Origin of the sequence: Marivirga aurantiaca, assembly GCF_016679925.1 — a bacterium.
In the GTDB taxonomy this organism is placed as follows: Bacteria; Bacteroidota; Bacteroidia; order Cytophagales; family Cyclobacteriaceae; genus Marivirga; species Marivirga aurantiaca.
Map to the genome: position 1 here is coordinate 1 of NZ_JAEQBW010000008.1, position 115,343 is coordinate 115,343.

Sequence of the window (115,343 nt, forward strand, 5' to 3'; positions counted from 1 at the left end):
CAGGACCCCGGAGTTTAAACTGCTAAAGGAGAAACTGAGCCATCCATTAATATTGGATGGAAGGAACTTGTACGAGCCTGAGCAAATGAAACAGGAAGGATTTACTTATTTTAGTATTGGTAGATAATTGAATATGGGCAAGGAAAAAGTTTTAATAACAGGGGCAGCAGGTTTTTTAGGCTCCCATTTATGTGATAGGTTTTTGAAAGAAGGCTATGAGGTAATAGGTATGGACAACCTGATCACGGGCTCTATGGATAATATTGCCCATTTGATGAACCGTGAAGATTTTGAGTTTTATCACCATGATGTTACCAAATATGTTCATATACCTGGAGAACTAAAATATATCCTACATTTCGCCTCTCCTGCCAGCCCTATTGATTATTTGAAAATTCCTATCCAAACATTAAAGGTAGGGGCACATGGTACACACAATTTATTGGGCTTGGCCAAAGATAAAAAAGCACGGATCCTGGTGGCTTCTACTTCGGAAGTTTATGGCGATCCTTTGGTACACCCGCAAACAGAAGAATATTATGGGAACGTAAATCCCATTGGTCCGAGAGGTGTTTATGATGAAGCGAAAAGGTTTATGGAATCTATTACCATGGCCTATCATACCTATCATGATCTTGAGACTCGTATCATTAGAATTTTCAATACCTATGGGCCGCGGATGCGTTTAAATGATGGTCGTGTTTTGCCCGCATTTATTGGTCAGGCATTAAGGGGGGAAGATTTGACTGTTTTTGGGGATGGCTCTCAAACAAGGTCTTTTTGTTATGTAGATGATTTGGTGGAAGGTATTTACAGGTTGTTGTTAAGCGATTATGCCAAACCTGTGAATATAGGGAACCCGGATGAGATCACTATTAGTGAATTTGCTGAAGAAATTATTAAATTGACAGGTACTTCCCAGAAAGTAATTTATAAAGATCTTCCTCAGGATGATCCCAAGCAAAGAAAACCGGATATTACCAAAGCAAAAGAGTTACTGGGATGGACTCCCAAAGTTGACAGAGTAGACGGTTTAAAAATTACTTATGAATATTTTAAATCATTAGATAGGGAGAAACTGTTTCAAACAGAACATAAAGATTTCGAAAAGTACAGCAAGAAATAATGGGTAAAAAGATATTAGTAACAGGTGGCCTGGGGTATATTGGTTCTCACACGGTGGTGGAATTAATAAAACAAGGCTATGAGCCTTTAATAATTGATAACCTTTCAAATTCTGATCCGAAAGTACTGGATAGGCTGGAGAAGATATGTGGTAAACGACCATTATTTCAACAAGTTGAAATGCGTGATAAAGAGCAGCTCCAGGAGGTTTTCTGGAACAACAATAATGAAATAGCAGGTGTCATTCATTTTGCTGCGGCATTATTGGTGGGAGAATCCGTGGAACAGCCTTTGCACTATTATTATAACAACCTTACTTCCACAATCAATTTGCTGGAATGCATGAAGGAATTTGAGGTAAGGCCACTTGTTTTTTCATCTTCTTGTACGGTTTATGGTAATCCTGATGAGTTGCCTGTTACAGAAAATGCTACTATTAAACCTGCTGTATCACCTTATGGCAATACAAAGAAAATCTGTGAGGATATACTTTCGGATGCTTCGAAAGCACATGATTTAAGTATAATTTCTCTCCGTTATTTTAACCCGATAGGTGCCCATGAATCTGCTTTGATTGGTGAGTTTCAGAAGGGAGCTCCTCATCACCTGGTACCATTTATTACAGAAACTGCTTCCGGCAAACGAGATAAGCTCATGATTTTTGGTAATGACTGGAATACCAAAGACGGTACCTGTATTCGGGATTATATTCATGTAAGCGATGTAGCCACCGCTCATATATACGCAATGGAAAGAGCTATGGATAAAAACCAGCCAAAAGAAGCTTTTGAGGTTTTTAATATTGGTTCAGGAAATGGGTATACTGTCTTGGAAATGGTGGAAAGTTTTGTGAAAGTAACAGGAATGAAGGTTCCCTATGAATTTGCCAAACGAAGGGCAGGGGATGTTGAAGCTGTTTTTGCAGATACCACTAAAGCTAATAAAACACTTGGGTGGAAAACGAGAAAATCGTTGGATGATATGTTGAAATCCGCCTGGGACTGGGAGCAAGCATTGGCTAAAGAGGGGCAAGGGTAAACAGAAACGTGCTGTTAAATAATTTTTATCTTTATGGGTAAATCTACCAGATAGCCGATTAGCACATCAACACTTAAACACATAGGTACATCAACGCTTATTTAAGAGTTACTTCAATAAATTTGGCTATTGTGCTATAAACCTCTTCTTCTTTTTCAAACATTCCCATATGGCCTGTTTCAGGAAGGCTTTTTAAATAAGGATGTTGCATGTATTTTATTTGTTCTTTACTCTTGGCTAATGGGATACTGGAATCCTCTTCTCCGAATATAAATAATAAAGGTTTCTCAAATTCCTTTAATAAATCAATATTGTCACTTCTATCACGCATGGCCAGCATATAATCGGTCATGGTTTTTTCCGGTATTTTTTTACCTTCCTCAATAAGCATTTGAATAGTTTTCTGATGCTGGTCTCTCGTGTTCTCATTAAATAACATGGGTACAAAGCTCTCTATAAATTTTTCCACGCCATGTTTCTGAATGAATTCAATGCTTTTCTCCCTGCCAATCTTTTTTTCGTCTGAATCGGAGAAGGCAGATGAATGGAGCAGGCCTATTCCTGAGATAATATTTGGGAATTTTTTAGCTATTTCCAGTGTAACATAACCACCCAATGAGTGGCCAATAATGATGCATTCGGATATGTTTTTTTTCTTGAGCCAATCATAAATAGAATTCGCCACCATGTCCAGGGAAAGGTCATAGGGAAGCGGATCACTTTGCCCAAATCCTGGCAAGTCGGGTGTTAAAACCCTATATTTTGTTGATAGTCTCTCTTGATAGGTAGCCCAAATATGGTGTGTTTCTCCATATCCATGAATTAAAATGACAGGGTATCCTTTTCCGGATTCTTCATAATGAATGGTCATAATTTAGTAGATAATGATGTTTCTATCATTTGCAATGCATTCTGAAAAATACCATCAGCATCAAACTGGCATTCAGCATGTAGTTCGTACTGTTCGCCATGTTCCACAATTCTATCAGGTATTCCTAAGCGTTTTACTTTTGCAGAATAATCATTTTCTGCCATAAATTCAAGTATGGCACTACCAAATCCTCCCATCAGACAGCCGTCCTCAACAGTGATTACTTTTTTATGGTTTTTGAAAATATGATGCAGTAGCTTTTCATCCAAAGGTTTAACAAAGCGCATGTCGTAAACGGCTGTGCTCACCCCTTCTTTGTCAAGTTTTCCAGCAGCTTCCAAAGCAAAATTGCCAATATGGCCAATTGTTAATATAGCCAAATCTTCTCCCTCTTTTACTTGCCTTCCGGTACCTATTTCAATGGCTTCCATTGGAGTTCTCCATTCAGGCATTACGCCTTTTCCTCTTGGGTAACGGATAGTAAAAGCCTTGCCTTCTCTCGGTAATTGAGAAGTGAATAATAAATTTCTTAATTCAGATTCATTCATAGGAGCTGCTACAATCATGTTAGGTATGCACCTCATAAAAGCAATGTCATAATTGCCATGGTGGGTAGGCCCGTCAGCTCCTGCAAAGCCAGCCCTGTCCAGACAGAAATTAACAGCTAAATCCTGGATACAAACATCATGAATAACCTGATCATAACCTCTTTGCATGAAAGTACTGTATATGTTACAGAACGGTATCATGCCCTGGGTGGCTAATCCGGCAGAGAAAGTAACAGCATGTTGCTCTGCTATTCCCACGTCAAAAGCTCTGTCAGGCATTTCTTTCATCATAATATTTAATGAAGAACCTGATGGCATGGCAGGAGTTACTCCTACAATTTTATCATTTTTCTCAGCTAATTCTACCAAGGTATGTCCAAACACATCCTGATACTTTGGAGCCTGAGGCGTTAAGTCCGGTTTCTTCTGAATTTCTCCCGTAATCTTATCAAACTTGCCGGGTGCATGCCATTTGGTTTGGTCTTTTTCTGCAGGGGCAAATCCTTTTCCTTTGGTAGTGACACAATGCAATACTTTAGGGCCGGGGATATCTTTTAGATCATTTAATACATGAACAAGATGGTTTACATCGTGGCCATCCACAGGGCCAAAATATCTTAGGTTTAATGATTCAAAAAGATTACTTTGTTTTAGTAGAAAAGATTTAATGGAATTCTCCAGTTTACCTACTACTTCCTGGGCACTTTTGCCAAACCCACTAACTTTTCCTAACAATTTCCATACATCATCCCTCATTTTATTATAAGTGTGGGAGGTAGTGATATCGGTTAAATACTCTTTCAATGCCCCAACATTGGGATCAATTGACATACAATTATCATTGAGGATAATAATCATATTGGCATCAGAAGCGCCTGCGTGGTTCATTCCTTCAAATGCAATTCCCCCAGTCATGGCACCATCTCCAATTATGGCAATATGTTGTCTATGCTTTTCTCCTTTAATATTGGACGCCATGGCCATTCCCAAAGCAGCAGAAATAGAGGTAGATGAGTGACCTACGCCAAAAGCATCATATTCGCTTTCTTTTCTTTTGGGAAACCCGGATAAACCATTGTAAACACGGTTAGTATGAAAAATGTCTTTTCTGCCTGTAATGATTTTATGGCCGTAAGCCTGATGTCCAACATCCCAAACAAGTTGGTCTTCAGGTGTATTGAAAACATAATGAAGTGCCGTGGTTAATTCCACCACTCCAAGATTGGCGCCAAAATGCCCCCCGTAAATCGAAACATTATCAATAATAAATTGCCGTAATTCTTGGCTAAACTGCACCAATTGAGATTGATCTAATTTCTTTAAATCTGCCGGACTATCTATTTTAGCTAAAAGTTCTCCTGGTTGAATAAGCATAATATTTACTAACGTCTAATTTAATTCGAAAAACATCCAAATCACTATAAATGTTTTCAACCTACAAATTACTGAATTTTTTACCGTAAAAATGTAATTTATTAATAAAATCAACTTCCTTGCCTACAATCTTTTAGAAATAATTTATCTTTGAGTCAGTATGCGCATCTAACTAAGTTATTTTGAGTTTCGAAATAAAATTACCTCTTTTTGAAGGCCCTTTTGATTTGCTTCTCTTCTTTATTGAAAGAGATGAATTGGATATTTATGATATTCCGATATCCAAAATTACTCATGATTTCCTTGACTACCTGAAACATTTGGAAAAGCTGAACATAGAAGTAGCAAGTGAATTTATTTTAGTGGCAGCTACCCTTATGCGCATAAAAGCTAAAATCCTTTTACCGAGACCACAAATAGATGAAGAGGGCAATGAAATTGATCCGCGAGAAGAGTTGGTAAGGCACCTTTTAGAATATAAAAAATATAAATCTGTTTTATCCGATTTCTCCACAATGGAATCGGGCATGCTTGAAAAGGAAAAAAGAGGCAATGTAAAAAGAGAAGTGAAAATGCTTTCCGAAACAATTAATGTGGAAGCAGAGTTGCAAAACGTTGATTTGTACAAATTACTAAAGGTCTATCGGGAGGTAATGGCCAAGTATGAGTTGGAAAAAAACAAACCCACTCATAGGGTAGTTCAATACCCTTATACAATTACCGGTCAAAAGGACTACATTGTTGAAAAACTGGATTTTTCGAGCAGACTTTCATTTTCTGAACTAATAGAGTTCGATCCTAATAAAATTGCAGTTATATTTAATTTCCTGGCTATTTTGGAGCTACTGCAGAATGCTGTAATCACCATTACTATAGGAGAGGGGTTTAACAATTTTTGGTTGGAAAGACTTGAAAAGGTTGCTGAATGAAGATAGATAAGGATAAAGTTTTTAAAACATTAAACCCTAATAAGGTTTGGATACCTATCCTTTTTGGAGTAGGAATAGTGGGTTACCTTTTCTACCAGGATGATACTGTTACAGTAGAAAACCTGTCTCTAATTTTTACTGCTGAAATTGTACCAGTGATGCTGGCATTTTTGGTGCTTTTTGCACGGGATGTCGGTTATGTGTACAGAATCCGTACCATTACCGGGGAAAAGCTCACCTGGAAAAGCAGTATCTATGTGATTATTCTGTGGGAATTTGCCTCTGCGGTGACACCCTCTGTAGTAGGGGGCACTGCGGTGGCAGTATTTATACTCATGAAAGAGGGTATAAAACTGGGTAAAGCCTTAGCTTATACCATGATCACTGCCATATTTGACAATTTGTACTTTGTAGTGATGGCCCCCATTATTTTTTTTATTGCCAATGGAAGCATTTTTCCGCAAAACGCTATGATTGAAACACAGTTGGGAAGAAGCTTACCCACCTTGTTTTTTGTCAGCTACGGGCTTATTGCTATTTATACTTTGGTGATGGCATTTGCCGTGTTGGTAAACCCACGTTGGTTCAAATGGATTTTGTTAAGGCTGACCTCCATCAAATGGCTAAGAAAATGGAGACCTTATGCTTATGAGCAAGGGAACGAAATTATGATAGCCTCCAGGGAATTAAGAGGAAGGGATTATAGCTACTGGTTTAAAATCACCTTCTCTACTATGTTTATTTGGACAGCCAGGTATGCCATGTTGAATTGCGTGATAGAGGCTTTTACCAATCAGGATTTTGCCCAGCATCTTACCATTTTTGCCCGACAAGTAATTATCTGGATTACCATGTTGATTTCACCTACACCGGGAAGTAGTGGCACAGCAGAATTTATATTTAACCAGTTTTTCCGTGAAGATTTAGGCTCAGTCACTTTTGTAAGTAATATTTTCTGGAGGTTGATGACTTATTACCCCTATTTGTTTTTAGGAGCACTTATTTTACCACGGTGGATTGCCAGAGTGTTTAAGAAGAAAAAGTGATTTTATGTATGGTCGATAATTTGTAAATTAGCTTTATGTATTTCACCCAAATCAAAGAAACCTGCCTTTATATAAAAGATCTGGAACGGGCCAAATCTTTCTACCATGGAAAACTGGAACTGCCTATTATTGCCTATGTGCCGGATAAATTGATTTTCTTTAGAAGTGGTACTTCGGTATTGCTTTGTTTTAATCCGGAATATAGCAAGGAGCAGGAAGTGCCACCACCTCATTTTGCTTTAGGAAAACAGCACATTGCTTTCGAGGTAAAAGCTGAAGAATACGAATCAGCTAAAAAGGAACTGTATGAAAAAGGTATTATGATTACCTATGAACATCAATGGCCAACAGGCAAACGTTCTGCTTATTTTGAAGATCCGGAAGGTCATGTGCTGGAAATTGTGCCTTCAGGTTTATGGGATGAATAAATTATAGGGATTCTAAAAATTAATTACACAAACGTTCGTCATTTCCTCGATAGCTATCGGGGGGCTTATTTTCAAGTAGTTACAAATGATTCTCATGTAATTGCCTAATAGGCTCTATTTAATTTTCAAGCTCCTCTATCATAGACTTTAGAATCTTCATTTTTCTGCCATATAATAGGTGAATAATCATTAACATTGATCCTATAGAAAATGCCAGGCCTATAGCTATTGAAAGAAGGTAAGAAATATTTATTTCCCCTTCGCTATTTAATATTTTATGGTCTATGGACTCACTCCAGGTGGCTCTTGTAGTGACAAAAAAAGCAATAGCAACCAAAAAAACAGAGGCTATTTTGTAATGAGCAACAAAAACCTGCAAATTCTCATAACATGCCAATAAGTAATCGTGTACGCTTAACTGGATCTTAGCTTTGTTTAATTTATTAAGAAGCGTCTGGTAGTACCATAAGAAGGGAACAAATACCACAACCGTAAGTATTGCTTCCACGAGCATACTGAAGTATATTAATGAAATAAAAAAGATAGGAAAAGCTATGATATTCATGTAATGCTCCACCTTCATAGTTTTTATAATCCTTGAAATGATATTGGTACTTTTATAAGAGATTATTTCATCAATTTTTTTATCAGAAACCTCAACCTCACTCGTATTCAGCCGCCATAAATCTTTTAGTTCATTTTCCATTGAGCTTCAATTTTAGTTCTTGTTTGATCCGATTCACCTTCACCCCAATGTTTGATATGTTAATACCCAGTATTTCAGCCATTTCTTTATATTTTTTATCTTCCAGATACAGCAAAATAATGGCCCTGTCAACTTTTTTTAATGCTTTAATAGCTATATAAAGCCTTTCAATTTTTTCCTGATTATGGTCAGTATAACTCTCTGCCACATCAAAATCGGGCTTAAAAGAGGAGGTATTAATTCTTCTGCTGTTTTTCCTGATTTCTGACAGACAAACATTCAGCGTAATTCTATAAATCCAGGTAGAGATTTTCGATTCCCCTTTAAATGAATCGTATGCTCTCCAAATTTGTAAGGATACCTCCTGAAAATAATCTTTAAATTCATTTTCATCATTGGAATATGCCTTGCATATCTTTGTAATGATATTCTTGTTTTCCTCTAAAAGACTTTTAAAATCTACTTTTTTCATTGGAATTAACCGGATACCCGGTTAGTTGTTTACTTGCGTTCTTTTATTACAAAAAGCTTGAAAAAACTGTAATAAAATTGAAATCTGTGCTACTTACCTAGTAAACTTAAATAAAAATATCATGAAATCGACATTAAAAATTCAGGTTCGAATTTACACCAACCGAAGATGAATTTTTAATCAAAGATTCCATAGCCTGCCCCGACTAATCGGGGTGACCATTAAAAAACAAAACGTATACACATGAAAACTCGAATCTCAAGAATTTTAGCCCTGGCATTTATATGCTTGTTTATTTATCAGCCTGCTTTTTCTCAAGCCCCGGAAGAAAAAGCTTTATTGTGGAAGATTAGTGGCAATGGCCTGGAAAAGCCTTCCTATCTTTTTGGTACCATTCATATCATTTGTGCCGATAGATATGAGATGTCCGATGCAGTGTTGAAAGCAGTTGAATCAGTTGATAAAATAGCCCTGGAAGTAGATATGGATGACCCTGCATTGGCTGGAAAGATGCAACAAATTTCAGTGAATCCTGGCATGAAAAATATTCAGGAGGAAATTCCCAGCGATAAAATGGAACTGGTGGATAGTTATTTGAAGGCTAAATTTGGTCAGGGAATAGCTCAGCTTGGTATACTGAAACCTTTTGTACTAAGTTCAATGATTATGGTAAGTAGCATGGATTGTGAAACAAAACAATATGAAGCTGAATTTGTGAAGTTAGCTCAGGAGAATGGAAAAGAAATCATTGGACTAGAATCAATAGAATTTCAAGTAAGTTTGTTCGACAGCCTGGACTTGCAAGAACAAATTAAAGCTCTGGTTGAAAGCATAGAAAATCCAAGCGAGAATAATGAGGTTTTGGAAGAAATGATGCAAGCTTATCTGGCAAAAGACCTGAAAGCAATTCAAATGAATTTCGAAAAAAATGAAGAGTTCGAAGGGTTTCAAGAGAAAATTTTATTTGAAAGAAATAGAAATTGGATACCGATCATTAAAGAGACTTCAAAAAGTGGGTCAATATTTTACGCAGTTGGGGCTGGTCATTTAGCTTCTGACCAAGGTGTAATTGCCTTATTAAGAACTGAAGGATTTAAAGTAGAGGCTGTTGAGTGATTTTCCAGCACTGCCAGCTGAGTTGCTGGCAGTGTACTTTTGATCCATAGCATGAGTCCAATTTCGCAATCCACTGGATAGAACTTTTTCAATATTTATTTTAATAGGTGGCTTAAGAATATTTAGTCAAGTAAATTTCGATGTTCATCGAGAATCAAACGAAATTAATAGGGGTCATTCATTTCATTTGCTTAAAAGCTTGTAGTTTAATGGTTTGAAAGTAAAGAAATTTGGAATAGTGGCTTTTAGAGAGCTGCATTCATTCATTTTAATATCAGATCATTAAATAGATAGTAATGAAACCTTGCCTGTTTTGCTCATTCTTAATGTTTATTTCCCTCAATCTAAGTGCGCAAAGTTGGGATCCACCCTATCAGAGGGCGGTAGCTTCATATCAAAAAGGTGATGTGCAAAGTGCATTTGCATTTGCTCAGGAAGCTGTTGAATTGTTAGAGCAGGATGTGGCACCAGAAACCGGATTTTATATATACCAAATATTGACTACTTCCGCATTGGAGTTAGGAGAATATCAATCAGTTCTTGATTTCATTGAAAAAGAAAAAAATGCTTCCAAAGCAGCTTTTGGCGAAACAGAAAAGTATTTACAGGCACTTAAAAAAGAAGCGCAGGCACTTCTATATTCCAATCAACTTGATCAAGCCGGCCAGGTCTATGTAAATGCTTTGGAAGTATCTGTGAAACTCTCAGGAGAAAAATCTACAGAAACCTTATTGTTAAAGGTTGCCCACGCTCAATTACTGAGCTTTCAAAGAAAATGGTCACAAGCCAAAGATAATTATCAGGTAATCCTTGAAGACCTGAAAACCAATCCGGAAACCTCAGAAGATTATTTATTTAGCTTATTTGCTGCAGGGCAAGCAGATTTCAGACTTGAAAGTTATGAAAGTGCTATACAGCACCTTTCTGATTTCATTCAAATGGTAGAGGCCAATAATTTACAGCAAATTGAGGAATATCCACAGGCTAAGGATTTACTGGAACTGTGCAGGCTTGAAACAGGAAAGCTCACTGAAGAATCAGAATTAAGCACAACAAATTTATCTTCTTTGTTAAAGAATGCCCTCCTGGCACAAGAAGAGGGAAGGGTAAACGATGCTTCTCTTCTTTTTGATAAAGCTGATTTGGCAATTGCGAACGAGGGGATAGTTTCAAAGTCTGCATTCAGTATCTACTTCAATTATGTAGAACTGCTTTTAATGCAAGGGGAATTGGCCCGGGCTGAAAATATGCTGGATAAAGCATTTAGTATGGCGGAGGAATTATTTGCCCGGTATTCCTACGAAAAATTAAGATTACATCAGTTGAGTGCCAGGCTTACCTATTTGCAAAAGAATATCAGTTTACTAAAACCCGCCCTTGATTCCATTTTTTCAATTGCCATTCATACAGAAGCTTCAGAATCTTTCAACACTTTAAAATATGCTTTTAAGATGTATGAAGAGCTGGGAATGCTGCCTACTGCATGGGGAAAAGTCGAGATGCTTTTTACAAATGCAAACTATTCTCAAGGTCTGAATGAAGCACAGCAATCCGAATTTTTGCAATTATTTGTGGGAGTAGCTACTCTTAACAATAAATCAAGTCATGCGCTTCAAATACTTGAAGATGGAGAGTTTAGCTTTTTGAAATCCAATAACCAATGGGATATAAGCATTGCCAGGCTATTATTTAATAATGGAAAGTATGACGTCACAGAACAGGTTTTACTTGAAGGGCTTCCCAAGGTAAAAGGAAATCCAGGAATTGAACCTTTGTATTATGAACTATTGGCTATCAATTACCAGAAGAAAGCAGCTTACGCCAAGGCAGAAGAGTATTTTAAAATTTCAATTGAAGCTTATGATAAGTTGACAGGAAATAGTAGGGACAAGCAAATGGCTAGAAATTCCCTGGCCATGTTTTTTATGGATTTGGGAAACTATGAGAAAGCAGAAGGAATATTCAATGAACTTATCAAAGAATCCACAGAGGCAACCATATTGCAGAACTTAGCTGCCTTATATCAAATAACAGGAAGAACTGAGGGATCTATTTCTTTACTTGAAAAAGCACTTTATGCTGATTCTGTTCAATATGGTATTGATCATCCCAATTTCGCACTCACCTTACAGAATTTGGCCTCTGCCTATAAAACTGTTGATCAAATTGACAAGGCAAAGCATCTGTTCGAACGCTCGTTATCTATTGATGCCTTTAACAATGATAACACCTCGGTCAGCCATGCCAACAAACTAACTAACTATGCAATGGCTCTGCAGGAACTGGGGCAGTTAGTCAGGGCCGAAGAACATTTGTTACAGGCATTAAAAATAAGGAAAGAAAAACTAGGGAACACTCATCCGGATTATGCTTTCAATTTATATGGATTGGCTGTATTATATCAAAGGCAAGAAAAAATGGCCAGAGCAAATGACTTTTTTAGCGAAGCCATTCCTATTTATTTAAAACAGATAAATGATGTTTTCCCAATATTAAGCGAAAGGGAAAAAGCGGCATTTTACAATAAGATCACAGAAGTAGTTAATTCTTATCAGGATTTCGCCATCAATTATTACAAATATGATCCTCAAATTGCGGTTGATTTATTTGAGTTCCGAATAGCTACCAAGGCCATTTTGTTAAATGCATCTACTGCAGTGCGTCAAAGGATTCTGAATAGTGGTGATCAACACCTGATGGGACAGTTTACAGAATGGCTGAACTTAAAAGAAGATCTGGCGCAGTTGTACAGTGCAAGCAAAAATGTTCAGGAAGATAATGCAGGAGAATTGGCAAGGATGGAGCACCGGGCGAATGAAATCGAAAAATCCCTGTCAAAGAACTCCCTGGGATTTGCGAATAGTTTTAGTAGTAATGAAATAAGTTTAGCAACTATTTCCAGTCAGCTATTGCCATCGGAAGCTTTGCTGGAAATGATTAGAATCAAGTTGAATATTAAAAATGATTCCGTTGTTTATGCGGCTTTGCTTCTTAAAGGGGGAAGTGAAAAACCTCAGATGGTCATACTGGCAAACGGAAAGGAATTAGAGAGCAAAGGCTTCAAGAGGTATATCAACTCAATTAAATACAAATTTAAAGATGACGAAAGCTATGAACAGTACTGGCAGACAATTAATGAAAACTTAGCAGGAATCAATACTATTTATTTGTCTCCCGATGGGGTTTATAACAAAATAAGTGTAGCTACACTTTTCAATAACTCTACCAACCAGTATCTGTTGGAGCAATACGATATACGACTTTTAACCAATCCTAAATCCCTGCTGAAGCCCAAAAGGCCGGCTAATCAAATAAATTTAACAGCAGCATTGTTGGGGAATCCTGACTTTAAAGTAGGTGACGAAGAAAAATTAGACTTAAAACAGATGTCGCAAAAAGTGGCCAATCAACGATCAGTTGAACTATTAAGAAATGGGATTGATGAATTGCCCGGGACAAAAGTTGAAATCGCCCAAATAAATGATTTACTGCTTGCTAAAAGTTGGAAAAATAATTTGTTAATGGATGCCTCAGCTACTGAGGGAGCCATAAAAGCACTTCAATCTCCCAACTTATTGCATTTTGCAACCCATGGGTATTTTATTGAAAATGATGGAAGCACAGATGAAGGGGATGTAAATCAAAATCCCTTGCTACGATCCGGATTGCTTTTAAGCGGAGCCGAAAAATATTTAAAAGATAAAATCAGAAACCAACCCATTACCGCGGAAGACGGAATGCTTACTGCCTATGAGGCAATGAACCTCAATTTAAGCAATACTAATTTAGTTGTGCTTTCAGCTTGTGAAACAGGGGTAGGGGAACTTAAAAATGGTGAAGGTGTATATGGTTTGCAAAGGTCTTTTTTAGTGGCAGGGGCGGATAACCTTGTAATGAGTCTTTGGAAAGTGGATGATCAGGCTACTCAGCAACTAATGGTGAATTTTTACAGCCATTGGTTAAATGGAGAAGACTACTCCAAAGCCTTACGTGCTTCACAACTGAAAATGCAAAAAGAGTACCCTGAACCCTATTATTGGGGGGCTTTTGTCTTGACAAAATAATATACAAATGGAACTGAGTATAACGTAATCGACACGCAGGAGATGGTAATAAATACTGGGTTCTATCAACCAATAAAAAACAAATTAAACAGATGAAATCAATCTATCTATTATTGAGTTTTTGCTTCATTTATTCAGCCTATGGACAGGAAAATAGCCAAAGAAAAGTAGTTGAAGGGATAAGCTCCAACAAATACACTGAATTTGCACCTAGCCTTTCTGCTGAGGGAAAAACAATTATTTACCAATCCGACATTGGGACAGGTTGGGAGTTATATGAATCAAAACTTCTTAGCGATGGTAGTTGGTCTGAACCTATTCCTTTAAAGGAAATAAATGAGAAGTGTAATTTTTTGGCAGGCCCTTCTTTAAGTTATGATGGAAACACCTTGTACTACACTGCTTTTATAGAAGGAGTATCGGAAACTGAAGATATATATTATTCAACAAGAGTTGGAGAATCTCAGTGGAGCGAACCCATTAACATTGGTGAGCCTATTAATACGGCAGAAGATTATGAAGGCTTTCCATCAGTTTCTTCAGATGGGAACTCTCTATATTTTATCAAAGTAAATTACGATAATGCGTACAATAAAAAGAGTAAAGAAAATTGTTTTAAAATATATGTTTCGCACAAAGCTGCTGATGGCACATGGGGCGAGCCGGAAGCTTTGCCTGAAACTATAAATTCAGGATGTGAGCGGGATCCCCGGATAATGGCCGATAACCATACCCTGATTTTCTCATCAATTAAGCCCGGAGGCAAGGGGAAATATGATATGTACCAGAGTCGGTTGCAGAATGATGGAAGCTGGAGTGAGCCTATTGCTTTAGATTATGTGAATTCAGAAGAAAGTGATCAGAGTCCTGGTATATCAGCTTCTGGTGACCTAATTTATTTTTATAGCAATGATGATATTTATGTTACTGAAATTCCTGCCGATTTCAGACAAATGATCAACATTACAGTTCAGGGGAAAGTATTGGTTACGGAGGATGGTAAACCTTTAAGAGCAGATGTTAAAGTATTCAATTTGGAGAGCGGAGAGTTGCTTGCCACTCAAAAAAGTAGCGAGGCTGATGGAAGATACAGTCTGGTTTTACAAGGCGGGATGAACTATGAAGTGGAATTTTCTCATCCTCAATATTTTCCCACCAAGGTAGTGCATGAATTAAAAAACGTTGAATCTTATAATGAGATTAAATCAGATATAAACCTGGCCTCTTCCTACAATATGAAATTTGTAGTGAAGGACAAGGACCTGGACAAGGTACTACCTTCTTTTTTTACATTATCAAATGGAAAGAGCAAGCTGTTATTTCAGGATTCTCTTCTAGCTTATAATCAACCTTTGAATTTAGACTTGTTTTCTGATGTAACTTATAAGTTGGTTGTGAAAGTACCGGAATACCCGGAATGGGAGGGGAGCATCCTTTTCGATCCCGAAACCTTTAATAAAGAGAATGATTTTGTGGTGGAAGTACCATTTGAGAAAGTGAAGGTAAAAGCAAATGTTACTGACATAGTAAGTAATCAAAAGATGCGGCTAAAAGTTTATTTCAAGAATCAGGATGAAGATGAAGTGGTCATTTCAGAAGATGATGAAGAAGTTTATTTAAGAAAAGGGAATCGTTATGAGGTGCTTACAAGTAGTGATAAAGGATATGTATTTTCTTCCTCAAGCATGGTAGCCGGAGAGGGGGAAATGGATGCTATGGGTAACTATGTAATCAATATGGAAGTAATGCGCATTGAAAAAGGTATGAATTTAAGCCTGAACAATATCGTTTTCGATTTGAATTCTGCTGAACTGGATTCAGTATCTTACTTTGGATTAGACGGGGTGATTGAATTGCTTAATAAAAATGGAAAGATTAAGATAGAAATTTCAGCCCATACGGATGATATAGGAGATGAAGATTATAACCTAAAGCTATCAGAGGAAAGGGCAGAATCAGTTGTAAAATATTTAATTGATAAGGGAATTAGTGTGAATAGAATAACCCCTAAAGGATATGGGGAGTCAGTGCCTAAAGTTCCAAATGATTCAGATATCAACAGAGCTATTAATAGAAGAGTAGAATTGATAGTAACCGGAACCGGGGAATAATTTTGAAGATAATAAAGTACTTCTAATATTAAGATGTTACCAAAAAAGTCAAACAAATTAAGTTTGACGAAATAAATAAAGGGCTTGTATTTCCTTCAGATGGGGACTGATGCCGGATTAATCAGGATCGTTAAAAAATAAAGAGAATTCATTACCCTCACAAGCAGTTCAGTTATAACCTGAACTACTTGTGAGGGTCATAAGCTATTAACCATTATGAATCAGATTAAAGCTCCTTTTTTAGTCAATGCTTCTTCTACATAATCAAAGGTGGAAAGGATATCAGGCTTTCCATCTACAATGGCTACATCGTGTTCAAAATGAGCTGAATATCTTCCGTCAGAGGTGACAATTGACCATCCATCAGCCAGTTGACGTATATTTCTACTGCCCAGGTTAATCATTGGCTCAATGGCCAGTACCATTCCCTCTTTAAGCTTCACTCCCCGACCTCTCTTTCCATAGTTAGGTACTTCCGGAGACTCATGCATTTCTCTTCCTAATCCATGGCCTACAAGTTCTCTTACTACTCCATAACCGTTTTTTTCTGCATGTTGCTGTATAGCGAATCCTATATCGCCAGTTCTGTTACCTGCTTTACATTCTTCTATCCCCAAATAAAGGGATTCTTTGGTTATTTTTAAGAGTTTTTCTATTTCCGGGCTCACTTCTCCAACAGCAAAAGTATAGGCGTGGTCTCCATAAAATCCGTTCATTATTACTCCACAATCAATAGAGATAATGTCTCCTTCCTTTAAAGGAACTTTGGAAGGGAATCCATGTACAACTTGCTCATTAGGGCTCATACACAAAGTGTTGGGGAAATCATATAATCCAAGAAATCCGGGCACACCACCATGGTCACGGATAAATTCCTCTGCTTTTTTGTCCAGTTCTAAAGAAGAAATGCCAGGTTCCAAAAGTTCAGCCATAAGGCCAAGGGTTTTTGAAACTAAAAGGGCACTTTTCCTCATTAACTCTATTTCTTCTTTCGTCTTTAAATGGATCATCTGAATAAATCTTTAATTTTCTCCCAAAAACTCCTTTTGGGGAGCTTATATTCAACTGGATTATTACCTAAAAGTTCCCATACTTTGCTCCATCCTACAAAACCACCAATGTTTCTGTCGTCTATAAAAATGTCAACATTTAACTTCCTGCTTTGCTCAGGTTCAAGTACTTCTTCAGGGAAATTTTTATTGACAGCATAAAATTCTATGCCATAGCTTTCACAAAAATCAATTGCTTTTTTTAAGGATTCCCCTTCTCGTACGGTCCAAAGAATTAACTGGTGCCTCTCTTTTTGTAATTGTAAAAGTGTTTCTATAGCAAAAAGATTAGGTTTGCCAATGCCCGGATACTTATCTTCTACTATAGTACCATCAAAATCAACTGCAATTTTTAGCATTTTTAATTCCCCTTATATTTTGCCCTGTACTTCGCTTTGATCAGCAAACGATCGTAAATTAATTCTGCCAATGATTCTGAAATATTTCCACTGCTTTCAGGACTCAAAGTTAAGGCAAATTCTTTTTCTGACACATCAATTCTGTACATAATCCGCACAAGCTTTTGAAAATCCGCATCCAATAAGTGGGAAATATAGGGAGATATTTTTTGAATGAATAGTGTTTTATTATTACATGCTTCAGAAATATTGACTTCCGGCAATAATCTTTCTGATAATAACTGAAGTTCATTGGAATAGCTCATGACAGCTGATTTTGTCACAAAGCTATAAATTTACTCCACCTTATTAAAGGCTAACGTCTAGTAATGTATTGTTTTGTTCAAACTGAAAATCGAACCAATAGGTGTAATCCTGGTAATCTACACAGCCTTCCAATGTAATATTGTTGATCTGCAATTGCATCAAACAATTATCAGGTATCCAGGTTTGGAAATCCAATTGTTGCTCAAAAGGCAGGGAGGAAATTTGAATGAAATTAATTCCCTTGTGGAAGTTAGGGCTAGCTTTTAACATATTTAAGTAATTTACGAAACAAAAGTACAGTCTTTAAACGTCAAACATGTTAATTCTGTGTTAATCAATTATAAAATTTAAATATCCCCACTAAATAACAGGATATTTATGGCTATTTTTCGATTAAAATGGGAGTTTTTAGCTTAAAAATGCCTTATTTCGTATTTATATTTTTTAAAAACTATGGATTATTCAGAAGCATTTGAAACAATCAGACCCTATCATGATACGGAAGTACAGGCAGCAATCAAAAGATTTATTAGCCATCCTTTCTTTGATCAGATAGCAGAAAAGTTGTTTCCTGACAAATCCATCGTGGACCTAAAACAACAGCTTTCTCAAATTCAATCTGTCAAAGAGTTTCAAGCAGTAATGATGTATCCATCTGCAAGAAGAGTACTGGATAGGAGCTCCGAAGGGATCAGCTATGAAGGCTTTGAAAAGTTAGAAAAACATAAATCTTACCTCTTCATTTCAAACCATAGAGATATAGTATTGGATTCAGCCATTCTGAATGTTTTGCTTTTTGAACACCAGTTGGGTACTACAGAGGTAGCAATAGGTGATAACCTTTTGGTAAATGATTGGATAACAGATTTTGCAAAGTTGAATAAGAATTTCATTGTGAACAGAAATGTGGCTCCAAGAGAAATGTACTCCTATTCCCTCATACTTTCAGCTTACATCAGGTATACCCTTCTTGAGAAAAAAACTTCCATTTGGATTGCCCAAAGGGAAGGAAGAACCAAGGACGGAGATGATCAAACACAACAAGGCTTATTGAAAATGATTGGCCTGGACGGAGGGGATGATTTCTATGAAAATTATGCGCCCTTGAGAATTGCACCTATGGCTATTTCCTATGAATATGATCCATGTGATGTGTTAAAGGCAAGGGAAATACAATATAAAATGGCAGGAAAACCATTACAGAAAACCCCTGGAGATGATTTGAAAAGTATGATTACCGGTATCACAGGCATTAAAGGGCGTGTACATTTATCTATTGGAAAGATAGTGGATGAGAAGCTGAGAGAAATCAAGGAAATTAAAAACAAAAATGATCAGATGCAGGCATTGGCCGATTTAATAGATGAACGCATCCATCAAAATTATAAGCTGTGGCCTACTAACTTCATTGCCTATGATTGGCTGGTGGAAGAAAGATTTTCTGATCATTACACTAAAGAGGAGGCTGAAAAGTTTGAAGATTATTTAAGAAAACAAGTTCAAACCTTTTCAGGTGATTTCAAGTCGTTGCGAGATCCGCTATTGGCTATGTACGCAAACCCCGTGAAAAACAAGCTAAAGCTTGATGGAGTGTTCGAAAGTAACTTATAAAATTTTCGCTCTTACCTCAAACACCATTTTGGCATTTATCTCAGTCGTGGAATTAACACTTTCACGAATGACCACATCATACCTCAAATCATAAGTACTTTCTTTAATATACTCATCCAGGTTTGCACCTGTGGTTTCCAATTCCAGTATACTTCCAATATCAGTGGGAATTTCATTTTTCTCAGCCAATAAGGTTTCGCCTTTTGTATCATTGCTGATGTAGATTTTAACGCTTCTCAAAAACTTGAAAGTCCTGGCTTCCGGGCTTGTGATGGTCAATGTAAGCTCTTTTAAATTAGCATTCTCCACCAAATCTGCCCTGGTGTTGTTGTTTTCAAATGATTGTTGAGAAGAAGAACTTACATCCGGGGTGTTTAAATCAACAGGTAAATCTACTACCGCTGATGATGGAATAGAGAAGTTAACATTATTGGTAATATTAAAGGTGGTAACGTCCTTTATCTTTTCATCAAGATTACAGGCTGTCAACATAAAAAGTAGGATGAAATAAAGAAAAAATCTAATTGGCATCTTATTATTGGTTTTGTTTTAATTATTTCAAGCTACAAAAACTTGATCAGAAATCTAATTAAACTGGATATAGCTTTCCCATTTCTCTAATAATTGAATGAAATCGGCCGGTAACTCGGAATCGAATTGCACATGTTTATTAGTGGCAGGATGAATAAAACCCAATGATTTTGCATGAAGAGCTTGCCTGGGTAAAATTTTGAAACAATTGTCCACAAATGATTTGTACTTGGAAAACTTGGTTCCTTTTAAAATTCTATCACCACCATAGGTTGCATCATTGAAAAGGGGATGACCTAAATACTTCATATGCGCTCTGATTTGATGTGTCCTCCCGGTTTCCAGGTTGCACTGTACAAGTGTAACATAACGAAGTGTGTTCAGCACCTTGTAATGAGTTACTGCATGTCTGCCGAAATCACCTTCAGGAAAAGCATCTGTTATGCGCCTGTCTTTTAGACTCCTGCCCAAATGTACATCAATAGTTCCCTCAGCTTCTTTCGGCTCTCCCCAGATCAATGCATAATAGGTTCTTTCTATACTATGGTCAAAAAACTGTTTAGCCAAATGTGTCATTGCTTTTTCTGTTTTAGCAATTACCAGCAAGCCCGAAGTGTCTTTATCTATTCTGTGCACCAGGCCGGGACGGCCTTCATTCCCTTCCATTTGAGGAAGTTGCTGAAAATGATAGGCAAGAGCATTTACTAAAGTGCCGCTCCAGTTCTGATGGGCCGGATGTACCACCATTCCAGCTTCTTTGTTAACTATTAGTAATTCTTTGTCTTCGTAAACTATATTAAGAGGAATGTCCTCAGGTTTTACATCTGTATCACGAGGAGGTTCCGGCAATGCAATTCTTATGTCATCTTCAGGGTGTACTCTGTAGTTGGGTTTAATGCTAGCCTGGTTCACCTTTACAAAACCATCTTTAATGGCCTGTTGCACTTTGTTCCTGGTTACATTCGGTAATCTGTCCATTAAAAATTTATCGATCCTCATCAACTCTTGTTTAGGATCTACTTTGATATGATAATGCTCAAATAAAGCTTCTTCTTCCTGCTCTGTATATTCTTCTTTTTCTTGCATGTTGTAATATTCCTTACAAAGATACTAAAAAGAACTATCCATAACAGTTGTCATATCACATCAGATATTTTGAAAGGTAATTTTTTTATGGGATATTTATCCCTTTGTATGAATTATTGTGATGTTTAGACTGCTATATTGCCTATTTTTCCTATTTCCTGTATTTAATATACAGGCACAGTCCACATATGACAGACTGAATAAAAATCCATTCAAGCAAACCCAATGGTACATTGGAGTGAGGGGAGGGGCTAATTATAATTTGGTTAACCCGATTAATCGGCATAGTGTCATTAAACCCACCAATGATTTGGATGAAGCTCTTTACGAAAAGAGTTATCAATCAGTGGAGAATATAGGGGTTATTTATGGCTTAACTGCCATGTTTCAATTTGATCAAAAATTTGTAGTGGGCACCAACCTTTCAATTAACCAGGTCAGGTTTAACTATCTGCAGGATTTACCCGCAGATGTTAATAGTATCAGCTTCGATCATCAGCATGACTTTCAATATTTTGATGTGCCCGTTTTCTTTCGGGTGATGTTCAGGCCAGCTACCAACCGTTTTTGGAACAACTCATCAAGAAAGCCAAAAGTGCCTGCCATCATACCATTTCTTCAGGTGGGACTAAACTTTAGCATTCTAATGGACGCTGAAAAATCAGTGGAAAGGAGTATAAGCCAGGATGGGTTGAAAATACAGGATCTTTCATTTTCTGAAAATGTGGACGAGCTTCTGAATCCTTTTACTGCAGGAATATTTGCAGGAGGTGGGTTCCGATTTAGGTTGGGCAATATATACCTGACAACAGAAGTTAATTTCAGACAAGGGTTTTCCAATGTTACAGATACTGAAAGGCGGTTTGCAAACCAAAACCTTATAGATAATGCCTATGATGTATTTGATGATAAAAATTTTCAGTCTTTTGAGGTACTGGTAGGGATTTTGGTTCCATTGAAATACCTAAGTACGAAAGAGTTTATCCCAATTGAAATATGAGATTGTTTTTAGTTTGTGTAATTGCTTTTATGATGGTTTCTTGTCAAAAGGATACTGAAGCGTTTCTACCAACAGAAAAATTCAACAGTATTTTTGATAACCCTACTGAAGGCCAGAACTATGAACCAATAGATGTTGCTCAAACAGAGGATGGCGGTTATTTGATCCTTGCTTCTACAAATAGTAATCAGGTATTTGTAATGAAAGTAAGCCCAAGAGGTGAATTTATTTGGAGCAAAACCATGTCTTCAGCCTACATTAGTCCTGTTGGCAACATCGTTAAAAATCAAGGAAACTATTATTTCATTGTTTCTACACTTACTGACCGCACTGCAGTTTTGGTAGAAGTAAAAGATTTTGATCAAATTGTAGAACCATTAAGGAATTATACCGGATACCGGAGGCCGTTGGCGTTCGGGTATTTGAATCCGGATAATTATTTGTTGCTCACCCATAATGATACAATTGGGGCAGTCTTAAGCAAAATTCAAGAAGGCTTTGCAATGGAATGGGCCAGAGGTTACGATGAGTTTGAAGAGGCTAATTCCACGCTTGATGACTACCTTGACTCCAACACTCCGGAGTTTTTTGTGGGGGCATATAACAATGGAAGTAATATTTATTTTAATACACTACGACCAGATGGTATGACTATGACCTACGCAAATGATCAAGGTATAGAAACCGGAAGAATTAGTGCTACTGATGGGGATGGTATCAATTCTATTATTACTTCGAATGATGGTAAAGGTAGTTTTAATTACACTTTGGGAAACCAATCTTTTTTTGCGAATGGGACTAATTTGGCTAATAATGATTCTACTTATATTAGCCAGCTTGATGGAGAACTTCAGCCAGATCGATTAAGTAATAAAAAAGCACTTTCTTTGTCTATTGAGTTATCTGCTACACCCTATATAGTCAATGCTTTCACTACAGTGGATGGCAGAATCAAACTTGCTTTTTATTCGGACAATTCCCGTGAATTGTCGGCCATTGAATATGTCGGAGGAAATGATCCAATGGAAGTAGTGAAAATTATGGCAACAGAGGATCAAGGCCTTGTAGTACTTGCTAAAATCATAATGGGGGGAGTAAAACAGAGAATAAGCCTTTTTAAAATTCCAAAAGAAGAAATAGTCGATCTGTTTTAATAGGGACTATTATTATATGGACGGAAAAACTAGTGAAAAGAATATACGTTTATTGGTTATGATAAAGAAAATAACACTCATAGTACTCTTTTTTGCTTTCGTTCAGCAGCCGGATGGGCTTGCTCAAAGGAATGCTATCAGGATTATTGAGGTTCCTGAGCTGGAGGAACTAATTCAGGCGGAACAGGGCAAGTTGAAAGTGATCAACTTTTGGGCGACATGGTGCAAACCATGTATAAAAGAATTACCTTATTTTGTTGAGGCTCAAAAGAAATTTCCTGATGTTGAGTTTATATTTGTCAGCCTTGATTTTGCTGAAAATGAAAGCAAGGTTCAAGCATTTTCTAAAAAGAAAGGTTTGGATAAAAGCAAAATGTATCTGATAGACGACCTGGATTACAATTCCTGGATAGATAAGGTTTCTCCTGACTGGTCAGGCGCCATACCCGGCACTTTAATTGTCAGCATGAATGGAAAGGATTTTTATGAAAAGGAGTTTCATTCAGGAGAATTGGAAGAGCTTATTAGAAAGAAAAACAAAAAATAACTATTATGAAAAATTATCTGATTTTAGGATTGGTTTTACTGTTTTCAGTAGCCTTTACAGCCAACAAGAATGGCTATGCTGTTGGTGATATCGCTACGGATTTCTCGTTAAAAAATGTAAATGGGGAAATGGTTTCCCTCAAGGATTATGAGGATGCAAAAGGATATATTGTGATCTTTACATGCAATACTTGCCCTTATTCTATAGCTTATGAGGATAGAATCATCGCATTGCAAAGTAAGTATGCAGAGCAAGGATTTCCTGTAATTGCCATTAACCCTAATGATGACAAGAAATCTCCTAAGGATTCATTTGAAAAAATGAAAGTAAGGGCAAAAGAAAAGATGTTTAATTTTCCTTATGTTTATGATGAAACCCAGGAAGTAACCAAGGCCTATGGTGCTACCAATACACCCCATGTCTACGTGCTTGATGCCAAAAGAACAGTAAAGTATATTGGTGCCATTGATAATAATACCAAAAGTGCAGCTGATGCAGATAAAAAATATGTGGAAGATGCAGTAAATGCTTTATTAGCTGGAAAAGAAGTTCCTGTTGAAAAAACCAAAGCTATTGGCTGTACTATTAAGTGGGCGCTATAAAGTAGTTAGAAATAAGATTGAAATTTATGCCCGTACATTATTGTATGGGCTTTTTTATGATATGAAAAGACATCCTGCCTTAATTCCTTTTAGCAAACAGCACCATCAAATGTTAGTGGTATCCCAGGTACTCAAATCAGATGTTCCTGATTACAAAGGAATGCCATCCGGCTTGAAAGAAAAGAATATTTTTCTAAAGGAGAAATTTAAAGAGGTTATCGTGCCCAATATTAATATGCATCGAAAGCAGCTTTATCCAGCTTTGCTGAAAGGAAACTTTTCTAATGTTGAATTAATAGAAAAAATAAAGGAACAAGAAGATCTTATTCTGTTGGTTTATAAGGAATTAATAATAGGGAATGTGCTTCAGGAAAGTCAATTGAATGATTTAGGCTATGCCATTGACAGCATGATAAGAGTAAAGGAAAGAAAGCTTTATGAATTGATACAATCGGAGAGTGAAATCAATCTGGATGATTTGGAAATCAAAAGCTAAAAGGGCTCCTTATTTGATCATTTCCAATAAATCTTCAAGATACTCCCTGCTGTTGGAAAGTCGTGGCACTTTATTTTGACCACCTAATTTTCCTCTTTTGCGCATCCAGTTATAGAATGTGCCTTTGGAAACAGGATGGATAATCAATCGCTGAAGAGCTATATCTTTTTGTCTTTTAGCATCATAGTCGGAATTAATTTTCCTGATCTCATCATCCAGTTGGTTGGCAAAATCCTCTATGTCAGTTGGTGCTTTACCAAACTCTATAATCCATTCATGCGCACCGCTTTTTCTATGTTCAAGGTGTTTGGGGGCAGCCGTAAAATTATCCACTGTCACTCCCATTCTCTTACAAACCTCTGCAACCGCTTTTTCTGCATTTTCAATCATTAATTCTTCGCCAAATGCATTGATAAAGTGCTTGGTTCTGCCACTTATTTTGATTCTGTAAGGGCTTAATGAGGTAAACCTGATAGTGTCTCCAATACGATATCTCCATAGTCCTGCATTGGTGGTTATCACTAATTCATACACCTCATGCAATTGCACCTCATGGAGACGAAGTGTTTCCGGTTGTTCCTTATCAGCATCCTCCAATCGGATAAATTCATAGAAAATACCATAATCAAGCATTAAGAGCATTTCATTGGAGTCTAACTGGTCTTGTATCCCAAAGAATCCTTCAGAGGCATTGTAAGTCTCCACATAATTCATCTTCGGGGATTTGATTAAATCTTCGAAAAGTGGACGATAAGGCACAAATGATACGGCTCCATGCATAAATAATTCCAAATTGGGCCAAACTTCAGAAATATCGCTTTTCCCGGTGATATCTAATATCCTTTGGAGTAATACGACTGTCCATGTAGGCACCCCGGAAAGACTGGTTACATCTTCTTTGAGGGTGGCCTGTGCCATTGCTTCAATTTTATTCTCCCATTCATCCATGAGAGCAATCTCAAGGCTTGGTGTACGGATGATTTGTACCCAGAAAGGCAGGTTTTTCATAATCACAGCTGAAACATCTCCATAGAAAGAGTTAGAGTTATTGTCGAACTGATTAACCTGTTGGCTGCCACCTACACTCAAATTTTTGCCGGTAAATAATCTTGATTCAGGATTGTTGTTCAAATAAATAGACAACAAATCCTTGCCACCTTTAAAATGACAATCTTCAAGGGCTTCATCCGAAACGGGGATAAATTTACTTCTGTCGTTAGTGGTGCCCGATGATTTGGCAAACCAACGTATTTCTGTTGGCCAGAGGATATTTTGATCCCCTTTTAATAGCTCATCTATATAAGGGAATATTTGTTCATAGGAGAATAATGGAACACGGTTTTTATATGCTTCGTAAGTTTTTAGCTCCTCGAACTGGTATTTTTTTCCGAATTTGGTGTTTCTGGCCCTGTAAACCAATCGGTGCAATAATTCACTCTGAACTTCATGTGGATATTTCATGAAAAGCTCCACTTCGTGAATCCGCTTTTTCATTACCCAGGTCATGATAGAATTCAGAAATTCCATACTATTTCAGTTTACGCTTTAATTCGAAGTGTTTACCCAAATAAACCCTTCTTACCTGCTCATCATTGGCTAAATCTTCGGCAGATCCTGCTTTTAATAATTTGCCTTCAAACATCAGATAGGCCCTGTCTGTAATGGAAAGGGTTTCGTTTACATTGTGATCGGTAATAAGGATTCCAATGTTTTTTTCCTTGAGTTTGCCTACTATGGTTTGGATTTCTTCCACGGCAATAGGATCCACACCAGCAAATGGCTCATCCAATAACACGAAATTAGGATCCATGGCAAGTGCCCTTGCAATTTCAGTTCGCCTTCTTTCTCCACCGGAAAGTACCATTCCTTTATTCTTCCGCACATGGGTCAGACTAAATTCCTCCATTAAAGACTCCATTTTCTCCACGCGCGCTTTCTTGCTGATCTTGCGCATCTCTAAAACAGCCATTAGGTTTTCTTCCACTGTCAGGGAGCGGAATACTGAAGCTTCCTGTGCTAAGTAACCCACGCCCTTTTTTGCTCTTTGGTACATGGGTAATTTGGTGATATTAATGTCATCCAGGAAAATTTCTCCGGAATTGGGCTTTACCAACCCTACAATCATGTAAAAAGATGTAGTTTTTCCTGCACCATTAGGGCCTAATAAACCCACAATTTCACCTTGTTCCACACTTACAGAAATGTGATCTACAACAGTCCTGTTTTTATATTTTTTTACAAGGTTTTCAGCTCTTAAAATCATGTGACTTTTTAAATGTTTTACCGGATACTAAGCAACAAGCGTACCTTAAACAGCAAAGTAACAAAAATAATTATTCAAAGCGGATATCTTTCAGATAAAGCTGTAAAGATTTATAACCGTTGTATTCATTCTCTTGTATGGTAAATGCCAATTCAAAACTTTCAGCTGTTTCCAATTGGTCTTTAAAATGTGCCAATCCAAAGCCTATGGCATGTAAATTTTGCTTCCCGTTTTTATCTTTCACTATTATTTTCAGGTGTTGGTCTTTTAATATACGGGGTGTTTCAAAGAGCTCCAGATTTCTGGCAGCAAATACCGGTTGCATATTTCCCGGGCCAAAGGGATCCATTTGAGATAGAATGTGGTAAAACCTTTCAGTAATTTGATCCAGGCAAACATAAGCATCAATATGAACCTTCGCCTGAAGTTGTTCTTCGGTAATGGTTGAATTTACAATAGTGTTGAACTTTTCGGTAAAAGCAGTAATGTTTTCAATGGGTAAGGTTAAGCCTGCTGCGTGTGTATGGCCTCCAAACTGGCTTAGTAGCTCAGCACAAGATTCTATGGCGGCATGGATATCAAAACCTTTAACAGATCTGGCCGATCCTGTGGCCAAACCATTGGACTCCGTTAAAATGATGGTTGGCCTGTGGTAATGCTCAATACATCTGGAGGCTACAATTCCTATCACGCCTTTATGCCAGTCTTCCTGAAATAAAACAGTAGCTTTAGCTAATTTCAATGTTTCATCAGAGGCTATTTTGTTTAAAGCCTGAAGGGTAATGTTCTGATCAAAATCTTTTCTGCGATTGTTCTTGTCACTAATCTGGCTGGCAATGATAGTGGCTTCATCCTCATTAATGGCAGCTAAAAGTTTCACTGCTAAATGGGCATGGTCAATCCTTCCCGCAGCATTTATTTTGGGACCTAACTGAAAAACCAGGTGAGAGATAGTGATTTTTCCTTTCAAACCCGAGACCTCCAGCAATGCTTTGATGCCAGGCCTTGGATTGAAATTAATTTTTTCAAGTCCGTAAAAAGCCAAAATTCTATTCTCTCCGGTTACAGGAACAATATCAGCAGCTATACTTACAGAAACCAGATCCAGGAATTCAAAAGCCCGATGTTCTGCTATGTCATTTTGGATACAATAAGCCTGAATCAATTTAAAACCTACACCACAACCGGAAAGTTCTTTAAAAGGATATTGGCAATCTTTCCTTTTCGGATCCAAAACAGCTATTGCTTCCGGTAAATGCTCACCTGGTAAATGGTGGTCGCAAATGATAAAGTCAATTTTTTTCTGATTGGCATATGCGATTTTATCAACTGCTTTTATGCCACAATCCAAACTTATTATCAGGCTGCAATTTTGCTCGACTGCATAATCAATGCCTTGAGTGGAAATACCATAACCTTCTGCATATCTGTCGGGAATATAATAGCTTACTTTAGGATGAATGGAGGTAAGGAAACTGTGCATCATGGCAACAGAAGTGGTGCCATCTACATCATAATCGCCATAAACCAAAATATGTTCCTTGTTTTTGATGGCGGTCTGAATGCGCTTTACTGCCACATCCATATCCTTCATTGAAAATGGATCGTTCAGTTGATCTAGTTCAGGCCGAAAAAAATCTTTAGCCTGATCAAAATGAGTGATACCACGTTGAATGAGAATTTGACATAATACAGCATTCACATTGATGGCACTTGATAATTCATCAATTACATCAGCATTGGGAATAGCTTCAAAAATCCATTTTTTGATTTCCATGGCTACAAAATTAAAAGGCTTCGCTGGAAATCGAAGCCTTTAATGGTTTTATAAATCTATTTTTAAAATTATTCTCCCACCATTACAAATGCTCCCCAATAATAGGGTGATTTATATTTTTGCTTAATGCTTAACTGGGCATCTATAAAGGCTTCTTGTTTTGTTTTTCCTCCTAACCACTGTCCGTAAAAAGCTGTCATCAATTCCTGGGTGGCAATGTCATCCACCGACCAAAGGCTCATAATAATAGCCTCTGCCCCGGCAACCTGGAAAGCTCTGCGAAGACCGTAAACTCCCTCTCCATTTTTCAAATCACCCAAACCTGTTTCGCAAGCGGAGAGTACTATGAGCTCCGTGTTGCTTAAGTTAAGGTTCATGGCTTCGTAAGCTGTTAAAATACCATCCTGCCCTTCATTTTCATCCATTCCTGAGGAAATAAAAGAATTGGCTCCAGCCATAATTAAACCTGATTTTAATAAGGGGTTTTGAGCATATTTGTCCTCAGGGTTATCTGAATTACTTTCATTGTTTTCCATAAAAAAACCATGAGTAGCTATGTGGAGTACTCTTGGGCTACTTACACTTTTTAGAGTAGCTTCGTCAGCCTCATTGGAAAGGTGTATTTGAGGAGATTCTGTTTTGTTGACCTGGTAGATTTTTTCTATCTGCTCTACTTCTTCTTTGGTACCTGGTAAGGAAGTTACCAGAGAATTGCCTCTGATGTATCTTTGCAGGCTTCCCCGCAACCCTCTGTCCAGGCTCACATTGCTGGCCACATTTTTAGCAAGCTCCCCATCGGTGGATGTGTTTACTTCCAGTCCTTTGTTGTAATTAGGGAACCCAAACAGTTGGGAAGGAGTTTGATTAGACGTTAATTGGCTCGATTTTTCAGGATTTCGATAAGCGATTAAATCCCTTGTATTGGTAAGCATTTGTATGTTTTGCTCTTCCAACACATATTTTTTAGTGTCATTATTATATAGGGAGTTAATACTTATTTGATTGTAAATGCCGTCAGGTGAAAAATAAAGTTTGTTATACTTCCGGGTTTTATCAGCTATGGATTTCCAGTAATTTTGATAGCTATAGGTGTCAATTACTTTGTATTTGATAGCGTTTTTATAGTTTTTGATGAATTTATTTTCCAGTTCCTCACCATTGTTGAACAAGATGAGCTGAGGGTGTTTGGAGTTTTTGTCAATTAGCAAGGCAGCGTAATAAATTTCGTCCAGAAATTGCCCGCTACTATCGGGACTGAACTTTTTGAACCTGATCATTTCAATTGCAGCTTCATCAGGTTTCAGTTGCGCCTGAATTTCCTTCCAATCCCCTCTTTTGATCTGATATGCCTCTGCAAATTCAGCTGAGGCTCTGCTCAAATCTTTCTCTAATGCATCGGAAGCAAGAAGTAAGGAATCGAGATTTAAAGATTGCTCCTGGATTTCTTCTTCCTTTAAGGAATACATTTTAGCTATTAGTTCTTTTGTGTCTATCCATGACTTGTATTGATCAATTAATTCCTGATTACCACTTTGCAGGATGTTTTTTCTGGCTTTTGCTGTGGCATACATGATCAGGCCCTTGGTAGACAGTTGGTAATTGTACATGTCCTCTAACAATTGAGGATTTTTATCGTGGTAAGCTATTACGTAGCTATTGTACTCCTCAAATGTTGGACGCAGAATGTTGGAATAGAAATTTGCCTTTTCCTGTTCGCTTAAAGCAGGAAAATAGGCATCAATTTGAGCAAAATAATTATCAATGGTTTCTTTAAAGTAGCTGCCAGAAGCTTTGAATTCATTTTTAAACCAATTGAGCTCCGCCAACTCTTTAGTAGCTTCTGCATACAAGGGATGTCTATCGTTTAAGTATTTCTTTCTGAGTTTAAAGGCTTCATTAATATGTTTTTCCGCTTGCGCTATTTCGTTTTTCCTGTAGTAAGCACGACCTAATTGGAATTCATATTTTGAAAATTCCGGATTTGACTTTTCAATGACATCTTTTGCTATTTGGTAACTTTCCTCCATAGTGGTGAAGTAGTTTTCAATATCATTATTGGCCAAATAAGCGATTGCTTTTTCTTTATTGAATTTTGCATATAACTCGGAATTTCTTCCCAGAATTGCAGAAACCATATTGAGAGAGCTATCAGCATACATTAATGATTCCCTTGCATTACCTGAACTGGAGAGGGTGGTAGCGTAATTCTTAATGGTAATGGCATTGTCCAAAGTGTTTTCCTGTGTAATTATTTCCTTGTTAAGAGCCAGAGAGTTCTCATAGAGACCTATTCTCCAATACAGACTTGCCAGATTATTTTTGGTGGCACTTAATAAATATTCATTTCCGTCCAATTTATTAATTATTTCCAATGCGTCTTTATACAGTTTCTCTGCTTCTGCATAATTGGATTTGTAGAATTTTGGAGTGGCTAAGGCTACCAGGCCCTCAGCATATTGGATGCTCTCTTTTCCGAAAAGATCAAGAAGAAGCTTTAAATTCTGTGTTAAAATCTCCTCTGATCTATAATAATTGCCCCTATCCAAATAAACCATCCCAATTTCTTTCCTGATTACATGGAGATAGTTTTCCCGGGCAAAATCATTTTTCCTTAATTCGTTTAACGTCTTTAAGGCAGGGGCCGATTTCCCTGAAATACTGAGCACTTTTGCCAGCTCTATATTCCCTTCAACATAGGCTGCACTAGCAGTTCCCTCAATAGAGCGGAAACTTTCAATAGCATTTTCATAGTAAAGAATTGATTTGGGAAATCGGTTAAGTACTGAATAATAATAACCTAAGTTGAATTGTAAATTGGCAATTAGGGAAGGGTCATTATTGGATAATTTTTTTCTTAGTTTAAGTTCCTCTTCCATTATTAGCAAGCCATCCTCTGTTCTGTCTAATGCCAGATAGGCATCTCCCAAAAAGTAGAGCATTTCTGCACTAAGTGAATCCTGTCCTTTTTGGACATAGTTTAATATTTCTGCTCTATTGGCAATCACTTTTTCAAATTGACCATTGTTAAAATGCTGATCAATTGTAGAAAAATTAAAATTGTCTTGCGCAAAACCTGTGTGGGAATGGAGTGTGAACAAAGCAGTAAAGTGAAGGAGTATGAATCGGAAAGTTTTCATAGGTTTTGTATTTTAATCTAAAATAAAAATCATTAAATATGAAAATATGGATAAAAATTTATATTTAAATTATGTATTTAGCAAATTTACATTTAAATTTCGATGAAGTCACAGATAGATAGCATCAATTTCAAGTAATCGATAATAAGGTTCCGTATTTTTGTACCATAATAAGTAAAATTATGAAAAAATTATTGTTTCTCACATTGTGCGGTATTTGCCTTCTTACAGTTGAATTAAAAGCTCAATGCATAGAGGGGGAGGTAGAAATCGGAATAGAGGTAGATGCAAGTTCTGAATCCTATGCAGAAGAAATTTACTGGAGATTAGTTAATAATTCTACTAATGCAACAGTAGAGGAGACTCAACCTGCCTATTTAACCAATGGCCAGGTTGACACAGTTAAAGTATGTTTGGTGGAGAATGAAAGCTATAGGTTAGAACTTTACGATTCGTTTGGAGATGGATGGAACGGAGCGGTTTATAGATTGCTTTACAGTGACGGATTTGTACTTCATCAGGGAACACCCACTAATGGATTAGAGGGAGAAAATGATTTAGAGGAATCTGTTGTGTTTTCTGCCGGGGAAAGGCTTGGGGATGATTGTGCATCACCGAGAAAGTTGGAAACGGGAATTATTTATAATGTTAATACACAGCAATATACTAACAATTATACCACCAATACTTTATTTGATTCAGGGAAGGAAGTAATTTATGAATTTGTAGCACCACTTTCAGATGTTTATCGCTTTTTGTTTACAAATATTGGAGACAGTGTACGTACTTCAATGCAGTTGTTTGATGGATGTTTGGACGCATCCCCTACCCGGATTGATTATGATACAACAGGCTTAACAATGGACACATTGTCAATTGAAAAAGATTTGGCAGGAGGGAATACTTATTTTATAGTAATCTCGAACAATCCCGAATTTACAGGTGTAGATTTTACAAGTGGGAGCCTTTCAGTGAATTTCAATAGTGATCCTCTCAATATGAATTGCGCCAATTCTGTTCCTTTGGCCTTGAATGGAACATCCGTGACTGGAAGATTACCGGAGAATAATTTTTCAGGTTTTACGGGATTATCATTAGTTGACCCTTATGGTGATGGATATTCCTCTGGAGAGGATAGTGTTTTTTATAGCTTTTCGTTGGCAGCGGCTGAGAGTATTGTCGTTCAATTGGAAGGTTTTAGAAAGGAAGAAAAAATTTTTCTGGAATTGGAAAAAAGGAATAGTTGTGGAGAAGGTAGCTTGCTTTCCTACAAGCGGGTTGTTACTATGGGGGAATTTGGCAGGTTTGTATTTGATGATTTAACAGCAGGTAATTATTTTGTTAAGTTATTTCCTGAAGATTACTCGGAAACAAAACTTTTCGAAATTTCTTTAAGAAGTGTATCAGATATTACGACTCCTGTTTATCAAAATTGCAATAATGCACTTTTGGTGGAATCAGAATTTGTTTGTGTTGAATGTCAACCTGAAATACCAATTACCTGGCTTTCCTATTTTAATGGAACAGATTCCGGTTTGGGTACTCCTTGTACTCAAGATTCAATTTTTGCAGCAAATACCGCTGATGTATGGGTGAAGGCAAAAGTTCCTTCGGGTAGGAACCTGATCGTTGAAACTTTTGGCCCACATTCCGATGCTTTTTCTTCACCTGATAAAGTGATGGAAACCAGATGGGCTGCTTATATTGGCCAATGTGGTGATCTCACCGAAATTTTCTGCAGCGATAGCTTTGAGGCACACCAATATGACACTTTGGTGAATTTACCTGCGGATGAGAATGTATACATAAGATTATTTGATAGAAATGGCGATAATTCAGGAGAAATAGGAGTTCGCTTATTTGAACCTGAGGCTTTGCCTTATCCGAATTATAACATTGAACAGAACCCAACATCGCTTAACCTGACTCTTTCCAGCTTCTATAGTCCATTTGAATATGGGCTAATTGTTTCAGAGGACTCTTTTGATACTTTTTTACCTACTTATCCTCAATTCATAAATGGGAATGCCACTTCATACTCGATTACTGATTTACAGCCTGCAACTCAGTATTTCCTGAAAATTTGGACTCAAAACGGGATTTTATCCAATTCTGATACAGCCATAGTTCAAGTCAAAACAGCTCCTTACTTAATTAGTACCGTCCAATCAGGTGATTGGAATGACTCAGCTGTTTGGGAGGGAGGAAATATTCCTGTTGCTGATTCGGCTGTTAGTATACAGCATAAGGTGACCGTTTCTCCAGGTTCGAATATTACAGTGGAAGGGTTAAATATTGAAAATACAGGGGATTCTGTCAGTGCAATAGGATTGTTTTTAAATGATGCTGATTTTACTGTAAATGGAGACGTATTGATAATGGATCAGGAGTTTTCAACTTTAGCCGATTCGATGGGTATTTTTATTGAAAACCAGGAAGTGGGAGTGGAGAAAAACTTTCTTGTGAATGGGAATTTTAGCATGAATAAAAATGCAGTCAATAATTATACCCAGATGTTATGTTATGTGAAAAATACAGGTGGAGGAATAAATTTTTCTGTTGGTAATAATTTTTATGTAACCTATCAATATTCCGAAAGTATTCACCAATTTCCTGATGATGTTTATTTTGAAGGGGCTACCCTTAACGTTGGCAATGAAATTTCTTTCAGTAATGATACTACCCAAAATTATCAACCTCTGAACATTCGTTTTCAAAATTCTGAAGTTAATGTGCATCGTTTTAATGTTTTGGATTCCGCTTTAAATACTTCTCAAAAATTCAACATTATCTTTTCTGGCAATAGCCAAATGAATTTGACAGGTGATTTTTCCAAACAGAAGGGAGGGTTGGTTAAATTTCTGGATAACACTTCTTTGAATTTAGTGGGAACAAACTACCAATCCATTTCCGGCTTTGATCCATCAATTGGTCAGGATTCTACTATTATTAATAATCTGGTGTTAGATAATGTGCTACAGGACACTGAAGCAAACCCTACCTCTCTAAGAAGAAAAGGAGCTTTCAGTTTGGATAATACTCAAAACAGTAACACTGTGCAATTATTTATTAATGGCGAGATCAGCTTTGTAAATGGTGTTTTTGTAGCCATGTCATTTTATGAAGGCTCTCAGGCAAAGTTGTTAATGAGTTCCCAATCAAGCGTTAATAATATTAACGGGCCTAATCAGGATTCTTTTGTTCGAGGAAGAGTGGATAAAATAGGTGTGACTGATTTTACTTTTCCGATAGGCAATGAATATGGGCCAAGATTAATCGGATTAAAAAATATTTCTGCACTTGATAATTCGTCTGTTTTTTCAATGAATGCTGTTGGCAATCATTGTCTGGACTCAACTTTTACGGTTTCCGGTGTTTCCAATATAAGGGAAGAAGATTTTTGGTTAATGGAAGCTGAGTTATCTGAAAATAACATCACAGCAGATATTGAGCTTTTGTTCAATGACTTCTCAGCCGAGAATATTACTGATCTTGCATCATTGCAACTTCTTACGTTTGACAATGGTGGTAATCTTGGTAATGGTTCGCTCACGGCTAATTCTTTTGTTGTCAATTACAATTTTGAAAATGGGACTCAAAAAACCCTTGGACTAGGAAGTTTATCAGCTATTGAAAATAATTTTTATCAACCTTTGGCAATAGAAAGTATTTCTGCCAATGTAGCTAAACCAGGTGATGCACTTACAATTTTCTATTCCAGCGATGATGCTAATAATGGTGATAAGGTATATTTAGGAGATGTACAAGCCACAACTCTCTCCAGTACGGCCAATTCACTGACTTTTGAAGTGCCTGTCGGTGCAAGATCAGGTGAAGTATTAGTTTACAGAGCCAATGGAAAAGCTATATACAGCCTTGTCAACCTATCAATATCAGATGTAACAAGCAAAACAATTGTACCACAGAATTATGATTCACTTACTATTATTGACAATTTAAATATTGCAACTTTTGGCAAATCTCAATTTGAGATTAGTCAAATAGACAATAATATTTATTCTGATATTGTAGCTAGCACCGGTACTGATAGTCTTAAGATAGTAAAAAATATTGGAGGTAGTATGGAGTCGGATTTTGTGTACCTTGAAAATACTCCCACAGGTTTAATGTATAAGATTTTTTCAGTTGCTAAAAGCAATTTGACCAACTCCCTTACTTCTGATTTGTTTGCGTTTTATAACCTGGACAACAGAGAGGGGTTCCTTTATTTAAAGAATGATGGTAATGGGAATTTTACCTTATTTAATAATCCTGAGGAAAAAGGAGAAGGGTCAAGGTTTAATTCCCCCACCTTTTGGGATAGTAACAGTGATGGATACACGGATGTTTCTTACTCGTTTTTAGATCCGACTGATAATTTTAATGCCATCAACACGTCCAATAGTGAAAGTGATTGTTCTGTTTATGGCGCTGGCGCATTGGTTAGCAGGGCCGATCAAAAGCAAATCTCCTCTCTACTTTATGGGGCTTTCCTGGAGTTTCCTTATAATATGACGATCTATTACGTGCAAGAAGCCGGTGTCATTTATATCTATGACCCTTACAACAATCCGGCAGTAACCCCAGGCACTTTTCTGGCATCCACTTCCCTGTCTGAATTTGAGAAAATATCTGTCAATAATGATGATAAGTCCCAAATCGCAGCAATTGATTCAGTGAACAACACATTGGAGGTCTTTGATTTTTACTCAAATGGCACGATTAACCGATTAGATGTGTCACTAGGCTTTAAACCCGGAAAGATGGCTATAGAAGATGTAAATGGAGATGGATTTCCGGATGTTATTATTTCGGACAGAAACACGGCAGATGTTTATTTTTACCTTAATAGCCAATCGGGCAGCTTTGAACAATCTATTGTCATCAATTATGGAATAAGTAATATTTCTGATTTGGACATTGCTGATTTGAATGGAGATGGGGAAAAGGATATTGTTTTATTGCAGGAGAATGGCAATTTGAGCATTGCTTATTATAAGCCGGTCAATCCTGCCGGAGCACCAGTTATCAGTTCAGCCAATATTACTACTACTGGTTTTGATTTGAGTTGGCCGACAGTTCCTGAAGCCAGTTCTTATGAAATCCTGATTTCCCTGAATAATGACAGTACAGCTTCCTTAGCTACTGATTCTATTTTTGCACTCACTGATAGTACTTTAACTTTTAACGCACCTGTTCCATTTCAAACCTACTATGTATTTGGCAGAAGTATAAATGCGGCCGGAGACAGTTCTTCTTACAGTTCTCCCCTTACTGTGGATTTGATTCCGTTAAATCCACCGGTTATCAATATTTCCGATATTAATTCCAATGGGTTCAATCTTAACTTCGACCCTGTTGAAGGCGCTAGTTCCTTTGAAGTTTTCATTGGTTTATCGCCAGATAGTTTGGATTCCGGCAACTCGTTCATAATAGTTAACGATACCATCTTCAATTTCTCAGCACCTGAATATTCGGAAAAATATTACTTCTACGGGAGATCAATTGCCAACGCCATTGATACCTCAGGTTTTACAGCCATTGATTCGGTTAAATTACCCGTTTCTAATTACCTGGAACAAGATTCCCTGGCCCTGGTGAGTCTTTATAACAGTACAAATGGCGTAAACTGGAACAATAATGAGAATTGGTTGCTGGGGAAAGTCAATACATGGAATGGAATAACAATGGCAGGTGATACGGTTAGGTCACTGGCACTTTCCAACAATCAACTGGAAGGAGAATTACCTGATTCAATTGCGTTATTGAATTTTGTTACACAGATGGATTTTTCTTTGAATACCCTTACAAGTCTTGGTGGTTTAGATAGCTTAACTGCTCAATTAGAGGAACTAAATGTTTCAGGGAATAACATTAATTTTGAGAACCTGGATAATTATATTTCTATTCCCAATTTTATATATGCTGATCAGAACTACCAATACGCATTAATTTCAGATACTTTGGTAAACCTCCATTCGAACAGTAGTTTTGAAATAGGAGCCACGGCCACTTCCAATCAGTATCAATGGTATAAGAATGGAGATCTAATAGCGGGAGCAGATAATATTACTTTTGCTATTGATTCAGCTCAAAAGTCAGATGAAGGCTTATATTATTTGGAGATTACCAACACTGATTTACCTGGTTTGACATTATTTTCTGATACACTCAATTTTAAAGTTTCCACCCTGGAAAGGGATATGGCAGCATTGAGGGTTTTGTATCAGACTGCCAATGGAGATTCATGGTCTTCCATTCAATGGGATACCACTGCTGTTGATCCCGCAAGTTGGAATAGTAGTCCTACAGACATAGTGGTCGAAAATAATCGTGTGGTAGAAGTAAATTTGCCCAATAATAATCTTTCAGGAGAGGTGCCTCAGCTTATTACAGAGATATTAGGGCTTAGAACGTTGGATTTGGCTAATAATGCAATTGTTGATATGGCTGACTTAAGTGGAATGCCCTCTTTAACAGAGCTGGATATTAGTGGAAATGCACTGGGATATGAGGATCTTGAACCGAATATGAGTATAGCAGGATTATTATTCTCACCTCAAGCTAAACTTGGTGATCCACTAAGGGAAGAACTACCTGTTGGTTCTTCCTATGAAATGATCTATAGCATTGGAGGTACTGCTAATTCCTATCAGTGGCTTAGAAACGGACAGGCCGTTTCGGGTGCTGTTTCAGATAGTTTATTGATAGATTCGCTTTCATACCAGAATATGGGTTCTTACGAATTGATTATTAAGAACGAAATTGTGAATTCAGTTAATCCTGACTTTGAACTGAGCACACATGTCATTGATCTTTTGGCAACTGCCAATGTGAATGGTCATGTGGCTGATCTTAATAATATCCCCACTGAATCGGGTAATATGTTGATTTTTGGTATTACAACTGAGGGGGCTTTTGATACGGTTGCTTTTGCAAATAATCAGGTACTATTGCCATTGGATGTAGGAGGTAATTATGAACTGAGCAATTTAGTGCTTGGTGATTATTTGATTTTTGTGAAACCAAACAAAGCAGAATATCCGGATTTACTCAATACCTACTGGACTAATACGATTGATTGGGATGATGCTGATACCCTCTTTTTGAGAAATAATATGGAAGATGTTGATGTAACCATCCAGGGAACTCCTCAACCCCTTTCTGGCACATCGGTTTTTTCAGGTTATTTAGAAGAAGAATTGGGCAATGAAACAGGAAGGGTATTACCAAGAGAAAGGGTGAGTGGGGCAGGGGTAAGCGTGAGAAGGATATCAACTTCAACCAAGGACATAACTGGATTTTCCAATAATGGGGAATTAATTGCCTATTTAGAAACAGATGAAAATGGAGAATTCTCCTTTGAGGGTCTGGCAGCCGGGGAATACACAGTGAAAATTGACTATCCGGGAGTTCCAATGGATCAATCATCAGATTTGTCATTCACTCTTACGGGCGAAAATTCAGAAGCACTTGAAGTGGCGGCAGTGGTGGAAAATGGGGTTTGTAGTATTGAAACCATTAGATATACGGCAAATAAGCTTAAGAACCAAAAATATATCCAGGTGCATCCTAATCCTGTGGATGATCTGCTGACTATAATGATAAATGATGAACACTTTAATTCAATTACAATTCTGGATATAAATGGCCGGGTGATAGAGAGGGTTAATGAAGGTTTCCGCAAAAAAATGGTTGAAGTAATTGATATGTCTGCTTATGAGTCAGGTGTTTATGTATTGCAAGTGCTTTGGAAGAACGGAACAAGTAGTTCATCGAAAATAATTAAAAAGTAACAGTATTTCTTGACAAATTATTGGAGAAAACACTCTGATATTCTTTAATTCTCTATATTTATTTTGGGGATTACTAAATTTTGCAAATAATGAAAAATCTCAATTACTTATCCATGAGGACTACTTTTTTCTTGCTGCTGTTTTTTTCTTTTCATTGGGATTCAAATGCACAATCATTAATCAAGTATGAAGCCAGTCAGGCTGGGCAATCCACTGTTTCCGATCAGCCTGTCAGAACAATCACTTCACATCAATATAATTCGAATAGAATAGACAATGAAGTGTCAAGGGAAAAGGCAGGAGTTTTATCTCATAGCTCTAAGAGTAATTTAGTAGATTCTTTGGCACTGGTAGATTTATATCTTGCCACTAATCCGGGAGATTCGACATGGTTTAATCAAAGTGGGTGGCTAACGGCTCCTCTTAATGAATGGTATGGAATTGGTTTTGATGCAGCTGGAAGGGTGAATTACCTGGACTTAAATAATAATAACTTAACGGGCACTTTACCGACTAGCTTGGCCGATCTTTCAGCTATTGAACAATTGTACTTTTATGTGAACCCTAATTTGAGTGGTGATCTGTTTGCTATTCTAACCAACTACCCGAACTTACAGCGAGTTTCAGCACACGATTGCGCTTTCACCGGTACAATTCTTCCGGAAATTTTTCAGGATTCTTTAAGGGAACTAAGGTTGTTTAATAATCAGTTTAGTGGTTCAATACCTGCTGAAGTAGCCAATGCTCCTTTGATGGATCAATTTAATTTTAGCAATAATAATTTAGACGGAAATATTCCTAACGAAATCACAGGTTTATCCAGGCTTTTTGATTTATCCCTTGATCAAAACAATCTCAATGGAGAAATTCCTTCGGAAATAGGAAATCTGGATAGTTTATTATTTCTCAACCTGTCTGGCAATTCACTCATAGGTTCAATACCTAATTCTATTGGCTCTTTGGAGAAACTCACCAGATTAGGACTGGGAGAGAATCAGCTTTCAGGCACCATTCCTACTGAAATAGGCCAGCTATCAAATCTGAGAGAGTTGTTTCTTAACCAAAATCAATTGACCGGGGAGGTACCCGCTTCACTGGAAAACCTGAATGCATTGGAAATTTTTATCCTCTACCAGAACAAATTGGAAGGTTCATTGCCCGATATTCTACATTTGCCAGCCTTAAGAGAGTTTGATGTGTATGGGAATGGTAAACTTTTTGTGGAAATACCTGATGATTTAGCTTCACTTACCAACCTAAGAACTTTTGCTATTGGTGCTACTGTAGCGAACAAGGGAGATTTTCCTGAAGGATTTTATCAACTGGTTAACCTTACCAGACTTGATCTTGGAGGTCAAAGATTTACAGGTTCCCTGTCAGACAATGTGGCCAATTGGACTAGTTTGGACAATATTTTTTTATGGCAAAATGAATTAACTGGTGATTTGCCTGAAGCATTTCTCAACATTGATGCACTTAGAGTGGTTGATATTTCCCAAAACAAAATTGTCAATATCCCTGATTTCTCGGCAACTTCCTTGCAGCAACTTTTCGTGGTAGGTAATAATTTGAGTTTTAACAGCCTTGTTCCTAATTTAAATTTACCTGAATTTATTTTTAAAAATCAAAATAGAATTGGGGAAGATCAGGATATACAATTAACACTTGGTGAATCTATTGACCTGACAAGTGAAGTGCAAACAGAAGGAGAAGGAAGCTACTTTTGGGTTTTTAATAATGATACAATAGTGGTCAACCAGGCAACTTTAACTGTTAGTAATTTTAATTTATCCAAAGCAGGAAGCTACAGTTATGTAGGGATGCATCCTTTAATTCCGGATTTTTTTATTAGGTCAGGATTTATCAACTTAAAACCCGAAATAGAAGCAAGGAGTTGGTATGTTGATAATAGGCCCGGAAAAACAAGAGATTTCAATTCCTTATATCAGGCAATTTATGCCTCTAATGCCAATGATACTATTTATGTTTCAGGTTCTCCACAAGCCTATGATACTCCCGGGGGCTTATTGCTCAACTCCCCCAGGGTAATTTTAGGGCCGGGATACTTTTTGGAAGATAATCCGGGTAATCAATTTAATACAAAACCTGCAGTTGTTGCCGATCCACTGACCATAAATGAAGGAGCAAGTGGCTCTCAAGTGTATGGACTAAGTTTTGAGGCACCCATACGTTTGAACAATACTTTCTTTACTGAGGGGGACACCCTCAGAGATGTAAGCTTTATTGGTAACAGATTTTTGCCAGGTAGTAATTTTGGTTTTGTAAGCCATATTGATGGTTTGGTATTTAAAGGGAATTACAATTCTATATTTGCTTTCTACAGTACCGATGAGCCCGGAGCGCAAAGTGGGCTTTATGCCCATTATAAGAATTTCGATGTTTCAAATAACATTAACATCAGAATTAGACCATTTAATTTTCAATTTTCCGCAAGCCAAGCTAATAATGCCATGGAAAATATACTTTTCTCCAATAATATTATTGATACTATAGCCAATATCAATGATGCTGTTTTTGAAGATAATATTATCAAAGCACATTCTTCAGATGGAAACACATTTATTGGTAATGTGGATTATGATGAAAGTTTATTTGTAAATGCTTCAGGTAGCCTTGCCATTGATAACGATTACAAACTCATTGATGAAAGCCTCAGTAAGGGCCCTTTTTCAGGAGACCAGCCTTATGTATTAAGTGGCTTACCTCCTGTTCCTTCTATTTATGATATAATTATTGGGCCAAGATTGTCGGCCAGAGTTTTTGCAAAAACACAGGATGGTAACAATATAAATAGACTACGATATCTTTACCTACGAAATAATTCAGGATCTAATGCTTTTAATGTTTTTGGATTTACACCAACTGATAATCTTGATGTTGAGTTTCTTCCGAACCGAAGTAGCTTAACTCCCAATGAGAGTTATGAGATAGTGATGGTGGCTATTGATGCCAGCGGTAAAAGAAGTCATCGAACTTACGTACCTTATACTGCAATAGCAGCTAGTTTATCGGGTAAGGTTGTGGATATAAATGCCTCGGATGTGACCAGTGGTAATGTCAAATTATTTGCAGTTAATCCATTTGCCAATAAGTATGACACTGCGGCAGTACAGTCATTGAATGGTAGCAATAGCTTTAATTTTGAAAACATGATATTAGGGGATTACATTATCCTTGCCGACCCTTCAAAAAGCGCATATCCTGATTTGATACCGACTTATCTGGGCAATACGATTGATTGGAAGGTAGCTGATACATTGTTTTTGCAATCTGATATTGAGAACATTACAATTGAGGTTGAAAAAATTCCAACCCCTTCTTCTGAACCACAACCGGGGAGTGTAAGTGGTTTCTTTGAGGAGGAGTTTGAAGAAGCAGATTCTTCTTTAAGGGTTTTGCCGAGGGAAAGAGTGAGTGGTGCAGGAGTGAGTGTAAGGCGTATATCTACTTCTACCCGCTTGGGCAGTCAATCGCTGAGGCTAATGGAAGACGATTATGAACTAGTGGCATTTGCGACCACAGATGAAAATGGAACCTATCAATTGCCCAACTTACCACAGGGTGATTATACCATCCATTTTGAATATCCTGGCGTGGAAATCAGTGAAACAGCAGATATAGCCTTTAGTATTAGCCAAGGTCAATCAGAACAGATTGAAATTACCGCGGAAGTGGTTGATGGTCTTATTTCTGTTACCCAGGTGGTGATAACAAGTATTGCTGAGCAGAAACCTACTACTATTAAAGTTTTTCCTAATCCGGCTCGTACATATATCAATTTCTTAATTGAAAGCCCGGCAAAGGATTATAAGCTAAGCATTCTTGATGTTAATGGAAGAACGGTAAAAGAAATTCCGAAGACCAATATTAGTAAGTCAGTGAATATTCAGGATTTGCCCGGGGGAATTTATCTGCTGAAGTTACAGGACAATAATGGCAATTATTATATTTCCAAGTTAAGCAAGCAGTAAGTCAGAATACAAAAGAAAAAGGAAATAGATCACTGGGACTATTGATTAAGATAAAATTACCAAAGGCATCAGTAAAGAGCAATTCAAAGCTTTGTTGATGCCTTTTTTCAAACTCTAACATAACCTGACGGCAACCACCGCATGGAGGGGCGCTTTGTAAACTTTCCTCACCGGCTTTAGTGGCACATATGGCTATTCTTACAAATTTCTCTTTCGGAGCCTGTATGCCAGCCCGGTACATGGCCACTCTTTCTGCACATAAACCCGCAGGGAAAGCAGCATTTTCCTGGTTGGTACCAGTGATGATTTCACCATTGGCCAACTCAATGGCACTCCCCACTGTGAAATGAGAGTAAGGCGAATGTGAATGTTGTCGTGCTTCCAAAGCTTTTTCCCACAATACTTTGTAGGTATCTGGCAAAGCTTCTAAAGACTCAAACTTTTTATAGGGGATATTTAAATTAAGATTTTCCAAGGGTATTTATTTTTTGATGAATGGCTTAAAACTAAAATATGCAATAAAACACTATTGCACCTTGCTGTCTAAAGCCTTTTTCCAGCATTTCCCCCATTATTCATTCTTTAAATGAATAATGGGGGTTAAATATACAATTACCTTACATATAAGTTTAATTTTTTTTAATGAAGTATTAAAAACACAATATTTACACCTTGAAACGTTAATTCATTCTATGCTACGTAAAATTTTTATTTTCATATTTGGGAGTTTAGTAATAGTATCTTGTTCTAAAAAACAAGTTAGCCAATCAGGGTATCAGAATCAACAACAGCATCCCTCCAGCCTAAATCCTGAGGAAACAGGCAGAAATTACGGAAGGGCGCCTCAAAAGGAGCAAAGAGTGTTTTTCGGACTTTTCAAGAAGAAGAAAAAAACTGCATTTGGAGATCAGTTGATCGTGGAATACGAACAACGTATGAAGAGAAATGCCAAAGAAGCTAAAAAGAAGGAGAAGGAAATGCAGAAGCCACAATATTCAGATCCTTCCTACTTTGGACATAAAAGAAAACCCAAGAAAAGATCACCGGATAAAATGAAGTTTTGTAAGGAGTGTGGCATTAGGCATTAGGATTTTTTGAATTAATTTGTTCCGTTTTTATTATTATGCCCTATCTTTGTCAAAACTGAATAGATGAAGCGTAAATTTTTTCCTTTTGATAAAAACTATTTATTAGAGCAGGCTCAGCTCGAAATAAAAAATGATTTACTCAATCAATTGGTGCAAATGGTAAAGGAAATTTATCTCTTACGATACAATCCTCTGGGCTTGATGGATGCTTCGGTTGAAAAGATTCTCTGCACAGAAAATTATCATTTAGAGGAACTTGCAGAGCTTTATGAGCAAATGGCTGGTGTCTATCGATATAAGTTTAGCTCCAATCAATTGGAATTATTATTTGACGGAAGGGATCATATAGAAAAATATGAAGATGACTGGAGGGAAGCTTTTTTCAATTGGGTGAAGGAATTTTCCAAATCTAAAAACTTTCTAAAAGCAGTTTTGGAAACAGCAATATTCTTTCCTGAAGACAGACAGTCGCAGTTAGCCTTTAGCCGCCTCAAGAATTTTATATCTGAGCAATTCGGATTGAAGATCTATAAGTACAGGGGGATTGTGCCCATGAAAATTGCTTAAATAATTTTGTGGCATGTTTCCTAAGCCTTTAATAGACCCGGCCCATTTGAAGTCCCTATTCTGTCGGCTCCGGCCTCAATGAGTGCCAATGCTTGTTCATAAGTTTTAATACCACCACTGGCTTTTATGCCTACTTGCTCAGGTAAGGATTTCCTCATGAGCAAAATATCTTCCACTTTAGCTCCTTCGGGAGCAAAACCGGTAGAAGTTTTCACAAAGTCAGCTCCTGCATCTGCTGATATTTTACAAAGCTCAACTATTTCCGTATTATTGAGATAAGCAGTTTCAATAATTACTTTAAGCACTTTTCCATGCTCATGAGCTATTTTGCCAAGCTTTGCAATTTCTATTTTTGGCCATATCATCTCTGATTTTACGGCAGATATATTAATGACCAAATCCAACTCGTCAGCCCCATCTTGTATAGCCTGCTGCATTTCTGCTTCTTTGGTTTGGCTCATTTGGTATCCAAGTGGAAACCCAATCACAGTTACCAGTTGAATCGAAGCCTTTCCAATGTCTCTTTTTGCTTTTTTCACCCAAAATGGGGGAACACAAATCCCATATAACTCACTTTCTTGTGCTTCGATCACTAATTTCTCTATTTCATTGGAGGTAACTGTCGGTTTTAGATTAGTATGTTCAATGTATTTTTGTATATTTCTCATATTCCTTGTATTAATTAAATCTCTATGGTCAAGAAGTACTTATTGTTTACTTTCTTTTTATTGATATTGTTTCTTTCCGAAAGATACAATGCTAATGGGCAAACTCATAAATATGGTTTTGAGATAAAAGAAGGTAAAGACCGGATTTCTCTTCCTTTTAAAACGTATAGCAACTTAATTGTTGTGGATGTGTTGTTTCAGGGAGTAATTCCGTTGAAATTTATTGTCGATACAGGAGTGACCAATACTGTTTTGATCGATAAAATCTATAGCGATGTTTTGGATATTGTTCCGGACAGAAAGATCAGTTTAATTGGGGCTGCCGGAGGAAAAGAAGTAGAAGCATACATTGTAAATAGTGTAACCATCAATATGCAAGGTATAGATGGCACAAACATCCCGTTGTTGGTATTGAAAGAAGATTACCTAAAACTTCAGGAAACTTTAGGCGTGAAGATTCATGGGATCCTTGGATATGACCTGTTCAAAAAATTCATTGTAAAGGTTGATTATGTGAATGAAACATTAACCTTTTATAATCCTTCTAAATTTAGAAAAAAGCTGTTTTGGTACCATTCCATAGAAATGAAAGTAGAAAACACTAAGCCCTATATCTTTTCCCCGGTTGTTCTGAAAGATTCAACCACTGTTTTATCAAAACTTTTGATCGATACAGGAGCCTCTCAAGGTTTGATGCTTCATCAGAATAGTGATGATAAAATCAGTATTCCTGAGAAAAATATACGCGATGTCCTTGGTGCGGGAATTGCAGGAACTATTGAAGGGCATGTAGGAAGGGTGGAAAGCATTCAAATTGGGAAACATGTATTGACAGATGTTGTAAGTCGTTTTCCTGATAAAGGGACCTATAATGATGTGATTGAGGTTACTGAACGGCAAGGTACTATTGGCGGGGAAATTCTGAGAAGATTTCATCTTTACTTTGATTACCATAATGAGAAATTGTATTTCAGAAAAAACAAGAATTTTAGAGAGGATTTCGATTATGACATGAGCGGGATGAGTATCATTGCTAAAGGAGAAATTTTCTTGTCCCCCTATTATGAAATTGAAAGTGTAAGAAAAAACTCCCCGGCATACGAAGCGGGTATCAGGCCTAAAGATATTTTGATTTCGCTAAATGGTATCAAAAGCACAGACTTAAACCTTTCCAGCATTAATAAGCTTCTTAGCAAGAAGCCTGGTAAAAAAGTGAGGGTAAAAGTTAAAAGAAATGATGAAGTTATTTCAGCAGTTTTTGTATTAGAAGCAGCTATATAAACATTCTCTTCAATCTTTTTCTACCTGTATAGTATTTGATCTTTAAGTATTTCTGGGTTTTACGGAACCTTATTGCATTCATTAATGATAAATAAATTCTTTCTGGTGTAACAGACTCCTTTAACAAATATTCCTGTACGCCATGGGTAATTTCCTGAGTGTTTGTGGTTTTTAACAAGGTAATTGTCAAAGCTTCTTTTCCCAATAAATTAATTTTATCTATAAGGTTTTTTAATGGTTTTAGTCCCATATTATCATCAATGATGATACAGTTTGGATCGTAGGTTGCTATTTTTTTTAAAGTGTCATCATCTGAAAAAGAAGTGTCAATCTTAAAAATTTTATCCTTTAAAGTTTGTAGACCATTAAAGATGCCGCTCATTTCAATAGGATTATTTCCTACTAATAATACTCTTAGCGCCTCGCTGGGCTTATGAGATTTTATACGTTTTATAGATGGAGCATTCATAGCAGATCTTAAAGCAAATTTCAAACCATAATATAAAAAATAAAATATGTATGGTCTTAATTATTCATTACCTTTCTTCAACCTGATTTCTGGTGATATCATACATTTTCATATAAAACAGGTGGAGTTTATTATAATAAATATCTGATATATAACTTTTTAGATTCAATTATGTTGTGCAAATATGAAAATTTTATTAACAGGAGCAAACGGATATATCGGCAGGAGATTATTGCCGGTATTAATTAGACAGGGCCACCATGTGGTGTGTTTAGTAAGGGATAAGAGGAGAATAGAATTAGAGGAAGGGTTGGTTGAAAAGGTGGAATTTTACGAAGCTGATTTGGTAAATCAGGAGCTATTGAAAGACTTGCCTCAGGATATTGATGTCGCTTATTATCTGCTACATTCCTTAGGCAGTTCTTCGAATGATTTTCATGAACTGGAGCAAAAAATTTCCATGAATTTTGTAGAGGCTATTGACAGAACCAATTGCCAACAAATTGTTTATCTCAGTGGCATATCAAATGATGAGGGGTTATCAAAACACTTAAGTTCCAGGAAGAACGTTGAAGATATTTTAACCAAAGCAAAAGCACCCTTGACTACATTGAGGGCGGCTATAATAATAGGTTCTGGTGGGGCAAGTTTCGAAATTATCCGTGACCTGGTAGAGAAACTACCCATTATGGTGGCTCCTAAATGGCTCAAAACCAAATGTCAGCCTATTGCTATCCGAAATGTAGTTCAATATCTTTCTGATGTGTTAGTAAAGGAAGAGACTTATAACAGGATTTTTGATATTGGTGGACCGGATATCCTTACCTATAAAGAAATGCTCCTCACCTTTGCAAAAGTAAGGAGACTTAAAAGGATCATCATTACACTTCCTGTACTTACGCCACGATTGAGTTCTTACTGGCTTCATTTTGTCACATCTACTTCATATAAAATTGCCCGAAGCCTGGTGGATAGTATGAGAAATGAGGTGATAGTGAAACATACAGGCATTGAGGATATTGTACCCCAGCAGCTCATTTCTTATGAAGATGCCGTAAAGTTGGCTTTTGATAAAATTGCCCAGAATGAAGTAGTTTCCAGTTGGAAAGATGCGTTAGTGAGTTCTCAGATCAATGCTGATTTAATGGATTATATTCAAGTCCCTGTCCATGGCTGCTTAGTTGATCAAAGAATAATGGATTTTGACAGGCCCAGGGAAGAAGTTTTAAATAACATTTGGAGTATTGGAGGGGACAGGGGATGGTATTACTGGGATTTTTTGTGGAAAATCAGAGGGATAATTGATAAAGCAGTAGGCGGGGTGGGATTAAGAAGAGGAAGAAGAAGTCCTAGCCAACTGGTGGCAGGAGATTCATTGGATTTTTGGAGAGTCCTTGTGGCAGATAAAAAAGAAGGCAGGTTGTTACTGTATGCAGAAATGAAACTTCCGGGAGAAGCGTGGCTGGAATTTCGTTTGGTAGAAGAAGATGGTCAGATCAAACTAAAACAAACGGCTACCTTCAGGCCTCATGGTTTATTGGGGAGATTGTATTGGTATAGTGTTTACGTATTCCATGAATTTATCTTTAAAGGTATGTTAAGCAGGATTGTTAGCTATAATGCTTCCAACAAAAAGGAATTGGCGGAATAGAAAAAGTGTGTCTGTTCCCTTATGATCCTTTCAATTATAAGCGAAGTTTGATTGGGAAAATCAAGTATAGGAACATGGGAGTCTTCTAAAAATCTTTCTATTTCAGCAATATGCTCATATTGAAGGCTTGGAATAACCGGTATACCCATTTCTTCTAATGCAGCTGCATTACATGCCTGCTCATATTGTCTTTTCATGGGGATTACCATCAGTTTTTTCCTTAGGAACAATGCTTCTGCCGGGCCTTCAAATCCTGCACCACACAACACTCCAATGCAAGATGACAGGCTATCGATAAATTTCGTATTATCAATAGGGTAGATTTTAACATTGTTAATTTCTTTTTCATGTTGGGAGTGTTTGGAGAATACTTCCCATTGAGCCGGTAAACCTGATAAAATACCAATAAGTTTTTCCTCGCTGTAAGCCGGTAAGTACACAGTGTAGTGGCTGCCTTTGGTAGGAATCATCTGTCTAATGCTATTTCTTATTATGGGATAAAAAATATTTTCTGAGTAAGGTTTAAAATGAAAACTGTATTGAGAAGTTGATGGAGCATAATATTTCAATACAAAGAATCCAATGTTATCTTTTCTCTTTGGTTTAGGAGCATCAGGATGAACAACAGCTGATTGATGACTTAGCGAAATACATTGTTTGCCCTTCAGGAAACATGCCCATGCACTTAGTGGTTCAAAATCGTTTATAACTAAATCGTATTGGCTAATGTTGAGTGAAATCAAATCTTTAAAGAACCTGATGATCCTGGCTTGACGGAAAGTTTGAAGAAAGTCTATACCTCCTTTCTTTCCAAAAACAAAGCTTAAACCATGGAATTGGAAATCAACAGGAAAGCCTAAATCAACATCAGATTGGGAGCCACTAATAAGGATTTCCAGCTTCCCATAATTTTTTAAAACAGGAATTATATCCCGTGCCCTGCTAATGTGTCCATTGCCGGTTCCTTGTATGGCGTAAAGTATTTTCATGCTGAAAGATACTCCTACACTATGACCTGAATTTGACGCAAATATTAAAAAACTATGATCAGAAGCTATCTTTACAATAACCGAAACAAGAAGTAAAAACAATTTGCATCTTAATTGGCTTATCATTCGAACCTTTATTATTTTTTATCGTATTTTTGCATTTCGAATGAAAATTTCCCAGCTCATAGCCCTAATGTTTATCATAAGCTTATTAAATGTAGCTTTCATACCACAGCTATGCCTTTCCGCAGTTCAGGAGCTAAATAATAAAGGAATAGCAGGGGATCTTGACGATGGATCAGATATCGGCCTTAATATATTTGAAGAGGAGTCGAAGGAAGGTCACGAAGAAAATAAAACCGGTGGTGAAAATTTTGGAAAGATTTTCGATAAAATTACTACACTGAATAAATTTAATCCTCTCTTTTTACCAGGTTCTTTATCAGGACAGGAATACCCATTTCATCACTACACTTCACTTATATTAACTCCTCTTTCCCCGCCACCTGACTTAGTTTAATATAAGTACAGGAAATTAATTAATCAATAAATTATAATTACAAATTCTTAATATGGATAAGTCCAAATTTAATAGGCTTACGGGTCTAAATCTCTCCTATTTTAAAAATGATGCCCTGTCCGGAATAGTGGTGTTTTTGGTGGCCTTGCCACTTTGTTTAGGAATAGCCCTGGCTTCCGGGGCACCTTTGTTTTCAGGTATTATAACTGGCGTTGTTGGAGGGGTATTAGTAGCCATGCTCAGTGGAAGCCAATTGGCAGTTTCAGGGCCCGCAGCGGGCTTGGCAGTAATTGTTTTAAATGCCATTGAGGATATAGGTTTTTTTGAAGGGTTTTTAGTAGCCGTTGTTTTAGCCGGAGTTATTCAATTAGTTCTAGGTTTCCTTAAAGCGGGAACAATCGGGAATTATTTCCCCTCATCAGTAATAAAAGGGATGCTGGCCGCAATAGGTATTTTGCTCATAATAAAGCAAATACCTCACGCCTTTGGGTATGACAAGGACTATTTGGGAGATCTGGATTTTTGGCAGGTCAATCATGAAAATGCTTTAAGTGCGATAGTAAATGCTTTTAATCAAATGAGCCTGGCAGCAGTTATTATTTCAATTGCCTCCTTGGCTATATTGATTGGCTGGAACTATCTTAAAATTAAATCATTAAAATCTATTCCTGCCCCTTTGCTGGTAGTGTTTTTAGGAGTTGCTATAAATCAACTTTTTATCTACTTAGGAAATGGAATGGCATTGAGTCAGGATCATTTGGTGACAATTCCTGAATTGGGAACAGATACTAACTTTTCAGAATTATTCACTTTTCCGGATTTTAGCGTACTCTCTGATCCAAAAATATATACTATAGCAATAACCATTGCCATTGTGGCCAGTTTAGAAACATTGTTGAGTATTGAGGCAGTAGATAAATTAGATCCTCAGAAAAGAAGGACTCCTCTTAACAGGGAATTAAAAGCCCAGGGTGTGGGTAATATTTTTGCAGGATTAATTGGCGGTTTGCCCATGACAGCTGTAATTGTAAGAGGCTCAGTAAATATAAATTCAGGAGCTAAAACCAAGCTGTCTGCATTTTTGCACGGTTTATTTTTAATGGCGTCTGTTTTAGCCATTCCTCAAATTATTAACCTCATCCCTTATGCAAGTTTGGCTGCCATATTATTGGTTACAGGTTATAAATTGGCCAACGCAGGCTTATTTAAACAAATGTACCGAACAGGTAGAGGCCAGTTTTACCCGTTCATTATTACGATTCTGGCTATTGTTTTTACCGATTTATTGATTGGTATTATCATAGGACTGGTTGTGGGTATTCTTAATATTTTACTCAAAAACATGAAGAACACCTATTCATTTGATGCTAAATTGCACCAAGAGGGAGATCCTGTAAGATTAGTGTTGTCAGAAGAGGTTACTTTTCTTAACAAAGCCAGCATGGTGAAAACTTTGGATAGTCTGCCTGAAAACTCCCAGGTGATTATTGATGCAAGTAATTCAGTTTATATAGATTACGATGTTTTAGAGGCTATCACCACCTTTAAAAATGAAGGAGCCAAATACAAGGATATCCAGGTAGATTTCATTGGCCTTGAAAAATTTTACGACAAGTATAATTAATCGATTATGCAACAATCATACGCAAGGCTATTTGAAAATAATAGAAAATGGGTCAGTGATAAGTTAAATCTTGATCCGGATTATTTCAAAAAAATGGCGGAAGGCCAGAAGCCAAAATATTTGTTTATTGGATGTTCAGATAGCAGGGTGCCTGCCAATGAAATTACTGGCACAGAACCGGGAGAAATGTTTGTTCACCGAAATATTGCCAATATGGTCGTGCATACTGATATGAACCTCATGTCTGTTTTGCAATATGCTGTACAGGTATTAAAAGTAGAACATGTCATTGTATGCGGTCATTATGGCTGTGGTGGAGTAGCTGCTGCCATGGGAAATAAAAGCCTTGGCCTTATTGATGCATGGCTGAGAAATATAAAAGATTCCTATAGTAAAAACAGGGATTATGTGGAAGCAGCGGAATCCGATGATGCCAGATTCAGACGTCTGGTTGAAAGCAATGTAAAGGAACAGGTTTTTAATCTGCACATGACAAGTATAGTGCAAATGGCTAAAAATGCCGGGCAGGATCTACAGGTTCATGGCTGGGTGTATGACCTGCATGATGGGCTATTGAATGATCTGGAAATAGATCATGAAAAGCACTTTACTGATTTTGATCTTTATGAATTTGATAAATAATTAGACTTTAGAAAATCTTAAAAAGCCATTTCATTAATTTGGAATGGCTTTTTTTTACAATCATTTTGTCCCATCCTGAAATAGCATTGCCCCAACTGCAAGCAAAAGAAAATAACACGACCTTTTATTCTACCTCAATATTATATTTCCCTAGCAGGCCTATTATTCCATTGTAAGAAAATTTCGCTTTCTTGATTCGGTTTCTTTCCGGATCAATACTATAGTTAAGAGCCTTCCTGAAATCTGACTTTTCCAGAAGGGTATTATCGAAAGTAGCTCCTGATAAATCGGAATTGTCAAACACTGCGAAACTTAAATCACATTCAGAAAAATCCACTTCCAGAAGTTTACAAGCTGTAAAAGATGTTTTTTTGAGTTTTAATTTATAAAAAGAAGAGTTGTTCAGGATACAGTTTCTAAAGCTAACACTTAGTCCGAAGTCATTACAAGCTTCAAAATCCAAGCCCAGCATTTTACAATCAATAAATATTGCCTCACTAAGTGCTGTATGATTTAATTTGGCCAAACTTAAGTTGCAAAGTGAAAATTCACATGAAAGGAATTTAATCTCAGAGAGGTCAGAGTTAGAGAAATCGCAGTTTACAAACGTACATTGTTCATATTCCCCTTTTGCAAGTGGGCTTAAACTAAAATCTGTTTTTTCAAATATTTTGTCAGTAACGTAAACCTGTTCCATGATTCTCAAATAATTAGTATTACAGGCCGTAAAAGTAAATTGATTTTATCCATTCTGAAATATTATTACTTATTACTTCAACTCTTATTTATTAACAGGCGTACAGATTATACAAACAGAGCTATTATTTTTCCTAACTGCCTTACGGAAACTATTACATTATGCAAACATACATCGGATGTTCCGGCTTTCATTATAACGATTGGAGAGGGAAGTTTTATCCCGAAAATTTACCCAGAAAGGAATGGCTGGCTTATTATGCACATCATTTTAACTCTGTTGAAATTAATACAACTTTTTATGGTCTTCCTAAAGAAGCAACTCTTAAAAATTGGTACGATCAGGTATCAGGTAATTTTAAATTCACACTAAAAGGCAGTCGGTTTATCACTCATATAAAAAAGATGACTAAACCTGAGGAATCTTTATCTAATTTTTATTATTCCATTGAAACATTAGGTGGCAAATTGGGCTGTATATTATGGCAACTACCGGGGTATATTCATAAGGATATGGAGAAGCTTGGTAAATTCTGTCAGGCTTTAAGCACAGATTATAATAATGTAATCGAGTTCAGACATAATTCCTGGTTTGATGAGGAGGTATATGAAGTACTTAAAAAGTATAATGTGAGTTTCTGCATGCTATCAGCTCCTGATGATTTAAGAAATGATAGAGTTAATACTACAAATAAAGCATATTTACGTTTTCACGGAACTGAACAATGGTATAGCGGTTTATATTCTGAAGAGGAATTGAAAAACTGGGCCAAAAGCTTACAGGAAATGAAAGATCTGCAAAGCAGTTATATTTATTTTAACAACGATCAAAAAGCACGAGCTCCCGAAAATGCGAGGATGATGCAGGAGTTAATGAAAGGGTGATATTCTGAGAACATCCACTATGTAATTTCAACCTTACTTAAATCTCTGAATTCCCTTTATACTGTCCTAAACCCAATTACCAGAATATCATCTACCTGGCCTTTGTCAGCTTTCCATTCATTAAATCTGTATTCAAGAATTTCTTTTTGCTGTTCCATAGGCTCATTGGCAATTTCCTGCAACAGGTTTTTGAATCTCTTTACCATAAATTTCCTGTCATCAGGCCCACCGAATTGGTCAGCATAACCGTCCGAGAATAAATAATAAGTAGTTTTTGCTTCCATGGAAACAATGTGATTGGTGAACTTCTCTTTGTTTTTGTTTTTTCTTTTGCCTCCAATTGCCATTTTATTGGCCTTAATGATTTCCATCTCACCATTAGCTTTCACCATTACCAATGGATTATTGGCCCCTGCAAACTCAAGGGTGTTGTTGTTAAAGTCTATCCCACAAAGAGCTGCATCCATACCGTCCTGGTTTTGGCTCTCTTTCTGCTTTAAAGATTTTTGAATGGCATTATGTAGGCTGTCCAGTATTTTACCAGGTTGTAGTATGTTATTTTGCTTCACAATCTGAGTGAGGTGTGAATCACCTACCAACGACATAAATGCCCCGGGCACACCATGGCCGGTACAATCGATCGCTGCAATAAAAACTTTTTTCTTGTTTTCAGCAAACCAATAAAAATCGCCCGAAACAATGTCCCTTGGCTTAAACAGAATGAAATTCTCTTTCAATGAGGCACTGATACTTTCATTAGTGGGTAAAGAAGCATTCTGTATTCTTTCGGCATATTTGATACTGGCCGTAATATTTTCATTCTTTTGCTCAATAATTTCCTTTTGTTTTACCACTTCAGATGTACGCTCCTGCACTTTTTCTTCCAGGTTTTCATACAACATGGCATTATCTATGGAAATGGCCATTTGAGTGGTAAGCATATTAAGAATTTCTATCCGTTCTGCATTAAAGGCGCCATAAGACAAATTGTTTTCCAGGTATAAAATGCCTGTCATCTTACCTTTGTATATCAATGGAATACAAAGAATGGACTTAGGTGAGGTATTCAGAATATGCTCATCGGATGTAAAGTTGCCTTCTTTTGAAGCATCATTGAGTACTACATTTTCTTTGGTACGCATTACATAGTTAACAATTCCGGCAGAAATAACCTCTTTTTCACCTCTTGGGGTCATTGCCTTTAATGGAATATGTTTTAATACCTCTATTTGTTTGTTTTCAATATTACATTCTGCCTCAACATACCATTGTTGATCTTGTTCTTCTTTAATGAGTAAAAACCCTTTTTCAGCCCCGGCATTCTCAATAACCAAGTGCATTACTTTCTCCAATAAATTGGATAATACCACCTCACCGGATAAAGTTTGGGCAGATTTAATTATCGTATTGATGTCGACCACATTTCCTTTTCCCACCGAGTAATTGGTACTGGTACTACTGGTTGAGTCATTGGAGTAAGTACTCATTGTACTTCTAAAATTATTTTGCTGTTTTTTGCTTAGCTGGTCATGTTTTTGGTTAAAACCTTGCCTTTGAAACAATACAATAGCTTGTTGCATGTGAAAAAAAGATTCATCCATTCGGTTATCGGATTCGAATAGAATAGAGAGTTTTTCATGGATAACAGGTATAAGATGGTTGAATTCATCCTTCTTGGCTTTTTCCAGTGCCTCTGAATATCTTTTTGATGCCTGCCATTTTTTGTTTTTAAGGGATAAATAGTCAGCATCCAATAAAAGATATTTGGCTTCAAAATTTTCTGGATTGGATTGGGACCATTTTTTAAACTTATTTAAAGCACTTTTTAAAGGTTTTAAATAGGATTTACTTTGCGCAGCCATGCCGGAAGTAATTAACCCTTGAAGAAAATAATGCTCAGTACTATGCAACATTCCGGCCGATGCTTCCATTAGAGAAGCAGATTTCTTTAGTGTTTCATTACTTTCCTCAAAATCACTATTTAAAAATTGATTGAAAAGTTTGTTCAGGTAGAAGTAATGGGCAAAATGTTGGGAAACATATTCATTTGCACTTGCAGCATATTTTTCTTCGGAGAAATCATCGCTGTCAAAAGAAGTAGCCCTGCTTGTCTCCCCTTTATAACACAGAACGGCTTGTTTTATGGCCGATACCGTCCCAATAGTTTCTTTGTTATTACTTAACTTTTGTAATAATTCCAGATAGTTGTTGGCATTTTTCTCTATTTGAGCTAAAGGAGTGCCTTTTATTAACTGGTGTTGTAGAATGGCACAGCAGCTGCAACCTGTATGGAATAAATCTCCTGTCTCCAAACCTACTTCATAGGCTTGTTGGAAATAACTTTCGGCATCTTTAATTGGGTTCAACCAGGAAGTGGCAAAGTATCCATTCACAAATAATACTTCACTTTTTTGAGTAGCATTTTTGAATTTTTCGTTCAAATCAATGGCTAACTGACCAAATAAATTACCTGTTTTCCTCATGCCGAGAATGCCCCCAAGAAATATCCCCCCAAAAACCAGGTATCCAATAGCACTATCAGCGGTATTGCCATGTTTCATACACAAATTGACCATCACCATTGCGTTGGCTACTGCCAGTTCAGGTTTAATCTGATAAGCTGATTTTAAAATAGCAGCAATCAATTTTACTGCTGACACAATCTCTTCATCTTGTGCCACAGGATGATTGACAAAATCCCTAATGGGTTGACCCCTGAATTTACTTTTGGTTTTGAGCATTTGGATGATCAAAGCCGGTTTGGAAGGAGTGGAGGGTAAATTAATGGAGTAAACTTTCTTTAAAACCTCACTTCCGGTGGCATATGCTTTCTTAAACTCCCCAATATTGGTGTAAAAATGTATTTTTTTCTCATAGGCCCTGGCCACCTGATTTTTTGATCTGGCCCGGTAAATGGCCAGATCAAAGTATTTATTGGCAGCCTCATCATTGTCAGATAAATGCTCGGCTTCTGCTCTTGCCAGACTTAGGTGGAAAAGTACATTCTGTCTATCATCTATATCTTTGCCTTCCAGCACTTCCATTCCTTTGATGGCGTAGTTCAGGGCAGAGCCAAATGCAGAGGAAAGCATGGCTTTTTCACTCGCCATTGCATTATAGTGGGCAACTTTGAGACTATCTTCAGATTCCTGAATAAGGGCAATGGCTTCATTTAGATGGTTCACCATATCAAAAATAGTCTCTTCTTTCTCACTGGCAAATTGCATTAGGTTTCGGCCTATGGCCAGATGCAGACGACTTGTTTCATCATTATCTGACAATTGATAGAAAGCTTGTTGTATTCTGTCATGTATAAATTTGAATTCTATATCCTCTGCAATCTTTTCACTGTCAATTAAACTATAGTTGTCTGAAATAGGGACAATGAGATTTTCCTGGAGGCATTTTTTTAAAGTAACTGCTATTGTTTCTTTTTGCACTTCCTTAATGGAAGCCAGGAATTCTAATGAGAAAACGCTACCAATAACCGCAGCTATTTGCATAATGTCCTTCACATCATTTGGCAATACATCTACTTTGCGCATCATCAATTCCAGGACATTGTCGCTGAATCCTAATTCATTAACTTTATTTTTGTCGTATACCCATCTTCTGTTTTCAATCTCCGCAGTAATACACCCCTGTCTATAGAGGGTAGTCAGAAATTGGTTGACGAAAAATGCATTGCCGTTGGTTTTTTGCTGAATATGTCCGGCCAATTCCTTTAGTGAATCACTTTTATCAAGAAAGGCATCCTGAACCAAATCAATGATATGGCTGGATTCAAGGTTGCTCAAAGTTAAAGTTGAAGTAGCCAATTGTTCACTCTGCAACTTCCTTAACATTTGACTGAAAGGATGTGCTTCATCTACTTCATTGTCCCTGTAGGAAAGTATGATCATGAAGTGATGGAGTTCTTTGTCAGATAATAAAGCGTAGAGTAAATTTAATGAAGCATTATCCGCCCATTGCATGTCATCTATAAACAATGCCAAAGGCTGATCAGGTCTCGCTATAGCTTTAATGAAGTTTTGGAAAACAAAATTCAATCTGTTTTGTGATTCTACAGCTCCCAGAGCCGGTAAAGTGGGTTGTTTTCCAATGATTAATGCTAATTGAGGAATAATTTCAATCAACACCTCTCCGTTTTCCCCTACAGTATTTTGTATTTTTTCTTTCCATTCCTTTAATACTTCTTCAGGGGCAGTGAGTAATGATTTACAAAATCCTTTGAAAGCCTGGCTAATGGCAAAATAAGGATTGTTGCGTTGAAATTGATCAAATTTTCCGGCAATATAGATACCTTTCTTTTCTGTAATAGGTTTGTGTATTTCGCTGATCAGAGCAGATTTACCGGTTCCTGAAGCACCTTTTACCAAAACAAGTTCTTTTGCTCCATTACTGACCCGGTCAAAAGATTCCAATAAATCTTTTATATCTCCTTCTCGTCCGTAAAGTTTTTCTGAAATTCTGAAATCATTGGAAAAATCATTCTCCCCCAATTCAAAAGGCGTAATTTCCCCCTTTTTCTGAAGTAATTCCCTGCATTTCTTTAAATCATGTAGTAGTCCATAAGCAGATTGAAATCTGTCTTCCGCATTTTTGGAAAGTAACTTATCGATAATGAGAGAAAGAGTTTCAGGAATGTTGGCATTTGTTTGATGCGCCAAAGGTGGTTTTCGTGCAATGTGGAAATGGAGAAGTTCCAGTGCATCATCCGAATTAAAGGGCAAACTGCCACATAATAATTCAAAAAAAGTGATCCCTAATGAATAGAGATCACTTCTGAAATCAACAATTCTATTCACCCTGCCTGTTTGTTCCGGTGAAATGTATTGTAATGTACCTTCTAATTTCTCAGGGTTTTCCAGTTGGTTGGATTTAAGGGATATTTCCGAGGCAATGTTGAAATCAATGATATAAACCTGCTTTTGATCCTCACGGTAGAGAATATTGTTACTATTTATATCTTTATGGATAATGTTTTGCCGATGGAGTACACTGAGCAATTCAGTGGATTTTATGGCTATGTCCAAAAAGGTATCAATCTGCATCTGTTGGTTTGCAAATGCTTCTTTTAATGTTTTTCCCTCAATATATTCCTGAATTAATGCATGCTGTCCTTCAATAATGGTTTTTTCAAGGACTTTCCTAAAGCTTGAACTGTTTATTTTCTTGCTTATAAGAAATTCATTCTCAAGTTGTGCAATTCTTTTGGCACTTTCTCCTTCCTTTTTAAGGATTTTGGTCAGTACAAGGCCGGGATGGTTTTCCTGTGCGCCTTTATAAATGCTGGTAGAGAATGAATCGTATATTAATTCTGTATTCGTTCCTGATTTCATATCGGAGGAATTATTAAAAGTCAAATTTAACAATGAAAAAATATTGCCTTAAAATTAGGGGGCTTATAGCCGGACAAATATCTACCTGGAAATTACTTTGATTTAGGCATAGCCAAAACAGGATGCTTCTTTTTGTCAAGAGGCGTGTAATTTTCCGGTAGAGCTGGCTTGTCAGTTCCGTCAAGGTGGAGTCCTTGCAAAGAGTTGTTTAAAGCAAATTGCATGAACAGGTCATAATCCAAAGCCATTGTAGATTTTTGTACTCCATCAAGTGCCGGCATAATTTCTGTGCCAGAACGGTTTTTGAAATAATTTTCCCAGCCTTTGGTATTTTGATTGTAAAGTGTATCTGTGTAAACAAGGTTTTGTTTTGGCGATGGGTAAAAATCATTTTGTGCCGGAAATGATGAAGTGCCATGACAACTAAAACATGCGGAAGCACGCAGGTGCAGATAAGACTTTCCTCCTTTTGCTTTTCCTTGTTCATCCAGGACGAAAACGCTATCGGTTGTTCCATCTGATCTTATGCCACCAACCAAAGCCACATCTATTGGTCCGGAAAGCCTGCCTCCAAAGCCAATATTGGCACGGTAGTAATCAGGTGCTGCCGGGTTTATATAAGTTTCCGAAAGACTTTTAGTAGTGTCCATTTGATTGGGATCATTTCCCCAGCTAACTCCCAATAATTCAAGGCGATCAAAAGTGTTATCTCCGCTACTGTTTTTATCATAGATAAATGTGGAGAATACCCAGCCTGTTTCGGGGGCAGCAATGGTGTCTTTTATAATAATATCAAATTGGATCCAGGCCAATTCCTGTAGCATAGGACCTTTAGCCGTATCAGGGCCAAAAGCTACTTCTCTGTAAATTGGAAAAGTACCGGCACCTTCCATTATTTCCCAATCTTCTCCGGTGGCTGTAGTTCCGGCAGCTTTTATAATAACAGCATTTTGTTCAAACTGTGCAGCTTCAGTAGTATAATCAGGATAAAAGCCACTAGGATCTTTTGATTTCCATAACTTATTCAGTGTTACTGCTGCGAGCTCATTATAATATACTAAAGCATGGTTCTGCATGGGTTGGGAATATCCGTAGTCCGTGAAAATATCATTTTTAAGTACTTGTCCTGTCATTGTACCGTAAACGGTTTCTAAACCATCCCATTCAGTTTTCTGATATTCCTGACCACTCCAGGCCATATTGTACCAATCTTTTCGGTGAGTACTTGTTGGCCATTGAGCCGGTTCGTTGATCATGACTGACATTGCATCCTTAATATAATTTCTGGCAGCCATTATGTATTCAGCAGCATTTTCCTGAGTAATAGGTTGGCCATTGGAAACCTCTTCCCAGGGATAGTCCATTGGGGCTACTTCTGTTGGATAATTATAGTTGCCTTCGAAAAAAGGCCCTGAGTAAATGGAATCAGGAGGGTAAATATTATTATTGGCCGCAAAAGGATCTAAAAAAATGGCGTCTTCTTTTGAGTCTGCCTTTTCTTTTGGAGAATTATCACAACTGGTGAAGCTTATACACAAAGCGAAAGCCAAGGAGAGTTTTAAGTAGTGGTTGAAATGCATCATATTAAATTGTTTTTAAGTTTTGGTAAGAAGTAAATATAAATTTATTTCTCTAATGAGTAAATGATTTTAACTAAATTTCATCTAAATAAAATACAATAGTAAACAAATAGGATGGTGTTTTTCTAAAGAAAATTGATTTGTTGAAAGGGAAGATGGCGTTCTTCCTTAGAGGGAATAGTAGGGTAAATTGATAAAACAAAGCCTGATCGGGAATGGTGGCCGATCAGGCTTTATTAAGCAATAAAAATTATGAGTTGGCTTTGTACCAATTAATCTTTCTGGAAGCAAACATGGTTACTGCCAAAGCTATAAATAATCCAAAACTACCAATTAGTAAAGCATAATCCTGTTCTTTGGTGATGATGTAAATAAAAAGGTAGAACACACATAAGATAATAGAGAAGATGATCGTATTGATTTTTTTGGTAAATAATGTAAAAGAGTAGAGCACCAGCAATAAAATAGTGGAAGCCGAAGAAATAAAATAAGCTTTACTAAAGCCAATATGCTCTGATAAGGCAATCAATAAAGTGTAATAAAGAATTAGGGCGAGTCCTACTAAGGTGTATTGTAGTGGGTGAATTTTATTCTTACCAATAATTTCCATTAAAAACATGGAAAGGAAGCTTAAAACTATGATGAGTAATGCATATTTAGCAGTGCGGGTGCTTTTCTGATATTGATCAACCGGCATGTTGAGCGTTAAGCCGAAGCTTGATTTTTCCAGATTCGGCATGTTGTTGACAAATTCCTGTCCGAAGGGTCTATTAAAATGTAGTACTTTCCATTCGCCTTCAAATCCGCTTTCTGTTACATTTCTGTTTTCCGGTATAAAGTCACCCTGGAAACTAGGTGAATTCCAATCTCCTTTTAAGTTTACGGTTGTGGTTTTACCGATTGGGGTAAAAAACATTCCTTTGCTTCCTTTTAAAGCAAGCTTACAGGAAAACTGAATGGCATCCATTTCTTCATTGCCTTCCAAATCTACTACCAGCCCGGATAAATTATTGATGTCATCATGGTAAGGTTCTGCTACTTTTTCCTTTCCATTCACTATGATTTTTGTGTTTTCTCCAATGCCTCTCATATCACTCAGGCTCACATGCATTTTAAGTTTGTCCCAGTTTACATTGGCAGCATCAATGCCCAATGCTGTCAGATTGGCTTTTGTAAAATTTCCTTTCAGGTTAAGGTCGGAATTATACACCACCACATCGAAAATACCTCTGTGAAGCGATTTTCCGTCCACATTGCCATCTATACTTAAAGCTTGAGGAAAGAAGTATGCTGTTTTATGTTCTTTAACATATTTGAGTTCCTTCTCCACCATTATTTCTTTGATGGTATAAAAGGGCAATGATAGGTACGGGCCAATAAGTGTTTGTTGTCGCGACCATTTTTCCGTGACCTCCTGCTCTACCTCAAATTGACGTACCTGCCTTTCCCTTATCAAGTCGCTAATAAATGATTGAGGGATAAGCAGCATTAAAATAATGAAGCCAATTGTGAGTAATTTTAGACTTACTGACTTGTTTGTCCATTCTTGAAGTTTTTCGAGTACTGATTTTGATTCTTCCATAGTTAGTTATTGATTTAAAAGTGCTTTGTATTTCAAAGTAAAAAATTAAATTTTTTTAGTTTTTGTTTTCTTTAATAAGATTTTCCAGGAAGGAAAGATGTGCCTGAAATGCTTCTTTTCCTGATGGAGTAGCTTTGTAAGTGGTTTGCGTTTTTCTGCCTACAAAGGATTTCTGTACGGTAATAAATTCTTGCTTTTCCAGCGATTTCAAATGCGAGGCAAGATTCCCATCAGTCACTTCTAAAAGTTCCTTAAAGGAATTGAAGTCGTACTCTTCATTTACCATCAATACAGACATGATACGAAGCCGCACAACATTTTCAAACGCTTTGTCAAATTGTTTTTTCAATTATCTGTCGTATTTTAAATACATAGTAATACCATACACAATGTGCAAAACGCCAAAACCAAGCGACCAGAAAATTAAGCCGTAACCAGGGAAGAAAGCAGATAATATTCCCAATGCAATTTGGCAGTAAGCCAGGTATTTGATATCGCTTAACGTAAAATGAGAAGCATTTAATAGCGCCATTCCATAAAATATGAGTGTAGCCGGAGCAACTATTATAAGATAGCCTCTTAAAATAAGTGCTAAGGTAAAAAAGCCACCTACAATTATTGGTATGAATAAGGAGAAAAGGAACCTTTTGCTGGTAGTGCTCCAAAACTTAGTATTGTTTTTTTGAGTTTTCTTTTTGGTAAGGTAAATTCCTGTACCTACGGAAAGCACTAAAACGATGATAGCAGTAACAATAAGCTTCAGCAATATTTGCTCATCATTTACATAGGAAATCCTGAAACCAAAAGGAGAATTGGGGTAATACACCCAATAGTAAGCCAAAGCTGAGGCTATTAAAGCATAAATACCTGCCATTACACCGGACATTCCGCTGAGAGAAATAAAGCGGGTGCTCCTTTCCATAATGGCTTTTATTTCAGATAATTCTTTTTGAGGTGTGTTCATTGCAAAAGTACTTTGAAAAACAAAGTAAGTATAATAGTTTTATATTTACAAGATTGTTTAAAAGAATTTATAGATGACACCAATCTTCAACGAATACAGACTGCAGATTTCTTTACCTATTATAAATCCTGTTAAAATTACTGGAAGAAGATACTTTTAGTGAAAATTAGAATAGGAGGTTGATAAGAGTAAGTGAGATAGAAGCTCCAGGAGGGTATCTAAAGCTGAGAGAACCGATCTGGTTTGTAGATTGATCCGTGATTTTAAAACACCTTTCATTCTCCAAAACCCAAAAAGCACAAAAAAAAGGTTAACCATTTCTGATTAACCTTTTGTAGTAGCTAGAGCAGGATGCTGACGAAGCAAAGCTTGTCAGCATCAAGACAATTTCTGCCAATAGCAGAAATTCGTCTTGGCTCGGACAGTGTTAATAATCAAGACTAAGTCAGCTTTTGTAGGAACAATAATATCTCCTGTTCAGCTATATCTTCCTTATACTTAAGCATGAAGCGAATAAGCCTTTCTCTTGAAAGATTTTTTAATTTAGTTTCCAATTTTAGTGATTCAGACCGGGTTTCTTTAATTGTAGACCACATCAATCTCCATGGAGTGCCGTTTTGGGTAAATTTTTCAATACCCTTATTATGTCTTTTCAATCTGTCATTTAAATCTTTTGTTTGACCCCGATAGAATTGATCAATTTTTTCAGAATAAAGGATATAAACAGTATACTTTACCATTTTCTAAAAATAATACGCACAAAAAAAGGTTAACCGTTTCTGATTAACCTTTTGTAGTAGCGAGAGCAGGACTCGAACCTGCGACCTTTGGGTTATGAGCCCAACGAGCTACCAACTGCTCCATCTCGCAATATAAACGCCTTTGATTTCTACACCTTTTCACATAATATCTTGATGTTTCCCTCAAAAGGAATACAAAGGTAACTCAAAGTTTCGAAAAATCAAGTACCTTTGCAAAAGAAATTTTAATTTCGATTAGTTAAGGCAATTTTCCTTCTCTCTTGGAGAAGGAAAAAAGGTTGAGGTTTAAAACAAAAGCTTAACTAAACGAAATTGAAAGAATTATTTATTAATGGAAGAAAAAACACATAAAGCCGGCTATGTCAGCATTGTAGGAAAACCTAATGTAGGAAAATCTACTTTGATGAATGCCTTGGTAGGGGAGCGACTCTCCATTATCACATCAAAAGCGCAAACTACCCGGCACAGGATCATGGGCATCCTCAGTGGGGAAGATTTTCAAATCGTTTATTCTGATACACCGGGTATATTGAAACCACAGTACGAGCTGCACCAATTCATGATGCGTTTTGTGAAAAGCTCTCTGGAAGATGCTGATGTATTACTTTTCGTAACGGATTTGTACGAGAAATACGAGGAAGGCGATACTTTAATTGACACTATTGCCAATGCGGACATTCCCACTATTTTGATCATGAATAAAATTGATCAGTCAAAGGGAAGTCAGGCAGAGGATAAAATGAAATACTGGGCTGAAATTATTAAGCCGGATCATCAGATAATGATTTCTGCTTTGGAGGAAATTAATATCAATGAACTATTTAAGATGCTGCTTGATTTAATGCCTGAGCACCCGGCTTATTTTCCTAAAGAAGAACTGACAGATAAACCTGAAAAATTTTTCGTGGAGGAAATAATCAGGGAAAAGATTTTTAAAAACTATAAAAAAGAAGTGCCCTACAGTTGTGAGGTAGTGGTTACTGAATTTAAGGAGGATGAAAAAATCATCCGGATAAGAGCGGAGATTTATGTAGAGCGTAAATCGCAGAAAGGAATAATAATAGGTAAAGGGGGAGAAGCTCTTAAAAAAGTTGGGATTGAGTCAAGAGGAGAGCTTGAAACATTCTTTGCCAAACAGGTGCACCTGGAAACTTTTGTAAAGGTAGAGCAGGACTGGAGAAAAAAAGACCTGAAGTTAAAAAGATTCGGGTATTAATTACTAATTGATAATGAGAGAATTACGAATTAGTTGATTGGAAGATTGAAGTTTTATTTTAATATTAGAATACAGAGTCTTAATCTTAATTTAGAAACTTCAGGGAAATGAAATCAAATAATGTAATTCAAGAAAAAAGTTATCAGTTTGCACTTGATATAATTAAAATAGCCCAATTGTTGAAGAAGGATACTCACTTTGAAATTTCAACTCAACTTTTGAAAGCAGGAACATCTATTGGAGCTAATGTGGAGGAAGCGATTGGTGGGCAATCTAGAAGAGATTTTTTTGCTAAGCTAGCTATCTCTTATAAGGAATCAAGAGAATCACATTACTGGCTAAGATTGATAAGAGATTCAGGATTTTTAGAATTAACCCGAGCAAATGAGATGATCTTAAGATGTGAGGAAATAATGAAGATTATAGGCTCAATTCAAAAAACAATGAAAGAAAAGGGATTGTAATTCAAATGTAATTTTTATAATGATGATCAAATTCCTAATTAAAAAATTAATAATTCGTAATTAAATAGAATGTCAAATATAGTAGCAATAGTGGGTAGGCCCAATGTAGGTAAATCTACCTTTTTTAATAGATTGGTTGAAAAGAAGCAGGCCATCATGGATAATGAATCGGGTGTGACCCGTGACAGGCAATATGGTGAAGCTCAGTGGAACGGCAAAAAATTCACTGTGATTGATACAGGTGGATATGTGACCGGATCCGAGGATGTTTTTGAATCTGAAATTAGAAAGCAGGTATTGGAAGCATTGAATGAGGCGGCTGTCATTTTATTTATGGTGGATTGCCATACAGGCTTGACAGGACTTGATAAAGATTTTGCCAGGATAGTGCGCGAAGTAAACAAACCTGTTTTTGTGGTGGCCAATAAGGCAGACAGCCTTGAGAAAAGCTATACAGCCGGGGAATTTTACGCCATGGGATTTGATGAGGTATTTCCTATTTCATCTGCCAGTGGATCAGGTACAGGGGAAATTTTGGATGAGGTAGTCAAGATTCTGGAGTCAGATCATGAAGACCCGTACGAAGGAATACCGAGAATTGCCATTCTGGGAAGACCTAACGCAGGTAAATCATCTTTTTTGAATGCATTGGTAGGCAGGGAACGCACAATTGTAACCGACATTGCAGGTACTACAAGGGACTCCATTAATACGCATTATAAGCTATATGGTAAAGATTTCATCCTCACAGATACCGCAGGTTTAAGAAAGAAAACTAAATTAAAAGATGATATAGAATTTTATTCTACCATCAGGGCCATTCAGGCTTTACAGGATAGCGATGTTTGTATAGTTGTGATTGATGCAGAACGAGGTTTCGAAGCACAGGACATGCAGATCATTTCATTGGCCCATAAATACAAGAAAGGGATCATGATTATGGTGAATAAGTGGGATTTGATTGAGAAAGATGGCAAAACCCATGATAAATTCAAGAAGGAGATTCAGGAAAAATTAGGGCCACTGAATTATATTCCCATTATTTTTACTTCTGTTATTCAAAAACAAAGAATTTTCCAGGCGATAGAGATGGCAATGAAAATTTGTGAAAGCAGACATGAAAAAGTAACGACTTCAGCACTTAATGAGGTGATGTTGAAGGAAATAGAAAAGTACCCGCCACCGGCTTTAAAAGGGAAGCATATTAAAATAAAATATATTACCCAATTGCCAACTTATACGCCATGTTTTGCATTTTTCTGTAATTTGCCTCAATACATCAAAACTCCGTATGAGCGTTTTCTGGAAAACAGATTAAGGGAGAATTTTGACTTTGAAGGGGTACCTATCAAACTTGTGTTTAGAAAAAAATAACTCAACAATTCACAAATGTTTGAATATTTATATACCTTTGGATCATTATAAACCATAATCCGATTAAACTATGAAAAAGTTATTCACAATGTTTATGCTTGCTGCTTTCACATTTGCAGTAGTTGCATGTGACAACAAAAGCGAAAAAGAAGAAGCTGCTGATCAAATTGAAGAGTCAACTGAGGAAATCGGTGACGCTATCGAAGATGCAGCTGAAGAAACTGGTGAGGCTATCGATGAAGCTGCTGAGGAAACTCAAGATGCAATCGAGCAAGGAGCTGATACTATTCAAAATGATACTGAAGAAGTTATCGAAGAGTAAGATCATCTTGAAATTCTAATAAAAAAGCCGAAATTAATTTCGGCTTTTTTTGTGCCCTTTTCAATGTTAAGAAATTGTATTTTTTAAATATTGGCTTTAAACCAATAAATTCATCAGGTATTCTTTGCTGTTTAAATAATCACCATAAAATCCTGACGCTTTCATTCTACTTACTAGCTGCTCAAAATCTTCGGATCTTTTCAACTCAATTCCCACTACAGCAGCGCCTGTCTCCCTGGAATTCTTTTTAGTATATTCAAAATGAGTAATGTCATCATCAGGCCCTAAAACATGTCCTACAAATTGCTTCAATGCCCCGGCTCGTTGAGGGAATTTCACGATGAAATAATGTTTTAAACCTCTGTAAAGTAAAGCTCTTTCCTTTATTTCTTCAGTACGGGTAATGTCGTTATTGCTTCCACTTATTACGCACACTACATTTTTGCCAACTATTTCCTCCCGATATTGCTCCAGCACAGCTATTGATAATGCACCTGCGGGTTCTACCACTATGGCATCTTTATTATACATTTGAAGAATGATTTCACAAATTTTCCCTTCATCTACAGTAACAACTTCAGAAAGGTTTTTTTGGCAAATCTCAAAATTTAAGTCCCCCACTTTCTTAACAGCTGCCCCATCAACAAATTTTTCAATCTGATCCAGTTCTGTATTATAACCATTTTCAAGAGATTTTTTCATGGCCGGAGCACCTGCCGGCTCTACTCCAATAATTTTAGTGTCAGGTGAAAAGGCTTTGAAAATTGTGCTTACACCAGCCGATAATCCGCCACCACCAATTGGCAGAAATAAATAATCAATAGTTGATTCAGTTTGATCCAATATTTCCAAGCCTACGGTAGCTTGTCCCTCAATTACCTTGGGATCATTGAATGGATGGATAAACAAGGTATTCTCTTTTTTGCAATGTTCTCTTGCAGCAAAATAGGCGTCATCAAATGTGTCTCCAATAAGTATGATCTCTACATAATCTTCACCAAACATTCTTACCTGCTCAATTTTTTGTTTAGGGGTAGGGGCTGGCATGAAGATAGTGCCTCGCACTTTCAAAAGCTGACAAGAAAATGCCACCCCCTGAGCGTGATTTCCGGCACTTGCACAAACAATTCCTTTCCCCAATTCCGATTGATCTAAAGAACTGATTTTATTATAAGCGCCTCTTATTTTGTAGGAGCGTACGGTTTGTAAATCTTCCCTTTTAAAAAGTATATTGGCATTATAAGCTTTGGACAAAGCAATATTTTGCATCAAAGGTGTGTGCAATGCTACACCTTTTAATTTATCAGCTGCTTTTTGTATGTCCTTTATATGAGGATAGTAGCTTGTTGATGTTTCAATCATTTGAAAATATGTTGAGTATTAATCGATGACCTTTTCCTGTCTACCTTTTGAGGCAGACAGGAATGGAATCTATATAATTTGAAATTGTATCTGTTAAGCATTCTCAGGCCTCAGCTTTCTTACAGCCGCACCAGCCTGCCACATTTCAGAATCCTTCAATTCCCTCAATTCTTTTTCCAGCTCCACTCTGTAATCTTCTTTTTCGTTGGCAGTAATGGTTAGTTTGGCTTCATTTCCAGTTTCTACACTATCATATAGTTCTTCAAAAACAGGCTTAACGGCATCACGGAATTTTTTCCACCAATCCAATGCACCACGCTGGGCAGTGGTGGAGCAATTAGCATACATCCAGTCCATTCCGTTCTCAGCTACTAAAGGATAAAGTGATTGGGTAGCTTCCTCTACCGTTTCGTTAAAAGCTTCTGAAGGGGAATGTCCCTTTGAGCGTAAAAGATCATACTGAGCAGCAAATAGTCCCTGAATAGCTCCCATTAAGCTTCCTCTTTCTCCGGTTAAATCGCTATAAACCTCTTTCCTGAAATTGGTTTCAAATAAGTAGCCGGAGCCTACTCCAATTCCAAGCGCCAAACATCTTTCCAATGCTTTTCCTGTAGCGTCCTGGTGGATGGCGTAACTGGAGTTTAAGCCGCTCCCGTTCACAAATAATCTGCGTAAACTGGTGCCGGACCCCTTGGGGGCTACTAATATTACATCCACATCTTTAGGAGGAACTATGCCGGTTTGATCTGAATAAGTAATGCCAAAGCCATGAGAAAAATATAAGGCTTTACCAGGAGTTAAATGTTTCTTTACTGTTTCCCATTGGGCAATCTGTCCTGCATCTGATAATAAATATTGTAAGATGGTGCCTTTTTCAGCAGCTTCTTCCAGTTCAAAAAGTGTTTTTCCGGGAATCCAGCCATCTTCCACTGCTTTGTCCCAGGTTTTGGAACCTTTACGCTGGCCTACAATTACGTTAAAGCCATTGTCTTTTAAATTTAGTGCTTGCCCGGGACCTTGCACTCCGTAACCTAAAACGGCAATGACCTCATCTTTCAAAACCTCCTGTGCCTTTTTTAAGGGGAATTCCTGACGAGTCATTACATTTTCTTCTATTGTTCCGAATTTTAATTTTGCCATTGTTCTTATGTTTTAATATATAGTGAATGATTACTTCTTATTGATTTTATTTTTTGTTCCTGTCATCTTTTCAGTTATTTATAGCCTGGAGGCTTTCTCTACTTCCGAGTAATAGTCCTGGAATTCCTTCATGCGTTTAGAGATTGAAATTCTTCCCGAACGAACAAACTCCAAAATGCCATGAGGTTTGAGTTGTTCGAAAAGATCTTGCGTTTCTTCTTTAAAACCGGTTTTCTCTATAATGGTAAACTCCGGCTCTACAGCCAATAATCGCGCGTGGTGTTTTCTTACAATTTGCTCCACCTCGCGTGTTTGCGACAAAATATTGGTAGGCATTTTATATAATGCCATTTCCTGGTAAACAATATCTTCGTTACGATGATAGAAAGCCTTGAAAATTTCGATTTGCTTTTCAATTTGCTTTACTACATTTTTTACATTTACCTCTTCCTCAGTGATAACAACTGTATATCTGTGGATACCACTCACTTCACTTTCTGAGGCGGTAATACTCTCAATATTGATATGCCTGCGGGTGAAAATAGTAGTCACGCGATGCAGTAAACCAATCATGTTTTCCGTGTATATCGATATCGTGAATTGTTCCATACTGCCTTAATTTAAGTTTCTTTAATTTTATTTTTTCCGATTGATTTTACTACCATTTGCATTTTACTTTTTGTCTACTGACTACTGCTATTGTCAACTGTTAGGCTACTATCGATCGGACTTTATCTTGTTTCCAGGTTCTCATTCTAGTCGTATTTCAGAGACCGAAGCACCTGTCGGAATCATGGGGAATATATTGTTTTCCTTCCCTACCAGTACTTCCAGTAAAAAGCTGCCGTCATGGGAAAGAAAGCGATGAATAGCACTTTCCAAATCTTCCCTTTCAGTTACTTTCTCAGCTGTAATGCCATATCCTTTTGCTATGATTTGAAAATCAGGATTAACCATGTCCACGGAGGAATAACGTTTTTCGAAAAAGAGATCCTGCCACTGCCGTACCATGCCTAAAAACTCATTATTGAGAATGAGGATTTTTACATCAACTCTGGTTTGAAACAGGGTGCCTAATTCCTGGATAGTCATTTGAAAGCCTCCATCTCCAATTACTGCAATAACCTGTCGGTGAGGAGCACCGAATTTAGCTCCTATGGCTGCCGGAAGAGCAAATCCCATAGTCCCCAATCCACCTGATGTTACATTGCTTTTCCACTGTCTAAAATTGTAGTAGCGTTGAGCAATCATTTGATGCTGACCTACATCGGTCACTATGATGGCGGCTCCTTTGGAAATATCGGAGATTCTGCGGATCACTTCTCCCATGGTTATTTTATCATTCTCAGGAGGGAAAAGTTCATCTTTGATGACCATTTCATTCTCTGTAGTAATTAATTCCTTTGCCCTATGGAGCCAATCAGGATATTCCTTCGGAGTAATTGCTTTCGTGAGTTGATCTAATGATTCTTTGCAATTTCCTAAAACAGCCACATCAACCGTCACATTTTTGTTGATTTCAGCAGGATCTATTTCCAAATGAATGATTTTTGCCTGCTTTGCATAACGTGATACATCACCCGTTACACGGTCGTCAAAGCGCATGCCCACTGCAATTAAAACATCACATTCATTGGTCATGATATTAGGCGCATAATTTCCATGCATTCCCAACATGCCAATATTTAGTGGATGATCAGTGTTAAGGGCAGATAATCCCATGATAGTCCATGCAGCAGGAATACCGGTTTTTTCAACAAATGCCTGAAATTCTTTTCTGGCATCAGCCAGCAGAATCCCATGGCCAAAAACAATGAGCGGCTTTTTAGCCGAATCAATTACTCTGGCTGCCAATTCAATGGCTTTTGAATCTATTTGCGGATTAGGTACATAGCTTCTGATGTGATGACATGGCTCATAGGTAAATTCAAAAGTCTCAAACTGGGCATCTTTGGTGATATCTATTAATACTGGTCCGGGCTTGCCACTTTTAGCTATATAAAAAGCTTTTGCTATAGCTGCAGGAATGTCTTTGGCTTTTGTAATTTGAATGTTCCATTTCGTCACTGGCATAGAAATACTTACTATATCAGTTTCCTGGAATGCGTCAGTGCCTATCATTTTGCTGGAAACCTGTCCTGTAATACATACTATGGCAGTTGAATCCAGTTGAGCATCTGCCAAACCTGTAATTAAATTGGTGGCTCCGGGACCTGATGTAGCCAGACAAACTCCGACCTTTCCGGATATGCGGGCATAGCCCTGAGCAGCATGAGTGGCACCTTGTTCATGTCGTGTCATAATGTGCTTTAACTCTTTTTCATAATAATAGAGCGCATCATACACAGGCATAATGGCACCACCCGGGTAGCCAAATATAGTGTCCACCTTTTCTGCAATCAATGCTCTTACTAAAGCTTCCGCACCGGTAATAGTGGTTTTCTTTACTTGCGTTTTTGTTAATTGTGTGGGTTCCATATTATTGGTCGGTTATACATCCCAATGATGCGGATGAAACAAGTTTTGCGTATTTGTATAATGTACCTGTATGTTTTCTGAGAGGTCTTTCAGCTAAATTTTCTCTTCTTTTCTCAAGTATATCATCAGCTACTTTCAAAGTGATGCTATTTTTGATTGCATCTATTCTGATGATGTCTCCATTTTCTACTAAAGCCAATGGACCTCCCAGGAAAGCTTCCGGGGAAATATGGCCTACTACAAAGCCGTGGGTGCCACCCGAAAATCTACCATCAGTGATCAGCGCTACGGAATCACCTAGTCCCTTGCCCATGATGGCAGAGGTGGGTTTTAACATTTCCGGCATTCCGGGACCTCCTTTTGGGCCTTCATAGCGGATGACCACCACATCTCCAGATTGAATTTCTCCATTGGCAATACCATCGTTGGTGGCAAATTCGCCATCATAAACTCGTGCTGTCCCTTCAAAAATTTCTCCTTCCTTGCCTGTGATTTTGGCTACAGCCCCTTCCGGTGCTAAATTTCCTTTCAGAATTCTTAAATGACCTGATGTTTTAATGGGTGTTTTAGCGGAGTGAATAATTTTCTGGTTTTCTCCTAATTCAGGTAAATCCTTTAGATTTTCAGCTATGGTTTTTCCCGTGACAGTCATGCAATTGCCATCCAGCAAACCTTCTTTCAGCATCTGTTTCATTACAGCCGGCACACCGCCTGCTTTATGTAAGTCTTCCATCAGGTACTTACCGCTTGGTTTCAAATCTGCTAGATAGGGTGTTCTGGCACTTATTTTAGCAAAATCTTCTAAAGTTAAATTGATGTCAAATGCGTGGGCAACAGCCAATAAATGCAAAACAGCATTGGTAGATCCTCCTAATACAGTAACTAAAGCTATAGCATTTTCAAATGAAGCGCGTGTAACTATCTTTCTTGGGCTTAAATCAGTTTCCACCAAATGTTTAATAGCTTTTCCGGCTGCATTACATTCCGCTTTCTTTTCCGGGCTTTGTGCCGGATTGGAAGAACCATACGGCAGACATAATCCTAAAGCTTCAATAGCCGAAGCCATGGTGTTGGCAGTGTACATCCCTCCGCATGCCCCTGGCCCGGGACATGCATTGGCCACTATACCATTGAAATCTTCTTCCGAAATGGTTTTAGCTTGTTTCTTCCCAAGTGCTTCAAAGGCTGAAACAACATCTAATGCTTCTCCTTTAAAACAGCCTGGAGCAATAGTTCCACCGTATATAATGAGTGAAGGTCTGTCCAGCCTGCCCATAGCTATTAATGCTCCGGGCATATTTTTATCACAGCCTGTTACAGCAATTAGTGCGTCATAAGCCTGGGCGTTTACCACCGTTTCCATTGAATCAGCAATAATATCCCGGGAAGGCAAACTGTACCGCATGCCTGCTGTGCCCATGGAAATCCCATCACTTACGCCAATAGTATTGAAAATGAGCCCTACCCACTCTAAAGCCTTTATGCCTTTTTTTACTTCTACCGCCAAATCATTCAGGTGCATATTGCAAGGATTCCCCTCAAATCCTGTGCTGCCAATGCCAATCTGAGGTTTTTTCAAATCTTCATCCGTCAAGCCAATGGCATGTAACATAGCCTGTGCTGCGGGTTGAGTGGGGTCCTGAGTAACTACTTTGCTATATTTATTGAGCTCTTGAGCCATAATTTCTTATATGATAGTTTGATTCTGTAAATCGTTGTATTGTACCTTTTGCCTATACATTTGGTAAAGGTTGTAGCCCAGCGAATCTTCCCAGTGTAGAGGAAAGGTAGTCTTGTCAACGCTTGCAATGGGTGCAACTTCAGCAGCAGTACCAGTGAAGAAAGCACAATCGGCATCCAATAATTGAGATTTTGTAATTGGCTTTTCTGTTAGTTTGATTCCCAGTTCTCTGGCTAAGTCTATTACTGTTCTGCGTGTAATTCCCGGAAGTATATTTCCTCTGGAAGGGGTGAATAATTCACCATTTTTTTCAATAAAAATATTGGCTCCTGATCCTTCAGATACATGACCTGTGTGATCTAAAAGAATAGCTTCATCATATCCGTTCTTCTTAGCTTCTGTTGTGGCTAAAATGGAGTTGGTATAATGGCCAACAACTTTGGCTTCCACATGTTGTGAGGCAGGATGGATCCGCTGATAGGAGGATATTTTGGCTTTTATAGGATTGTTGCCTAAATATTTTTCCCACTTCCATGCACAAATAAATACATTTACTTCCTTTACCGGCTCCAGGGCCATATTGGCTCCTAAATAAACCAGAGGACGTATGTAGGCATCAGTTAAATTATTTTTATCTAATAATTCATAACTTATGCTTACCAATTCATCTACCGAATAGGGGAGGTCAATGTGCATTAATTGGGCAGAATAATGCAGCCTTTCAAAATGTTCATGTGCTTTGAAAATGTTAAATCCCACATCATTTTTATAGGCTCTTATCCCTTCAAATACACCATTTCCATAATGTAAAGTCTGACCATATAAGCTGGTATTAGCTTCTTTCGCAGGAAGCCATTGACCATTTAAGAATACAAAAGTGTTATTGTTGTAGTACATATGCGTTGTGTTTGTGTCGTTAGATTTTAGTAAAAAAAAAGCGCCATCCTGTGGGATGACGCCTTCTCAAAAAAATATATTTATGAGTTTTCCGTCATCCTTTTTCTTTTAGGATAATGACTGTAATAATTGTGGTAATGACGTTCATTGAATTTTGGAAAATGGTGTTCATCAATTTGCTAATGCTTTATTCTTTGAATAAATAAATGAAGCTATTCTATCTCCCACTTCTTCAGTGGTTTTAGCGTTCTCTTTAAAGATATCTTCAGTGGTAAAACCTTTATCAAGGGATTTTTCGACTGCTTCTTGGATTAAATTACTTTCCTCATGTAACTGAAAAGCATATTCCAGTAACATGGCAGCAGAAAGAATAGAGCCAATAGGATTTGCTTTGTTTTTTCCCGCTACTTCCGGATAAGAACCATGAATAGGTTCGAATAAACTTTGTCTTGTGCCTAATGAAGCTGATGGTAGCATGCCCAGTGAACCAGAAATAACTGAAGCTTCATCAGTAATTATGTCGCCAAACATATTTTCCGTTAATACCACATCAAAATGTTTAGGATTTTGAATGATCTTCATAGCTGCATTATCCACAAACATGAAATCCAATTCTATTTCAGGATATTGTCTGGCCAGCTTAGTGACTGTTTCCCTCCATAAGCGAGAGGTAGCCAGTACATTGGCTTTATCGACTAAGGTTACTTTCTTGCGTCTTTTAGCTGCTGCCTGAAAAGCGTAATGCGCAATTCGTTCAATTTCATGTTTAGAGTAAACACAGGTGTCAAAAGCTTTGTCCCCATCTTCTGATCTACCTCGAGGCTCTCCAAAATAAATACCTCCTGTCAATTCACGAAACACCACAAAATCCACTCCTCTTATAATCTCTTCTTTTAAAGGAGATATAGATAAAAGTACTTCGTAGCTATTCACAGGCCGTACATTGGCAAACAATCCTAATTTCTTGCGCATACTCAGCAACCCTTGTTCCGGTCTTACTTTTGCACTTGGGTCATTGTCATATTTAGGATGGCCAATGGCTCCAAATAAAATAGCATCAGTAGTTTTGCATACTTTTTCTGTAGCTTCCGGGAAAGGGTTTCCTGTTGCATCAATGGCAACAGCACCAATTAGTGCCTCGTGGTAAATAAATTGATGATTGAAAACCTCAGCCACTGCATCAAGGCATTTTATAGCTTGTTTGGTCACTTCAGGACCTATTCCGTCTCCGGCTAATATTGCTATTGATTTCTTCATTTCTTTTTAAAAATATTTGCAATTACATTTTTTACATTTCGATGGCCCGTCACCCCCTCCATCCCCGAACTTCCAAACCATGAGCGAGAGGAAGTGGGGATTGAAAAGGGTTTAACCTAAACGGGTTAACAACATTCCTAAATTCTGCTTTCTTCAAAAGCCGTAATTTCATTTGATTTATTGAGTAAAAAATCTATATCATCAAAGCCATTGATCATACAATATTTTTTGTAATTGTTGATTTCAAAGCTTTCAGCAATTTCTTCATTTTCAATGCTGATTAATTGCTCCTCCAGATTGACTTGCATAATGGTCTCAGGATCTTTTTCTACTATTTCAAATATCTTGGTCAATATTTCATCACTCACTTGTACAGGTAGCAAGCCATTGTTAAGGGCATTGTTCTTAAAAATATCGGCAAAGAAACTGGATATTATCACCCTAAATCCATAATCATATAAAGCCCAGGCCGCATGTTCACGGCTTGATCCACAACCGAAATTTCTTCCAGCGACCAATATTTCACCTGAAATACCTTTCTTATTTAGTATAAATTCAGGGTTAGGGCTATCATTTTCCAGATAGCGCCAATCCCTGAATAAATTATCCCCGAAGCCCTCTCTACTCACCGCTTTTAAAAAGCGGGCGGGGATAATTTGATCTGTATCCACATCTTCCATCGGAAGTAAAACACATGTGGAATATAATCTTATGAATTTTTCCATCTTTCAGTCTTTTAATAAGTCCCTTACATCTGTAACTCTACCTGTTAAGGCAGCTGCAGCAGCAGTCAAAGGACTTGCCAGCATTGTTCGTGCGCCAGGCCCTTGCCTTCCTTCAAAATTTCTATTGGAAGTAGATACACAATATTTTCCTTTTGGGATTTTATCTTCATTCATACCCAAACATGCAGAACAACCGGACTGTCTTAATTCAAAGCCTGCTTCTTTTAATATCAGATCAATACCTTCTGCAATAGCTTGTTGTTCCACCTGCCTTGAGCCGGGAACAATCATGGCCTGCACATGCGCTGCTTTCTTTTTACCTTTCACCATATCAGCCACCAATCGCAAATCTTCAATACGCGAATTGGTACAGCTACCTATGAAAACAAAATCAATTTCATGGCCCAGTAATTGGCTTCCGCCCTGTAGTTCCATGTATTTCAATGATTTTTCCAATCCTGAGGAGGAAGTGCCATTGACTTGCGGAATAAACTGTGTAATTCCCATACCCATACCAGGATTTGTGCCATAGGTAATCATAGGTTCTATGTCCTCTGCTTTGAAATAATATTCAGCATCAAATTTTGCATCAGTATCTGTTTTCAGCCTTTGCCATTCGGCCAGTTTCTTTTCCCATTCATTGCCAACAGGAGCAAATTGTCTTCCTTTAATGTATTCGAATGTTTTTTCGTCCGGTGCAATTAAACCACCTCTCGCCCCCATCTCAATACTCATATTACAAATGGTCATGCGTGCTTCCATTGATAAAGCCTCAATAGCAGATCCGCAAAATTCAATAAAGTGGCCAGTTCCCCCACTTGTGGTTAATTGGGAAATAATGTACAGCACTATATCTTTGGAAAGTACGCCTCTCTTAAGTTCACCATCTACCTGTATTTTCATGGTTTTGGGTTTACGCTGCAGCACACATTGAGTAGCTAAAACCTGCTCTACTTCGCTGGTGCCAATACCAAAAGCAATATTTCCAAAAGCACCATGGGTAGAGGTGTGGCTGTCTCCACAAACAATAGTCATTCCCGGTTGCGTAATCCCTAATTCAGGACCTATAACATGCACTATGCCTTGATAAGGATGTCCCAGGCCATATAATTCCACTCCAAACTCTTTGCAATTTCTAATTAAAGTGTCCACCTGATGCCTTGAGAGGACATCTTTGATAGGTAAATGTTGGTTTTCGGTAGGTACGTTATGATCTGCTGTGGCAATAGTATGTTCTGTTCGGTAAACAGGGATGCCTCTTTTCTTTAGTCCGGCAAAAGCCTGCGGGCTAGTTACTTCGTGGATAAAATGTTTATCAATGTAGAGTACTTGTGGTCCCTCTTCAACAGTGTGAACCACATGGGTATCCCATATTTTATCAAATAATGTTTTTGCTGCTGCCATTTTTAACTTCCCTTAATTATTTAGAAACTGTTGCGTATTCTTTTACTAAGTATTGCAAATCATTGTCCTCTACTACTTTTATGCTGTCAGCCAATTCCAGGAATTTTTTGTAAGTATCTTCCAGCTCTTCTTTGCCAAGAAAAATATCAAGTTCTCCTAATCGGAAATTTAAGGCAGCTCTTCCGCTTCTGGCAGTTAATATGATGCTTGATTTATTGACTCCCACTTCATAAGGGTCAATGATTTCATAATTTTCTTTATTTTTAATTACTCCATCCTGATGGATTCCTGATGAGTGTGAGAATGCATTGGCACCTACAATGGCTTTGTTAGGCTGAACGGCCATATTCATCGTTTCAGAAACCATTTTACTCATTGGAAAAAGCTTCTCACTTTTGATCCCTGTATCATAGTTTAGCCAGTGATGTTTTCTTAAGATCATAACCACCTCTTCTAATGCAGTATTTCCGGCACGTTCGCCTATTCCGTTAATGGTGCATTCAATTTGTCTGGCTCCGTTTATAACAGCTTCAATACTATTGGCGGTAGCTAGACCCAAGTCATTATGACAATGGGTAGAAATGATGGCTTTATCTATATTGCTGACGTTATCAACCAAAAATTTTATTTTTTTACCATACTCCTGTGGCAAGCAATAACCTGTTGTGTCAGGAATATTGACCACGGTTGCACCTGCTTTAATAGCGGCCTCAACTACCTGGGCTAAAAATTCATTGGAAGTTCTACCAGCATCTTCTGCATAAAACTCTACATCATCTACAAAATTTCTGGCATAGCTTACAGCCTCAATGGCTCTTTCTATTACTTGTTTTTTAGATATTTTCAGTTTAGTGAAAACATGCTGATCGGATGTGCCTAAGCCGGTATGGATTCTGGGTTTGGCAGCTCCCTTTAATGCTTCGGCAGCACACTCGATATCTTTTTTTACAGCGCGGGAAAGTGCGCAGATGCTTACATCCCTGAGTTCGGCAGAAAGTAATTTTACTGATTCAAAATCGCCCGGACTGGAAACAGGAAATCCTGCTTCTATTACATCTACACCCAGTGATTGAAGAGCGGTGCCAATATGTAGTTTTTCTTTTTTTGAAAGCCCGCAACCAGGCACTTGTTCTCCATCTCTTAATGTGGTGTCGAAAATTTGAATTCTGTTCTGCATTGCTATTCAGTTTGCTGACTACTAATGAATTTGTTCTAATCTTTAACTTTTATAAAATCTAATGTAGGTGGAAACTTTAGCGGATGTAATGCCAAATATTTTTGTAATTACGATTTCTAATACTTAAATATGTTATGATTTTAATTCTCATAGAGAGCTATTTTGTATAATTTATGCTCTTAATATAGGTTTTTGATTTAAATAAGGATGAATTAACTGCATATTAAATACATAAATAAATACGATGGCAAAGGATAGATCTGATCATTTATTTACGCTGGTGAAATCATTAAATAGGAGTGAGAAGCGCTACTTCAAATTATTTGTGAGCCATCATGAAGAAATGGGAGCTAAATACATACGGCTTTTTGAAATGATAGAAAAGCAAAACAAATTTGATGAAAATACTATCCTACAAAAGGAAACTTCTTTTGAGCCCGCTCAATTTTCTAATTTAAAAGCTCATTTATATAAACGGTTATTGCAAAGTTTAAGGCAATACGAGCTGGAGAAAATTGAAGAAATTCAGATAAGGGAGATGGTGGATTATGTTCAGTTATTGTTTAACCGTGGCTTATATCAGCAAAGTGTGGATATGCTTGGCAAAGCTCATAAAAAAGTACGTAAAACTGATAATCTGGAATTGAAGTTGGAGCTTTTGAAATGGGAGAAAATTATTTTGAATAAAACCGTAGGAGCCTCTTTTCAACAGCGTGTGCACCGGATTATCGAACAGGTAGAAGATACCAATAGAAAAATTAACCTGATTAATAAGTTTACTAATCTTTCAGTGCAACTGAATGCTGTTTATCTTAAAACTGGCTATATTAGAAATGATGCACATTACCTCGAAATAAAAGAACTCTTTTATCATAATATGCCTGAACATAAGGAAGAGGAGTTATCGCTTTACGAAAAACTGAACCTTTATCGTCTGTACGTTAACTACTATTATTTCACTGAAGAGATGGAATCGGGCTATGAATATGCCAAAAGGTGGCTGAAGCTATTTGATAAGAATCCGGAGTTGAGGCAATCGCAAATGGACGAATACTTAAATGCGATTAACCAGGTGATGATAGCAGAATACAAGCTCTTTCATTATGCTGATTTTATGAAAACCCGAAAAAGATTGCAGGCACTGAATCAGCAAACACAGAAAATAGTCAATGAAAATATTCGCTACAGATTACTGAAATATGTTTTCGTGCATGAGTTCAACAGGATATTTATGTTGGGGAAATTCAATATCGGTGTCTCTCTTTTAGATAGAATAGGTGAGGATTTGGGTAAATTTATTGCTCGCTCTGATGAGCATTCCCGGATTATTCTATTTTATAAAATTGCCTGCTTGTATTTTGGGAATAGCCAATATAGTGAAGCTTTGGAATGGATCAATAGGGTTCAAAACGATGAAAATGTGGAATTGAGGGAAGACATCCACTCCTTTACAAGGATTCTAAGTTTAATTGCCCATTATGAACTGGGGAATATGGAGGTGATTGATTACTATATTCGTTCGGCCTATCGTTTCTTACTGAAAAAAGGGGATTTAAATTTATTTCAGAAATATATACTACGGTTTTTAAGGAAACTAGCTTCTGGTTTTCAGGAGGAAGATTTGATCCCTGAATTCAAAAAGCTATTGGAGCAACTTATTCCTCTCCAGAGCATTAGATATGAAAAAAGAGCATTTATTTATTTTGATATTATCAGTTGGCTGGAGAGTAAAATTCAGCATCGAACTGTGCAGGAAGTAATTCAGGAGAAAGCTAAAAAACAAATTTTGGGATAAAAGATAGTATGGGAACCAGACGTCATTTTTAGATCTTCAGTAACTAACCACATAGTGAAAATTTACATCAATTGATTCAGCTTTCTAATAAAAAAGCCCTAAAAGCGTCATAATCAGGTTCCATTTTTATGCTTTTCTTCTCTTTGGATAAAAATTCATGGGCAGTATCAGGCATAATATTTTCCTTACTGATTTGTTTAACCGTATCCATAAATTTACAGGGGTGAGCAGTTTCTAAAATGATGCCTATTTCTCCTAAAGAAGATTGCTGTAAATATTTTTCTATCCCACCGTAAGCCACAGCTCCATGTGGATCTAATAAGTAATTATATTGTTGATAGACCTGGTGCATAATTTCCAGTGTCTCTTCATCCGTAAAACTATAGCCTTTTATTACCTCTATCATTTTTTTATGATCGTTGTCAAATAGATTCAGCATACGCTGGAAATTACTGGGAGAACCCACATCCATGGCATTGGATATAGTGGCAATTGTAGGTTTTGGTTCATAAGTCCCGCTGAATAAATATCTGGGAACAGCATCATTTCTATTAGAAGACGCTATAAAATTACTTACAGGAAGTCCCATTCTTTGCGCAATTAAACCTGCTGTGAGGTTGCCATAATTTCCACTGGGAACTGAAAATGAAACAGTTTGTTGAGCTCCTAATACTTTAAAAGGGATATAATAGTAGATTGATTGTGGGATAAAACGGGCAATATTAATAGAATTAGCCGAGCTGATTTGAATTTTATCCCTCAACTCATTGTCCAGAAAGGCTGATTTTACCAATCTTTGGCAGTCATCAAAATCTCCTGAGATTTCCAGTGCAGTTACGTTCTTTTCATAAGTGGTTAATTGCTTTTCCTGTAAATCACTAACTTTTCCTGACGGGTAAAGTATAACGACTTCTATATTTTTGGTTTGTGAAAATGCAGCGGCAACAGCCCCTCCAGTATCCCCTGAAGTAGCAACCAATATAGTACATTTCTTATCGGCATCACGGTAAAAGTAATCCAGACATTGTGCGAGGAATTTAGCCCCAACGTCTTTGAAAGCATAACTGGGCCCATGAAATAATTCCAGGGCATAGATGTTCTCTTTGATTTCAATTAAAGGGATATCAAAAGAGAGCGTTTTGTCAATTATATTTTGAAGTTCAGAAGCGGGGATTTCATCTCCGACAAAATGAGAAAGCACTTCATATCCAATTTCTTGTAAAGATATGTCGGTCAATGATCCAAAGAAGGTTTTAGGCAAAAGAGGGATATATTCAGGCATATAAAGCCCATTATCAGTAGGTAGTCCCTGGATGACAGCCTGACGGAAACCGGATTTTTTACTGGGATTTTTGGTGCTGTAGTATTTCATTTCTTCTGCGATTTGAACATATTATGCTTTGGTTACCTCTTTCATTCTATAATTGAACAAAAAAAAACCTCTTCCGGAAAGAAGAGGTTTCGTAAGATTGTAAGTAAAATTTTTAAGGTGTCGATTGTACATTAGGCGTTTCACTCAAATCAGTAGCTTCTTTCAATTTAGCAATATGGAATGTTTTCCTTGCTTTATGTCCACAATATGAACATTTGAAATATTTCATCAATTCACCTTCTTCAGTAATGGTTGGAGATTTTATAATCTCTTCTTTCACAACTTTTAAAGTTTGATAGTTACATTCAGAGCACTGTAGTGCATGAAGGTGTCCGGAATACTTCTCGATTTTTGTGTAGCCTGTTTCTTCGTCAACCCAAACATCATAATCTACAGAGAAGATGTCTTCTTCAGCTTGCATACCTTCATCCAGGTATACATCTTCTTCCTCTTCAGTTAATAGCTTCATAGGTTTTCCAGTTTTTGGGGAAATCCTAGGGGTATATCTTAATTTTTTCAGTCTCTTTTCAATATGAAAAGGATAATAAAATCTAAGTATATTTTGGATGATCACACCAATGATTAGACCGAGCATAGCTGAAACGAACACTTTTACAGAAAGCCATAAAAGTTCGGTTTCTCCAAACAAGGCATTGATCCACACTATTGCACCAATCAAAAGAATTACAGTAGATCGCCATAAAGTGTCAATCTCATGTTTGTTAATGTAGTCATACTTTTGTTTAAAATCTTTCAAAGTCGCTAAACGCATATAATACAGTAAAACGAGCAAGACGGCTATACCAATAATACCCATGCCCACATAAGGGCCATACTGGTGTATCATGTCAAAGATGCTTTGGTTATTCTCTGCCATAATTTATTTTTCTTTAATGATGATTAATTTAGTTAGTTTTCGTTCTTATGTATTCTTTCAATTTATAAATGTAAATAAATTTACTATAAATCTGTATGCAATTTAAAATTTATTCTAATAATTTCTATCAGAAAAGTTATATTAATTATCTGAAATACCTAAAAAACAATTTGTGTACCTATCCTCATACTCCTGTAAAGATATATAAATGAGGCAAATAAACCTTTGTGTTAAAGGTATTTTAATTCTAAATGTAGATAATAATATTCTTAAAACAACCAACAAGGGTAAAAAAATAGTGGGTTTTTTGAAAATGATTACAACCTTTTTAGCGTTAAGCGAGTCTATAACACAATGTCAGGAAAAGTGACCTGGCGTCAGTTAATATAATTTTAAATCAAAACAGAACAAAACAAAAACCAAAAAGCAATGAGAAAATTATTTAGAAATGCAATGATGTTATCTGCAATGGCAGGTACCTTATTTTTCACAGCTTGTGATGGTGAGGGGGATGAAGACTTGTTGAATAGCCCAACAGTTACAGTTACAACTGATCCGGCTAATGGTGAAGTGGCAGTAGGTGAAGCTATTTCTTTCACTGCAGAAGTAGACGCTCCTGCAGGATTCAATACTTTAAGAATTGAATCAATTGAATCTGCGGATGCAACTATTACTTTAAGTGGTTATAAAACAGAATATACTAGAAATGATTTAGGGTTAGATGCAGGTGCTACAAGTGCTACAGTTGAATTTGAGCCTTTTTCTATTCCAGAAGCAGGTGAATATACTGTTGAGCTATTAGCAGTTGATGATGATAATCAGCAAACTAATCAGGAATTCACTATTACAGTGACTGAAACAGGTGTTGTGATTTACACAGATATTTTGGTTTATGCACCAGCTGCAGATGGAACCACTAATACATGGTTCTCTACTAATTTAGGTGAGACAGTTACTGAGGGTGAAGTAAATGCTGCCAGTGCACCAAATTCATCTGATGTGGATTTTGGTTATTATTATGGAGCGGAAAATATGGCAAGTATTGCTTCTCCTAATGCTTATCCAACTTTAGGTGGTTCTATTGATATTTCAGACTGGACTACCAGAAATGCTACTGAGTTTAAATTGACTACAGTTTCTGATGAAGAGTATGTTGGTATTGTATCAGGTACTGATTTAGCAGAAATCTGGGATAGAGCGGATAATGTTAATGAAGGTGAGAGTATCACAAACTTATCTGTTGGTGATGTGGTAGCATTCCAATTGGATACTGACAATAAAGGTGGACTTTATGGAGTATTTAAAGTGCTTTCTGTTGAGCCAGGTGCAAACGTTGATGATTACATCGAAATTGAGGTAGTTGTTCAAGAAGAAGAAAACTAATAAGCATTAAGCTTAAAGAAGTATAAAACTAAAAAACCCATTCTGGTAATTCGGAATGGGTTTTTTTATGATTAATTTTTTTGATCATTTTACTGCGGCCAGTGCTTTTTCATAATCAGGTTCGTTGGCTATTTCAGGAACCAGTTCGGTATAGCTTACCTTACCCTCCTTATTGACTACAACCACAGATCTGGAGTTGAGGCCTTTCATAGCACTGTCAATTAAGGTGACGCCATAGTTTTTGCCAAATGATTCATCCCTGAAATTGGAAAGAGGGATAGCATTTTTTATGCCTTCGGCCCCACAGAACCTTGCCTGGGCAAATGGCAAATCCCTGGAAATACAAAGTACTACAGTATTATCTAAAGCAGTGGCTTTTTCGTTGAATTCCCGAACTGACATTGCACATGTATTAGTATCAATGCTGGGGAAAATATTGAGGATGATATTTTTGCCTTTATAGTCACTTAATGAAACTTCTGATAAATCTGTTTTCACTAATTTGAAATCCGGTGCTGTTTGGTTTACCTCCGGTAAGTTGCCTGAGGTATTTACTTCCTTGCCTCCTAATGTTACTTTTGCCATAATATTAAATTTTTAGTTTGTGTTTGAAACCTGATTTAAACATAATAGTTGCTCAAATGAAGTTATTTTATGAGTTTTTTTAATGTGACGGACTCTCTTTCTCAAGGAAGAAATAATAAGAGCATAAAACGTTGTGATCTGCTTTTTATGTATGCCGTTATTGATTTCATTCTAAGGAGAGACACTACTTTGTCATATTCTTTTGCCATGGTTCGTATCTCACGAACCATCCTAAAGGATTGTGTTTTATCTTAAAATAAGATTTGCTTTGCTGGGCAAATAGATTGCGGATTCCTGAAATCATTTTAATAAAGGTGCGTGTCTCACGCACCTGGGCGTGGAAATATTATTACAAGCTTAGCTCTATTAATCACCTTTTTGCTTTACCGGCTTTGGTATTCAGGTACTTTACTATTTTGTCATATTCTGTATTCTCTTTGTTGGAAAGCTTAATGATTTTCTTCTTGCCATACAGAATTTTTGTTTCCCTGAATTCACCTTGCCTGGTTTTAACAACTTCCTCCATCCATGCTTTGATGTCTGCTACTGAAAGTTGAATTTTACTACGACTTATAAGGTAAGTAACTGAAATTTTATTGTTTCCGATCTTGATAACTTTGAGAGCAGCAATGAATTTTGTCAATACCAATAATGCAATCACAAGAACAACAGGAGTTAAAATGATCTTGATAATGAAGTATTCAGCTGAATATAAAAGGCTATCAAGTAATAGGAAGAAAGATCCGAATACGAGAACCAGAAAAACAGCTAAGGCAAAAATAGTTTGATAGCGTGGTTTGGATACAATCATTTTCCTTTATCTGTAAGTTTTAATTCTATTGTAGATAATAATTTCAACTCGCCCTTTTCAAATTTAGCGGGGAGATGTTTTAAGTCAGCATTTTTGTCAGCTTTAAAATTATTATAATCCTGGAAGGTTATTCCTGCTATTTGTTGTGGATTGTAAGCTTCCCTAAACCTTATTCCACCACCTTCTGTTTGGTAAGAATAAGCAAAATAGTCCATTGAGAAGTCTTCGATGTCAAACCAAAACACAAATTCATCTTCAAAATCTGTTCCACCACCTTCTGGTTCAAAGCCTATTTTTACCGTATAGTATTCCTTCTCTTTAATAGTGGTATTCTCCAGCTTTTCATTTAGAACAGCCGAATTATCTAATCCATAAGGAAGTAAGGCAAAATAATGTACTGAATTTACTGAATTGGCATAAGCAGCTGAATCTTTCGGTTGCAGCTGTACAGTTGAATCATTGATTTTTCTACTGAATCCCTCATTATTTAAAATATCAACTATTTGGTTGCCTGTAGAATCTTCGAACATGCGTTTATATTCAAACTCACCATTATTGTGCGATAAAGCATATTCTTTATCCCTAAAAGTGAAAGCAATATTTGCTGTGTCATAAGCATTTCCCCCATGATATTGAATGGCTTGATGAATGATTTCATCAGCTGTTTTTTCCTGCGGATTACAAGCAGTTAGGAAGGATATAATGGAGACAAATAGAAGTAAATTTTTCATAATATAAGTGCTTGTTTTTAAAAGAGTTTGGAATGCATTGCTATCCAACGTTCCGGTAGTTCGCCTTTATTGGCATGTTCATAATCCGAATAACTACAAGGCACGATGGTATTTCTGTGATACATTGTGTTTTTGGAGGGGTTAGGCACTTCCATCCACCACTTTTCACTGATCAGGCTTTTGTAGAAAACCAGTGTTTCCGGTTCGCTAGGCATTGAGACTACGTATTTCACATAATCATTGGAGCGGAAATCTTTGGAGTCTTTTCTGTGGTAAAAGCCTTCAATGAAATACCATACCATGGTTGCCAGCACTGCGGCCGATTTGCCTGACTGATCATCTAATTGAGGATCAAATTCATAAAACCCAGTTGCACTTAATTTTTCATTAATGCCTGCATACCAGCATAGCTGGCAGGCTTCTTCTCCTGTTAGGCCAAAGGGCTGGGCTTGGGTAGTAGCAGGGAAATCGGAAGACCTGATGGCACTTAAATCGAAGCTTAACATGTCTGCCTGCCTGATTACAGGTTCCATTTCTTTAATATCGTGACGTAATGCGCCAATTCTATGGGCTTCAAAATGAAGTTTTTCTAAAGTGGAAATTGCTTGTGGATTAACAAGGTAACTTTGATAAGCCAAATGACTATAATTAAAGAGATAATTGGGTTGGTGCATTAACAACTTCTGGATATGTTGTTTATTGGCAGGGGCAGAGCTGTCTTCCATATCCAGAAATGCGTCAATATTGATGAGACTTATGAGTTTCTCCATTTCTTCATAAGCCTGGTATTGGGCAAATGCCATCTCATGGGAGCCTCCTATTAAAACAGGAAGTACATTGTTTTCCAGGCATGCCCTGCACACTTCCTGAACCCGCCCATAGGTCTGGTCTATATCAATGGCCTCGGAAATATTACCTAAGTCGACAATGTTATAAGTTCCTGTGCCTTTCATCAAACGATATAATTTTTTCCGTAGTGCATTGGCTCCATCTGCGATGCCTGAACCTTCACTCATACTCCTGCCATCTGAAATTCCAATGAGGGCGATGTCAGCAGACTTATAATCAGGAAAAATTTCCTGATAGACAGTGATGCTTTTAAAGAAGCTACTCTGCTTACTAATATTTGCGAAAACAAATTCCGGTACGGGGCTAAAGAAAAGTCTTAAATCCATGATGTGAATTTAGTATTAAATGAGCTTTTAAAAATATTTCTGTAAATGAAATTGTTGAAAATACTCATTCTGGATAATTGAGATTGAAAAGTATATCTCTAGAAGGGTGTTTGAAGTTCAATTTTAAACAAAGCCTGTATCACCTCGCTATTTTACTCCTCTCACCATTTCTTTCTTCCCGGGAGGGCCTGGCAATGTTTCGACTTCAAAACCTGCACTTTTTAAATCCCTTTTTAATTGCCCTTTTGCACTGTAGGTTACAAACACTCCGCCTTTTTTAAGCAACTTATAGCATTTTTGAATAATAGAAAGCTCCCACAACTCAGCTTGTTTGTTGGGAGCAAAGGCGTCAAAAAATATAATATCGAAATTTTCAGAGGAGTTGAGATTATAGTCTTCCAGCTTAATTTGGTGTTTAGTTAACTCGAAATAGGGATAAATCTCAACGGGTTCTTCCCATTTAACACTGTGAATGCGTTTGAAAGTGTTTTTTAAGCGGTCATCACCCGGAGCACCACTTTCCAATTGTGCTACGTAATTTAATTGGTCAATCGTGGCTTCCTCCAATGGGAAAGGTTCAACGCCTGTATATTCTATGCTGATGCCACTATCCATGGCAAACTGAGCTGCCAACAATGCATTTAGTCCGGTTCCAAGTCCTACTTCAAAAATCTTCAGAAAATCAGGCAATCCTTCTTTGGTGCGCCAATACCTCAAACCTTTATCAATAAATACATGTCGCGATTCCTGTAAAGCCCCATGGAAGGAATGATAAGTCTCCTTTAAATCCTGGTGGTAGAGTGAGTGCGAACCGTCTTCGGTGGTAATGATTTTTACTGAGCTCATTAGTTTATATTCTCAATGTCCGTACTGGTTTTCAATTTTATTGCCATCAATTTTATAAATGAGTACTACTGCATGTGCATCTACTCCTTCTTCCCTGCCTACAAAACCCAGCTTTTCGGTAGTAGTGGCTTTAATGGATAAATCATCTTCCTTGATGTTCATTACTTTGGCCAGACACTTCTTCATTTCCGGAATATGAGGATTGATTTTTGGTTTTTGCAGAGAAACTGTCACATCAATGTTCCCTATTTCATAACCTCTGGAGCGAATTAACGCAACAGTTTTGTCCAATAAGATTTTACTGTCTATGCCTTTATATTCAGGATCTGTATCTGCAAAGTGAAAGCCAATATCTCGTAAATTAGCAGCTCCTAATAGGGCATCGCAAATCACATGAATAAGTACGTCTGCATCAGAATGACCCACTGCGCCTTTGTGGTAATCTAATTTGATGCCTCCAAGCCAAAACTCTTCTCCATCTGCTAATTGGTGCACATCATAGCCGTAGCCAACTCTTATATTCATTTTTTCGATTTATAATAAACGGTGGTACTATTTTCAGCTACCAATATATTCTTTGCAGCTTGCTTTATTTCCTCCTTGCTGACCGACTTGATCAGGTTGGTTTCTTCATTGACCAGATTAGGGTTGCCAATAACAGCTCCAAAAGCAATGCCCATTGCACGATTGAGCAAATCTACTTCTCCGTAAACTATACTTGATATTGCCTGGTTTTTAACTTTTTCTATTTCCAGATTGGTCAATTCTTCTTCAAGGAATTTCTCAACAATTCCCTGAACGGCCAAATCTGCATTTTCAATGCTGATGCCATCAGATACCTGTCCGCTGATCATTAACAAACCAGGATCCAGTGAGCCGGTAACGTAGGCAGAAAGTGAAGAGAAAATGGCTTCATCTTTTACTAACTTCTGATGGAGACGTGAAGATTTTCCTCTTCCTAACAGATCGCTTACCAAATCTGAGGCATAATAGGCAGGATCAGTTTTTGCAGGCATATGATAGGCCTTGTAAAGAGCATCTACCGGCACATCAGAGGCTATTTCTAAAAATTTTGCTTTTTTCTGCTTAGGTTCCCGAGGCAAATTTCGTTCAGTTTTTTCACCGGTAGGAATTTCACCAAACCATTTTTCAGCTAATTTTTTAATTTCTTGAGTATCAACATTTCCCGCTATCACCATATAGGCATTGTTGGGCCTGTAGTGTTTGTAAAAGAAATCTTTCACATCTTCCATAGTGGCGTTTTCTATATGGGAAATCTCTTTTCCTATTGTGGCCCATTGGTAAGGATGTTTTTCATACACCAAAGGGCGTAGTTTTAACCAAAGATCTCCATAGGGCTGGTTGAGATAACGCTGCTTGAACTCTTCAATTACCACACTTCTTTGCACTTCCAGCACTTTAGGGTCAAAGGATAAAGACATCATTCTATCCGATTCCAGCCAAAAAGCAGTTTCAAGATTTTTGGCAGGCAAGGTAACATAGTAATTAGTAATGTCAGGACTCGTAAAAGCATTGTTTTCGCCACCTACACGTTGAAGAGGTTCATCATAATTAGGGATGTTTTTGGAACCTCCGAACATCAGATGCTCAAATAAATGGGCAAATCCTGTTTTATCCGGCTTTTCATCCCGCGATCCTACATCATATAGGATATTCAGTACTGCAAGTGGTGTGTTTTTATCTTCATGTACAAATACACGAAGTCCATTGTTCAATGTGAATGAATTATATTTAATCATAAGCTAATTTGAAATCAAAAATAAAAAATATAACGACCTTTTGCAGGTCGATGCTTTACTTTAATTTTGTGCGATGACAATTAATAATATGTAAAAGTAAAATATATTAAACGGCTTCTATTATTTACGCTAAAAAACATCTCTTTTCATCTTTTTAATGCACTTTTGTGCTGAACTTTTTTTACCATGCAATTCGATAAACAAAAATTATCCAAAGAAAAACTACTTAACCTCTACAGGCAAATATTGTTGCCCAGGTTAATTGAGGAAAAAATGCTGATTTTACTAAGGCAAAACAAGATCAGTAAATGGTTTTCCGGTATAGGTCAGGAAGCAATTTCCGTGGGAGCAACTCTGGCACTGCAGCCTGACGAATATATTTTGCCTATGCACAGGAACCTGGGCGTTTTTACTTCACGCGATATTCCTCTTTCCCGTTTATTTGCGCAATTTCAGGGGAAAATGTCCGGTTTTACCAAAGGAAGAGATCGTTCTTTTCACTTTGGCACCAATGAATTCAGTATTGTGGGGATGATCTCTCACCTTGGGCCACAATTAGCAGTGGCAGATGGTATTGCACTTGCCAACAAAATGTCAGGAGAAGGAAAAGCCACATTAGTTTTTAGTGGTGATGGCGGTAGTTCCGAAGGTGATTTTCATGAAGCATTAAATGTAGCGGCAGTATGGGACTTGCCGGTTATTTTCATGATAGAAAACAATGGTTATGGCTTGTCAACTCCAAGTGATGAACAATTTAAATTCAAGCATTTTATTGATAAAGGACCTGGCTACGGAATTGAGAGTATTCAGGTAGATGGGAATAATATATTGGAGGTGTATCATGCTGTGGATAATGCGGCAAAGAAAATCCGTAAAAACCCTAAACCTATCTTAATTGAAGCAATGACCTTCAGGATGAGAGGACATGAAGAAGCTTCAGGTACCAAATATGTGCCTCAGGAACTTTTTGATAAGTGGGCCAAAAAAGACCCAGTCAACAATTTTGAGAAATACTTATTGGATGAGAAAATCATTACTACTCAGGAAGTAGAGGCGTTAAGAAAAGAAATTAAAAAGGCAATTAATGATGGTTTAGACATTGCTTCAAAGGATGTGTATCCTGAAGTTGATGCCAATGGACAAATAGAAGATGTGTATGCGCCTTTTAAATCAGAGGAAATAGCTCCCGCTACAGATAATAAAACTACTAAAAGATACGTAGACGCTATATCTGACGGACTGAAACAGTCTTTGGAGAAGTTCCCCGAATTAACTGTAATGGGCCAGGATATAGCAGAATATGGTGGTGTTTTCAAAATCACTGAAGGTTTTGTAGAGAAGTTCGGTAAAGACAGGATTAGAAACACTCCTTTATGTGAATCGGCTATTATTGGTATTGGCTTGGGGATGAGTATTAAAAAGCGGAAAACTGTGATAGAAATGCAGTTTGCCGATTTCGTGACTTGTGGTTTTAATCAGATTATTAATAATTTAGCTAAATCTCATTACAGGTGGGCGCAAAATGCGGATGTCGTGGTAAGAATGCCTACCGGGGCAGGAGTGGCAGCAGGTCCGTTTCATTCCCAAAGCAATGAAGCCTGGTTTTTTCACACACCCGGTTTAAAAATAGTTTACCCATCTAATCCATATGATGCCAAAGGCTTGCTTACAGCAGCTATTGAAGATACTAACCCGGTAATGTACTTTGAGCATAAAATGCTCTATCGTTCAATTTCTGAGGATATTCCTGATGATTATTATACGTTGGAAATCGGGAAAGCAAATCTTGTACAAGAAGGCAATGATATTACTTTAGTTACCTATGGTATGGGCGTGCATTGGGCTAAAGAAGTGTTAAATGATTTTCCGGAACTTTCTGTTGAATTAATTGATTTAAGAACTCTGTTGCCATGGGATAAAGAGGCAGTTGAGAAGAGTGTTCGTAAAACCGGTAAGGTGCTCATTTTTAATGAAGATTGCCTGACCGGAAGCATAAGTGGGGAAATAGCAGCCTGGATTGCTGAGCATTGCTTTGAGGCACTGGATGCACCTGTAATGAGGGAAGGCAGCCTGGATACACCAATTCCTTTCAACAAGGATTTGGAACAGGATTTTCTCCCTAAGCAACGAATTGCGGATAAATTGAAGGCTTTGGCCAAATTTTAGTAAATTGACAAAAAGCTAATGACATTTAATTTTTTTGATTAGATATACTCCATATCAACTAAGATTCATTATTAAGAGTGGTTTATTCTTGCTACTGTTTTCTGCCTGCACTCTGGTTTCAGTGCAGGCACAGAAAGCCAATGATAAAAAATTGGAAAGTTCTGAAAAAGTAGCTCCCTCTAAAATGAATGAAAAGAAAGTTAAAACCAGTAGGAGGTCCAAAGCAAAAGGGAATCCTAATAAGGGAGGCAATAAAGTGATTGTGACAAAACCTGCCAAATGGGATTGGAACAAAGTGATGTGGTTTAAAGCAAAGAAAAGCGATTACAAAACCAAAGATTATAATCCCAACAAGCGTACAAAGAGAAAGCAGTATGACAACCCGCCAAACTATCAATCCGAAAATCGTCAGCCTGGGGATTCTGATGTGAAACTGAAAAAGCCATTAATCCCCTTTGATTCCAGAACAGCAGATGAAGGACCGGTTTTGATTAAGAAAAGAAAACCTCAGAAATTGGATTTAAGTGCAGGTGGCCCTCAGGTGGAACAGCGACTCTTTGGTGAGATCCATCCTGATGAAACAGTTTCTAAAAAGCGGAAGGACAAGAAAGGAACAAAGATTGATGGAGATAAATTATATAACAAAAAGGATGGCTCCAAAAGAAAGCCTTATGATAACGATAAAGTGGAAACATCCAATCAGCCAGATTATTCAGGTAAAATGGATAATAAAAGGTTAATGATTTCAACGTCTCCCGACTACAAATCAAACAAGATGGATGGTGAAAAGTTGATGACTATCAAAAAGGGTGATACTAAACCTAAGCCTTATGATAACAGTAAATTAATGGTGTCTAATCGTCCTGACTTTAAGTCCAACAAAATGGATGATGATAAATTGATGACGATCAGAAAGGATAAAAGTAAACCAAAACCGTATGACGTTAGCAAATTGATGTACGTGAAAGTATCAAAGCCTGAAAAGCAATCCTTGCACGATGATAAGTTGATGGTAAAAGTGCCTAAGATTGAGAGATCAAAATTACATGGAGATAAATTACTCACCGTTCCTGAAAGACATTATCCCACTGCTACAATGAAACGAATTGCTGAGGATATTGCCAAATATGAAGGAGATTATGAGAGGAAAATAAAAGTGAGCAAGGACTCGCATCCGGCCAGCCGATATATGGCAGCAAAGAGCTATCGGGTTCCGTGGCTTAAAAGAACTCAAATTTCCCTTTCATTGTTTTGGTCAGGACTATGGGATTCCAATATACAGCCTTCATCTGTAACAGATAAAAAGCCGAAGCTCAGAAGAGATAAAAAAGAAGGACAAATTTGGGATAATACCGTACATCCAAGTGAATGGAAGAAAACTGAAGAAAAAGCTGAGTCCGGCAATAATTAGAGTAGAATATTTATTTTTTGGAAATATGATCAATTGGAAGAAATTAAATAATGTTGAGATGCTTCAATCCATTGCGGAGGATAAGTCTGATAAATCCATCATAATCTTTAAGCATAGTACCAGCTGCTCAATTAGTAGCATGGCTCTTAACAGATTGGAAAGAAGTTGGGATGAAAATGAAATGGCTCAGGTTGAGGCCTATTATCTGGATTTATTATCCTACAGGGATGTGTCAAACGCTATCGCAGAAAAATTTGGTATTGAACATCAATCACCACAAATACTTGTTATAAAAAACGGGTCATGTATTTATGACAATTCACATATGGGAATTAACTATCAGGCACTGAAGGAAGAAGCATTAGCTTAATTTTTCAATAGAAAAATTAATGTTTTGCTTGATGTCAGGATGTAAACTTTTAGCAACAGGGCAATTTAACCCCACTTTTTTCAATTTTTCAATTTCTTTTTCTGCTAAATTGGTTTTCCATTTAACATCAATTTGAATTTCGGAAATCCGTCTGGGATTTGCCGCCATTATTTTAGTGAGTTCACATTCAATATGGGTAAACTCAAGATTATTTTGATCAGCATATATACCCATAACAGTGAGCATGCAATTGGCAAGGGAAGTAGCGGCCAGGTCGGTAGGAGAGAAAAATGCACCCTGTCCATTGTTATCTACAGGAGCATCGGTGGTAATCATTACTCCGGAACGAAGATGGGTGGCATCTGTTTTAAGTAAAGGGCGGTATTTGATGTATGAAGTAGACATAAACTATCAGTCTTTTTTATCGTTTGATTTTAAAAGTTTAAATTTGTACATTATTTGTAACTTATGAAACGCCTTTTAATATTTTTGTTTGTCCTGATTTTGTCCTTTGATCAAGCTGTTGCTCAAGAGAACGATCCATTTGATTACGGACAGGAGTTTTTATTTGGGGTCTCCAAAAGTACAAATAGTGGATTAATATCAGGAGGCTTTTTCAGGTACAGTGCAAAGAAAAATGATAGGTTGTTTCAAACTTTTGGAATAGAAGTAGCCCATATCCGACATCCTCAGGAAAGAAGGGTAAGGAGCAATTTGTATTTTAATTCTTCTTCCTATTATTACGGGAAGGAAAAATATCTATTGAGTACCCGCCTGATGTATGGCTATGATGCCTTATTATTTAGGAAAGCTGAACAAAAAGGGGTTCAGATTAATGGAGTGTTAACAGGAGGTCCTTCTTTTGGCTTTATTTCAACTTACTATTTACGAAATGAAACAGGTCAGTTAACAACTTTCTCTGAAAGTCAAAACAGCCCGAACATTGTTGGTCCGGCCGGATATTTTGCCGGTGTTGGTGATATGGAAATGGCTATAGGATTACATGTGCGTGCTTCTTTATTATTTGAATTTGGTTCTTTTAAGAGTAATGTTACAGGATTTGAAGTGGGTTTTCTGGGAGAGATTTTCAATAAGGAAATAGAATTAGTTCCTACGGGAACAAAAAATTATAGATTTTATCCGGCTGCCTTTCTCAGCATTTTATTCGGATCAAGAAAGTAAAAATTATAAAGCAAGGATTGTTATGATAGATTTACCGGTAGTAAGTCAGGAAGAAAAGAAAAAAGCTAAAAAACCCGATTGGTTACGGGTGAAATTGCCTATTGGTAAAGAATATGCAAAGGTAAGAAAGCTGGTAGATGAGCACAAATTACATACTATTTGCGAAAGCGGTAGTTGCCCTAATATGGGAGAATGCTGGGGAGCAGGAACAGCCACGTTCATGATCCTTGGAAATGTTTGTACCAGGAGTTGTTCTTTTTGTGCTGTAGCTACCGGGAGGCCGCCTGAATATGATGAGCAGGAGCCTAAAAGAGTGGCAGAGGCTATCTATAAAATGGGAGTGAAACATGCGGTTTTAACTTCTGTAAATAGAGATGAACTCAAGGATAGAGGTGCGGAAATCTGGTATCAAACAGTAGTTCAAACTAAACAATTATCTCCGGAAACCACCATAGAAACATTGATTCCTGATGTGAAAAGCAATTGGGATGCGCTTTACAGAATGATAGAGGCAGGGCAGGAAGTTGTTTCCCATAATGTGGAAACCGTGCCGAGTCTTTATAGAAGGGTAAGGCCGCAGGCGAAATATCAAAGAAGTCTTGATCAAATAAAACTGACCAAAGAATATGGTAAACGTACCAAGTCGGGGATAATGGTTGGCCTTGGGGAAACCAAAGAAGAAATGTTCAAATCAATGGACGATTTGGTGGCTCATGGATTGGATATTTTAACCATTGGCCAATATTTACAGCCTACAAAAAGACACCATGAAGTAATTGAGTACGTTCATCCTGATGTTTTTGACATGTACAGGGAAGAAGGTTTAAAAAGAGGGTTGAAATATGTAGAATCAGGCCCACTGGTTAGATCATCCTATCATGCTGAGAGACATGTGAATGTCCCTATTTAATGGTTAGTATTTTTAAGGATTAATACCACATTCTTTTATAGAATTATAAAGGATGTGGTATTTGTTTTTGGTTCTGATTGTATAATAATCTGAATCTTCGTACCCATACTTGTGTTAGGGCTGCTGTTGATTATATTTTCATTTTGTGGAACCTTATATTCAACCTTTTTTTTAGAAATAACATTTTAATCTAAAATAGATTAGCATTTAAAATATTTATGCAAGATAATTTAATCATCACGCTTGAGAACCTAAAACTTAAAAATTACCGTAGCTTAATTTCTTCGATGAAAAAGGCTTACGCAGGCTGGGACGATCTTTGGGAAGAAAAGCATATCAAATCTTTAATTGATAAATTTCCGGAAGGACAACTATGTGTTTTAGTGAATGGAAAAGTGGCAGGTTGTGCGCTTTCTATCATTGTGGATTATTCTGAATACGGGGATAACCATACCTACCAACAAATTACCGGTGAAGAAACTTTCAACACTCATGATGATGAGGGAGATGTGTTATATGGTATAGATGTTTTTGTACATCCTGAATTTCGTGGGATGCGAGTAGGCAGAAGGCTTTATGATGCCAGGAAGGATTTGGTGGAACAACTAAACCTGAAGTCTATTATTGCAGGAGGAAGATTGCCTAGTTATTCAAAATATTCTGAAAAGTATACTCCTAAGCAGTATATCCAGAAAGTAATTGCCAAAGAAGTTTTTGATGAAACCTTGTCATTTCAGTTGTCAAACGATTTCCACGTAAAAAAGGTATTGAAGGGATATTTGCCTGGTGATAAACAATCATTGGAATTTGCGGCTTTAATTGAGTGGAATAATATATATTTTGAGCCATCCGATAAATATGTAAACCTGCCTAAAACAATTATTCGCTTAGGATTGGTGCAATGGCAAATGAGACCCACTCCTTCACTGAAGACCATGCAGGAGCAAATAGAGTTCTTTATTGATGTGTTAAGTGGTTATAAATGTGATTTTATTTTGTTTCCGGAATTGTTCAATGCGCCATTGATGGCTGAGTTTAATCACTTAGATGAAGCCAGTGCTATACGTGAATTGGCTAAGTATACTGAGCCTTTGAGGGAGATCTTTCAGGAATATGCTATTAACTACAATGTGAATATTATTACAGGTAGTATGCCTGTAATTAGTCGTGGTAAATTGTATAATAGAGGTTTTTTATGTCGTAGAGATGGTACTTTTGAAACCTACGAGAAAATCCATATGACACCGGCTGAAGTGAGTGCATGGGGAATGAGTGGAGGGAAAAAGATTGAGGCTTTTGATACCGATTGTGGTAAAATTGGTGTGCTGATTTGCTATGATGTGGAATTTCCTGAAATGGGGCGCTTATTGGCTGACGATGGCGTAAAACTTCTTTTCGTACCTTTCTTAACCGATACCCAAAATGGCTATATGCGTGTTAGGCATTGTGCTCAGGCGAGGGCAATTGAAAACGAATGTTATGTGGCTATTGCCGGAAGTGTAGGCAACTTGCCAAAAGTAAACAACATGGATATACAGTTTGCACAATCCGGAGTGTTTACACCTTCTGATTTTGCTTTCCCAACCAACGGGGTGAAAGCAGAAGCTACACCAAACACTGAAATGACTTTAATAGCCGATGTAGATGTTAATTTGTTAAAAGAATTGCATACTTACGGGAGTGTGCGTAATTTGAATGATAGAAGAAAAGATTTATATTCGGTAAAAAGAAATAAACGAGCAGGTGCAGGTAGAAAAATTTAAAGACTTATCCTTATTTAAAAAGATAAAGACCTTATATGAAGAGGGTGAATTTGTGACTTCAATTCGCTACTATAGGTATAAAGTCAATCTTTTTCTTTTATATGGCTACTATGTGGAGGCCTTTTATCATCCGAAAACAGATAGGATAGAGAAAATAATACCTTTCGAGAAGAATAATTCCCGCAACAAATTCTATACGGATCAAATCCGCTTGCCAGCCTGGGTTGCGAGCAATACTCCTGAATAATTGTATGATAGATTTACGCAGCGACACGATTACCCAACCAACCACTGACATGAAATCTGCCATGATGCATGCCAGAGTAGGCGATGATGTGTTTGGAGAAGATCCAACTATCAATGCCCTTGAGGAAAAGTCAGCTGCATATTTCGGAATGGAGGCTGGTATATTCTGCCCTTCCGGCACAATGACCAACCAAATTGCTATCAGAATCCATACAGAGCCCCAGACAGAAGTGATCTGCGATAAGAGATCGCATATTTATTTATATGAGGGAGGAGGAGTAGCCTATAATTCCATGGCTTCTGTACGATTGTTGGATGGAGACAGGGGCAGGATTACCGCAGAAATGGTGGCTGACAATATCAATAACCCGGATGATATACATGCGCCAGTGACTAAATTGGTTTCACTGGAGAATACAATGAATAAAGGTGGAGGGTGTTATTATGATTTTCGGGAAATAGAAAAAATGAGCAGCTTATGTCGTGAAAATGGATTGAAATTCCATTTGGATGGCGCCAGGTTATTCAATGCACTGGTAGCTTCCGGTGATGATCCAAAAAAATATGGTCAGCACTTCAATACGATCTCTATTTGCTTATCAAAAGGTTTAGGCTGTCCTGTAGGTTCTGTTTTGCTGGGTAGCAAAGAAGAAATAAAGAAAGCCAGAAGAATCAGGAAAGTTTTAGGGGGCGGTATGCGCCAGGCAGGATTTTTGGCAGCGGCCGGAATTTATGCTTTGGATCATCATATAGAAAGACTGGCAAAAGACCACCTGAGAGCAAAAGTACTTGGAAAAGTACTTATTGAACAACCCTATGTTGAAAGTGTGTTAGCAGTAGATACCAATATTGTTATTTTCACTTTAGCTAATAAAGTATTGGCTGTAGAATTTGTTGCCCGCTTGAAGGATATCGGCATATTGGCTGTCACCTTCGGTAAGCATGATGTTCGTTTTGTAACGCACCTCGATTTTACAGATGATCAACTGGAGCAAGTGATTAAATTATTATCAAACCTATCTTTATAATTTCTTCAATTAAACCGGCTAGTATGAGGCTGTTTTGTCAATACAGTATAGCTTTTTATCGAATATTGGTCCTTCATAAATTACAGGTGTAAAGATTGTCATAACCTATTACAGCAAGTTACAGCAAGCTCGATTTTTCCACTAATAATCTTTCCTCCATATGGACATACTTTTGCGAATCTTAAAGGGGTATAAAGTTCCACACTAAAATTAGCTACCAGGCTTCTGACGGTTAAAAACCGTCTGACGCTTTTCTGTATCATCTGGCGTCAGAAGGCTATAAGCCGTCAGACGCCTATTTAAGGATTAGCTGCACCTCTGGATTCTTGTATTATTTCCACCCACATTATAGCTGGTAATTTTATATGTTTTAATTAAAATCAAATAAATGGATTAAAAAAATAATCATTTTTTAATTAAAATACATTATTTTTATACATATAGGGTAGAATTTAATCCTATAAATAATAAAATATCATATAATTTAATAAATTAGGGTTTGATAATGACTATAGTTTAATTAAAATTTATTTTATGGAAGTTGTTTACCTGATTATGAAACCGGTTTTATTGATGATTACCGAACTTGTCTCGCCCAGTGCCTCATTAAGTGATGAAGCCTTGAATATATTGACTGTCAACAATCTGTGGATGATGTTATGCATTGCATTGGTTTTTGTTATGCATTTGGGATTTGCTTGTTTGGAATCAGGCTTTACCCAGTCAAAAAACACAGTGAATATTTTGTTTAAAAATACTCTTACGCCTGCTATAGGCTTGGTTTCATATACTATCATTGGGTTTAATCTGATGTATCCGGAGTTTGCCAATGGGCCGGGGTGGTTCGATTTCTCAGGCTTTTTCCTGAAAGATACGCTTGGCCTGGATTATAATATAGGCTACACTTATTGGACTGATTTTCTTTTTCAGGGAATGTTTGCGGCAACTGCTGCTACTATTGTGTCCGGTGCTGTTGCTGAAAGGATTAAAATTTCTGCTTATTTCATTTTTACAATTGTATTTGTGGGTTTTGTTTATCCTACCATAGGCAGCTGGCAATGGGGAGAGGGGGCGTTACATGCCATGGGTTTTTATGATTTTGCAGGTTCAACCCTGGTACATTCTGTAGGTGGATGGGGAGCATTGGCAGGAGTAATTATGCTCGGTCCAAGGTTAGGGAAATTTATTAATGGAAAAGTAGTGGAAAAACCAGGATCCAGTGTGCCATTGGCTACTATAGGTGTATTCTTGTTGTGGTTTGGTTGGTTCGGTTTTAATGGAGGGTCTGTTTTGTCAGCTGAGCCGGGAACTACTTCTTTGGTGTTGGTCAATACTTCATTGGCAGCGGCAGCAGGGGCTCTTGGAGGATTTGTAATGGGATATATAGTATTTAAACGATTGGATTTGGGAATGGTACTTAACGGCATATTAGCAGGTTTGGTTGGCATAACTGCCGGAGCAGACTTAATGTTGCCGGGCTCTTCATTACTGATAGGTTTTATTGCAGGTTTATTGGTGGTTTTATCAGCTGTCACTTTGGATAAGTTAAAGTTAGATGATGCGGTAGGGGCAATTTCTGTCCATCTTACTTGTGGGGTATTTGGCACGCTGGCTGTAGGTATGTTTGGCGCCAAGGCAGGGTGGGATCAACTGCTCAATCAGATTATTGGTATTGGTATTTGCGGAGCGGCTGCTTTTGGAGGAGCTATAGCAATATTTTTTCTTTTGAAGAAAACAATAGGTATGCGAGTATCAGCCGAGCATGAAGAGCAGGGTTTGGATAGTCATGAACATGGAATCAGAGGCTATACTATTACTTATGAATAATAGAATAATTGTTGTTTCAGTTGAAATGAGTTGATTGGATTCTGTAACGAAAATTACAGGCCAGTCAACCTTTCTTTTAAAAAAGTCTCAGGTTTAAATGCACCATAGTAATAGTAGTTGAGCAAGTTGAAGGCTCTATGATTAAATGGTGATTTTTTAATCCTTTGTATTGCCATTCCGTTTATCTACAAGTGATATATCAAATGGGGCTGCTGAAGATCGAAACCAGATGCTTTGCCCCTTTAATCTCTGTTTAATTTATCCTTAACTTTGGATTGTTAGTAATCAAAATGAAGTTATAATTTGTCTACTCTTAAGAATCGCTCTGCCAAGGCATTTGCATGGAATATAGCAGGAACAATCCTTAGGCAGGGGAGTGGTTTTATTATCTCCATATTTTTGGCCCGTCTGTTGGAGCCCGCTGAATTTGGATTGGTGGGCATGGCTATGGTTTTTATTTCAGTTAGCCAGGTGTTTATAGATGTAGGTTTTGCTTCTGCTCTTATACAGAACAAGGACAATACCAATCTCACCTACAGCTCCATTTTCTATTTAAACTTTGCTGCGGGATTGGTTCTCACAGCAATTTTCTATCTAAGTGCTCCTTTCATTGGAGATTTTTATGGTGATGCGGAGATTACTTCCCTCGTGAGATGGCTTTCCCTGATATTTGTTTTTAACTCCTTAAATCTGGTACAAACATCTATTCTTAAAAGAAAGCTCAACTTTAAAGTGTTGACACTGAGGAATGTGATAGCAAGTACTGTGGGTGGTGTTTTAGGGGTGATTTGTGCTTTTCTGGATTTCGGAGTTTATAGTTTGGTAGTGCAGCAGATAGTGACAGCCATCCTGGGCACTATTTTACTTTGGACTACTTCAGGATGGAAGCCGGATTTAAAGTTTTCCTGGTATGAGGTGAAACGGCTTTCCGGATTTAGTGCTTTTGTGTTTTTTGATCAATTCACTTCTACCATTTTCCGAAAACTGGATATTCTATTAATTGGTAAAGTTTTCTCCGCTGCTACTTTAGGGTTTTATACCCGGGCAGTATCTCTTAAGGACCAGGTAATACTGTATACTACCACCAGCCTGGTGAGTGTATTCTATCCTGTTTTATCCGGCTTGCAGGACAATCATCAAGAATATAGCAGGGTTTATTTTAAAGTAATATCAGTAGTAGCTTTTGCCAGTTACGCACTCACAGGCTTGTTATATATAATGGGCGGTGATATTATTATCATACTTTTTGGAGATAAGTGGGAGCCATCTATCCCTATATTTCAGATATTGATCCTGGCTGTTTGTACAGCCCCGATTAACGGAATGATGGTGAATGCTTTTATGAGCAAAGGCAGGTCAAAGGAGAATTTCTATTTAGGGCTCATTCGGAAGTTGATCAAAGTCATTCCTTTGCTAGTTGCTTATTATTACGGTATATTTGAATTTACAGTGGCGGTAGTCATTGCGGAATATTTCCTCACTGCCATGAATATGTATTTCACGAAGAAGATATTAAAAATCCCTCTTTCAATTCATTTCAGAAAAATATTTGAAAGTATTATTCCATTAGCTATAGCAATTTTTTGTTTCCATTTTGTTGATCTGCCTCATATACTTTCAAGGGTGATGTTGGCATTTGGTTTTCTTGCTGTATACCTATTATATAACTATCTCATACAAACAGAAGGATTATTATTTGTTTGGGAGAATTTCAGGAAGTATCTAAAAAATAGAAAATAAGATAGCTGTTATTATTTATTATCTGAGGCAATCTCTTTGTGTATAAGAATTAGCTACTTATAAAATAGTTATAGCTGTTTACCCAATAACTCCACGCATAAATTATTAGGGCCTGAATAAAACTCCACAAATACAGTGTCAGCAGAAACCTCCTGCTCACTGGCAAAGTGTTTTAGTTCATCCAGCATGTCTTCAGGAGTGGGCATTACCAAAATATTGGCTTCTATGCATCCTTTCACACTTTTTGGGGCGGTGAAGTTTTTGTATTCCCAATAATCAGGAGTGGAACCTTTTATTTGGCCTGTTACATTGGCCCCTATAAAATTACTCACTTGCCCGGATTCTGTGTTGGCCTCACCAAAATAAGCAATAGCTATTGAAGTAGCATTTGCTTCTGTTTCCACTAAACCTCTTGCCTGCATAAAAAGCTTTTGTAATGAGTCTGATCCAATTTCTCCCTCATAGTGGGTTCCTAAAATCCTGATACTAGTATTTTCAACAAGCGCTTTTTCTACTGGTTTAAATCCTCCTAAAATATAATATATGAGGATTGCTAAAATAATGATAGAGGCAACTATAATGTATTTTTTCATATTAAGATAAGATGGATTGTCTTTGAATAAATCGGTAGGCTTCGAAATGCTATTTATTTTTAACACTTTGCCTTACCATTGAAAAACCACCAGGTCATTTCTTTGAGGGTTAAAATTAACACTTGGCTTTGAATTTCCCTCCATATATTTCTAACACTTTCAGGAAGTATGCGTTATTTAGTCAAAAAAATCCAATATGTCCATTTCAATTGAAACAGTAAGGGTAGGAAAGAAATACTATCTTAAAAATCATAGAGAGTACCATGAGTTTGTGGTGCTTAAAGCTATTGGACAGAATGATTTTGTTTGTAAAGATTTAAATTCCCTGGAAAGGTTCAGTTTAAATGAACTTACAGCTTATGGAAAAGGAAGTGATTATGAGTTTTTTGAATTGGAGAGCTAACTTTCCTGCGAGTGGTTGAGAAAGTAATTTTGTACTTTTCTACTTTACACCATTAAATCCAAAAAATTATAATTCTCAGTTTAAACCCAGTTATTGTTTATTAATAGCATATTCGTAGAGTTCAGATAGATTACGCTTAGCTTTACAGGGTTTTCTATCGTTTTTATTCATAAAAAATCTCATTTTTTTAATTTTTCTTACACCTTGTTCCGTGCAAGGTTTTGGTACTTTTCTGGTGCCATTGTTTTAATCCATTTTTTTTCATCCTATGTAATATTCTTTACGTAAAAGTAAGAGTAGTAATGAGACAGACATAAGGAATGTCATAAAAAATGATTTAAAAAGCTTTTAGGGCAGTTTTGGAATTATAATGATAAAATGTTGATAATGAAATATCCATTTTTAGAAACATAAAAATATTTATATTAAATACATTAATAATTACAAAATAGATACAAGTAATATTACTACTTTTGTTACAGTCAAAAAGTTTCATGAATTAAAATATGCGTAAAAATTGAATAAATTACATCAAATGAAGCATACAGTTTTAATCCTGGAAGATGATGAGCCCATGAGGTTTCTATTAGACCATCTATTAAAGGATAAATACAATTTAGTATTTAAGAACGATGGCTTGGCGGGGATGAAATATTTGGCTGAAGGTAACATTCCATCCATTATTTTGTCCGATTTTGTTTTGCCAAAAATGAATGGATTCGATTTTCTAAATAGCTTGTCCCAAAGTGGCATGTTTTCAGATATTCCGTTCATCATGGTGTCTAGTAGATCAGATGACACATTCAAAAAGAGATGTATGGATGCGGGTGCTAAAGCCTTCTTGAAAAAACCTTTTGATCCATCTCAGTTACAGAAGTTATTAAATACAGTCATAAAAAGTACAGTTGAAAATTAAAACAATGGAATCAGTAAACTATTTAATAAATTCAGATTTTGAGGATGTTTTGGTAAAACGGCCGGCAGCATTCAATAAAACATTATTTAGTGTAAGTGGTGAGTACTATGATCCGGGCTTGCTCCATGATTTTAACACGGTTCAAAGATTTACTCCAAGCTCCTTGGTCCGTAGGTTAAAGGGCTTGAAATCATCCGAGGCTCCTGATGCCATCATATATTTTACTAATTATTTAGATGAGGTTTTCTTTGAACATCTTAGTCTAATTGGCCATACGATCAGGACTTTGGACTTAATCATACCAATAATAATAGTATCAGATAAAGTGGATGCTGAAAACAAGAAGAAAGTGCTTAAACATGGAGCGGATGATTGTTTTCCCAAGGAGTTTAATTCTGAAAGGCTTAATTATTGGATTGACTTCCTCAAATTGTTTAAAAAACTGGCCAAGGAAGATGTAGAGGAGCATGAGGAAAATATCCCTAGCAAAGTTTCTACAACCAAAAGAGCATTCGATATACTGGTTTCCGGGATTTTACTTATTTGTTTATGTCCCCTGATGCTAATAATTGCATTGATTATTAAGCTGGAATCAAGAGGGCCGGTATTTTATGTGTCCAAAAGAGCAGGCGTAGGATATAAAGTTTTTGATTTTTTGAAGTTTCGTTCTATGTCTGCCGGAGCGGATCAGGAATTAAATAATCTTTCACACCTAAATCAGTATAATGGTAAGGGGGAGAACAAGGAGGAAAATGGAGAGAGTCCTGTCTTTTTCAAAATTAAAAATGATCCCAGAATTACCCGTTTTGGTAAATTTTTAAGAGATTCAAGCCTGGACGAATTGCCGCAGCTCATCAATGTGCTCCGTGGCGATATGTCTATTGTAGGCAACAGGCCATTGCCTTTGTATGAGGCCCAGCAATTAACAAAAGATCAATGTGCTATGCGTTTTATGGCTGCTGCGGGTATTACAGGCCTATGGCAGGTGACTAAAAGGGGAAAAACAGAGATGTCTGAATCTGAAAGAATTGCTTTGGATATTTCTTATGCGAAGGAAAACTCTTTTATGACAGATATGAAACTATTGCTCAAAACATTTCCTGCATTATTGCAAGAGGAAAAAGTTTAATCTTAGAAGAATATAGTAGCCGTAAACCTATATTCCATGAGGTAGGTTTTCGGCTATTTGTTTTTATTATATGGATTCTAAAAATGAATCACACAAATATTCGCCATTTGATTCTTATTTTCAGGTAGTTACAAATAATTCTCGTGTAATTGCCTAGATGGGCTCTATTTAATTGCAGATTATCAATTCTAAACTTTTTATTTTGAGTATATTATTAATTTGTCTGGAGGTAATTATAGCCATTTACTTTGTATATGTAGCTCTGTACACTTTTGTTTTTGGCTTTGCGGGAAATTTTTATCGCATTCCCACGCATACCCTTTCTGAGAGGGAATCTAAATTTGTTGTGCTAATACCAGCTTATAAAGAAGATAATGTGATCATTGATGTTGCTGAATTGGCGATTGCGCAAAACTATCCTTCAGATAAATTTGAAGTGGTAATTATTGCAGACTCATTTCAGGCCAAAACCATTGAGAAACTGAAAAAATTACCTGTTACCACTATAGAAGTGGTGTTTGAGAAGAGTACCAAAGTGAAAGCTTTAAACAAAGTGTTAGGTAGCTTTCCTGATGAGCATACTTATGATTATGCTGTAATTCTTGATGCAGACAATGTAATGGAGCCTGGATTTTTACGCACAATGAACAGTCTTCATCAGCAGGGTTATAAAGCCATACAAGGACAAAGAGCTGCTAAGAATGAAAATACCACACTTTCGTTTCTGGATGGTTTAAGTGAAAATATCAATAATAATATTTATGGAAAGGGGAGCGTTGTGCTGGGCTGTTCAGCATCATTGAAAGGTTCCGGAATGTCTTTTGATTTCAATTTACTTAAAAATCATTTGGCAAAAATGGATTCAATAGGTGGGTTTGATCGCGAATTGGAATTAAGGCTGGTGAAATCGGGAATAAAAGTCCACTATGCAGAAAATGCTATTGTGAAAGATGAAAAGGTGGAGAAGAGCGAGGTATTTGAAAATCAGCGTAAAAGATGGATTTCCAGCCAATACCACTACCTGAAAGCTTATTTTGGTGAGGGTGTTCGGGCGTTGTTTCAGGGCAATTTTGCATTATTTAATAGTGTCATACTTCGTAATATACAATTGCCGCGGCTTTTAAATATAGGCTTAGTGAATGTGTTTTTTCTTGTGGCTGCTATTCTACACTTTTATTATCCTATCCTTTACCTGGACATATGGGTATGGTTATCTTTGGCCCTTTTGCTCGATCTTGGGGTCGCCTTTTCTATCTCCAGGGAGTATTTTAGCTTCAAATTGGTTAAATCCATTATTTTACTTCCGGGTATATTCTTGAAAATGATGCTTTTGATGTTTAAGTTAAAAGGTGCCAACAAAAAATTTATACATACTCCACATGGAAGCACTTCGGGAAATAAAGCTTAGTATGAACAGGCCATTGATTTCAATAATAAGTGTTCATTTTAATGGTTTAAGTGTTACGGAAGCTTTTATACAAAGCATTTTGAGAATAGCGTATGCCCCGGTTGAAATAATTGTAGTTGATAATGGATCTCTACATGAACCAATAGCACCTTTAATTGAGAAATACCCTTCCGTCAAATTTATTATCAGTGAGGAAAATTTGGGCTTTGCCGGAGGTAATAATCTTGGGATTAAAGAAGCTAATGGTGAGTACTTTCTTTTTATAAATAATGATACAGAAGTCCCTGAGGGTTTTTTAGAACCATTGGTGAGTCATTTCATTCACAATGAACGAGTAGGAATGGCATCTCCTGTCATAAAATATTTTGGTACTGATGTTATCCAATATGCCGGAAGTGGGGCAATTAACCACTATACAGGAAGGAGTGTGCGGAAGGGTTTCGAGGAGGTAGATAAAGGTCAGTATGACTACAGTTTTCCTACTGAAATGATCCATGGTGCAGCAGTAATGGTAAGAAGGAAAGTGATTGAGGAAATAGGTATGATGCCGGAACTTTTCTTTTTGTATTATGAGGAGCTTGATTGGTGTGCCCAGGCAAAAAAGGCCGGATATGAAATTTGGGTAGTGGGCCAATCAAAAGTATTTCATAAGGAATCGATGAGTGTAGGTAGAGAATCTCCTTTTAAGCTGTATTACATGACCCGCAACAGAATATTGTATCTGCGAAGAAATACCCGTAATTTTCAAAAACTCTCCTGGATTTTATTTTTTATTTTCTTTACCATTCCCAAAAGCACCTTGCTTTATTTGGTGAAGGGGAATGTCGCTAATCTGAAATCTTTTTATAAAGGGTTACTATGGCATTTTAGGAACAATCTGAAGGAAGCAGGTACTAAGCGGCATTCGATTAGTAACTATTGAAGGGTGTAGTATTGCTGCTTGCTTGAATTTCTATTTTGGTGAGTTAACAACTCTCGGAAATTTCAGTGCAAAAGCACCCTCAGGAAGCTACTCAGTTTCCTGTGTTCCCAATTTAACATTTGCAGCGATTAATTTATTTCACATTTTTCGTTAAACATTGCACCTTTATATACTTTTGTTCGTTGTTCATCGATGTGTTAACTGTTTTTACAGATAAAGTATTCAATTGTATATAATATTCATTTCAATTTGTTAATTGAATCAGACTTAATTTAATAATAATAGTGTAGTCCATTTAATAATGCTTACAACATGCAACATGCACTAAACTATCTCTTTAATAAAAACTCCGGAACATCTTCTACTAAATATTTCATCTTCTTCTTCATTTTCTTCGCAGTTTCTTATCATGCAGCGTCTCAACAGACAGCCAAAAGAGATGTTGATGGGCGGGGATATCTTGAGTATCTACCACCTGGCTATAATGACAATACAGAGTTATACCCTGTAATTATTTTTCTTCATGGACATGGGGAGCGGGGAGACGGATCACCTGGCGCACTTGAAGAAGTTAAGAAAAACGGACCACCTAAACTTATTAAAAATGGTCACACCATGTGTTTCGAATACAATGGAACGGAAGAGTGCTTTATCGTTTTATCCCCACAACAATCCACCAATCGGCATGGATGGCTAGGGTATGAGGTAATGCCTTTTGTCAATAATGCGCTTTCAACCTACAGGATTGATCCCAACAGGATTTATCTTACAGGTTTGAGCATGGGTGGACAGGGAACCTGGCAGGCGGCTTACAGTCCTGAAAACAACCCTAATGTTTTTGCAGCTTTGTCTCCCATTGCCGGCCGAGGAGACTATGACGATGCTTGCATTATAGCAGAAAATGAAACACCTGTTTGGGCTTTTCATGGCTCTAATGATAATGCTATTGGACTTAGCAGTGGTGAAAGACCTATAAATGGAATGATTGCCTGCGGTGCTGATCCTGCACCAATATTTACCATTTACGATGGTGTGGGGCATGCCGGAACCTGGGATCGGGCCTACAAACCTGATAATTCACTTCATACGCCTAATCTTTACCAGTGGTTTTTGGCGCAAAACCTTGAAAATGCACCTACTATGCCACCTACTGTAAATGCAGGGACAGACCAGGAAATAACCTTGCCTGAAAACAGTGTGGAGCTGCAAGCTACTGCTAATGATAATGATGGCAGTATTTCTACCATACTTTGGACTCGAACCTCTGGTCCCAACAATCCCACATCCAGTGACCTTGACCAGCTGAACCTTCAATTGGATGACCTGATACAAGGTGTTTATATATATGTAATTACAGTTATAGATGATGATGGATTGTCAGCTTCGGATGAAGTGAAAATCACTGTGCTTCCGGAGCCAGCAAACGCACCTCCCGATGTTGATGCAGGCAGTAGTCAGAATATTACATTACCTGAGAATAGCGTAAGCTTGCACGGACAAGTTTCAGATCCTGATGGAAATATTGAAAGTACTCTATGGGAGCAGGTGGATGGTCCAAATTCTGCTGTTATTGACTCTCCCAATGATTTAAGTACATTGATTTCTGGCATGGAAGAGGGTAATTATACCTTTAGTTTAACAGCTGTTGATGACGATGGGGAAGAAGTATCGGATAATGTATCAATAACAGTGCAACCTGAACCAGCCAATGATCCTCCTTCAGCCGATGCAGGTGATGACCAGGAAGTAACTTTACCGGACAATAGCATTACACTTGTAGGAAGTGGAACGGATTCCGATGGAACAGTAGAAAGTTATTTATGGAAGCAAACAAGTGGACCCACTACGGCCACTACTACCGATCTTTCATTAGCTGAATTGACAATTACAGAATTGGTACAGGGAGCTTACGTTTTTAAGCTAACAGTAACTGATAATGATGGTGATACTGATAGTGATCATGTAACCATTAATGTTTTACCTGCTCCACCAAATGACCCCCCTGTTGCGGACGCAGGGAGTGATGTAACAATAACTCTTCCTGAAAATTCAGTGGAACTTGTTGGATCGGGCTCAGATGCTGATGGTGAAATAGTGGATTATACCTGGGCACAGGAAAGCGGGCCGGGAACTGCGGATTTTTATTCACCCAACCAACCCGAGACTCCAGTTTCCGGTTTAGAAGAAGGACTGTATGTTTTTTCTCTTTCCGTAACAGACAATGATGGTGATTCGGATATAGATAATGTTCAGGTGACAGTTTTGCCTGCCCCTCCCAATGAGCCTCCTACTGTAAATGCAGGGAATGATCAATTGATTACTTTGCCCACCAATATGGTGGAATTAACTGCTACCGCTTCCGATAGTGATGGTGAAATTGTAGAAATTTTATGGAAACAAAGCACTGGCCCTTCAACAGCTACTATAGATGATCCCAACAATACTTCCATCCTGGTAACTGATATGGAAGAAGGGATTTATCAGTTTACTGTAGTAGTAAAAGATAATGATGGGGCTGAGGAATCGGATCAGGTAGAGGTGACGGTTTTCCCCAAACAAAATGAACCGCCCCTTGCAGATGCAGGTGGAAATATCAATATCACTTTGCCAGTAGATTCTACGATTCTCATGGGGAGTGCCACAGATAGTGATGGAGAAATTGATTCTTTTCTTTGGACACAAATAACTGGACCCTCTACAGCAACTATTGCCCATGCGAACAATAAAGAAACAAAAGTGTCCGATTTGGTAGAAGGAGTCTATAGGTTCAGGTTCACCGTAACTGATGATAAGGGGGCAGAAGATACGGATCAAATGACATTAAGAGTGCTGCCGGAGCCTGCCAATATACCTCCAACAGCTGATGCCGGTGAGGACGTTTACCTTACGCTTCCGGAGGACAGTACAGTACTGACGGGACAAGGAACAGATTCTGATGGAACTATTGTGGGCTATCGGTGGGAATTGATCAGTGGTTCAATAGCCGAATTAGGTGATTTGAACGGTCAGGAATTAGAAGTGTCAGGACTAGTGGAAGATGTTTATATATTTAATCTTACAGTGGAAGATGATAGAGGAGCTACCGGAACCGATCAGGTACGGATTTTCGTAAATACTCCTAACCTGCCACCTATTGTTAATGCTGGTGAGGATATGACTATCACTTTGCCCACCAATTCTGTGGGTTTATCCGGAACAAGTTCTGATCCTGATGGAGAAATATCCTACACCCTCTGGGAACAGGTGGATGGCCCAAATACTTCCGACATTTCTGATCCATTGGCTTTGGATGTAACAATTGATAATTTAGTGGAGGGGACCTATATTTTCATCCTTTATGCTGAAGATAATGAAGGATTGAATGAGACGGATGAAATCCGAATCACTGTGAATCCTGAACCTCCTAATAACCCGCCAAACGTAAATGCCGGTCAGGATTTGCAATTGGTTTTGCCAGTCGATGAAGTAGTACTTAATGGGAATGTTAATGATTCTGACGGATCCATAGTAACGTATGATTGGACACAATTAAGTGGGCCTAATACATTAACGGCTGAAAATATCGATAGCTTGAAGGTGACCTATTCGGGATTTGAGGAGGGTACTTATACGATTAGATTAATCGCAACTGATGATGATGGTGCTCAGGGTTCAGACGATGTAAGAATAGTTGTAATGCACGCACCAGGCAACCAATTGCCTATAGCAGATGCAGGAAGTAATGTCGAGATTATTTTACCGGATAATACTACTCAATTGAATGGTAATGCTTTTGATGTAGATGGAAGCATTGCTTCTTATCATTGGACCCAAAGGAGCGGGCCAAATAGCGCAGGAATAGTATCTCCAAATGAAAGTTCTACCGAATTGAATAATTTAACTGAGGGCATTTATACGTTTAGATTATCAGTAGAGGATAATGAGGGAGGAAGTGCATTTGACCAGATAAATGTAAGAGTGAAACCCGAGCCGGCCAACCAACCTCCTACAGTGACAGCGGGAAGTAATAAAGTGATTAGACAACCGACATCAAGTACTACACTTTCTGCTACTGCACAGGATAGTGATGGTACTGTTGAAAATGTACTATGGACGCAAATAAGCGGTTCAGGCGATGCAACACTTACCAATGCAGAAACCCTCAATTTAGGTATTGATGGATTAATAGTGGGAACTTACATATTTCGGATAACCGTAATTGATGATGATGGAGTCTCCAATTATGATCAGGCGAATATTCAGGTATTGGAAGCATTGGCCAACCAATCACCTATTGTGGATGCCGGGCCGAATCAGAGTATCACAGAACCCAAAAATAAGGTGTCATTACTGGGGAGCACTGAAGATTCAGATGGGACCATAATTTCCCATTCATGGGAGCAGATAAGTGGTCCGAATACAGCCACTATCTCTCATCCGGAAAATCTGGAGACTGAAATTAGTGGGCTCCAAATAGGTACTTATGTATTTGAGCTGAAGGCAATTGATGATCAGGGGCTCGAAGGTTTTGATCAGGTAAACATTAGAGTCAATCCTCAAAATCCTAACCAGCCACCTGAAGCTGATGCCGGGGAAAACATCGTTTTGGTACTCCCAGATAATACTGCTACACTATCAGCTATGGCTTCCGATCCGGATGGGAACATTCAATCAGTGGAATGGTCTCAGGAATTTGGCCCGGTTACAGCCAATTTGAGCGGGATCAATGAAACAGAACTGGAAGTCTCCGGATTGGTGGCAGGTTTTTATGTTTTTCGCTTTTCCATCATAGATAATGAGGGAGCCACTGATTTTGATGATGTTTCCGTTACCGTCAATGAGGCAACTCCTACATCTCCACCAATAGTCAATGCAGGTGCGGACCAAACTATTGTGTTACCTCATCCTTCTGTGAAATTGGTTGGTGAGGCCACCAATATTGATGGAACCATTGAAGAGATTAGATGGGAACAATTATCGGGTCCATCAGAAACTGTCATAGCATCAGAAAATACATTTGAAACAGAAGTCAGCGGTTTTGAACCTGGTACTTATGTTTTCAGGTTAGTAGTATTGAATAGTGAAGGTCTTCAGAATTTTGATTTGGTAAACATATTAGCCAATGAAAATCAAATGCCTTTTGCTTTTGCCGGCAATGATACAACGATGGTATTTCCTGTTGAACATTTTGTGGCGGTTGGACAAGGTCTGGATAATGATGGTAGCATTGAATCTGTGGAATGGTCGCAGGTTTCAGGGCCATCAGATGCTCTGTTAAATACTCCAAATGAGAACAAAACTAGCGTGGGCGAATTGGTGATAGGTAATTATCAATTTGTATTTAAAGTGACAGATGATAAAGGTGGAGAGGCAACAGATATCTTAAATGTTGAGGTTGTTACATATGCCGGAAACCAGCCGCCTGAAGCTGATGCCGGAGAAGATATAATAGTGGAGTTGCCCAATAAATCTGCCATCTTATCGGGCTCTGGTGAGGATCCGGATGGGGAAATAGAAAACACGCAGTGGACATTAATAGAGGGTTCTGATATCATGCTGTCAAAGCAAGGAAAAGACGAAATTTTAGTAGAGGGACTGGAACTTGGCGGATATGTCTTCCAATTATCCGTAACTGATAATGGGGGACTCATGGCATATGATTCTGTGAGGATTAC

General features: G+C 37.4%; 92 protein-coding genes and 1 tRNA gene (1 of these 93 running past the window's edge). 46 read left to right on the forward strand and 47 right to left on the reverse strand.

The features are described from left to right. The first annotated feature begins 133 nt into the window (after positions 1 to 133). A complete protein-coding gene (locus tag JKA74_RS15335) occupies positions 134 to 1,126 on the forward strand; it encodes a UDP-glucuronic acid decarboxylase family protein (protein WP_201432101.1) in 993 nt (330 codons plus the stop codon). Beyond that, a complete protein-coding gene (gene galE, locus JKA74_RS15340) occupies positions 1,126 to 2,163 on the forward strand; it encodes a UDP-glucose 4-epimerase GalE (RefSeq protein WP_201432102.1) in 1,038 nt (345 codons plus the stop codon). Before JKA74_RS15335 ends, galE begins: the two co-directional genes overlap by 1 nt. Positions 2,164 to 2,260: 97 nt before the next feature. Here the strand turns inward: galE and JKA74_RS15345 are convergent, their stop codons facing one another. Further along, positions 2,261 to 3,034 carry an alpha/beta fold hydrolase gene (locus JKA74_RS15345; protein ID WP_201432103.1) on the reverse strand — a complete coding sequence of 258 codons (774 nt, stop codon included), beginning with the start codon at positions 3,032 to 3,034 and terminating at the stop codon, positions 2,261 to 2,263. Then, complete coding sequence (gene dxs / locus JKA74_RS15350) at positions 3,031 to 4,956, reverse strand: 1-deoxy-D-xylulose-5-phosphate synthase (protein WP_201432104.1); 1,926 nt, start codon at positions 4,954 to 4,956, stop codon at positions 3,031 to 3,033. The genes JKA74_RS15345 and dxs overlap by 4 nt, the downstream gene beginning before the upstream one ends. Before the next feature lie 182 nt (positions 4,957 to 5,138). Here dxs and JKA74_RS15355 point away from each other — a divergent pair, with 182 nt between their 5' ends. Genes JKA74_RS15355 through JKA74_RS15365 form a run of 3 tightly spaced genes read left to right on the forward strand, consistent with a single transcriptional unit; the run spans position 5,139 to position 7,359 of the window. Further along, on the forward strand, positions 5,139 to 5,885 hold the full coding sequence (locus JKA74_RS15355) for a segregation and condensation protein A (RefSeq protein ID WP_201432105.1): 747 nt from the start codon (positions 5,139 to 5,141) through the stop codon (positions 5,883 to 5,885). Beyond that, positions 5,882 to 6,931, forward strand: coding sequence for a lysylphosphatidylglycerol synthase transmembrane domain-containing protein (locus JKA74_RS15360; RefSeq protein ID WP_201432106.1), 1,050 nt, complete (start codon positions 5,882 to 5,884; stop codon positions 6,929 to 6,931). The genes JKA74_RS15355 and JKA74_RS15360 overlap by 4 nt, the downstream gene beginning before the upstream one ends. 35 nt (positions 6,932 to 6,966) lie before the next feature. Then, the gene (locus tag JKA74_RS15365) at positions 6,967 to 7,359 is read left to right on the forward strand and encodes a VOC family protein (RefSeq protein WP_201432107.1); all 393 of its coding nucleotides are present in this window, start codon (positions 6,967 to 6,969) and stop codon (positions 7,357 to 7,359) included. Between the two features lie 118 nt (positions 7,360 to 7,477). On the opposite strand, the gene JKA74_RS15370 is transcribed toward JKA74_RS15365, so the two are convergent. Together JKA74_RS15370 and JKA74_RS15375 are read right to left on the reverse strand one after the other, a co-directional pair. After that, a complete protein-coding gene (locus JKA74_RS15370) occupies positions 7,478 to 8,065 on the reverse strand; it encodes a hypothetical protein (protein ID WP_201432108.1) in 588 nt (195 codons plus the stop codon). Further along, positions 8,055 to 8,537 (reverse strand): RNA polymerase sigma factor, encoded by a 483-nt coding sequence (locus tag JKA74_RS15375; protein WP_201432109.1) that lies wholly within the window; start codon positions 8,535 to 8,537, stop codon positions 8,055 to 8,057. The genes JKA74_RS15370 and JKA74_RS15375 overlap by 11 nt, the downstream gene beginning before the upstream one ends. A gap of 243 nt (positions 8,538 to 8,780) precedes the next feature. Between JKA74_RS15375 and JKA74_RS15380 the strand changes: the two genes are divergently transcribed. The 3 genes from JKA74_RS15380 to JKA74_RS15390 all read left to right on the forward strand — a co-directional run bounded on the left by JKA74_RS15380 (position 8,781) and on the right by JKA74_RS15390 (position 15,828). Then, the gene (locus tag JKA74_RS15380) at positions 8,781 to 9,653 is read left to right on the forward strand and encodes a TraB/GumN family protein (protein ID WP_201432110.1); all 873 of its coding nucleotides are present in this window, start codon (positions 8,781 to 8,783) and stop codon (positions 9,651 to 9,653) included. 296 nt (positions 9,654 to 9,949) lie between these two features. Next, positions 9,950 to 13,717 (forward strand): CHAT domain-containing protein, encoded by a 3,768-nt coding sequence (locus tag JKA74_RS15385; protein WP_201432111.1) that lies wholly within the window; start codon positions 9,950 to 9,952, stop codon positions 13,715 to 13,717. 92 nt (positions 13,718 to 13,809) lie between these two features. Further along, entirely contained in the window at positions 13,810 to 15,828 is a 2,019-nt protein-coding gene (locus JKA74_RS15390; protein ID WP_201432112.1) for an OmpA family protein, read from the forward strand. Between the two features lie 221 nt (positions 15,829 to 16,049). On the opposite strand, the gene map is transcribed toward JKA74_RS15390, so the two are convergent. From map to JKA74_RS15410, 4 genes are read right to left on the reverse strand one after another with little or no spacing between them, the layout of a single operon-like run. Continuing rightward, positions 16,050 to 16,838, reverse strand: coding sequence for a type I methionyl aminopeptidase (map, locus tag JKA74_RS15395; protein WP_201432113.1), 789 nt, complete (start codon positions 16,836 to 16,838; stop codon positions 16,050 to 16,052). Next, a complete protein-coding gene (locus JKA74_RS15400) occupies positions 16,835 to 17,236 on the reverse strand; it encodes a BT0820 family HAD-type phosphatase (protein WP_201432114.1) in 402 nt (133 codons plus the stop codon). The genes map and JKA74_RS15400 overlap by 4 nt, the downstream gene beginning before the upstream one ends. Before the next feature lie 2 nt (positions 17,237 to 17,238). After that, on the reverse strand, positions 17,239 to 17,541 hold the full coding sequence (locus tag JKA74_RS15405; protein ID WP_201432115.1) for a hypothetical protein: 303 nt from the start codon (positions 17,539 to 17,541) through the stop codon (positions 17,239 to 17,241). Between the two features lie 43 nt (positions 17,542 to 17,584). After that, positions 17,585 to 17,812, reverse strand: coding sequence for a hypothetical protein (locus JKA74_RS15410; protein WP_201432116.1), 228 nt, complete (start codon positions 17,810 to 17,812; stop codon positions 17,585 to 17,587). 183 nt (positions 17,813 to 17,995) lie between these two features. Between JKA74_RS15410 and JKA74_RS15415 the strand changes: the two genes are divergently transcribed. After that, on the forward strand, positions 17,996 to 19,153 hold the full coding sequence (locus JKA74_RS15415) for a 1-acyl-sn-glycerol-3-phosphate acyltransferase (protein ID WP_201432117.1): 1,158 nt from the start codon (positions 17,996 to 17,998) through the stop codon (positions 19,151 to 19,153). On the opposite strand, the gene JKA74_RS15420 is transcribed toward JKA74_RS15415, so the two are convergent. Both JKA74_RS15420 and JKA74_RS15425 read right to left on the reverse strand, forming a co-directional pair. Beyond that, a complete protein-coding gene (locus JKA74_RS15420; RefSeq protein ID WP_201432118.1) occupies positions 19,148 to 19,684 on the reverse strand; it encodes a hypothetical protein in 537 nt (178 codons plus the stop codon). The two genes, JKA74_RS15415 and JKA74_RS15420, sit on opposite strands and share 6 nt — an antisense overlap. 54 nt (positions 19,685 to 19,738) lie before the next feature. After that, complete coding sequence (locus JKA74_RS15425) at positions 19,739 to 20,770, reverse strand: RluA family pseudouridine synthase (protein ID WP_201432119.1); 1,032 nt, start codon at positions 20,768 to 20,770, stop codon at positions 19,739 to 19,741. 121 nt (positions 20,771 to 20,891) lie between these two features. On the opposite strand from JKA74_RS15425, the gene JKA74_RS15430 reads away from it, so the two are divergent. From JKA74_RS15430 to JKA74_RS15450, 5 genes are read left to right on the forward strand one after another with little or no spacing between them, the layout of a single operon-like run. Next, a complete protein-coding gene (locus JKA74_RS15430) occupies positions 20,892 to 21,770 on the forward strand; it encodes an outer membrane beta-barrel protein (protein WP_201432120.1) in 879 nt (292 codons plus the stop codon). Continuing rightward, complete coding sequence (locus tag JKA74_RS15435) at positions 21,767 to 22,924, forward strand: hypothetical protein (RefSeq protein WP_201432121.1); 1,158 nt, start codon at positions 21,767 to 21,769, stop codon at positions 22,922 to 22,924. Before JKA74_RS15430 ends, JKA74_RS15435 begins: the two co-directional genes overlap by 4 nt. A 58-nt stretch (positions 22,925 to 22,982) precedes the next feature. After that, complete coding sequence (locus tag JKA74_RS15440) at positions 22,983 to 23,471, forward strand: TlpA family protein disulfide reductase (RefSeq protein ID WP_201432248.1); 489 nt, start codon at positions 22,983 to 22,985, stop codon at positions 23,469 to 23,471. A 5-nt stretch (positions 23,472 to 23,476) separates the two neighbouring features. Further along, positions 23,477 to 24,073: a thioredoxin family protein gene (locus JKA74_RS15445; RefSeq protein WP_201432122.1), complete on the forward strand. Its 597-nt coding sequence runs from the start codon at positions 23,477 to 23,479 to the stop codon at positions 24,071 to 24,073. Next, a complete protein-coding gene (locus JKA74_RS15450; protein ID WP_201432123.1) occupies positions 24,045 to 24,569 on the forward strand; it encodes a hypothetical protein in 525 nt (174 codons plus the stop codon). Before JKA74_RS15445 ends, JKA74_RS15450 begins: the two co-directional genes overlap by 29 nt. 9 nt (positions 24,570 to 24,578) lie before the next feature. Here JKA74_RS15450 and JKA74_RS15455 read toward each other — a convergent pair whose 3' ends face one another. The 4 genes from JKA74_RS15455 to JKA74_RS15470 form a co-directional block, all read right to left on the reverse strand. Further along, positions 24,579 to 26,096, reverse strand: coding sequence for a GH3 auxin-responsive promoter family protein (locus tag JKA74_RS15455; RefSeq protein WP_201432124.1), 1,518 nt, complete (start codon positions 26,094 to 26,096; stop codon positions 24,579 to 24,581). A gap of 1 nt (position 26,097) precedes the next feature. Next, positions 26,098 to 26,832 carry an LPS export ABC transporter ATP-binding protein gene (gene lptB, locus JKA74_RS15460; protein ID WP_201432125.1) on the reverse strand — a complete coding sequence of 245 codons (735 nt, stop codon included), beginning with the start codon at positions 26,830 to 26,832 and terminating at the stop codon, positions 26,098 to 26,100. Positions 26,833 to 26,902: 70 nt separating this feature from the next. Then, positions 26,903 to 28,609, reverse strand: a complete 1,707-nt coding sequence (recJ, locus tag JKA74_RS15465) for a single-stranded-DNA-specific exonuclease RecJ (protein ID WP_201432126.1) — start codon at positions 28,607 to 28,609, stop codon at positions 26,903 to 26,905. Between the two features lie 68 nt (positions 28,610 to 28,677). After that, complete coding sequence (locus tag JKA74_RS15470) at positions 28,678 to 31,746, reverse strand: CHAT domain-containing protein (RefSeq protein WP_201432127.1); 3,069 nt, start codon at positions 31,744 to 31,746, stop codon at positions 28,678 to 28,680. Positions 31,747 to 31,928: 182 nt separating this feature from the next. On the opposite strand from JKA74_RS15470, the gene JKA74_RS15475 reads away from it, so the two are divergent. Both JKA74_RS15475 and JKA74_RS15480 read left to right on the forward strand, forming a co-directional pair. Then, complete coding sequence (locus JKA74_RS15475; protein ID WP_201432128.1) at positions 31,929 to 39,542, forward strand: T9SS type A sorting domain-containing protein; 7,614 nt, start codon at positions 31,929 to 31,931, stop codon at positions 39,540 to 39,542. Between the two features lie 89 nt (positions 39,543 to 39,631). Further along, positions 39,632 to 43,534: a T9SS type A sorting domain-containing protein gene (locus JKA74_RS15480; protein ID WP_201432129.1), complete on the forward strand. Its 3,903-nt coding sequence runs from the start codon at positions 39,632 to 39,634 to the stop codon at positions 43,532 to 43,534. A gap of 1 nt (position 43,535) precedes the next feature. On the opposite strand, the gene JKA74_RS15485 is transcribed toward JKA74_RS15480, so the two are convergent. Next, a complete protein-coding gene (locus JKA74_RS15485) occupies positions 43,536 to 44,009 on the reverse strand; it encodes a cytidine deaminase (RefSeq protein WP_201432130.1) in 474 nt (157 codons plus the stop codon). A 217-nt stretch (positions 44,010 to 44,226) separates the two neighbouring features. On the opposite strand from JKA74_RS15485, the gene JKA74_RS15490 reads away from it, so the two are divergent. Beyond that, positions 44,227 to 44,622 carry a hypothetical protein gene (locus JKA74_RS15490; RefSeq protein ID WP_201432131.1) on the forward strand — a complete coding sequence of 132 codons (396 nt, stop codon included), beginning with the start codon at positions 44,227 to 44,229 and terminating at the stop codon, positions 44,620 to 44,622. Positions 44,623 to 44,685: 63 nt separating this feature from the next. Continuing rightward, positions 44,686 to 45,189 (forward strand): hypothetical protein, encoded by a 504-nt coding sequence (locus JKA74_RS15495; protein ID WP_201432132.1) that lies wholly within the window; start codon positions 44,686 to 44,688, stop codon positions 45,187 to 45,189. Positions 45,190 to 45,209: 20 nt separating this feature from the next. On the opposite strand, the gene deoC is transcribed toward JKA74_RS15495, so the two are convergent. Beyond that, positions 45,210 to 45,857 carry a deoxyribose-phosphate aldolase gene (gene deoC / locus JKA74_RS15500; protein WP_201432133.1) on the reverse strand — a complete coding sequence of 216 codons (648 nt, stop codon included), beginning with the start codon at positions 45,855 to 45,857 and terminating at the stop codon, positions 45,210 to 45,212. A gap of 24 nt (positions 45,858 to 45,881) precedes the next feature. Between deoC and JKA74_RS15505 the strand changes: the two genes are divergently transcribed. Continuing rightward, complete coding sequence (locus tag JKA74_RS15505) at positions 45,882 to 47,138, forward strand: pepsin/retropepsin-like aspartic protease family protein (RefSeq protein WP_201432134.1); 1,257 nt, start codon at positions 45,882 to 45,884, stop codon at positions 47,136 to 47,138. Here JKA74_RS15505 and JKA74_RS15510 read toward each other — a convergent pair. Then, on the reverse strand, positions 47,131 to 47,631 hold the full coding sequence (locus tag JKA74_RS15510) for a hypothetical protein (protein ID WP_201432135.1): 501 nt from the start codon (positions 47,629 to 47,631) through the stop codon (positions 47,131 to 47,133). The two genes, JKA74_RS15505 and JKA74_RS15510, sit on opposite strands and share 8 nt — an antisense overlap. A 160-nt stretch (positions 47,632 to 47,791) precedes the next feature. On the opposite strand from JKA74_RS15510, the gene JKA74_RS15515 reads away from it, so the two are divergent. Then, positions 47,792 to 49,258, forward strand: a complete 1,467-nt coding sequence (locus tag JKA74_RS15515) for an SDR family oxidoreductase (protein ID WP_201432136.1) — start codon at positions 47,792 to 47,794, stop codon at positions 49,256 to 49,258. Here the strand turns inward: JKA74_RS15515 and JKA74_RS15520 are convergent. After that, positions 49,222 to 50,247, reverse strand: coding sequence for a glycosyltransferase family protein (locus tag JKA74_RS15520; protein WP_201432137.1), 1,026 nt, complete (start codon positions 50,245 to 50,247; stop codon positions 49,222 to 49,224). The genes JKA74_RS15515 and JKA74_RS15520 overlap by 37 nt on opposite strands. A gap of 193 nt (positions 50,248 to 50,440) precedes the next feature. On the opposite strand from JKA74_RS15520, the gene JKA74_RS15525 reads away from it, so the two are divergent. Genes JKA74_RS15525 through JKA74_RS15535 form a run of 3 tightly spaced genes read left to right on the forward strand, consistent with a single transcriptional unit; the run spans position 50,441 to position 53,033 of the window. Then, positions 50,441 to 50,767, forward strand: coding sequence for a hypothetical protein (locus tag JKA74_RS15525; protein ID WP_201432138.1), 327 nt, complete (start codon positions 50,441 to 50,443; stop codon positions 50,765 to 50,767). Between the two features lie 52 nt (positions 50,768 to 50,819). Further along, a complete protein-coding gene (locus tag JKA74_RS15530; RefSeq protein ID WP_201432139.1) occupies positions 50,820 to 52,391 on the forward strand; it encodes a SulP family inorganic anion transporter in 1,572 nt (523 codons plus the stop codon). Positions 52,392 to 52,397: 6 nt separating this feature from the next. Then, a complete protein-coding gene (locus tag JKA74_RS15535; RefSeq protein WP_201432140.1) occupies positions 52,398 to 53,033 on the forward strand; it encodes a carbonic anhydrase in 636 nt (211 codons plus the stop codon). Between the two features lie 124 nt (positions 53,034 to 53,157). Here JKA74_RS15535 and JKA74_RS15540 read toward each other — a convergent pair whose 3' ends face one another. After that, on the reverse strand, positions 53,158 to 53,730 hold the full coding sequence (locus tag JKA74_RS15540; RefSeq protein WP_201432141.1) for a pentapeptide repeat-containing protein: 573 nt from the start codon (positions 53,728 to 53,730) through the stop codon (positions 53,158 to 53,160). Between the two features lie 161 nt (positions 53,731 to 53,891). Between JKA74_RS15540 and JKA74_RS15545 the strand changes: the two genes are divergently transcribed. After that, on the forward strand, positions 53,892 to 54,614 hold the full coding sequence (locus JKA74_RS15545; RefSeq protein ID WP_201432142.1) for a DUF72 domain-containing protein: 723 nt from the start codon (positions 53,892 to 53,894) through the stop codon (positions 54,612 to 54,614). Between the two features lie 56 nt (positions 54,615 to 54,670). Here JKA74_RS15545 and JKA74_RS15550 read toward each other — a convergent pair whose 3' ends face one another. From JKA74_RS15550 to JKA74_RS15580, 7 genes are all read right to left on the reverse strand, one after another. Continuing rightward, positions 54,671 to 59,956, reverse strand: a complete 5,286-nt coding sequence (locus JKA74_RS15550) for an AAA family ATPase (protein ID WP_201432143.1) — start codon at positions 59,954 to 59,956, stop codon at positions 54,671 to 54,673. A gap of 92 nt (positions 59,957 to 60,048) precedes the next feature. Beyond that, entirely contained in the window at positions 60,049 to 61,539 is a 1,491-nt protein-coding gene (locus JKA74_RS15555; protein ID WP_201432144.1) for a hypothetical protein, read from the reverse strand. Between the two features lie 247 nt (positions 61,540 to 61,786). Next, positions 61,787 to 63,118, reverse strand: a complete 1,332-nt coding sequence (gene creD, locus JKA74_RS15560) for a cell envelope integrity protein CreD (protein WP_201432145.1) — start codon at positions 63,116 to 63,118, stop codon at positions 61,787 to 61,789. 55 nt (positions 63,119 to 63,173) lie between these two features. Then, positions 63,174 to 63,467 carry a winged helix-turn-helix domain-containing protein gene (locus tag JKA74_RS15565; protein ID WP_201432146.1) on the reverse strand — a complete coding sequence of 98 codons (294 nt, stop codon included), beginning with the start codon at positions 63,465 to 63,467 and terminating at the stop codon, positions 63,174 to 63,176. Then, on the reverse strand, positions 63,468 to 64,082 hold the full coding sequence (locus JKA74_RS15570; RefSeq protein ID WP_201432147.1) for a hypothetical protein: 615 nt from the start codon (positions 64,080 to 64,082) through the stop codon (positions 63,468 to 63,470). A 440-nt stretch (positions 64,083 to 64,522) separates the two neighbouring features. Continuing rightward, positions 64,523 to 64,822: a GIY-YIG nuclease family protein gene (locus JKA74_RS15575; RefSeq protein ID WP_201432148.1), complete on the reverse strand. Its 300-nt coding sequence runs from the start codon at positions 64,820 to 64,822 to the stop codon at positions 64,523 to 64,525. Between the two features lie 57 nt (positions 64,823 to 64,879). Continuing rightward, a tRNA-Met gene (locus tag JKA74_RS15580) sits at positions 64,880 to 64,952 on the reverse strand. A gap of 222 nt (positions 64,953 to 65,174) precedes the next feature. Between JKA74_RS15580 and era the strand changes: the two genes are divergently transcribed. From era to JKA74_RS15600, 4 genes are all read left to right on the forward strand, one after another. Beyond that, positions 65,175 to 66,059 carry a GTPase Era gene (gene era, locus JKA74_RS15585; protein WP_201432149.1) on the forward strand — a complete coding sequence of 295 codons (885 nt, stop codon included), beginning with the start codon at positions 65,175 to 65,177 and terminating at the stop codon, positions 66,057 to 66,059. A 107-nt stretch (positions 66,060 to 66,166) separates the two neighbouring features. Beyond that, positions 66,167 to 66,523 (forward strand): four helix bundle protein, encoded by a 357-nt coding sequence (locus tag JKA74_RS15590; RefSeq protein WP_201432150.1) that lies wholly within the window; start codon positions 66,167 to 66,169, stop codon positions 66,521 to 66,523. A 69-nt stretch (positions 66,524 to 66,592) separates the two neighbouring features. Further along, positions 66,593 to 67,897, forward strand: a complete 1,305-nt coding sequence (gene der / locus JKA74_RS15595) for a ribosome biogenesis GTPase Der (protein ID WP_201432151.1) — start codon at positions 66,593 to 66,595, stop codon at positions 67,895 to 67,897. Positions 67,898 to 67,967: 70 nt separating this feature from the next. Further along, on the forward strand, positions 67,968 to 68,219 hold the full coding sequence (locus JKA74_RS15600; RefSeq protein ID WP_201432152.1) for a hypothetical protein: 252 nt from the start codon (positions 67,968 to 67,970) through the stop codon (positions 68,217 to 68,219). Positions 68,220 to 68,315: 96 nt separating this feature from the next. Here the strand turns inward: JKA74_RS15600 and ilvA are convergent, their stop codons facing one another. From ilvA to JKA74_RS15650, 10 genes are all read right to left on the reverse strand, one after another. After that, the gene (gene ilvA / locus JKA74_RS15605) at positions 68,316 to 69,581 is read right to left on the reverse strand and encodes a threonine ammonia-lyase (RefSeq protein ID WP_201432153.1); all 1,266 of its coding nucleotides are present in this window, start codon (positions 69,579 to 69,581) and stop codon (positions 68,316 to 68,318) included. A gap of 93 nt (positions 69,582 to 69,674) precedes the next feature. Continuing rightward, positions 69,675 to 70,721, reverse strand: coding sequence for a ketol-acid reductoisomerase (ilvC, locus tag JKA74_RS15610; RefSeq protein WP_201432154.1), 1,047 nt, complete (start codon positions 70,719 to 70,721; stop codon positions 69,675 to 69,677). Between the two features lie 78 nt (positions 70,722 to 70,799). Beyond that, positions 70,800 to 71,330: an acetolactate synthase small subunit gene (ilvN, locus tag JKA74_RS15615; RefSeq protein WP_201432155.1), complete on the reverse strand. Its 531-nt coding sequence runs from the start codon at positions 71,328 to 71,330 to the stop codon at positions 70,800 to 70,802. 141 nt (positions 71,331 to 71,471) lie between these two features. Further along, positions 71,472 to 73,199: a biosynthetic-type acetolactate synthase large subunit gene (gene ilvB, locus JKA74_RS15620; protein WP_201432156.1), complete on the reverse strand. Its 1,728-nt coding sequence runs from the start codon at positions 73,197 to 73,199 to the stop codon at positions 71,472 to 71,474. A gap of 1 nt (position 73,200) precedes the next feature. Next, the gene (gene ilvD / locus JKA74_RS15625) at positions 73,201 to 74,880 is read right to left on the reverse strand and encodes a dihydroxy-acid dehydratase (RefSeq protein ID WP_201432157.1); all 1,680 of its coding nucleotides are present in this window, start codon (positions 74,878 to 74,880) and stop codon (positions 73,201 to 73,203) included. A 6-nt stretch (positions 74,881 to 74,886) separates the two neighbouring features. Further along, entirely contained in the window at positions 74,887 to 75,777 is an 891-nt protein-coding gene (locus JKA74_RS15630; RefSeq protein WP_201432158.1) for a branched-chain amino acid transaminase, read from the reverse strand. A gap of 171 nt (positions 75,778 to 75,948) precedes the next feature. Beyond that, complete coding sequence (gene leuB, locus JKA74_RS15635; RefSeq protein WP_201432159.1) at positions 75,949 to 77,034, reverse strand: 3-isopropylmalate dehydrogenase; 1,086 nt, start codon at positions 77,032 to 77,034, stop codon at positions 75,949 to 75,951. 137 nt (positions 77,035 to 77,171) lie between these two features. Beyond that, positions 77,172 to 77,759 (reverse strand): 3-isopropylmalate dehydratase small subunit, encoded by a 588-nt coding sequence (leuD, locus tag JKA74_RS15640; RefSeq protein WP_201432160.1) that lies wholly within the window; start codon positions 77,757 to 77,759, stop codon positions 77,172 to 77,174. 3 nt (positions 77,760 to 77,762) lie between these two features. After that, positions 77,763 to 79,163 (reverse strand): 3-isopropylmalate dehydratase large subunit, encoded by a 1,401-nt coding sequence (gene leuC / locus JKA74_RS15645; RefSeq protein WP_201432161.1) that lies wholly within the window; start codon positions 79,161 to 79,163, stop codon positions 77,763 to 77,765. 16 nt (positions 79,164 to 79,179) lie between these two features. Further along, complete coding sequence (locus JKA74_RS15650) at positions 79,180 to 80,340, reverse strand: 2-isopropylmalate synthase (protein WP_201432162.1); 1,161 nt, start codon at positions 80,338 to 80,340, stop codon at positions 79,180 to 79,182. A gap of 244 nt (positions 80,341 to 80,584) precedes the next feature. On the opposite strand from JKA74_RS15650, the gene JKA74_RS15655 reads away from it, so the two are divergent. After that, positions 80,585 to 82,135 (forward strand): hypothetical protein, encoded by a 1,551-nt coding sequence (locus JKA74_RS15655; protein WP_201432163.1) that lies wholly within the window; start codon positions 80,585 to 80,587, stop codon positions 82,133 to 82,135. A gap of 76 nt (positions 82,136 to 82,211) precedes the next feature. Here the strand turns inward: JKA74_RS15655 and thrC are convergent, their stop codons facing one another. Both thrC and JKA74_RS15665 read right to left on the reverse strand, forming a co-directional pair. After that, a complete protein-coding gene (thrC, locus tag JKA74_RS15660; protein ID WP_201432164.1) occupies positions 82,212 to 83,507 on the reverse strand; it encodes a threonine synthase in 1,296 nt (431 codons plus the stop codon). A gap of 112 nt (positions 83,508 to 83,619) precedes the next feature. Further along, entirely contained in the window at positions 83,620 to 84,384 is a 765-nt protein-coding gene (locus JKA74_RS15665) for a sodium/glutamate symporter family protein (protein ID WP_201432165.1), read from the reverse strand. 429 nt (positions 84,385 to 84,813) lie between these two features. Between JKA74_RS15665 and JKA74_RS15670 the strand changes: the two genes are divergently transcribed. Further along, positions 84,814 to 85,767 carry a hypothetical protein gene (locus JKA74_RS15670; protein ID WP_201432166.1) on the forward strand — a complete coding sequence of 318 codons (954 nt, stop codon included), beginning with the start codon at positions 84,814 to 84,816 and terminating at the stop codon, positions 85,765 to 85,767. An 84-nt stretch (positions 85,768 to 85,851) separates the two neighbouring features. Here JKA74_RS15670 and tpx read toward each other — a convergent pair whose 3' ends face one another. The 7 genes from tpx to JKA74_RS15705 form a co-directional block, all read right to left on the reverse strand. Then, positions 85,852 to 86,352: a thiol peroxidase gene (gene tpx / locus JKA74_RS15675; RefSeq protein ID WP_201432167.1), complete on the reverse strand. Its 501-nt coding sequence runs from the start codon at positions 86,350 to 86,352 to the stop codon at positions 85,852 to 85,854. Positions 86,353 to 86,722: 370 nt separating this feature from the next. Beyond that, the gene (locus tag JKA74_RS15680; protein WP_201432168.1) at positions 86,723 to 87,163 is read right to left on the reverse strand and encodes a hypothetical protein; all 441 of its coding nucleotides are present in this window, start codon (positions 87,161 to 87,163) and stop codon (positions 86,723 to 86,725) included. Then, on the reverse strand, positions 87,160 to 87,894 hold the full coding sequence (locus JKA74_RS15685; protein WP_201432169.1) for a DUF6503 family protein: 735 nt from the start codon (positions 87,892 to 87,894) through the stop codon (positions 87,160 to 87,162). The genes JKA74_RS15680 and JKA74_RS15685 overlap by 4 nt, the downstream gene beginning before the upstream one ends. A gap of 17 nt (positions 87,895 to 87,911) precedes the next feature. Continuing rightward, positions 87,912 to 89,069: a formimidoylglutamase gene (locus JKA74_RS15690; protein WP_201432170.1), complete on the reverse strand. Its 1,158-nt coding sequence runs from the start codon at positions 89,067 to 89,069 to the stop codon at positions 87,912 to 87,914. A gap of 147 nt (positions 89,070 to 89,216) precedes the next feature. Continuing rightward, positions 89,217 to 89,915: a tRNA (5-methylaminomethyl-2-thiouridine)(34)-methyltransferase MnmD gene (mnmD, locus tag JKA74_RS15695; RefSeq protein WP_201432171.1), complete on the reverse strand. Its 699-nt coding sequence runs from the start codon at positions 89,913 to 89,915 to the stop codon at positions 89,217 to 89,219. 12 nt (positions 89,916 to 89,927) lie between these two features. After that, positions 89,928 to 90,440 carry a 2-C-methyl-D-erythritol 2,4-cyclodiphosphate synthase gene (ispF, locus tag JKA74_RS15700; protein ID WP_201432172.1) on the reverse strand — a complete coding sequence of 171 codons (513 nt, stop codon included), beginning with the start codon at positions 90,438 to 90,440 and terminating at the stop codon, positions 89,928 to 89,930. Then, positions 90,437 to 91,675, reverse strand: coding sequence for a M16 family metallopeptidase (locus JKA74_RS15705; RefSeq protein WP_201432173.1), 1,239 nt, complete (start codon positions 91,673 to 91,675; stop codon positions 90,437 to 90,439). Before JKA74_RS15705 ends, ispF begins: the two co-directional genes overlap by 4 nt. A 186-nt stretch (positions 91,676 to 91,861) precedes the next feature. Between JKA74_RS15705 and JKA74_RS15710 the strand changes: the two genes are divergently transcribed. The 3 genes from JKA74_RS15710 to ytxJ are packed head-to-tail and all read left to right on the forward strand — an operon-like array spanning position 91,862 to position 95,622. Further along, entirely contained in the window at positions 91,862 to 93,841 is a 1,980-nt protein-coding gene (locus JKA74_RS15710; RefSeq protein WP_201432174.1) for an alpha-ketoacid dehydrogenase subunit alpha/beta, read from the forward strand. 34 nt (positions 93,842 to 93,875) lie between these two features. Continuing rightward, the gene (locus JKA74_RS15715) at positions 93,876 to 95,252 is read left to right on the forward strand and encodes a hypothetical protein (RefSeq protein WP_201432175.1); all 1,377 of its coding nucleotides are present in this window, start codon (positions 93,876 to 93,878) and stop codon (positions 95,250 to 95,252) included. Between the two features lie 25 nt (positions 95,253 to 95,277). After that, complete coding sequence (ytxJ, locus tag JKA74_RS15720; RefSeq protein ID WP_262895943.1) at positions 95,278 to 95,622, forward strand: bacillithiol system redox-active protein YtxJ; 345 nt, start codon at positions 95,278 to 95,280, stop codon at positions 95,620 to 95,622. Here ytxJ and JKA74_RS15725 read toward each other — a convergent pair. Next, positions 95,614 to 96,027 (reverse strand): OsmC family protein, encoded by a 414-nt coding sequence (locus tag JKA74_RS15725; protein WP_201432176.1) that lies wholly within the window; start codon positions 96,025 to 96,027, stop codon positions 95,614 to 95,616. The genes ytxJ and JKA74_RS15725 overlap by 9 nt on opposite strands. A 63-nt stretch (positions 96,028 to 96,090) precedes the next feature. Here JKA74_RS15725 and JKA74_RS15730 point away from each other — a divergent pair, with 63 nt between their 5' ends. From JKA74_RS15730 to JKA74_RS15760, 7 genes are all read left to right on the forward strand, one after another. Continuing rightward, positions 96,091 to 96,804 carry a hypothetical protein gene (locus JKA74_RS15730; protein ID WP_201432177.1) on the forward strand — a complete coding sequence of 238 codons (714 nt, stop codon included), beginning with the start codon at positions 96,091 to 96,093 and terminating at the stop codon, positions 96,802 to 96,804. Positions 96,805 to 96,826: 22 nt separating this feature from the next. Next, a complete protein-coding gene (gene lipA / locus JKA74_RS15735) occupies positions 96,827 to 97,714 on the forward strand; it encodes a lipoyl synthase (protein ID WP_201432178.1) in 888 nt (295 codons plus the stop codon). Between the two features lie 218 nt (positions 97,715 to 97,932). Further along, positions 97,933 to 99,477, forward strand: coding sequence for a bifunctional GNAT family N-acetyltransferase/carbon-nitrogen hydrolase family protein (locus tag JKA74_RS15740; RefSeq protein ID WP_201432179.1), 1,545 nt, complete (start codon positions 97,933 to 97,935; stop codon positions 99,475 to 99,477). Beyond that, entirely contained in the window at positions 99,458 to 99,724 is a 267-nt protein-coding gene (locus tag JKA74_RS15745) for a hypothetical protein (protein ID WP_201432180.1), read from the forward strand. The genes JKA74_RS15740 and JKA74_RS15745 overlap by 20 nt, the downstream gene beginning before the upstream one ends. A gap of 4 nt (positions 99,725 to 99,728) precedes the next feature. Further along, complete coding sequence (locus JKA74_RS15750; RefSeq protein ID WP_201432181.1) at positions 99,729 to 100,751, forward strand: threonine aldolase family protein; 1,023 nt, start codon at positions 99,729 to 99,731, stop codon at positions 100,749 to 100,751. Between the two features lie 573 nt (positions 100,752 to 101,324). After that, positions 101,325 to 102,578: an ammonium transporter gene (locus JKA74_RS15755; RefSeq protein ID WP_407659063.1), complete on the forward strand. Its 1,254-nt coding sequence runs from the start codon at positions 101,325 to 101,327 to the stop codon at positions 102,576 to 102,578. 303 nt (positions 102,579 to 102,881) lie between these two features. Continuing rightward, positions 102,882 to 104,318 carry a lipopolysaccharide biosynthesis protein gene (locus JKA74_RS15760; protein ID WP_201432183.1) on the forward strand — a complete coding sequence of 479 codons (1,437 nt, stop codon included), beginning with the start codon at positions 102,882 to 102,884 and terminating at the stop codon, positions 104,316 to 104,318. 68 nt (positions 104,319 to 104,386) lie between these two features. On the opposite strand, the gene JKA74_RS15765 is transcribed toward JKA74_RS15760, so the two are convergent. Beyond that, positions 104,387 to 104,911, reverse strand: coding sequence for a hypothetical protein (locus JKA74_RS15765; protein ID WP_201432184.1), 525 nt, complete (start codon positions 104,909 to 104,911; stop codon positions 104,387 to 104,389). Between the two features lie 196 nt (positions 104,912 to 105,107). On the opposite strand from JKA74_RS15765, the gene JKA74_RS15770 reads away from it, so the two are divergent. The 6 genes from JKA74_RS15770 to JKA74_RS15795 all read left to right on the forward strand — a co-directional run. Further along, complete coding sequence (locus tag JKA74_RS15770) at positions 105,108 to 105,314, forward strand: hypothetical protein (RefSeq protein ID WP_201432185.1); 207 nt, start codon at positions 105,108 to 105,110, stop codon at positions 105,312 to 105,314. Positions 105,315 to 105,849: 535 nt separating this feature from the next. After that, positions 105,850 to 106,230 carry a response regulator gene (locus JKA74_RS15775; RefSeq protein WP_201432186.1) on the forward strand — a complete coding sequence of 127 codons (381 nt, stop codon included), beginning with the start codon at positions 105,850 to 105,852 and terminating at the stop codon, positions 106,228 to 106,230. A gap of 4 nt (positions 106,231 to 106,234) precedes the next feature. Further along, positions 106,235 to 107,359 carry a sugar transferase gene (locus JKA74_RS15780; protein WP_201432187.1) on the forward strand — a complete coding sequence of 375 codons (1,125 nt, stop codon included), beginning with the start codon at positions 106,235 to 106,237 and terminating at the stop codon, positions 107,357 to 107,359. Positions 107,360 to 107,561: 202 nt separating this feature from the next. Beyond that, on the forward strand, positions 107,562 to 108,767 hold the full coding sequence (locus JKA74_RS15785) for a glycosyltransferase (RefSeq protein WP_201432188.1): 1,206 nt from the start codon (positions 107,562 to 107,564) through the stop codon (positions 108,765 to 108,767). After that, positions 108,739 to 109,689: a glycosyltransferase family 2 protein gene (locus JKA74_RS15790; RefSeq protein ID WP_236587862.1), complete on the forward strand. Its 951-nt coding sequence runs from the start codon at positions 108,739 to 108,741 to the stop codon at positions 109,687 to 109,689. The genes JKA74_RS15785 and JKA74_RS15790 overlap by 29 nt, the downstream gene beginning before the upstream one ends. A gap of 312 nt (positions 109,690 to 110,001) precedes the next feature. Next, a protein-coding gene (locus JKA74_RS15795) for a PKD domain-containing protein (protein ID WP_201432189.1) crosses the window boundary here: on the forward strand, positions 110,002 to 115,343 show its 5' portion. It continues 295 nt past the right edge of the window; only the first 5,342 of its 5,637 coding nucleotides appear in the window; its start codon is at positions 110,002 to 110,004; its stop codon lies beyond the right edge, outside the window.

Coding starts and splice junctions, on each gene's coding strand:
- JKA74_RS15545 (WP_201432142.1), top strand. CDS start 53,892: ATGCAAACATACATCGGATGTTCCGGCTTTCATTATAACGATTGGAGA.
- JKA74_RS15780 (WP_201432187.1), top strand. CDS start 106,235: ATGGAATCAGTAAACTATTTAATAAATTCAGATTTTGAGGATGTTTTG.
- leuC (WP_201432161.1), bottom strand. CDS start 79,163: ATGGCAGCAGCAAAAACATTATTTGATAAAATATGGGATACCCATGTG.
- leuB (WP_201432159.1), bottom strand. CDS start 77,034: ATGAAGAAATCAATAGCAATATTAGCCGGAGACGGAATAGGTCCTGAA.
- thrC (WP_201432164.1), bottom strand. CDS start 83,507: ATGAAATACTACAGCACCAAAAATCCCAGTAAAAAATCCGGTTTCCGT.
- JKA74_RS15480 (WP_201432129.1), top strand. CDS start 39,632: ATGAAAAATCTCAATTACTTATCCATGAGGACTACTTTTTTCTTGCTG.
- dxs (WP_201432104.1), bottom strand. CDS start 4,956: ATGCTTATTCAACCAGGAGAACTTTTAGCTAAAATAGATAGTCCGGCA.
- JKA74_RS15600 (WP_201432152.1), top strand. CDS start 67,968: ATGAAAAAGTTATTCACAATGTTTATGCTTGCTGCTTTCACATTTGCA.
- JKA74_RS15770 (WP_201432185.1), top strand. CDS start 105,108: ATGTCCATTTCAATTGAAACAGTAAGGGTAGGAAAGAAATACTATCTT.
- JKA74_RS15725 (WP_201432176.1), bottom strand. CDS start 96,027: ATGTCTACTTCATACATCAAATACCGCCCTTTACTTAAAACAGATGCC.
- JKA74_RS15570 (WP_201432147.1), bottom strand. CDS start 64,082: ATGAACACACCTCAAAAAGAATTATCTGAAATAAAAGCCATTATGGAA.
- JKA74_RS15490 (WP_201432131.1), top strand. CDS start 44,227: ATGCTACGTAAAATTTTTATTTTCATATTTGGGAGTTTAGTAATAGTA.
- JKA74_RS15730 (WP_201432177.1), top strand. CDS start 96,091: ATGAAACGCCTTTTAATATTTTTGTTTGTCCTGATTTTGTCCTTTGAT.
- JKA74_RS15445 (WP_201432122.1), top strand. CDS start 23,477: ATGAAAAATTATCTGATTTTAGGATTGGTTTTACTGTTTTCAGTAGCC.
- creD (WP_201432145.1), bottom strand. CDS start 63,118: ATGGAAGAATCAAAATCAGTACTCGAAAAACTTCAAGAATGGACAAAC.
- JKA74_RS15335 (WP_201432101.1), top strand. CDS start 134: ATGGGCAAGGAAAAAGTTTTAATAACAGGGGCAGCAGGTTTTTTAGGC.
- JKA74_RS15470 (WP_201432127.1), bottom strand. CDS start 31,746: ATGAAAACTTTCCGATTCATACTCCTTCACTTTACTGCTTTGTTCACA.
- JKA74_RS15550 (WP_201432143.1), bottom strand. CDS start 59,956: ATGAAATCAGGAACGAATACAGAATTAATATACGATTCATTCTCTACC.
- JKA74_RS15435 (WP_201432121.1), top strand. CDS start 21,767: ATGAGATTGTTTTTAGTTTGTGTAATTGCTTTTATGATGGTTTCTTGT.
- JKA74_RS15775 (WP_201432186.1), top strand. CDS start 105,850: ATGAAGCATACAGTTTTAATCCTGGAAGATGATGAGCCCATGAGGTTT.
- JKA74_RS15790 (WP_236587862.1), top strand. CDS start 108,739: ATGGAAGCACTTCGGGAAATAAAGCTTAGTATGAACAGGCCATTGATT.
- ispF (WP_201432172.1), bottom strand. CDS start 90,440: ATGAATATAAGAGTTGGCTACGGCTATGATGTGCACCAATTAGCAGAT.
- ilvA (WP_201432153.1), bottom strand. CDS start 69,581: ATGATTGAAACATCAACAAGCTACTATCCTCATATAAAGGACATACAA.
- JKA74_RS15515 (WP_201432136.1), top strand. CDS start 47,792: ATGAAAATTTTATTAACAGGAGCAAACGGATATATCGGCAGGAGATTA.
- JKA74_RS15665 (WP_201432165.1), bottom strand. CDS start 84,384: ATGGCAGAGAATAACCAAAGCATCTTTGACATGATACACCAGTATGGC.
- era (WP_201432149.1), top strand. CDS start 65,175: ATGGAAGAAAAAACACATAAAGCCGGCTATGTCAGCATTGTAGGAAAA.
- JKA74_RS15535 (WP_201432140.1), top strand. CDS start 52,398: ATGCAACAATCATACGCAAGGCTATTTGAAAATAATAGAAAATGGGTC.
- JKA74_RS15705 (WP_201432173.1), bottom strand. CDS start 91,675: ATGATTAAATATAATTCATTCACATTGAACAATGGACTTCGTGTATTT.
- leuD (WP_201432160.1), bottom strand. CDS start 77,759: ATGGAAAAATTCATAAGATTATATTCCACATGTGTTTTACTTCCGATG.
- JKA74_RS15590 (WP_201432150.1), top strand. CDS start 66,167: ATGAAATCAAATAATGTAATTCAAGAAAAAAGTTATCAGTTTGCACTT.
- JKA74_RS15750 (WP_201432181.1), top strand. CDS start 99,729: ATGATAGATTTACGCAGCGACACGATTACCCAACCAACCACTGACATG.
- JKA74_RS15765 (WP_201432184.1), bottom strand. CDS start 104,911: ATGAAAAAATACATTATAGTTGCCTCTATCATTATTTTAGCAATCCTC.
- JKA74_RS15410 (WP_201432116.1), bottom strand. CDS start 17,812: ATGTTAAAAGCTAGCCCTAACTTCCACAAGGGAATTAATTTCATTCAA.
- deoC (WP_201432133.1), bottom strand. CDS start 45,857: ATGAGAAATATACAAAAATACATTGAACATACTAATCTAAAACCGACA.
- JKA74_RS15420 (WP_201432118.1), bottom strand. CDS start 19,684: ATGCCAATTAGATTTTTTCTTTATTTCATCCTACTTTTTATGTTGACA.
- JKA74_RS15650 (WP_201432162.1), bottom strand. CDS start 80,340: ATGCAGAACAGAATTCAAATTTTCGACACCACATTAAGAGATGGAGAA.
- JKA74_RS15365 (WP_201432107.1), top strand. CDS start 6,967: ATGTATTTCACCCAAATCAAAGAAACCTGCCTTTATATAAAAGATCTG.
- JKA74_RS15440 (WP_201432248.1), top strand. CDS start 22,983: ATGATAAAGAAAATAACACTCATAGTACTCTTTTTTGCTTTCGTTCAG.
- JKA74_RS15455 (WP_201432124.1), bottom strand. CDS start 26,096: ATGGAATTTCTGAATTCTATCATGACCTGGGTAATGAAAAAGCGGATT.
- JKA74_RS15740 (WP_201432179.1), top strand. CDS start 97,933: ATGCAAGATAATTTAATCATCACGCTTGAGAACCTAAAACTTAAAAAT.
- map (WP_201432113.1), bottom strand. CDS start 16,838: ATGATCCATTTAAAGACGAAAGAAGAAATAGAGTTAATGAGGAAAAGT.
- JKA74_RS15520 (WP_201432137.1), bottom strand. CDS start 50,247: ATGAAAATACTTTACGCCATACAAGGAACCGGCAATGGACACATTAGC.
- JKA74_RS15575 (WP_201432148.1), bottom strand. CDS start 64,822: ATGGTAAAGTATACTGTTTATATCCTTTATTCTGAAAAAATTGATCAA.
- JKA74_RS15630 (WP_201432158.1), bottom strand. CDS start 75,777: ATGTACTACAACAATAACACTTTTGTATTCTTAAATGGTCAATGGCTT.
- tpx (WP_201432167.1), bottom strand. CDS start 86,352: ATGGCAAAAGTAACATTAGGAGGCAAGGAAGTAAATACCTCAGGCAAC.
- ilvC (WP_201432154.1), bottom strand. CDS start 70,721: ATGGCAAAATTAAAATTCGGAACAATAGAAGAAAATGTAATGACTCGT.
- JKA74_RS15360 (WP_201432106.1), top strand. CDS start 5,882: ATGAAGATAGATAAGGATAAAGTTTTTAAAACATTAAACCCTAATAAG.
- JKA74_RS15685 (WP_201432169.1), bottom strand. CDS start 87,894: ATGAAAAATTTACTTCTATTTGTCTCCATTATATCCTTCCTAACTGCT.
- mnmD (WP_201432171.1), bottom strand. CDS start 89,915: ATGAGCTCAGTAAAAATCATTACCACCGAAGACGGTTCGCACTCACTC.
- JKA74_RS15430 (WP_201432120.1), top strand. CDS start 20,892: ATGTTTAGACTGCTATATTGCCTATTTTTCCTATTTCCTGTATTTAAT.
- JKA74_RS15655 (WP_201432163.1), top strand. CDS start 80,585: ATGGCAAAGGATAGATCTGATCATTTATTTACGCTGGTGAAATCATTA.
- JKA74_RS15530 (WP_201432139.1), top strand. CDS start 50,820: ATGGATAAGTCCAAATTTAATAGGCTTACGGGTCTAAATCTCTCCTAT.
- JKA74_RS15505 (WP_201432134.1), top strand. CDS start 45,882: ATGGTCAAGAAGTACTTATTGTTTACTTTCTTTTTATTGATATTGTTT.
- galE (WP_201432102.1), top strand. CDS start 1,126: ATGGGTAAAAAGATATTAGTAACAGGTGGCCTGGGGTATATTGGTTCT.
- JKA74_RS15525 (WP_201432138.1), top strand. CDS start 50,441: ATGTTTATCATAAGCTTATTAAATGTAGCTTTCATACCACAGCTATGC.
- JKA74_RS15710 (WP_201432174.1), top strand. CDS start 91,862: ATGCAATTCGATAAACAAAAATTATCCAAAGAAAAACTACTTAACCTC.
- JKA74_RS15380 (WP_201432110.1), top strand. CDS start 8,781: ATGAAAACTCGAATCTCAAGAATTTTAGCCCTGGCATTTATATGCTTG.
- recJ (WP_201432126.1), bottom strand. CDS start 28,609: ATGGAAATCAAAAAATGGATTTTTGAAGCTATTCCCAATGCTGATGTA.
- ytxJ (WP_262895943.1), top strand. CDS start 95,278: ATGATCAATTGGAAGAAATTAAATAATGTTGAGATGCTTCAATCCATT.
- JKA74_RS15375 (WP_201432109.1), bottom strand. CDS start 8,537: ATGAAAAAAGTAGATTTTAAAAGTCTTTTAGAGGAAAACAAGAATATC.
- JKA74_RS15415 (WP_201432117.1), top strand. CDS start 17,996: ATGGATTATTCAGAAGCATTTGAAACAATCAGACCCTATCATGATACG.
- JKA74_RS15405 (WP_201432115.1), bottom strand. CDS start 17,541: ATGAGCTATTCCAATGAACTTCAGTTATTATCAGAAAGATTATTGCCG.
- JKA74_RS15540 (WP_201432141.1), bottom strand. CDS start 53,730: ATGGAACAGGTTTACGTTACTGACAAAATATTTGAAAAAACAGATTTT.
- JKA74_RS15370 (WP_201432108.1), bottom strand. CDS start 8,065: ATGGAAAATGAACTAAAAGATTTATGGCGGCTGAATACGAGTGAGGTT.
- JKA74_RS15475 (WP_201432128.1), top strand. CDS start 31,929: ATGAAAAAATTATTGTTTCTCACATTGTGCGGTATTTGCCTTCTTACA.
- der (WP_201432151.1), top strand. CDS start 66,593: ATGTCAAATATAGTAGCAATAGTGGGTAGGCCCAATGTAGGTAAATCT.
- JKA74_RS15670 (WP_201432166.1), top strand. CDS start 84,814: ATGAGAAAATTATTTAGAAATGCAATGATGTTATCTGCAATGGCAGGT.
- JKA74_RS15390 (WP_201432112.1), top strand. CDS start 13,810: ATGAAATCAATCTATCTATTATTGAGTTTTTGCTTCATTTATTCAGCC.
- lipA (WP_201432178.1), top strand. CDS start 96,827: ATGATAGATTTACCGGTAGTAAGTCAGGAAGAAAAGAAAAAAGCTAAA.
- JKA74_RS15400 (WP_201432114.1), bottom strand. CDS start 17,236: ATGCTAAAAATTGCAGTTGATTTTGATGGTACTATAGTAGAAGATAAG.
- JKA74_RS15690 (WP_201432170.1), bottom strand. CDS start 89,069: ATGGATTTAAGACTTTTCTTTAGCCCCGTACCGGAATTTGTTTTCGCA.
- JKA74_RS15385 (WP_201432111.1), top strand. CDS start 9,950: ATGAAACCTTGCCTGTTTTGCTCATTCTTAATGTTTATTTCCCTCAAT.
- JKA74_RS15555 (WP_201432144.1), bottom strand. CDS start 61,539: ATGATGCATTTCAACCACTACTTAAAACTCTCCTTGGCTTTCGCTTTG.
- ilvN (WP_201432155.1), bottom strand. CDS start 71,330: ATGGAACAATTCACGATATCGATATACACGGAAAACATGATTGGTTTA.
- JKA74_RS15495 (WP_201432132.1), top strand. CDS start 44,686: ATGAAGCGTAAATTTTTTCCTTTTGATAAAAACTATTTATTAGAGCAG.
- JKA74_RS15755 (WP_407659063.1), top strand. CDS start 101,325: ATGATTACCGAACTTGTCTCGCCCAGTGCCTCATTAAGTGATGAAGCC.
- ilvB (WP_201432156.1), bottom strand. CDS start 73,199: ATGGAACCCACACAATTAACAAAAACGCAAGTAAAGAAAACCACTATT.
- ilvD (WP_201432157.1), bottom strand. CDS start 74,880: ATGGCTCAAGAGCTCAATAAATATAGCAAAGTAGTTACTCAGGACCCC.
- JKA74_RS15680 (WP_201432168.1), bottom strand. CDS start 87,163: ATGATTGTATCCAAACCACGCTATCAAACTATTTTTGCCTTAGCTGTT.
- lptB (WP_201432125.1), bottom strand. CDS start 26,832: ATGATTTTAAGAGCTGAAAACCTTGTAAAAAAATATAAAAACAGGACT.
- JKA74_RS15345 (WP_201432103.1), bottom strand. CDS start 3,034: ATGACCATTCATTATGAAGAATCCGGAAAAGGATACCCTGTCATTTTA.
- JKA74_RS15425 (WP_201432119.1), bottom strand. CDS start 20,770: ATGCAAGAAAAAGAAGAATATACAGAGCAGGAAGAAGAAGCTTTATTT.